This is a genomic window from Streptomyces sp. NPDC048604, from assembly GCF_043199435.1.
In the GTDB taxonomy this organism is placed as follows: Bacteria; Actinomycetota; Actinomycetes; order Streptomycetales; family Streptomycetaceae; genus Streptomyces.
Genome location: NZ_JBICVX010000001.1, coordinates 560,031 through 672,420 on the forward strand (window position 1 = coordinate 560,031; position 112,390 = coordinate 672,420).

Annotated in this window: 104 protein-coding genes, 2 tRNA genes and 1 pseudogene (2 of these 107 only partly in view); 38 read left to right on the forward strand and 69 right to left on the reverse strand. The window is 71.7% G+C overall.

Going from position 1 to position 112,390, the window contains the following annotated elements; genetic code table 11:
* From nirB to ACGFMM_RS02725, 4 genes are all read left to right on the forward strand, one after another.
* Positions 1 to 1,302, forward strand: partial view of a nitrite reductase large subunit NirB gene (gene nirB / locus ACGFMM_RS02710; protein ID WP_393642425.1) — the 3' portion only. Its footprint begins 1,221 nt before the window's first position; only the last 1,302 of its 2,523 coding nucleotides appear in the window; its start codon lies off the left edge, out of view; the stop codon is at positions 1,300 to 1,302.
* Positions 1,302 to 1,634, forward strand: coding sequence for a nitrite reductase small subunit NirD (gene nirD / locus ACGFMM_RS02715; RefSeq protein WP_393642427.1), 333 nt, complete (start codon positions 1,302 to 1,304; stop codon positions 1,632 to 1,634). The genes nirB and nirD overlap by 1 nt, the downstream gene beginning before the upstream one ends.
* 63 nt (positions 1,635 to 1,697) lie before the next feature.
* Positions 1,698 to 2,282, forward strand: coding sequence for a TetR family transcriptional regulator (locus ACGFMM_RS02720; RefSeq protein WP_393642429.1), 585 nt, complete (start codon positions 1,698 to 1,700; stop codon positions 2,280 to 2,282).
* Positions 2,283 to 2,416: 134 nt separating this feature from the next.
* Complete coding sequence (locus ACGFMM_RS02725) at positions 2,417 to 3,178, forward strand: SDR family NAD(P)-dependent oxidoreductase (protein ID WP_393642431.1); 762 nt, start codon at positions 2,417 to 2,419, stop codon at positions 3,176 to 3,178.
* A gap of 10 nt (positions 3,179 to 3,188) precedes the next feature.
* Here the strand turns inward: ACGFMM_RS02725 and ACGFMM_RS02730 are convergent, their stop codons facing one another.
* A complete protein-coding gene (locus tag ACGFMM_RS02730) occupies positions 3,189 to 3,599 on the reverse strand; it encodes a VOC family protein (RefSeq protein ID WP_393642433.1) in 411 nt (136 codons plus the stop codon).
* A 132-nt stretch (positions 3,600 to 3,731) separates the two neighbouring features.
* Here ACGFMM_RS02730 and ACGFMM_RS02735 point away from each other — a divergent pair, with 132 nt between their 5' ends.
* A complete protein-coding gene (locus ACGFMM_RS02735) occupies positions 3,732 to 4,316 on the forward strand; it encodes an SRPBCC domain-containing protein (protein WP_393642434.1) in 585 nt (194 codons plus the stop codon).
* On the opposite strand, the gene ACGFMM_RS02740 is transcribed toward ACGFMM_RS02735, so the two are convergent.
* Complete coding sequence (locus tag ACGFMM_RS02740) at positions 4,273 to 5,352, reverse strand: hypothetical protein (protein ID WP_393642436.1); 1,080 nt, start codon at positions 5,350 to 5,352, stop codon at positions 4,273 to 4,275. The genes ACGFMM_RS02735 and ACGFMM_RS02740 overlap by 44 nt on opposite strands.
* 178 nt (positions 5,353 to 5,530) lie before the next feature.
* Between ACGFMM_RS02740 and ACGFMM_RS02745 the strand changes: the two genes are divergently transcribed.
* Entirely contained in the window at positions 5,531 to 6,691 is a 1,161-nt protein-coding gene (locus ACGFMM_RS02745; RefSeq protein ID WP_393642438.1) for an alkaline phosphatase PhoX, read from the forward strand.
* Here the strand turns inward: ACGFMM_RS02745 and ACGFMM_RS02750 are convergent.
* The 4 genes from ACGFMM_RS02750 to ACGFMM_RS02765 all read right to left on the reverse strand — a co-directional run bounded on the left by ACGFMM_RS02750 (position 6,661) and on the right by ACGFMM_RS02765 (position 12,853).
* Complete coding sequence (locus ACGFMM_RS02750) at positions 6,661 to 7,683, reverse strand: ArsR/SmtB family transcription factor (RefSeq protein ID WP_393642439.1); 1,023 nt, start codon at positions 7,681 to 7,683, stop codon at positions 6,661 to 6,663. The two genes, ACGFMM_RS02745 and ACGFMM_RS02750, sit on opposite strands and share 31 nt — an antisense overlap.
* A gap of 543 nt (positions 7,684 to 8,226) precedes the next feature.
* The gene (ppdK, locus tag ACGFMM_RS02755) at positions 8,227 to 10,938 is read right to left on the reverse strand and encodes a pyruvate, phosphate dikinase (RefSeq protein WP_393642441.1); all 2,712 of its coding nucleotides are present in this window, start codon (positions 10,936 to 10,938) and stop codon (positions 8,227 to 8,229) included.
* A 376-nt stretch (positions 10,939 to 11,314) separates the two neighbouring features.
* Entirely contained in the window at positions 11,315 to 12,493 is a 1,179-nt protein-coding gene (gene dusB, locus ACGFMM_RS02760; RefSeq protein ID WP_393642443.1) for a tRNA dihydrouridine synthase DusB, read from the reverse strand.
* 159 nt (positions 12,494 to 12,652) lie between these two features.
* On the reverse strand, positions 12,653 to 12,853 hold the full coding sequence (locus ACGFMM_RS02765) for a DUF6243 family protein (protein ID WP_393642445.1): 201 nt from the start codon (positions 12,851 to 12,853) through the stop codon (positions 12,653 to 12,655).
* A gap of 199 nt (positions 12,854 to 13,052) precedes the next feature.
* Here ACGFMM_RS02765 and ACGFMM_RS02770 point away from each other — a divergent pair, with 199 nt between their 5' ends.
* Together ACGFMM_RS02770 and ACGFMM_RS02775 are read left to right on the forward strand one after the other, a co-directional pair.
* Positions 13,053 to 14,087 (forward strand): aldo/keto reductase, encoded by a 1,035-nt coding sequence (locus ACGFMM_RS02770; RefSeq protein WP_393642446.1) that lies wholly within the window; start codon positions 13,053 to 13,055, stop codon positions 14,085 to 14,087.
* A gap of 29 nt (positions 14,088 to 14,116) precedes the next feature.
* The gene (locus ACGFMM_RS02775) at positions 14,117 to 14,704 is read left to right on the forward strand and encodes a TetR family transcriptional regulator (RefSeq protein WP_393642448.1); all 588 of its coding nucleotides are present in this window, start codon (positions 14,117 to 14,119) and stop codon (positions 14,702 to 14,704) included.
* Between the two features lie 100 nt (positions 14,705 to 14,804).
* Here the strand turns inward: ACGFMM_RS02775 and ACGFMM_RS02780 are convergent, their stop codons facing one another.
* Positions 14,805 to 16,184 carry a glycine--tRNA ligase gene (locus tag ACGFMM_RS02780; protein WP_393642450.1) on the reverse strand — a complete coding sequence of 460 codons (1,380 nt, stop codon included), beginning with the start codon at positions 16,182 to 16,184 and terminating at the stop codon, positions 14,805 to 14,807.
* Positions 16,185 to 16,336: 152 nt separating this feature from the next.
* Here ACGFMM_RS02780 and ACGFMM_RS02785 point away from each other — a divergent pair, with 152 nt between their 5' ends.
* From ACGFMM_RS02785 to ACGFMM_RS02800, 4 genes are read left to right on the forward strand one after another with little or no spacing between them, the layout of a single operon-like run.
* A complete protein-coding gene (locus tag ACGFMM_RS02785) occupies positions 16,337 to 17,386 on the forward strand; it encodes a metal ABC transporter solute-binding protein, Zn/Mn family (RefSeq protein WP_393642452.1) in 1,050 nt (349 codons plus the stop codon).
* Positions 17,387 to 17,394: 8 nt separating this feature from the next.
* Positions 17,395 to 18,171 (forward strand): metal ABC transporter ATP-binding protein, encoded by a 777-nt coding sequence (locus ACGFMM_RS02790; protein WP_393642453.1) that lies wholly within the window; start codon positions 17,395 to 17,397, stop codon positions 18,169 to 18,171.
* Positions 18,172 to 18,173: 2 nt separating this feature from the next.
* Positions 18,174 to 19,064 carry a metal ABC transporter permease gene (locus ACGFMM_RS02795; protein WP_393642455.1) on the forward strand — a complete coding sequence of 297 codons (891 nt, stop codon included), beginning with the start codon at positions 18,174 to 18,176 and terminating at the stop codon, positions 19,062 to 19,064.
* Between the two features lie 46 nt (positions 19,065 to 19,110).
* Entirely contained in the window at positions 19,111 to 19,521 is a 411-nt protein-coding gene (locus ACGFMM_RS02800) for a Fur family transcriptional regulator (RefSeq protein ID WP_393642457.1), read from the forward strand.
* An 81-nt stretch (positions 19,522 to 19,602) separates the two neighbouring features.
* Here the strand turns inward: ACGFMM_RS02800 and ACGFMM_RS02805 are convergent, their stop codons facing one another.
* From ACGFMM_RS02805 to recO, 3 genes are read right to left on the reverse strand one after another with little or no spacing between them, the layout of a single operon-like run.
* Complete coding sequence (locus ACGFMM_RS02805) at positions 19,603 to 20,118, reverse strand: YcxB family protein (protein ID WP_393642459.1); 516 nt, start codon at positions 20,116 to 20,118, stop codon at positions 19,603 to 19,605.
* A 26-nt stretch (positions 20,119 to 20,144) separates the two neighbouring features.
* Positions 20,145 to 20,969: an isoprenyl transferase gene (locus tag ACGFMM_RS02810; protein ID WP_393642800.1), complete on the reverse strand. Its 825-nt coding sequence runs from the start codon at positions 20,967 to 20,969 to the stop codon at positions 20,145 to 20,147.
* Positions 20,970 to 20,988: 19 nt separating this feature from the next.
* On the reverse strand, positions 20,989 to 21,738 hold the full coding sequence (recO, locus tag ACGFMM_RS02815; RefSeq protein ID WP_393642461.1) for a DNA repair protein RecO: 750 nt from the start codon (positions 21,736 to 21,738) through the stop codon (positions 20,989 to 20,991).
* A 121-nt stretch (positions 21,739 to 21,859) separates the two neighbouring features.
* On the opposite strand from recO, the gene ACGFMM_RS02820 reads away from it, so the two are divergent.
* Both ACGFMM_RS02820 and ACGFMM_RS02825 read left to right on the forward strand, forming a co-directional pair.
* Positions 21,860 to 22,207: a DUF6247 family protein gene (locus tag ACGFMM_RS02820; protein WP_393642463.1), complete on the forward strand. Its 348-nt coding sequence runs from the start codon at positions 21,860 to 21,862 to the stop codon at positions 22,205 to 22,207.
* Positions 22,204 to 22,464, forward strand: coding sequence for a hypothetical protein (locus ACGFMM_RS02825; protein ID WP_393642465.1), 261 nt, complete (start codon positions 22,204 to 22,206; stop codon positions 22,462 to 22,464). The genes ACGFMM_RS02820 and ACGFMM_RS02825 overlap by 4 nt, the downstream gene beginning before the upstream one ends.
* 7 nt (positions 22,465 to 22,471) lie before the next feature.
* Here the strand turns inward: ACGFMM_RS02825 and ACGFMM_RS02830 are convergent, their stop codons facing one another.
* Entirely contained in the window at positions 22,472 to 22,687 is a 216-nt protein-coding gene (locus tag ACGFMM_RS02830; protein WP_393642466.1) for a hypothetical protein, read from the reverse strand.
* 2 nt (positions 22,688 to 22,689) lie between these two features.
* Positions 22,690 to 22,920, reverse strand: coding sequence for a hypothetical protein (locus ACGFMM_RS02835; protein WP_393642467.1), 231 nt, complete (start codon positions 22,918 to 22,920; stop codon positions 22,690 to 22,692).
* A gap of 116 nt (positions 22,921 to 23,036) precedes the next feature.
* On the opposite strand from ACGFMM_RS02835, the gene ACGFMM_RS02840 reads away from it, so the two are divergent.
* Positions 23,037 to 23,870, forward strand: a complete 834-nt coding sequence (locus tag ACGFMM_RS02840) for a helix-turn-helix domain-containing protein (protein WP_393642469.1) — start codon at positions 23,037 to 23,039, stop codon at positions 23,868 to 23,870.
* Positions 23,852 to 24,049, forward strand: coding sequence for a DUF397 domain-containing protein (locus ACGFMM_RS02845; RefSeq protein WP_393642471.1), 198 nt, complete (start codon positions 23,852 to 23,854; stop codon positions 24,047 to 24,049). Before ACGFMM_RS02840 ends, ACGFMM_RS02845 begins: the two co-directional genes overlap by 19 nt.
* Here the strand turns inward: ACGFMM_RS02845 and ACGFMM_RS02850 are convergent.
* On the reverse strand, positions 24,036 to 24,488 hold the full coding sequence (locus ACGFMM_RS02850; protein ID WP_393642473.1) for a DUF3592 domain-containing protein: 453 nt from the start codon (positions 24,486 to 24,488) through the stop codon (positions 24,036 to 24,038). The genes ACGFMM_RS02845 and ACGFMM_RS02850 overlap by 14 nt on opposite strands.
* 86 nt (positions 24,489 to 24,574) lie before the next feature.
* Here ACGFMM_RS02850 and ACGFMM_RS02855 point away from each other — a divergent pair, with 86 nt between their 5' ends.
* Positions 24,575 to 25,411 carry a hypothetical protein gene (locus ACGFMM_RS02855; protein WP_393642475.1) on the forward strand — a complete coding sequence of 279 codons (837 nt, stop codon included), beginning with the start codon at positions 24,575 to 24,577 and terminating at the stop codon, positions 25,409 to 25,411.
* A gap of 3 nt (positions 25,412 to 25,414) precedes the next feature.
* Here the strand turns inward: ACGFMM_RS02855 and ACGFMM_RS02860 are convergent, their stop codons facing one another.
* A complete protein-coding gene (locus ACGFMM_RS02860; protein ID WP_393642477.1) occupies positions 25,415 to 25,864 on the reverse strand; it encodes a DUF3592 domain-containing protein in 450 nt (149 codons plus the stop codon).
* Positions 25,865 to 25,950: 86 nt separating this feature from the next.
* Here ACGFMM_RS02860 and ACGFMM_RS02865 point away from each other — a divergent pair, with 86 nt between their 5' ends.
* Entirely contained in the window at positions 25,951 to 26,793 is an 843-nt protein-coding gene (locus tag ACGFMM_RS02865) for a hypothetical protein (RefSeq protein WP_393642479.1), read from the forward strand.
* A 159-nt stretch (positions 26,794 to 26,952) separates the two neighbouring features.
* Positions 26,953 to 28,329, forward strand: a complete 1,377-nt coding sequence (locus ACGFMM_RS02870; RefSeq protein ID WP_393642480.1) for an FAD-dependent oxidoreductase — start codon at positions 26,953 to 26,955, stop codon at positions 28,327 to 28,329.
* Here the strand turns inward: ACGFMM_RS02870 and ACGFMM_RS02875 are convergent.
* The 5 genes from ACGFMM_RS02875 to leuA form a co-directional block, all read right to left on the reverse strand.
* Complete coding sequence (locus ACGFMM_RS02875; protein ID WP_393642481.1) at positions 28,316 to 28,996, reverse strand: response regulator; 681 nt, start codon at positions 28,994 to 28,996, stop codon at positions 28,316 to 28,318. The two genes, ACGFMM_RS02870 and ACGFMM_RS02875, sit on opposite strands and share 14 nt — an antisense overlap.
* Complete coding sequence (locus tag ACGFMM_RS02880) at positions 28,993 to 30,180, reverse strand: sensor histidine kinase (RefSeq protein ID WP_393642482.1); 1,188 nt, start codon at positions 30,178 to 30,180, stop codon at positions 28,993 to 28,995. The genes ACGFMM_RS02875 and ACGFMM_RS02880 overlap by 4 nt, the downstream gene beginning before the upstream one ends.
* A gap of 49 nt (positions 30,181 to 30,229) precedes the next feature.
* Positions 30,230 to 32,308 carry an MMPL family transporter gene (locus ACGFMM_RS02885; RefSeq protein ID WP_393642484.1) on the reverse strand — a complete coding sequence of 693 codons (2,079 nt, stop codon included), beginning with the start codon at positions 32,306 to 32,308 and terminating at the stop codon, positions 30,230 to 30,232.
* A 187-nt stretch (positions 32,309 to 32,495) separates the two neighbouring features.
* Positions 32,496 to 33,191 (reverse strand): TerB family tellurite resistance protein, encoded by a 696-nt coding sequence (locus ACGFMM_RS02890; RefSeq protein WP_393642486.1) that lies wholly within the window; start codon positions 33,189 to 33,191, stop codon positions 32,496 to 32,498.
* Between the two features lie 209 nt (positions 33,192 to 33,400).
* Entirely contained in the window at positions 33,401 to 35,173 is a 1,773-nt protein-coding gene (gene leuA, locus ACGFMM_RS02895; protein WP_393642488.1) for a 2-isopropylmalate synthase, read from the reverse strand.
* 296 nt (positions 35,174 to 35,469) lie between these two features.
* Between leuA and ACGFMM_RS02900 the strand changes: the two genes are divergently transcribed.
* Both ACGFMM_RS02900 and ACGFMM_RS02905 read left to right on the forward strand, forming a co-directional pair.
* Complete coding sequence (locus tag ACGFMM_RS02900) at positions 35,470 to 36,534, forward strand: M4 family metallopeptidase (RefSeq protein WP_393642490.1); 1,065 nt, start codon at positions 35,470 to 35,472, stop codon at positions 36,532 to 36,534.
* Between the two features lie 3 nt (positions 36,535 to 36,537).
* Entirely contained in the window at positions 36,538 to 36,810 is a 273-nt protein-coding gene (locus ACGFMM_RS02905; RefSeq protein WP_393642492.1) for a protealysin inhibitor emfourin, read from the forward strand.
* Between the two features lie 155 nt (positions 36,811 to 36,965).
* Here ACGFMM_RS02905 and era read toward each other — a convergent pair whose 3' ends face one another.
* From era to ACGFMM_RS02950, 9 genes are all read right to left on the reverse strand, one after another.
* Entirely contained in the window at positions 36,966 to 37,907 is a 942-nt protein-coding gene (gene era, locus ACGFMM_RS02910) for a GTPase Era (RefSeq protein ID WP_393642493.1), read from the reverse strand.
* 38 nt (positions 37,908 to 37,945) lie between these two features.
* A complete protein-coding gene (locus tag ACGFMM_RS02915; RefSeq protein ID WP_393642494.1) occupies positions 37,946 to 38,899 on the reverse strand; it encodes a DUF916 domain-containing protein in 954 nt (317 codons plus the stop codon).
* Between the two features lie 73 nt (positions 38,900 to 38,972).
* Positions 38,973 to 40,310 carry a beta-xylosidase gene (locus tag ACGFMM_RS02920; RefSeq protein ID WP_393642495.1) on the reverse strand — a complete coding sequence of 446 codons (1,338 nt, stop codon included), beginning with the start codon at positions 40,308 to 40,310 and terminating at the stop codon, positions 38,973 to 38,975.
* A 204-nt stretch (positions 40,311 to 40,514) separates the two neighbouring features.
* On the reverse strand, positions 40,515 to 40,877 hold the full coding sequence (locus ACGFMM_RS02925) for a cytidine deaminase (protein WP_393642496.1): 363 nt from the start codon (positions 40,875 to 40,877) through the stop codon (positions 40,515 to 40,517).
* Between the two features lie 41 nt (positions 40,878 to 40,918).
* Positions 40,919 to 41,272 (reverse strand): MmcQ/YjbR family DNA-binding protein, encoded by a 354-nt coding sequence (locus ACGFMM_RS02930; RefSeq protein ID WP_393642497.1) that lies wholly within the window; start codon positions 41,270 to 41,272, stop codon positions 40,919 to 40,921.
* The gene (locus ACGFMM_RS02935; protein WP_393642499.1) at positions 41,269 to 42,567 is read right to left on the reverse strand and encodes a hemolysin family protein; all 1,299 of its coding nucleotides are present in this window, start codon (positions 42,565 to 42,567) and stop codon (positions 41,269 to 41,271) included. Before ACGFMM_RS02935 ends, ACGFMM_RS02930 begins: the two co-directional genes overlap by 4 nt.
* A gap of 19 nt (positions 42,568 to 42,586) precedes the next feature.
* The gene (ybeY, locus tag ACGFMM_RS02940) at positions 42,587 to 43,090 is read right to left on the reverse strand and encodes an rRNA maturation RNase YbeY (RefSeq protein ID WP_393642500.1); all 504 of its coding nucleotides are present in this window, start codon (positions 43,088 to 43,090) and stop codon (positions 42,587 to 42,589) included.
* Between the two features lie 12 nt (positions 43,091 to 43,102).
* Positions 43,103 to 44,131 (reverse strand): PhoH family protein, encoded by a 1,029-nt coding sequence (locus ACGFMM_RS02945; protein ID WP_393642502.1) that lies wholly within the window; start codon positions 44,129 to 44,131, stop codon positions 43,103 to 43,105.
* Positions 44,132 to 44,300: 169 nt separating this feature from the next.
* Positions 44,301 to 45,419 (reverse strand): carbohydrate kinase family protein, encoded by a 1,119-nt coding sequence (locus ACGFMM_RS02950; protein ID WP_393642504.1) that lies wholly within the window; start codon positions 45,417 to 45,419, stop codon positions 44,301 to 44,303.
* 251 nt (positions 45,420 to 45,670) lie between these two features.
* Between ACGFMM_RS02950 and ACGFMM_RS02955 the strand changes: the two genes are divergently transcribed.
* The gene (locus tag ACGFMM_RS02955) at positions 45,671 to 46,891 is read left to right on the forward strand and encodes an MFS transporter (protein WP_393642505.1); all 1,221 of its coding nucleotides are present in this window, start codon (positions 45,671 to 45,673) and stop codon (positions 46,889 to 46,891) included.
* Positions 46,892 to 46,928: 37 nt separating this feature from the next.
* Here ACGFMM_RS02955 and ACGFMM_RS02960 read toward each other — a convergent pair whose 3' ends face one another.
* From ACGFMM_RS02960 to hrcA, 9 genes and pseudogenes are all read right to left on the reverse strand, one after another.
* Positions 46,929 to 47,963 carry an adenosine deaminase gene (locus ACGFMM_RS02960; protein ID WP_393642507.1) on the reverse strand — a complete coding sequence of 345 codons (1,035 nt, stop codon included), beginning with the start codon at positions 47,961 to 47,963 and terminating at the stop codon, positions 46,929 to 46,931.
* Between the two features lie 67 nt (positions 47,964 to 48,030).
* Entirely contained in the window at positions 48,031 to 48,933 is a 903-nt protein-coding gene (locus ACGFMM_RS02965) for a ribonuclease Z (RefSeq protein WP_393642509.1), read from the reverse strand.
* A 12-nt stretch (positions 48,934 to 48,945) separates the two neighbouring features.
* On the reverse strand, positions 48,946 to 49,305 hold the full coding sequence (locus tag ACGFMM_RS02970; protein WP_393642511.1) for a histidine triad nucleotide-binding protein: 360 nt from the start codon (positions 49,303 to 49,305) through the stop codon (positions 48,946 to 48,948).
* 207 nt (positions 49,306 to 49,512) lie between these two features.
* The gene (locus ACGFMM_RS02975) at positions 49,513 to 50,625 is read right to left on the reverse strand and encodes a tetratricopeptide repeat protein (protein WP_393642513.1); all 1,113 of its coding nucleotides are present in this window, start codon (positions 50,623 to 50,625) and stop codon (positions 49,513 to 49,515) included.
* Positions 50,622 to 51,955, reverse strand: a pseudogene (locus ACGFMM_RS02980) (ATP-binding protein). Before ACGFMM_RS02980 ends, ACGFMM_RS02975 begins: the two are co-directional and overlap by 4 nt.
* 84 nt (positions 51,956 to 52,039) lie before the next feature.
* Entirely contained in the window at positions 52,040 to 52,783 is a 744-nt protein-coding gene (locus ACGFMM_RS02985; protein WP_393642515.1) for a 16S rRNA (uracil(1498)-N(3))-methyltransferase, read from the reverse strand.
* Positions 52,780 to 53,856 (reverse strand): nitronate monooxygenase, encoded by a 1,077-nt coding sequence (locus tag ACGFMM_RS02990; protein WP_393642516.1) that lies wholly within the window; start codon positions 53,854 to 53,856, stop codon positions 52,780 to 52,782. The genes ACGFMM_RS02985 and ACGFMM_RS02990 overlap by 4 nt, the downstream gene beginning before the upstream one ends.
* A 108-nt stretch (positions 53,857 to 53,964) precedes the next feature.
* Positions 53,965 to 55,104, reverse strand: coding sequence for a molecular chaperone DnaJ (gene dnaJ / locus ACGFMM_RS02995; protein ID WP_393642518.1), 1,140 nt, complete (start codon positions 55,102 to 55,104; stop codon positions 53,965 to 53,967).
* Positions 55,105 to 56,121, reverse strand: coding sequence for a heat-inducible transcriptional repressor HrcA (hrcA, locus tag ACGFMM_RS03000; RefSeq protein ID WP_393642520.1), 1,017 nt, complete (start codon positions 56,119 to 56,121; stop codon positions 55,105 to 55,107).
* A 159-nt stretch (positions 56,122 to 56,280) separates the two neighbouring features.
* Between hrcA and ACGFMM_RS03005 the strand changes: the two genes are divergently transcribed.
* Positions 56,281 to 57,003, forward strand: coding sequence for an MBL fold metallo-hydrolase (locus tag ACGFMM_RS03005; RefSeq protein WP_393642522.1), 723 nt, complete (start codon positions 56,281 to 56,283; stop codon positions 57,001 to 57,003).
* Between the two features lie 10 nt (positions 57,004 to 57,013).
* Complete coding sequence (locus tag ACGFMM_RS03010) at positions 57,014 to 57,817, forward strand: DUF3097 domain-containing protein (RefSeq protein WP_393642524.1); 804 nt, start codon at positions 57,014 to 57,016, stop codon at positions 57,815 to 57,817.
* Between the two features lie 55 nt (positions 57,818 to 57,872).
* Here ACGFMM_RS03010 and hemW read toward each other — a convergent pair whose 3' ends face one another.
* From hemW to lepA, 3 genes are all read right to left on the reverse strand, one after another.
* Entirely contained in the window at positions 57,873 to 59,105 is a 1,233-nt protein-coding gene (gene hemW, locus ACGFMM_RS03015; protein WP_393642525.1) for a radical SAM family heme chaperone HemW, read from the reverse strand.
* 65 nt (positions 59,106 to 59,170) lie between these two features.
* Complete coding sequence (locus tag ACGFMM_RS03020; RefSeq protein WP_393642527.1) at positions 59,171 to 61,063, reverse strand: AMP-dependent synthetase/ligase; 1,893 nt, start codon at positions 61,061 to 61,063, stop codon at positions 59,171 to 59,173.
* A 250-nt stretch (positions 61,064 to 61,313) separates the two neighbouring features.
* On the reverse strand, positions 61,314 to 63,185 hold the full coding sequence (gene lepA, locus ACGFMM_RS03025) for a translation elongation factor 4 (RefSeq protein WP_393642529.1): 1,872 nt from the start codon (positions 63,183 to 63,185) through the stop codon (positions 61,314 to 61,316).
* 184 nt (positions 63,186 to 63,369) lie between these two features.
* Between lepA and rpsT the strand changes: the two genes are divergently transcribed.
* A complete protein-coding gene (rpsT, locus tag ACGFMM_RS03030; RefSeq protein ID WP_393642531.1) occupies positions 63,370 to 63,636 on the forward strand; it encodes a 30S ribosomal protein S20 in 267 nt (88 codons plus the stop codon).
* A 267-nt stretch (positions 63,637 to 63,903) separates the two neighbouring features.
* Here the strand turns inward: rpsT and holA are convergent, their stop codons facing one another.
* Positions 63,904 to 64,890, reverse strand: a complete 987-nt coding sequence (holA, locus tag ACGFMM_RS03035) for a DNA polymerase III subunit delta (protein ID WP_393642533.1) — start codon at positions 64,888 to 64,890, stop codon at positions 63,904 to 63,906.
* 57 nt (positions 64,891 to 64,947) lie between these two features.
* Here holA and ACGFMM_RS03040 point away from each other — a divergent pair, with 57 nt between their 5' ends.
* A complete protein-coding gene (locus tag ACGFMM_RS03040) occupies positions 64,948 to 65,193 on the forward strand; it encodes a hypothetical protein (protein ID WP_393642535.1) in 246 nt (81 codons plus the stop codon).
* 14 nt (positions 65,194 to 65,207) lie between these two features.
* Here the strand turns inward: ACGFMM_RS03040 and ACGFMM_RS03045 are convergent, their stop codons facing one another.
* From ACGFMM_RS03045 to leuS, 5 genes are all read right to left on the reverse strand, one after another.
* Complete coding sequence (locus tag ACGFMM_RS03045; protein ID WP_393642802.1) at positions 65,208 to 67,529, reverse strand: ComEC/Rec2 family competence protein; 2,322 nt, start codon at positions 67,527 to 67,529, stop codon at positions 65,208 to 65,210.
* Positions 67,530 to 67,753: 224 nt separating this feature from the next.
* Complete coding sequence (locus ACGFMM_RS03050; protein WP_393642537.1) at positions 67,754 to 68,872, reverse strand: helix-hairpin-helix domain-containing protein; 1,119 nt, start codon at positions 68,870 to 68,872, stop codon at positions 67,754 to 67,756.
* Positions 68,873 to 68,981: 109 nt separating this feature from the next.
* Positions 68,982 to 69,827 carry a DegV family protein gene (locus ACGFMM_RS03055; protein WP_393642539.1) on the reverse strand — a complete coding sequence of 282 codons (846 nt, stop codon included), beginning with the start codon at positions 69,825 to 69,827 and terminating at the stop codon, positions 68,982 to 68,984.
* Positions 69,828 to 69,961: 134 nt separating this feature from the next.
* Complete coding sequence (locus ACGFMM_RS03060) at positions 69,962 to 70,789, reverse strand: hypothetical protein (protein ID WP_393642541.1); 828 nt, start codon at positions 70,787 to 70,789, stop codon at positions 69,962 to 69,964.
* Positions 70,790 to 70,942: 153 nt separating this feature from the next.
* Entirely contained in the window at positions 70,943 to 73,807 is a 2,865-nt protein-coding gene (gene leuS / locus ACGFMM_RS03065) for a leucine--tRNA ligase (protein WP_393642542.1), read from the reverse strand.
* 498 nt (positions 73,808 to 74,305) lie between these two features.
* On the opposite strand from leuS, the gene ACGFMM_RS03070 reads away from it, so the two are divergent.
* Positions 74,306 to 75,517 carry a hypothetical protein gene (locus ACGFMM_RS03070; protein ID WP_393642544.1) on the forward strand — a complete coding sequence of 404 codons (1,212 nt, stop codon included), beginning with the start codon at positions 74,306 to 74,308 and terminating at the stop codon, positions 75,515 to 75,517.
* The gene (locus tag ACGFMM_RS03075) at positions 75,514 to 77,100 is read left to right on the forward strand and encodes an NADH-ubiquinone oxidoreductase-F iron-sulfur binding region domain-containing protein (protein WP_393642546.1); all 1,587 of its coding nucleotides are present in this window, start codon (positions 75,514 to 75,516) and stop codon (positions 77,098 to 77,100) included. The genes ACGFMM_RS03070 and ACGFMM_RS03075 overlap by 4 nt, the downstream gene beginning before the upstream one ends.
* A gap of 43 nt (positions 77,101 to 77,143) precedes the next feature.
* Here the strand turns inward: ACGFMM_RS03075 and ACGFMM_RS03080 are convergent.
* Positions 77,144 to 77,216: transfer RNA gene (locus ACGFMM_RS03080), tRNA-Ala, on the reverse strand.
* A gap of 124 nt (positions 77,217 to 77,340) precedes the next feature.
* Between ACGFMM_RS03080 and ACGFMM_RS03085 the strand changes: the two genes are divergently transcribed.
* A complete protein-coding gene (locus tag ACGFMM_RS03085; protein ID WP_393642548.1) occupies positions 77,341 to 78,558 on the forward strand; it encodes a glycosyltransferase 87 family protein in 1,218 nt (405 codons plus the stop codon).
* Here ACGFMM_RS03085 and ACGFMM_RS03090 read toward each other — a convergent pair.
* The 3 genes from ACGFMM_RS03090 to ACGFMM_RS03100 all read right to left on the reverse strand — a co-directional run bounded on the left by ACGFMM_RS03090 (position 78,537) and on the right by ACGFMM_RS03100 (position 80,475).
* Positions 78,537 to 78,770 carry a hypothetical protein gene (locus tag ACGFMM_RS03090; protein ID WP_030494108.1) on the reverse strand — a complete coding sequence of 78 codons (234 nt, stop codon included), beginning with the start codon at positions 78,768 to 78,770 and terminating at the stop codon, positions 78,537 to 78,539. The genes ACGFMM_RS03085 and ACGFMM_RS03090 overlap by 22 nt on opposite strands.
* A 4-nt stretch (positions 78,771 to 78,774) precedes the next feature.
* Positions 78,775 to 78,969: a hypothetical protein gene (locus ACGFMM_RS03095; protein ID WP_393642550.1), complete on the reverse strand. Its 195-nt coding sequence runs from the start codon at positions 78,967 to 78,969 to the stop codon at positions 78,775 to 78,777.
* 72 nt (positions 78,970 to 79,041) lie between these two features.
* Positions 79,042 to 80,475: an MFS transporter gene (locus ACGFMM_RS03100; RefSeq protein ID WP_393642552.1), complete on the reverse strand. Its 1,434-nt coding sequence runs from the start codon at positions 80,473 to 80,475 to the stop codon at positions 79,042 to 79,044.
* 94 nt (positions 80,476 to 80,569) lie between these two features.
* Between ACGFMM_RS03100 and ACGFMM_RS03105 the strand changes: the two genes are divergently transcribed.
* Positions 80,570 to 81,421: a helix-turn-helix transcriptional regulator gene (locus ACGFMM_RS03105; RefSeq protein WP_393642554.1), complete on the forward strand. Its 852-nt coding sequence runs from the start codon at positions 80,570 to 80,572 to the stop codon at positions 81,419 to 81,421.
* 59 nt (positions 81,422 to 81,480) lie between these two features.
* Here the strand turns inward: ACGFMM_RS03105 and ACGFMM_RS03110 are convergent.
* The 6 genes from ACGFMM_RS03110 to ACGFMM_RS03135 form a co-directional block, all read right to left on the reverse strand.
* A tRNA-Ala gene (locus ACGFMM_RS03110) sits at positions 81,481 to 81,553 on the reverse strand.
* 73 nt (positions 81,554 to 81,626) lie between these two features.
* Entirely contained in the window at positions 81,627 to 82,280 is a 654-nt protein-coding gene (locus tag ACGFMM_RS03115; protein ID WP_393642804.1) for a histidine phosphatase family protein, read from the reverse strand.
* The gene (gene rsfS, locus ACGFMM_RS03120) at positions 82,277 to 82,714 is read right to left on the reverse strand and encodes a ribosome silencing factor (RefSeq protein ID WP_393642555.1); all 438 of its coding nucleotides are present in this window, start codon (positions 82,712 to 82,714) and stop codon (positions 82,277 to 82,279) included. The genes ACGFMM_RS03115 and rsfS overlap by 4 nt, the downstream gene beginning before the upstream one ends.
* A 140-nt stretch (positions 82,715 to 82,854) precedes the next feature.
* On the reverse strand, positions 82,855 to 84,555 hold the full coding sequence (locus tag ACGFMM_RS03125) for an LCP family protein (RefSeq protein WP_393642557.1): 1,701 nt from the start codon (positions 84,553 to 84,555) through the stop codon (positions 82,855 to 82,857).
* Positions 84,556 to 84,568: 13 nt separating this feature from the next.
* Complete coding sequence (gene nadD / locus ACGFMM_RS03130) at positions 84,569 to 85,186, reverse strand: nicotinate-nucleotide adenylyltransferase (protein WP_393642559.1); 618 nt, start codon at positions 85,184 to 85,186, stop codon at positions 84,569 to 84,571.
* A 53-nt stretch (positions 85,187 to 85,239) separates the two neighbouring features.
* Positions 85,240 to 85,401, reverse strand: coding sequence for a hypothetical protein (locus ACGFMM_RS03135; protein ID WP_393642561.1), 162 nt, complete (start codon positions 85,399 to 85,401; stop codon positions 85,240 to 85,242).
* Between the two features lie 243 nt (positions 85,402 to 85,644).
* Between ACGFMM_RS03135 and ACGFMM_RS03140 the strand changes: the two genes are divergently transcribed.
* Positions 85,645 to 86,757, forward strand: coding sequence for a M48 family metallopeptidase (locus tag ACGFMM_RS03140; RefSeq protein WP_393642562.1), 1,113 nt, complete (start codon positions 85,645 to 85,647; stop codon positions 86,755 to 86,757).
* Positions 86,758 to 86,849: 92 nt separating this feature from the next.
* Here the strand turns inward: ACGFMM_RS03140 and ACGFMM_RS03145 are convergent, their stop codons facing one another.
* From ACGFMM_RS03145 to proB, 5 genes are all read right to left on the reverse strand, one after another.
* A complete protein-coding gene (locus tag ACGFMM_RS03145; protein ID WP_393642564.1) occupies positions 86,850 to 87,923 on the reverse strand; it encodes a hypothetical protein in 1,074 nt (357 codons plus the stop codon).
* Between the two features lie 111 nt (positions 87,924 to 88,034).
* The gene (locus tag ACGFMM_RS03150) at positions 88,035 to 88,601 is read right to left on the reverse strand and encodes a hypothetical protein (protein ID WP_393642566.1); all 567 of its coding nucleotides are present in this window, start codon (positions 88,599 to 88,601) and stop codon (positions 88,035 to 88,037) included.
* A gap of 76 nt (positions 88,602 to 88,677) precedes the next feature.
* On the reverse strand, positions 88,678 to 89,961 hold the full coding sequence (locus ACGFMM_RS03155) for a glutamate-5-semialdehyde dehydrogenase (RefSeq protein WP_393642568.1): 1,284 nt from the start codon (positions 89,959 to 89,961) through the stop codon (positions 88,678 to 88,680).
* Between the two features lie 99 nt (positions 89,962 to 90,060).
* Positions 90,061 to 90,552 carry a hypothetical protein gene (locus tag ACGFMM_RS03160; RefSeq protein ID WP_393642570.1) on the reverse strand — a complete coding sequence of 164 codons (492 nt, stop codon included), beginning with the start codon at positions 90,550 to 90,552 and terminating at the stop codon, positions 90,061 to 90,063.
* Between the two features lie 162 nt (positions 90,553 to 90,714).
* Positions 90,715 to 91,842: a glutamate 5-kinase gene (proB, locus tag ACGFMM_RS03165; RefSeq protein WP_393642571.1), complete on the reverse strand. Its 1,128-nt coding sequence runs from the start codon at positions 91,840 to 91,842 to the stop codon at positions 90,715 to 90,717.
* 236 nt (positions 91,843 to 92,078) lie between these two features.
* On the opposite strand from proB, the gene ACGFMM_RS03170 reads away from it, so the two are divergent.
* A complete protein-coding gene (locus ACGFMM_RS03170; protein WP_393642573.1) occupies positions 92,079 to 94,082 on the forward strand; it encodes a hypothetical protein in 2,004 nt (667 codons plus the stop codon).
* A 1-nt stretch (position 94,083) separates the two neighbouring features.
* On the opposite strand, the gene ACGFMM_RS03175 is transcribed toward ACGFMM_RS03170, so the two are convergent.
* The 6 genes from ACGFMM_RS03175 to rplU form a co-directional block, all read right to left on the reverse strand.
* Entirely contained in the window at positions 94,084 to 95,232 is a 1,149-nt protein-coding gene (locus tag ACGFMM_RS03175; protein WP_393642575.1) for a glycosyltransferase family 2 protein, read from the reverse strand.
* 118 nt (positions 95,233 to 95,350) lie between these two features.
* Complete coding sequence (locus ACGFMM_RS03180) at positions 95,351 to 97,459, reverse strand: hypothetical protein (RefSeq protein ID WP_393642576.1); 2,109 nt, start codon at positions 97,457 to 97,459, stop codon at positions 95,351 to 95,353.
* A 154-nt stretch (positions 97,460 to 97,613) separates the two neighbouring features.
* Positions 97,614 to 99,113, reverse strand: coding sequence for an SDR family NAD(P)-dependent oxidoreductase (locus tag ACGFMM_RS03185; RefSeq protein WP_393642578.1), 1,500 nt, complete (start codon positions 99,111 to 99,113; stop codon positions 97,614 to 97,616).
* Between the two features lie 409 nt (positions 99,114 to 99,522).
* Entirely contained in the window at positions 99,523 to 100,962 is a 1,440-nt protein-coding gene (gene obgE / locus ACGFMM_RS03190) for a GTPase ObgE (protein ID WP_393642580.1), read from the reverse strand.
* A 117-nt stretch (positions 100,963 to 101,079) separates the two neighbouring features.
* Positions 101,080 to 101,334 carry a 50S ribosomal protein L27 gene (gene rpmA / locus ACGFMM_RS03195; RefSeq protein WP_393642581.1) on the reverse strand — a complete coding sequence of 85 codons (255 nt, stop codon included), beginning with the start codon at positions 101,332 to 101,334 and terminating at the stop codon, positions 101,080 to 101,082.
* Between the two features lie 14 nt (positions 101,335 to 101,348).
* Positions 101,349 to 101,669, reverse strand: coding sequence for a 50S ribosomal protein L21 (gene rplU / locus ACGFMM_RS03200; protein WP_046905603.1), 321 nt, complete (start codon positions 101,667 to 101,669; stop codon positions 101,349 to 101,351).
* A 327-nt stretch (positions 101,670 to 101,996) separates the two neighbouring features.
* Between rplU and ACGFMM_RS03205 the strand changes: the two genes are divergently transcribed.
* From ACGFMM_RS03205 to ACGFMM_RS03230, 6 genes are all read left to right on the forward strand, one after another.
* A complete protein-coding gene (locus ACGFMM_RS03205; RefSeq protein ID WP_393642584.1) occupies positions 101,997 to 102,761 on the forward strand; it encodes a polyprenol monophosphomannose synthase in 765 nt (254 codons plus the stop codon).
* 104 nt (positions 102,762 to 102,865) lie between these two features.
* Positions 102,866 to 104,098 carry a glycosyltransferase family 39 protein gene (locus tag ACGFMM_RS03210; protein WP_393642585.1) on the forward strand — a complete coding sequence of 411 codons (1,233 nt, stop codon included), beginning with the start codon at positions 102,866 to 102,868 and terminating at the stop codon, positions 104,096 to 104,098.
* Positions 104,099 to 104,199: 101 nt separating this feature from the next.
* The gene (locus ACGFMM_RS03215; RefSeq protein WP_393642586.1) at positions 104,200 to 105,855 is read left to right on the forward strand and encodes a glycosyltransferase; all 1,656 of its coding nucleotides are present in this window, start codon (positions 104,200 to 104,202) and stop codon (positions 105,853 to 105,855) included.
* Positions 105,852 to 106,448, forward strand: a complete 597-nt coding sequence (locus tag ACGFMM_RS03220) for an acyltransferase (RefSeq protein ID WP_393642588.1) — start codon at positions 105,852 to 105,854, stop codon at positions 106,446 to 106,448. The genes ACGFMM_RS03215 and ACGFMM_RS03220 overlap by 4 nt, the downstream gene beginning before the upstream one ends.
* Positions 106,449 to 106,642: 194 nt before the next feature.
* Complete coding sequence (locus ACGFMM_RS03225; RefSeq protein ID WP_393642590.1) at positions 106,643 to 107,794, forward strand: acyltransferase family protein; 1,152 nt, start codon at positions 106,643 to 106,645, stop codon at positions 107,792 to 107,794.
* 156 nt (positions 107,795 to 107,950) lie between these two features.
* The gene (locus ACGFMM_RS03230; RefSeq protein WP_393642591.1) at positions 107,951 to 109,555 is read left to right on the forward strand and encodes a N,N-dimethylformamidase beta subunit family domain-containing protein; all 1,605 of its coding nucleotides are present in this window, start codon (positions 107,951 to 107,953) and stop codon (positions 109,553 to 109,555) included.
* 73 nt (positions 109,556 to 109,628) lie between these two features.
* On the opposite strand, the gene ACGFMM_RS03235 is transcribed toward ACGFMM_RS03230, so the two are convergent.
* Both ACGFMM_RS03235 and ACGFMM_RS03240 read right to left on the reverse strand, forming a co-directional pair.
* Positions 109,629 to 110,912: a nucleotide sugar dehydrogenase gene (locus ACGFMM_RS03235; RefSeq protein ID WP_393642592.1), complete on the reverse strand. Its 1,284-nt coding sequence runs from the start codon at positions 110,910 to 110,912 to the stop codon at positions 109,629 to 109,631.
* Positions 110,909 to 112,390 carry the 3' portion of a glycosyltransferase family 2 protein gene (locus ACGFMM_RS03240; protein ID WP_393642805.1) on the reverse strand. Its footprint extends 102 nt past the window's final position, so 1,482 of the gene's 1,584 nt are visible here — the last part of the coding sequence; the start codon falls outside the window, past its right edge — the gene reads right to left on this strand; its stop codon occupies positions 110,909 to 110,911. Before ACGFMM_RS03240 ends, ACGFMM_RS03235 begins: the two co-directional genes overlap by 4 nt.

The following is a 112,390-nucleotide window of genomic DNA, read 5'->3' on the forward strand; positions in this document are numbered from 1 at the left end:
CCGGTCGCGCTGGGCCCGTCGGCGCTGCCGGACGACGCGGTGATCTGCTCCTGCCACAACGTCACCAAGCACGCGATCACCGAGTGCACGACGCTGCCCGAGGTGAAGAAGTGCACCAAGGCCGGCACCGGTTGCGGCGGCTGCCTGAAGGTGATCGAGAAGCTGCTGCCGGAGAAGACCGACAAAGGGCTCTGCGGCGACTTCTCCTACACCCGCAGCGAGCTCTACGAGATCGCCCGTACCCTGCGGCTGACCTCCTTCGCGGCGCTGCTCGACTCGCACGGCCGTGAGGAGGCCCGCGGCGGCGAGGGCTGCGAGATCTGCAAGCCGACCGTGGCCTCGATCCTCTCCAGCCTCAACAACGGTTACATCCTGGACGGCGAGCAGGCGGCCCTGCAGGACACCAACGACCACCACCTGGCCAACCTGCAGCGCAACGGCTCGTACTCGGTCGTGCCGCGCATCCCGGGCGGTGAGATCACCCCGGAGAAGCTGATCGTGATCGGCGAGGTGGCCCGCGACTTCGGGCTCTACACGAAGATCACCGGCGGTCAGCGGATCGACATGTTCGGCGCCCGGGTGGACCAGCTGCCGGCGATCTGGACCCGCCTCGTGGACGCGGGCTTCGAGTCGGGGCACGCGTACGGCAAGTCGCTGCGCACGGTGAAGTCCTGCGTGGGGCAGACCTGGTGCCGCTACGGCGTGCAGGACTCGGTGCGGATGGCGATCCTGCTTGAGCTGCGCTACCGGGGCCTGCGCTCGCCGCACAAGCTCAAGTCGGCGGTCTCCGGCTGCACCCGCGAGTGCGCGGAGGCGCAGTCGAAGGACTTCGGCGTGATCGCCACGGCCAGCGGCTGGAACCTGTACGTGGGCGGCAACGGCGGCGCGATCCCGCGCCACGCGGACCTGCTCGCGCAGGACCTGTCGGACGCCGAACTGGTGCGGCTGATCGACCGGTTCCTGATGTTCTACATCCGCACCGCGGACCGCCTGGAGCGCACCTCGACCTGGCTGGAGCGTCTGGAGGGCGGGCTCGACCACCTCCGGGACGTGGTGGTGCACGACTCGCTGGGGCTCTGCGACGAGCTGGAGGCCCTGATGACCGCGCACGTCGCCGACTACCAGGACGAGTGGGCGCAGACCCTGGACGACCCGGAGCGGCTGCGCCGGTTCGTCTCCTTCGTGAACGCCCCGGACGCGCCGGACCCGTCGGTGCGGTTCGTGCCGGAGCGCGACCAGATCAAGCCGGACCTGACGGTCCTCACCCTCGGAACCACCCGCCTGGAAGGAGCCTCTGCCTGATGAAGATCGAACTCTCCCACGACACCACCGCCGACGCCTGGATGCCGGTCTGCGAGACCTCCCGTCTGACGCCGGGCCGGGGCGTGGCGGCCCTGCTGCCGGACGGCCGGCAGGCGGCCCTGTTCGTGGACCGCGCCGGACGGCCGTACGCGATCGAGAACCGCGACCCGTTCACCGGGGCGCAGGTGCTGTCCCGGGGCCTGCTCGGCTCGGCGGGCGGGCGGCCGTTCGTCGCCTCCCCGCTGCTGAAGCAGCGCTTCGACCTGGAGACCGGGAAGTGCCTGGACGACGACGAGGTGTCGGTGGCGGTCTACCCGGTGCGGACGGTCTGAGCGAACTCCGCCCACCCGGCGGCTACTTGACCGACCGTTCCAGAACGTCGTAGGTTTGAACGCGTGGCCAGGACCAAGGAATTCGATCCGGACGCCGCGCTCCAGGCAGCGCTCGAACTGTTCTGGTCGCGCGGCTACGAGGCGACGACGATGTCGGACCTCGTCGAGCGCCTCGGGATCGGCCGCGCCAGCATCTACGCGACCTTCGGCAACAAGCAGGAGCTGTACCTGAAGGCGCTGGACCGCTACACCCGGGCCACCGGCCCGGCCCTCACCGCCGAGCTCGCCGAACCGGAGAGCGGTCTCGACGCGGTACGGGGCCTGGTGCGGCGGTTCGCCGCCGAGGCGGGGTCGGACGAGGTCCGGTTCGCGGGCTGCTTCGTCACCAACACCGCGGCCGAACTCGGCCCGCACGACGAGGTGCTGGCCCGGCGGGTCGAGCGGAGCTGGGAGCACCTCGAGACCCTGCTCCACACGGCCCTGGTCCGGGCCCGGGCCCGCGGCGAACTGCCCGCCGGCCGCGATCCGCAGACCCTCGCCCGGATGCTGGGCGTGATGCTGCAGGGCATCCGGGTGGTCGGCAAGGCGTCGAGCGATCCCGCACGAGTCCACGACGCGGCGGAACAGGCCCTGGCGCTGCTCGACTGATCGCACCGACCTCAGGGAACCGACCCCAGGGAACCGACCTCAGGAGAAGGCGCTTCGCGGCGCCTTTTCTTCGGCCCTCATTCTGGAACGCACGGTCAAGAAAAATGCACGGTCAAGAAAAGGGGAACCCTCTCATGTCCGCACGCTTCACCGGACGCACCGCCCTCGTCACCGGCGCCGGCACCGGCCTCGGCCGCGCCACCGCGCTCGCCCTCGCCGCCGAGGGGGCCCGCGTCGTGGTCTCCGGGCGCACCGCCGCGACCCTGCAGGAGACGGTCGCGCTGATCGGGGCGGCCGGCGGCACGGCCGTCGCCGTCGCCGCCGACGTGTCCCGCGCCGAGGACACCAAGGAGCTGGTCCGCCGGACCGTGGAGACGTTCGGGGGTCTGGACGTCGCCGTGAACAACGCCGGCATCTTCCGCGGCGGCGCCTCGACCGCGGACTTCGCGCTGGACGACTGGCAGGCCCTGCTGGACACCAACGTCACCGGCGTCCTGAACTCGCTCCAGGCCGAGATCGCCCATATGCGGGCGCACGGCGGCGGGACGATCGTCAACGTCGCCTCGAACCTGGGCGCCCACGTCCGGTTCCCCGGGCTGGTCGGCTACCAGGTGTCGAAGGCCGCCGTGGCCGCCCTGACCCGGGCCGCCGCGCTCGACCACATCGGCGAGGGCGTCCGGATCAACGCGGTCAGCCCCGGCGCGGCCGAGTCCACGATGTCGCTGAATCCGGGCGAGACCGAGGCCGAGCGGGAGGTCCGGATGAAGACGGAGTCCCCGCTGGGCCGGATCTCGTCGGGCGCGGAGGTCGCGGCGGCCGTGCTGTACCTGGCCTCGGACGACGCCGGGTCGGTCGTCGGCACGGACCTGGTGATCGACGGCGGCACCTCGGCCTGACGCGGCGGGCTCAGCCCTCGACGACGGCCGGGTCCATCCACATGACCTCCCAGTGGTGGCCGTCGAGGTCGGTGAAGGAGCGGCCGTACATCGTGCCGTAGTCCATCGGCTCCTTCGCGTCCGTGGCTCCGGCGGCCAGCGCCCCGTCCACCAGCTCGTCGACCTTCGCCCGGCTCTCGGCGCTCAGCGCGACGAGCACCTCGCTCGTCTTCGACGCGTCGGCGATCTCCTTGCCGGGCTTGGTGAACTCCTTGAACTTCGCCTCGGTCAGCAGCATCGCGAAGATCGTGTCGCTGATGACCATGCAGGCGGCGGTCTCGTCGGTGAACTGCGGGTTGAAGGAGTAGCCGACCTTGCTCCAGAAGGCCTTCGACGCGTCGAGGTCCTTGACCGGCAGGTTGACGAAGATCATCTGAGTCATGGCGCTGTCTCTCTCTTCTCGCTCGTCCCGCGTGCCCTGGTGTCACGCTGTCGAAGGGGTAGACGGGGGGGCCGGGCGGAACTCATCGGCCTTCCGGAGAAAACTTCCCGGAAGTTGGCTAGCGTCGGATCCATGAGCCCCGCAGGCCGGAAGATCACCGAGAAATTGTCGGACGAAGCCCTGACCGCCGCCACCGGAAGGGGCTGGGGCGACTGGTTCGCCCTGCTCGACGCCTGGGGCGCGGCCGAGCAGAGCCACGCGGCGATCGCCCGCCATCTGGTGGACGCGCACCACGTCGGCGGCTGGCACGCCCAGTCGATCACCGTGGCGTACGAGCAGGAACGCGGACTGCGCCAGGTCGGCCAGTCGTCGGCGGGCGACTGGCAGGCGAGCGTCAGCCGCACGGTGGCGGCCCCGGCCGAGCGCTGCAGCGCGGCCTTCGCCGACGAGGAGCTGCGCCTGCGCTGGCTCCCCGTCGGCGAGCTGGCGGTGCGGACGCACCGGCCGGGGAAGTCGCTGACGGCGGACTGGGACGGCGGCCCCAGTCGCATCTCCGTCTACCTCACCCCGAAGGGCGAGGCGAAGACGCAGATCGGCCTCGGCCACACCCGGCTCCCCGACGCGGAGGCGGTCGCCGCGTACAAGGAGTTCTGGCAGGAGCACCTCACGGAGCTCAAGACGCTGCTGGAGTCGGAGCCGCCGGGCTCCAGCGGCTGAGCGTCGCGCTCTCCTCGTCGTAGGTGAGCCAGGTGCCGTCGCCGAGGGGCCGGACGTAGCCGCCGGCAGGGCCGGAGGGGTAGGCGACGGCGCCACGTATCCGGAGCGTGGCGGCGTCGAGCAGCCAGTGCCGGACCTCGTCGTACGAGTCGTCCTCGTCGTCCTCGCCGTACTCCAAGCCGGTGCAGGCCATGACCGTGCCGGCGTCGAGGAACCCGGCGCACCAGTCCCAGGCCTCCGCGCCGGGCGGGGCCTCCCCCTCCGCGAGGACGGCGCCGTCGAGGGCGTGCAGCTGGAGGTCCGCGCCGTAGTGCTCCATCGTCAGGAAGCCCTCGTGCTCCGGGTGGACGTCCATCAGGATCCGGTCGAGGTTCTCGTTGAGGTCCCAGGTCGTCAGCTTCTCGCCGTCCCAGTGGCCCCAGTGCAGCTCGATGCCGTCCTGGCCCATCCCGATGTCGAGGCCCATGTGGACCCCGTCGGGGTGCGAGACGTGGTGCGAGCCCGAGGCCACACTCTCCAGCGGCAGCCGCGCCAGCTCGCGGCCGTCCCGGGCGTCGAGCACCACCCACAGTTCGTCGTACTCCGTCTCCGGGTCGACGACGTGCGCCCAGACGTACCGGCCGTCGTCGGAGACCCGGCAGGAGCCGTGCTCGCTGTCCCGGCAGACCTGCTGGTCGTCGCCGGTGTGCTCGTGGCCGAGCTCCTGGTCCCAGCAGGCGTGGCGGTACTCCCACAGGGTGCTGCCGTCACGGGCCACCGCGCGCACCGACCGCTGTCCGGAGAACGCGGCGAACGCGGCGTCGGGGCTCACCGAGTGGACTCCCCCGGTCCAGCCGGGCCACGGCACCGGGAAGACGGCGAGCGGCGCGGTCTCGCCTGTGAAGAGCGCGACGAGGTCGTGGACCTCCAGCTCGTGCCCGTTCCTCAGGAGGGCGCGCAGGCTGCCGTCGCCGCGCCCCTCGAAGGCGAAGCCGTCCAGCAGTTCGCTCGCCCCCGGCAGCCGTACCGACGCGCGCAGTTGTGCGGTGATCGTCATGACATGAAGGTAACGGGCGCCACCGACAACGCCCTTGCCCCGACCGGGAACCGACGCTTCCTTTTCATCGCTTGTTGCTGCACCGTCAATTCCGTGCTCCTAGGTTCCAGAAACGCGCGACCCCCGTCGCCCGACCGGACGACGGGGCGGTCACCACCACCCCAACGGGAGTGAAGACGTGGAGCGACGCAGTTTCCTGCGCGGAGCGGTCATCGGCACCTCGGCGGCGGCCTTCGGCGGCACGCTGATGCGCGGCGCGGCCTATGCGGCCCCGGCCCAGCCCGGCCCCGGCCCCTACGGGGCCCTCGGCGCGGCGGACGCCAACGGCATCCAGCTGCCCGGCGGATTCACCAGCCGGGTCATCGCCCGGTCCGGCCAGACGGTGAGCGGCACCTCGTACACCTGGCACAGCGCGCCCGACGGCGGCGCCTGTTTCGCGGACGGCACCGGCTGGATCTATGTGTCGAACTCGGAGATAAACCCGTCCGGCGGCGCGAGCGCGGTGAGGTTCAACTCCGCGGGCCAGACCACCGGCGCGTACCGCATCCTGTCCAACACCCGTCAGAACTGCGCGGGCGGCAAGACCCCGTGGAACACCTGGCTGTCCTGCGAGGAGGTCAGCCTCGGGTACGTCTACGAGACCGACCCGTACGGCGTGAACGCGGCCGTCCGCCGCTCGGCCATGGGCCGGTTCAAGCACGAGGCGGCGGCCGCCGACCCGGTCCGCCAGGTGATCTACCTGACCGAGGACGAGAGCAGCGGCTGCTTCTACCGCTTCATCCCCACCACCTGGGGCAACCTGTCCTCCGGCACGCTGCAGGTGATGGTGGCCGGCACCGGCACCTCCGGCTCCTTCACCTGGCAGAACGTGCCGGACCCGGACGGCTCCCCGACGGCCACCCGCAGCCAGGTCTCCGGTGCGAAGAAGTTCAACGGCGGCGAGGGCTGCCACTACGCCAACGACACCGTCTGGTTCACCACCAAGGGCGACAACCGCCTGTGGCAGCTGAACCTGGCGTCCGGCACGTACGAACTCGCCTACGACGACTCGCTCGTGGTCGGCGGCGGCGCCCCGCTGACCGGCGTGGACAACGTCACCGGCTCGTCCTCCGGCGACCTGTTCATCGCCGAGGACGGCGGCAACATGGAGATCTGCATCATCACCCCGGACGACGTCGTCGCGCCGTTCCTGCGGATCAACGGCCAGTCCAGCTCCGAGATCACCGGCCCGGCGTTCTCGCCCGACGGTACGCGGCTCTACTTCTCCAGCCAGCGCGGCACCTCGGGCAGCTCCTCCGGCGGCATCACCTACGAGGTGACCGGCCCGTTCCGCGCGTAGCACACCGCGCCCCGCACGGCGTCGCCCAACAGGGCGGCGCCCAGCGGGGTCAGGGTGTGCAGCACCGCGTTGCCGTGCCGGAGGGTGGAGACCAGGCCGGCCTCGCGGAGCACCCCGGCATGCTGGCTCGCCGAGGCGAGGGACACGCCCGCCCGGCGGGCCAGTTCGCTGGTGGTGCTGCCGTCGCCGACGGCGCGCAGCACCTCGGAGCGGGTCTGCCCGACGAGCTTGGCCAGGGACGTGCCGCCCGGCCGGCTCACCGCCGGCGACTCGCTGTGGGTGACCGGGTAGACCAGCACCGGCGGCAGCAGCGGGTCGCGCAGCACGACCGCGGTGCCGCGACAGAAGTACGAGGGCTGGAGCAGCAGTCCGCGGCCGTCGAGGTGGACGTCCCGGTCGGCCGGGTAGTCGGCCTCCAGGACGGGCGCGCGCCAGCGCAGCATCGGCGGGAGCGTGGCGAGGAGTTCGTCGGCGCCGCCGTCGAGCACGGCCCGGCCGCGGACGGCCCGGTCGGCGTCGACCCGGGCCTGCACCCGGGGCCAGTACGGCGCGATGGCGGCCCGGTGGTAGCCGCGCAGCGCGTCCACGAGACGGCCCAGGGATTCGGGGCGGCCCTCGGCGAGGCCGGCGAGGGCGCCGGGCAGCGAGCCGTCGGTGCGCCCGGTGCGGGTGGCGGCGAGCAGCCCCAGTTCCCCGCGGATCCTCGTGGCGGGCGTGGCGCGGAGCGCCTGGAGGCCCTCGTCGAGGCCGTGGACGCCCTCCGAGGGCGTCAGGAAGTCGGGAAAATACCCGCGTCCGGGGACCAGCGCGGCCAGGAGTCGTGTTTCATTGTTCAACCGCTTCCGGGTGGTCGTCCGCCATTCCCGGTAGACCGTGGAGCCGCGCCGGTCTCTCAATCGGTGAAAGCTGAGAATGGTTTCCCACAGAACGTCCGGCCGGGCGGCCATCCGTACCCCGGCGAGATCGTCCCCGGTGAAATGAATACGCAGCATGGAACCCACCCCTGTGCACTCGCAATCGCCCCCCGCGACGAGTATGCATGCCATCACAGGACGTTACCAGGGCCTTTAAGCCACAGTTGAAACGCATCGCGGCGGAGCGGCCGGAAACGAAAGGCTGTGCGGTGTCGGGCAGGAAACCTTCAGGACCGAGGTGGCGCGGCGAGGACCGTGGGGGGCTTCGCGCGTCCGGCGGCGGTCGATGAAGGTTGCGGCTCACTTGCCCGGCACGGGTAATGGGCGCGGCCCCCGGGTGGGGATCCAGGGGCCGCGCCCCGCCCTCCCTTTGCGGGACGAATGGCGGAAACCCATCAAAGCCTTCCGGCTCCGGCGCTACTCCGGGGTTCAACAGGTCAGAATTCAAACGGCCGTGACCGAACACGAGCCGACATTTCCGCAACGGGAGAAAAAAGGACGGGGCGGACACCTCCGCACAAGGTGTCCGCCCGTCTCTCCTGCTGACCGGAGCCGCCGCCCATCGGCTTGAGGGTCGGGGACGAGCGACGGCTCCGGGGTCTTCTGCTACTGAATGGCCGATCAGCGGCTGTCGGAGCCGGCCGAGCCGGCCGCCGCACGGCCCGCCTCCAGGCGCGCCACCGGGATCCGGAACGGCGAGCAGGAGACGTAGTCCAGGCCCACCTCGTGGAAGAAGTGCACCGACTCCGGGTCGCCGCCGTGCTCGCCGCAGACGCCGAGCTTGATGTCCGGGCGGGTCGCCCGGCCGGCCTCGACCGCGGAGCGGACCAGGGCGCCCACGCCGTCCTTGTCGATGGTCTCGAACGGGCTGACGCCGAAGATGCCCTTCTCCAGGTACGCGGTGAAGAAGCTGGCCTCCACGTCGTCCCGGGAGAAGCCCCACACAGTCTGGGTGAGGTCGTTGGTGCCGAAGGAGAAGAACTCGGCGGCCTCGGCGATCTGACCGGCGGTCACGGCGGCGCGCGGCAGCTCGATCATGGTGCCGAGCGCGAGCTTCAGCTCGACGCCGGTCTGCGCCGAGACCTCGGCGATGACCTGCTCGGCGTCCTCGCGGACGATCTCCAGCTCCTGGACGGTGCCGACCAGCGGGATCATGATCTCGGCGCGCGGGTCGCCCTTGGCGTCGATGCGCTGGGCGGCGGCCTCGGCGATCGCCCGGACCTGCATGGTGAACAGGCCGGGGATGACCAGGCCGAGACGGACACCGCGCAGACCCAGCATCGGGTTCTGCTCGTGCAGCCGGTGCACGGCCTGGAGCAGGCGCAGGTCGTTCTCGTGCGGCTCCTTGCGGGCCTCGGCGAGCGCGACGCGCACCGACAGCTCGGTGATGTCGGGCAGGAACTCGTGCAGCGGCGGGTCGAGCAGCCGGACCGTGACGGGCAGGCCGTCCATGGCCTCGAAGAGCTCGACGAAGTCCTTCTTCTGCAGCGGCAGCAGGGCGTCCAGCGCCTCGGAGCGGTCCTCGTCGGTGTCGGCGAGGATCAGCTTCTCGACCATCTCGCGGCGCTCGCCGAGGAACATGTGCTCGGTGCGGCACAGACCGATGCCCTGGGCGCCGAAGCGGCGGGCACGGGCGGCGTCCTCGGCGTTGTCGGCGTTGGCGCGCACCCGCAGGCGGCGTACCCGGTCCGCGTACGCCATGATCCGGTGCACGGCCTGGACCAGCTCGTCGGCGTCGTCGGCGCCGGCGTGCATACGGCCCTCGAAGTACTCGACGACCGGGGACGGCACGACGGGCACCTCGCCGACGTACACCTTGCCGGTGGAACCGTCGATGGAGACGACGTCGCCCTCCTCGATCACCACGCCGGAGGCGGTGGTCATCCGGCGGCGCTTGGTGTCGACCTCGAGCTCCTCGGCGCCGCAGACACAGGTCTTGCCCATGCCGCGGGCGACGACGGCGGCGTGCGAGGTCTTGCCGCCGCGCGAGGTCAGGATGCCCTCGGCGGCGATCATGCCGTCCAGGTCGTCCGGGTTGGTCTCACGGCGGATCAGGATGACCTTCTCGCCGGAGCGCGACCACTTGACGGCCGTGTACGAGTCGAAGACGGCCTTGCCGACCGCCGCGCCCGGGGAGGCGGCGATGCCGCGGCCGATCTGCTCGACCTTCGCGTCCTCGTCGAACCGCGGGAACATCAGCTGGGCGAGCTGCGCGCCGGTGACGCGCTGCAGCGCCTCGGCGTCGTCGATCAGGCCCTGGTCCACGAGCTGGGTGGCGATGCGGAACGCGGCGCCGGCGGTGCGCTTGCCGACCCGGGTCTGCAGCATCCACAGCTGGCCGCGCTCGATGGTGAACTCGATGTCGCACAGGTCCTTGTAGTGCGTCTCGAGGGTCTCCATGATCTGCATCAGCTGGTCGTACGACTTCTTGTCGATCGACTCCAGCTCCGCGAGCGGCACGGTGTTGCGGATACCGGCGACGACGTCCTCGCCCTGCGCGTTCTGCAGGTAGTCGCCGTAGACGCCCTGGTGGCCGGAGGCGGGGTCGCGGGTGAAGGCGACGCCGGTGCCGGAGTCCGGGCCGAGGTTGCCGAAGACCATGGAGCAGACGTTGACCGCGGTGCCCAGGTCGCCCGGGATGCGCTCCTGGCGGCGGTACAGCTTCGCCCGGTCGGTGTTCCAGGAGTTGAAGACCGCCTCGATGGCGAGATCCATCTGCTCGCGCGGGTCCTGCGGGAAGTCGCGGCCCGTCGCGTCCTTGACGATCTTCTTGAAGTGCTCGACGACCTTCTTCAGGTCGGCGGCGTCCAGGTCGGTGTCGCTGGAGACCTGCTTGGCCTCCTTGGCCTCTTCGAGGGCCTCCTCGAAGTGCTCGCCGTCGACGCCGAGGACGGTCTTGCCGAACATCTGGATCAGGCGGCGGTACGAGTCCCAGGCGAACCGCTCGTTGTCGGCCTGGGCGGCCAGACCTGCGACGGAGGCGTCGGAGAGGCCGATGTTGAGGACGGTGTCCATCATGCCGGGCATGGAGAACTTGGCGCCGGAACGCACCGAGACGAGGAGCGGGTTGTCGGCCTGGCCGAGCTTCTTGCCCATCTGCTGCTCGAGGGCGTCGAGGTGCGCGCTGACCTCGTCGCGGAGCTCGGCCGGCTCGGCGCCGGACTCGAGGTAGACCTTGCAGGCCTCGGTGGTGATCGTGAAGCCGGGAGGAACCGGGAGGCCGAGGTTGGTCATCTCGGCCAGGTTCGCGCCCTTGCCGCCGAGCAGGTCCTTCAGGTCCCTGTTGCCCTCGGTGAAGTCGTACACGAACTTCTGATCTTTGTTTTCCGACACGGGTCTCGACTCCTCGAGGACTCGGTGGCTGCCCTGACGGCGAGGAACATACCCAGATCGAAGGCGTCTGGGTACGTACGCCTGCCCGTCATGAGGCCTTAACCACCCGTCCGCCACCAGATCGAATGTTTCCGGCGAGTAGCCGACTACTTCAACCGTCGAAGGCCGCTTGACCCGATAGAGAGAATAGACGCTCATACGAGCGGCATTCAGAGCACTTGCGTTCAACTCTTGAACACAAAGGGGTGGCACTGAGTGCCACCCCTTTTGGGAAGTGCAGTCATCCGAAACTGCTCATCTGAGCGCAACCCTGATCAGGGGTGGCGAGAATCACGCCCTCGGAACGAGCTGTTTCTCGCCATCCGGACCGGATTTCTCAGCCTCCGGAGGTGTCCAGCTCGGCGTCCGCGCTCACCATGGCGGAGCAGTCGTACGGGTCCTTCAGCCAGCCGTCGGGCAGGACCACGCGGTTGTTGCCCGAGGTGCGGCCGCGCGGGCCGTCGGCTCCGGCCGGCCACGACTGGTCCAGGTCCAGCTCGCTCAACTGAGCGCTCAGCTCGTCCAGGGACGAGGTGATCGCGAGCCGCTTGCGCATCTCGGAACCGACCGAGAAGCCCTTGAGGTACCACGCGACATGCTTGCGGAAGTCGATGACACCCCGTGTCTCGTCGCCGATCCATTCGCCGAGCAGCGTGGCGTGCCGCACCATCACGTCGGCGACCGTGCGCAGCCCCGGCGTCGCGTACGCGCCGATGGGGGTCTCCCCTGCTCGAGCGAAGCCGAGAGCTTGGGGGACCTCGAAGCCCGCCACCAGGTCGCCGAACAGCCACGGGCGGCCCAGGCAGCCGCGGCCCACCACCACGCCGTCGCAGCCGGTCTCGCGCATCATGCGCAGGGCGTCGTCGGCGGACCAGATGTCGCCGTTGCCGAGCACGGGGATCTCCGGGACGTGCTCCTTGAGCCGGGCGATGGCGTCCCAGTCCGCGGTGCCGCCGTAGTGCTGTGCGGCCGTGCGGCCGTGCAGCGCGATGGCGGTGACGCCCTCCTCGACGGCGATCCGGCCGGCGTCCAGATACGTGATGTGGTCGTCGTCGATGCCCTTGCGCATCTTCATGGTGACCGGCAGGTCGCCGGCGTTGCCGACGGCCTCGTTGAGGATGGCGCGCAGCAGCGGCCGCTTGAACGGGAGCGCGGAGCCGCCGCCCTTGCGGGTCACCTTGGGGACCGGGCAGCCGAAGTTCAGGTCGATGTGGTCGGCGAGGTCCTCGTCGACGATCATCCGCACGGCCTTGCCGACGGTGACCGGGTCGACGCCGTACAGCTGGATGGACCGCGGCTTCTCGGTCTCGTCGAAGTGGATCAGCTGCATGGTCTTCTCGTTGCGCTCGACCAGCGCCCGCGTCGTGATCATCTCGCTGACGAACAGCCCCTTGCCGCCGGAGAACTCCCGGCAGAGGGTGCGGAACGGGGCATTGGTGATGCCGGCCATCGGGGCGAGCACCACCGGGGGCTGCACGATGTGCGGCCCGATGGCGAGGGGAGAGAACGCGGTCATCCAGCCATTGTCACCCATCCGCCGTACGGTCCGGGGGCCCCGGAGCCGAAGGCGGGACGGCCGGGACGCACGCGGGCCCCGGGACGCACCCGGGCCCGGACGCACGCGGGCCCCGGGACGGTGAGCGACCCGGGGCCCTGTCGTGAAGATCCGGCGCGGCTAGAAGGCGTCGCCGCCCTGCGCGGAGGAGGCGTCGCCGCCCTGCGCGCGCTCGCGCATCTTCTTCAGCAGCTCCTGCTTCTGGTCCGCGGCCGCCTTGCGGTCGGCGCCGCGGCCCTGACCGGCGCCGTGCTGGTCGGTACGGGACAGCTTCTTGCGCTGTCCGCCGACGCCGAGGAGGTTGTTCCGGCCCTTGGACATGGGTTCTCCCATCGGTGGGACGTGGATCGGGTCGTGTCCGGCGTCGGGCGGGCTCGTGGCCCGCCGCGCTCTCACTCGTAGATCTGGAAGAACGAATGCATGCCGAGGACGCTACCCGGCACGGACGACCCGGACACTCGATTTTCCCGAACGAGTGACAAACATTGAAATCTGTCATCCGTCATGCCATAGTCGTTTCATGGACACCACGAACGCACTCCCCACCCGCAAGCTCGGCGCCACCGGCCCCGAGGTCTCCGTCCTCGGTCTCGGCTGCATGGGCATGTCCGCGCTGTACGGCGAGGCCGACCGCGCGGAGTCGATCGCGACCATCCACGCGGCGCTGGACGCCGGCGTGACGCTGCTCGACACCGGCGACTTCTACGGGATGGGGCACAACGAGCTCCTGATCAACGAGGCCCTGCGCACCGCGCCCGCCGGGGCGCGGGAGAAGGCGCTGACGAGCGTGAAGTTCGGCGCGCTGCGCACGGTCGAGGGCGGCTTCACCGGGTACGACGGCCGTCCGGCCGCGGTGAAGAACTTCGCGGCGTACTCGCTGCAGCGCCTCGGCCTGGACCACATCGACGTCTACCGGATCGCCCGCGTCGACCCGGACGTGCCGGTCGAGGAGACGGTCGGGGCGATCGCCGAGCTGGTCGAGGCCGGCCATGTGCGGCACATCGGTCTCTCCGAGGTCGGTGCGGACACCCTGCGCCGTGCGGCGGCCGTCGCCCCGATCGCCGACCTTCAGATCGAGTACTCGCTGATATCCCGCGGCATCGAGGAGCGGATCCTGCCGGCCGCCCGCGAGCTGGGCATAGGCATCACGGCGTACGGGGTGCTCTCCCGCGGGCTGATCAGCGGCCACTTCAGCGGCGACCGCGCGCTCGCGCCGGGCGACTTCCGCGGGATGAGCCCCCGCTTCCAGGGGGAGAACCTGCGGCACAACCTCGGCCTGGTGGAGCGGCTGCGGGCGGTGGCCGGGCGCAAGGGCGCCACGGTGGCGCAGACCGCGATCGCCTGGGTGCTCGCCCAGGGCGGGCTGCGCGGCGTCGACCTCGTCCCGCTGGTCGGCGCGCGTCGGCGGGACCGGCTGGCGGAGGCGCTGGGCGCGCTGGACGTGACGCTGGACGCGGCGGACCTGGCGGCGATCGAGGAGGCCGTGCCGGCAGGGGCGGCGGCCGGGGAGCGCTACCCGGAGGCCCAGATGGCGCACCTGGACAGCGAGCACTGACCGCGTGCACTGACAGGTACTGTCATTCCATGGCCAGCACCGAGACCCTGACGGCAGAGCGCATCCTGGAAGCCACCGAGGAGGTGCTGCGCCGGTACGGCCCCGCCAAGGCGACCGTCGTGGACGTGGCCCGGGCGCTCGGCGTGAGCCACGGCAGCGTCTACCGCCACTTCCGTACGAAGGCGGCCCTGCGCGAGGCGGTGACGGAGCGGTGGCTGTCGCGTACGGAGATCATGCTCGCGGAGCTGACCGGCGCGCAGGGGCGGCCGGCGCCGGAGAAGCTGCGGGAGTGGTTCGCGGCCCTCTTCGAGGCCAAGCGGCACAAGGCGGGCGACGACCCGGAGCTGTTCGCGACGTACAGCGTGCTGATCGACGAGAACAGCGGGGTGGTGGACCGGCATCTGGAGGTGCTGGTCGGGCAGGTCCGCACGGTGGTCGAGGAGGGCGTGCGGGACGGCGAGTTCACCGCCCCCGAGCCGGAGGCCACGGCCCGCGCGCTGTTCAGCGCGACCGCCCACTTCCACGATCCGGCGTACGCGCCGGAGTGGCGCAGGCCCACGGTCGACGCGGACTTCGACGCGGTGGTCGCCCTGCTGCTGCGCGGTCTGCGCGCCTGAGCCCGCCCCGCGGCCCGGGGCCCCACGGGAAAGCCCCCGGTTCCGAGGTGCGGAACCGGGGGCTTTCCTTGCGGCCTTGCCGCCTCGCGGCGCGGGGGTGTCAGCAGCCGATGAGGCGGCTGGCGAGGTAGCCCTGGATCTGGTCCAGGGAGACGCGCTCCTGCTTCATGCTGTCGCGCTCGCGCACGGTCACCGCATTGTCCTCGAGGGTGTCGAAGTCGACGGTGATGCAGTACGGGGTGCCGATCTCGTCCTGGCGGCGGTAGCGACGGCCGATGGCGCCCGCGTCGTCGAACTCGATGTTCCAGTTCTGCCGCAGGTCCGCCGCGAGGCCCTTGGCCTTCGGCGAGAGGTCCGCGTTGCGGGACAGCGGCAGGACGGCGACCTTGACCGGGGCCAGGCGGTGGTCGAGGCGCAGCACGACGCGCTTCTCCATGACGCCCTTGGCGTTGGGGGCCTCGTCCTCGGTGTACGCGTCGAGCAGGAAGGCCAGCATGGTGCGGCCGACACCGGCCGCCGGCTCGATGACGAACGGCGTGTAGCGCTCGCCCTCCTGCTCCAGGTAGGTCAGGTTGGCGCCCGAGGCCTCGGCGTGGGCCTTCAGGTCGTAGTCGGTGCGGTTGGCGACGCCCTCCAGCTCGCCCCACTCGTTGCCGCCGAACTGGAAGCGGTACTCGATGTCGGCGGTGCGCTTCGAGTAGTGGGAGAGCTTCTCCTTCGGGTGCTCGAACCAGCGCATGTTCTCCTCACGGAGACCCAGGCCGGTGTACCAGTTCCAGCGCTGCTCCATCCAGTACTCGTGCCACTGCTCGTCCTCGCCCGGCTTGACGAAGAACTCCATCTCCATCTGCTCGAACTCGCGGGTGCGGAAGATGAAGTTGCCCGGAGTGATCTCGTTCCGGAAGGACTTGCCCGTCTGCGCGATGCCGAACGGGAGCTTCTTGCGCGCGGTGGTCTGCACCTGCGCGAAGTTGGTGAAGATGCCCTGGGCGGTCTCGGGACGCAGGTAGGCGACGGAGCCGGAGTCCTGGGTCGGGCCGAGGTGCGTGGAGAGCAGGCCGGAGAACTGCTTCGGCTCGGTGAAGGTGCCCTTGTTGCCGCAGTTGGGGCAGTTGAGGTCGACGAGGCCGTTCGCGGGGAGGCGGCCGTGCTTCTCCTCGTACGCCTCCTCCAGGTGGTCGGCGCGGTAACGCTTGTGGCAGGAGGTGCACTCGGTCAGCGGGTCCGTGAAGGTGGCGACGTGACCGGAGGCCTCCCAGACCTCGGTGGCCAGGATGACGGACGAGTCGATGCCGACGACGTCCTCGCGCGAGGTGACCATGTAGCGCCACCACTGACGCTTGATGTTCTCCTTGAGCTCGACACCCAGCGGCCCGTAGTCCCAGGCGGCGCGCTGACCGCCGTAGATCTCGCTGCAGGGGTAGACGAAGCCACGGCGCTTGCTCAGGCTGACGATGGTGTCGATCTTGTCGGCGGCCACGGTGCTCTCTTCACTACAAGGTGGGCGGGCGAATGCCTCAGGGTAGCGGCGGGCGCACCCCCTGGATCAAATCGGAGGGGGGTCCGAGGGGGCCGGGATGTGCTCAGCAGCTTTGTTGACAATCGTTTCCAGATTTGTTGAAAATGAGTGTCATGAACGTACGCCGCCTCATACCGTCCACCGCCCTCGCCGGAGCCGTCGCCCTCGGCCTCGTCTCCCTCACCGCCTGCGGCGGCACCTCAGACGCCGCCGACAAGGGCAGCGACGGCAAGCTGGACGTGGTGGCGTCGTTCTACCCCATGCAGTTCCTGGCCGAGCGCATAGGCGGCGGCCATGTCTCCGTCCAGAGCCTCACCAAGCCGGGCGTCGAGCCGCACGACCTGGAGCTCAAGCCCCGCCAGATCGGCGAGCTCTCCGACGCCGACGTCGTCCTCTTCCTCAAGGGCGTGCAGCCCGCCGTCGACGAGGCCATCGCACAGGCCGGTGTGAAGCACAGCGTCGACGCGGCGAGCCTCACGAAGCTGGAAGACCACGGCACCTCCGTCGGCCACGACCACGGCGGCGAGCACGAGGGCGAGTCCGCGGGCCACGAGGGCGAGTCCGCGGAAGAGCACGCCGAGCACGAGGGCGGCAAGGAAGGCCACGCGGACGAGCACGGCGACGGCCACGGCTCCGAGGCCGGCGGCGACCCCCACATCTGGCTCGACCCGGTGAAGTACGCCGAGGTCGCCCAGGGCGTCGGCGCGGTCCTGAAGAAGGCCGACCCGGACAACGCCGCCGACTACCAGAAGAACACCGACGCGCTGGTGAAGCAGCTCGGCGAGCTGGACACCGCCTTCGCGCAGGGCCTGAAGAACACCACCACCAAGACCTTCATCACCACCCACTCCGCCTTCGGCTACCTCGCCGAGCGCTACCACCTCGACCAGGAGGGCATCAAGGGCCTCGACCCCGAGTCCGAGCCCAGCCCCGCCCGGATCAAGGAACTCCAAGACAAGGCGCGGAAGGAGAAGGCCACCACTGTCTTCTTCGAGACCCTCGCCAGCGACAGGACCGCCAAGACCCTCGCGAAGGACACCGGCCTGAAGACCGACGTCCTGGACCCGCTGGAGGGCATCACGGACCGCTCGAAGGGCGACGACTACTTCGAGGTCATGCAGGCCAACCTCGCCGCCCTGAAGACGGCCCTCGGCGCGAAGTGAGAGCAGCCATGAGCACCCAGAGCCCCCAGGCCCCCGTCATATCCGTCCGCGGCGCCACAGCCGCCCTGGGCGCCCGGCCCGTCCTGCGCGGTGTCGACCTCACCGTCGGCCGCGGCGAGGTCGTCGCCCTGCTCGGCGCCAACGGCTCCGGCAAGTCGACCGCCGTCCGTTCCGTCATCGGCCAGGTCCCGCTGACCGGCGGCTCCGTCGAGCTGTTCGGCACCGAGCTGAGGAAGTTCCGCGACTGGGCCCGCGTCGGCTACGTGCCGCAGCGCACCACCGCCGCCGGCGGCGTCCCCGCCACCGTCCGCGAGGTCGTCGCCTCCGGCCGGCTCTCCCGCCGCAGGTTCGGCTTCTTCGGCAGGGCCGACAGGGCCGCCGTCGAGCACGCCATCGCCCTCGTGGGCCTCGCCGACCGCGCCAGGGACTCCGTCTCCGCCCTCTCCGGCGGCCAGCACCAGCGCGTGCTCATCGCCCGCGCCCTGGCCTCCGAGCCGGAGCTGCTGATCATGGACGAGCCGATGGCCGGCGTCGACCTGGCCAGCCAGGAGGTCCTCGCCGACACGCTGCGCGAGCAGGTCGCCCGCGGCGCGTCCGTCCTCCTCGTGCTGCACGAACTCGGACCCCTGGAGCCCCTGATCGACCGCGCCGTCGTCCTGCGCGACGGGTGCGTCGTGCACGACGGGCCGCCCCCGCGGGCCGTCGGCCAGCACGCCCTGCCCGGCCACGACCACGTCCACCCCCACGCGGCCGACGAGCCGCTCCGCACCGGACTGCTGAGCTGATCATGGAATTCCTCGAGCCCGCATTCATGCAGCGAGCGCTGCTCGCGGCCGTCCTCGTCGGCATCACCGCCCCCGCCGTCGGCATCTTCCTCGTCCAGCGCCGCCAGGCGCTCATGGGCGACGGCATCGGCCATGTCGCCATGACCGGCGTCGGCCTCGGCTTCCTGATGTCGACCAGTCCGGTGTGGACGGCCACGCTGGTCGCCATCGCGGGCGCCGTCGTCATGGAGCTGATCCGGGCGTACGGCCGCACCCGCGGCGACATCGCCCTGTCCCTGCTCTTCTACGGCGGCATGGCCGGCGGCGTCGTCCTGATCGACCTCGCCGACGGCTCCAACGCCAACCTGCTCTCGTACCTGTTCGGCTCGCTGTCGACGGTCTCCGAGGAGGACGTCACCGCCATCGCGGTGCTCGCCGCCCTCGTCGTCCTGGTCACCGTGGGCCTGCGCCGGCAGCTCTTCGCGGTCAGCCAGGACGAGGAGTTCGCCCGCGTCACCGGCCTGCCGGTGCGCTTCCTGAACCTGCTGATCGCGGTCACCGCCGCCGTCACCGTCACCGTGGCCATGCGGGTCGTCGGCCTGCTCCTGGTCAGCGCCCTGATGGTGGTCCCGGTCGCCGCCGCCCAGCAGCTGTCCCGGTCCTTCCGCGCGACGTTCGTGATCGCCGTCCTGATCGGCACCACCGTCACCCTCGCCGGCACGGTCACCACGTACTACCAGGACGTGTCCCCCGGCGCGACGATCGTGCTGTACGCGATCGGGGCCTTCGTCGTCACCACGGCGCTCGCCGCCCCGCTGGCCCGGCGCCGGGCCAGGGCCGCCGCCGCGGCCGCCGCGGCGTGCGATGCGGCCCTGCCGGGCACGCGGAGGCCCACGGACGACGTCACGGTCTAGCCGCCTGGCAGAATGGCAGCGTCATTCGACTTGTGAGGAGGCGCCTGTGGCGACGGCTGGACCCCCCGTCCGCGGCCGGTCGACCCGGCAGCGGGCCGCTGTGTCGGCGGCGCTGAACGAGGTGGACGAGTTCCGCAGCGCGCAGGAGCTGCACGACATGCTCAAACACCGCGGCGACTCGGTGGGGCTGACCACGGTCTACCGCACGCTCCAGTCGCTGGCCGAGGCCGGCGAGGTGGACGTGCTGCGCACCAGCGACGGCGAGTCCGTCTACCGTCGCTGCTCGTCCGACGAGCACCACCACCACCTGGTCTGCCGCGTCTGCGGCAAGGCCGTCGAGGTGGAGGGCCCGGCGGTGGAGCAGTGGGCGGAGACGATCGCGGCCCAGCACGGGTACGTGAACGTGGCGCACACGGTGGAGATCTTCGGCACCTGCGCGGAGTGCGCGCAGAAGTAGCGCGCAACGGCATACGAAAGGGCCCGCACCGGCAATCGTCCGGTGCGGGCCCCTTCGTATGCGTCGCCTTCGTGCGCGCCGTCAGAGGCGGGTGATGGTCCGGTCCAGCAGCTCCCGCAGCCGGTCGACGTCACCGGGGTCGGCGAACCCGCGCTTGGGCAGCGCGGCGACGCCCACACCCGCCTTGTCGGCGGACAGCAGCACGAACTGGGTGGCCGTCTCCGCGTACCGGGGGATCATCTGCCAGCGGCTCGCGACCTCGCTGTCCCGCGTGGTCCAGCGGACGCCGTCCTCGTCCACCCGGGCCCGGAACTCGCCCTGCCGCCCGACCAGCCCGTACACCTGCCGGGCGGAGAGCCGCACGGTCAGCCACGGCAGGAGGGCGGTGAGCAGCCCGAGCCCCGCCATCAGCACCACGAACCCCAGGTCCGTCTCCTCCCCCGGCCCGAACAGCTCCAGCAGCACGACCAGGCCCGCCAGCACGGTGGCGACCGGCAGCACCCGGCGCAGCCACTTGAACGAGCCGTGCCTCATCTGGACCCGTACGGCGTCGGCGCAGTCCTCGCACGTCGGCGTGTACACCAGCTCCATCGTCATCCCCCCTCGTCCCCCGTCCCCCCGTGTCAGCGCTTGTCGAGGACGGCCATGTCCGCCGGGTCCACTCCGCCGAAGCGCCGGTCACGGGACGCGTACTCGACGCAGGCCCGCCACAGGTCGCGCCGGTCGAAGTCCGGCCAGAGCACGTCCTGGAAGATCATCTCGGCGTAGCTGCTCTGCCAGATCAGATAGTTCGAGGTGCGCTGCTCGCCGCTGGGCCGCAGGAACAGGTCCACGTCCGGCATGTCCGGGTAGTACAGGTACTTCTGGAAGGTCTTCTCGTTGACCTTCCCCGGGTCGAGCCGGCCGGCGGCGACGTCCTCGGCGATCTTCTTCGCCGCGTCCGCGACCTCGGCCCGCCCGCCGTAGTTGACGCAGAAGTACAGCGTCATGGCGTCGTTGTTCTTGGTCTGCTCCTGCGCGACCTGGAGCTCCTGGACGACCGACTTCCACATCTTCGGCATCCGGCCGACCCAGCGGATCCGGATGCCGAGCTCGTCCATCTCGTCGCGGCGGCGGCGGATCACGTCCCGGTTGAAGTTCATCAGGAAGCGCACCTCCTCGGGCGAGCGCTTCCAGTTCTCGGTCGAGAACGCGTAGAGGGAGAGGTTCTTCACGCCGATCTCCAGGCAGCCCTTGAGCACGTCGAGCACGACGCCCTCGCCGACCTTGTGCCCCTCGGTGCGCGGCAGCCCGCGCTCCTTCGCCCAGCGCCCGTTGCCGTCCATCACGCAGGCCACGTGGTTCGGGACCAGCTCGCCGGGGAGCTTCGGCGGGCGAGCGCCGGACGGGTGCGGCTCGGGGATCTTGTACTCCCGGCGCTGCCGTCCGAGGATGCCGCGTCGTGCGATGGCCATGACGTTGGATCTCCTAGCTTTTCTCTACGTACCGCAGGGAACGCAGGCCGCGCTCCAGGTGCCAGTGCAGATAGGCGGACACGAGCCCGCTGCCCTCCCTGACGTGACGCGGCTCGCACGCGTCCGCCGTCGCCCAGTCGCCGGTGAGCAGCGCGCCGAGCAGGCCGATGGCCTCCGCAGAGGGTACGACGCTGCCCGGCACCTTGCAGTCGCCGCAGACCACGCCGCCCGCCGCGACCGAGAAGAACCGGTTCGGTCCGTGGATCCCGCATTTCGCGCAGTCGCCGAAACTGGGCGCGTAGCCGTTGACCGCGAGGGAGCGCAGCAGGAACGCGTCGAGGACGAGATGCGGCGCGTGCTCGCCGTTCGCGAGCGTCCGCAGCCCGCCGACGAGCAGCAGGTACTGCTGGACCGCCGGCTCGCCCTCGTTCTCGGTGAACCGCTCGGCGGTCTCCAGCATGGCCGTGCCCGCGGTGTAGCGGGCGTAGTCGGTGACGATCCCGCTGCCGTACGCCGCGATGGTCTCGCTCTGCGTGCAGAGCGGCAGCCCGCGGCCGATCAGATCGCTGCCGCGGGCGAAGAACTGCACGTCCACGTGCGAGAACGGCTCCAGTCGGGCCCCGAACTTCGACTTCGTCCGCCGCACCCCACGCGCGACGGCGCGTACGCGCCCGTGACCGCGCGTGAGGAGGGTGATGATGCGGTCCGCTTCACCCAGCTTCTGGGTGCGCAGCACGATGCCGTCGTCGCGGAACAGACTCATGGCGCCATTGTCCCGTACGGCCGCGGCTGCCCGGACCGTCCCCACCGCACTGGTTCGGCCCTTCCGGAAGGCGGCGAGCGGTACGGTACGAAGGCCAGCCCCATCCGCACCGGAGGCCTCTGTGAGTGCGCAGCCCGACGGCCCGTACGGACCGTTGATCCCCTTCCCCGAGCTCACCCCCGACGCCCTGCGTGCCGCGGTGGCCCGGATCGCACCCAGCCGAGTCCCCGCTCTCACGCAGCACCTCTTCGAGGCGACGACGAACGCGCAGCAGACGCAGAGTCTCGCTCCCCTGCGCGCCTTCGTGCACTCGTGGGCGGTGTTCGTGGCGATCGAGCGGATCCCTCAGCGAGCAGCGCGGCTGCGGGAGCTGGAACGGATCGTGGACGCGGGCGACGTGGACCCCAGGGATGCGATCGACGAGATCCGCCGGATCCGGGAGACCGCGGAAGCCGAGGCCGGACTGTGACCGACTGGCCCTGGGACTACAACCCGAACCAGGAGTACGTCACAAGCGGCCTGCCGGTCGGCGTCGTCGCGGAGGTGGAACGCCTCGCCACCGAACTGGCTGCCCTCGGCGACAAGGCGACCCGAGTCGGCCGCCCCATCGACCGCGAAGCCGGGCTTCGCGAGTTCGACATCATCGGCGGGCGCGGCTTCATCAGCTTCCTGGCTGTGCCGCGCCACACGTGCGTCTACGTCTGCAACGTCACCTGGTACGGCTGAGCCGACCTCACGGCACCTCGCCCCTGCTGCGTGCGTTCACATGCGCGGTCGCGGCCCGCAGCCGCTCGGCGGCCGTCGCGGCGCGTACGCCCTCCGGCTCCACGTCCCACTCCCGACCGCCTCCCAGCGGCCGCAGCTGGAGGTACGGCCCCACATGCCCCATGACCGTCCCGACCCGTCCCGTACGGATCTCGACGACGTACGCCCCGATGGGCAGGCTCATCCTCACCGACCTCCTTCCTCCGGCAGCACGGCGGCCAGCCGCCGGGCCGTCTCCACCGTGCAGCGCCCCAATTCGACCAGCGACCCCGAGTACGCGGCGGCGAGGAACAGGGCGTCCACCCCGAGGGACGGCAGCACGATTCCGTTGCGCTCCAGTGCCGCGCGCAATTCCTCGATCACCTCCTTCGCCTCGACGACGGCCTCCGACGATCGCTTCTTGCTCTGTTCCTGCACCGGGGGTCCCTTTCCGAATCCATTTCCCGCTTTCCGCATCCAGCGTGGGAGCGGTTCCGTAGAATTGGCAGACTCACGGTCGCTACAAGTAACGCGTAGGGCAGGGGAGTTAATCCATGGCCAGAGGGTCGCGGCAGGACGCGTGGGAGTTCTTCGGTGCGGAGCTGAAGCGACGCCGGGAGGTCGCGGGGGTGACGCAGGGCGAACTGGGCAGACGCGTGTTCGTTTCCGGCGGCTACATCGGCCAGTTCGAGCAGGCGATTCGGAAACCGCAGTTGGATGTGGCCCAGCGGATCGACGAGGTACTGCAAACCGACGGTTTTTTCGAGCGGCTGTGCCGGAAGCTCATCGACAAGTCGCCATACGCGTCGTATTTTGCGGCGGCCGCCGAACTGGAGCGGGTCACGACCGAGATGTGCGAGTTCGCCCCCACCCTGGTCCCCGGCGTCCTTCAGACCGAGTCGTACGCACGGGCCATCATGCGGGCCAGCAACCCGTTCACGCCGGAAGAGTCCATCGACGCGAAGGTCAGCGCCCGCTTGGAGCGGGCCGAGATCCTCAAAGGTCCTTCACGACCCCCACTTTGGGTCGTCATGCACGAGACCGTGCTGCGCACCCCGGCTGGCGGCCCGGCCGTCATGGCTGAGCAACTAGAGCACCTCACAGCCGCCATGACTGACCGGAAGGCGCTGGTCCAGGTAATCCCGTTCGCAGCGGGCGCATACCCGGAGATGTCCAGCACCCTGAAGCTCATGTGGTTCAGCGACGCGCCGCCAACGGCCTATACAGAGGCCTGGTATTCAGGCGTTCTCCTAGACGATCCGTCGATGGTCAGGCGAGCCACCGCCTCCTACGATCTGATGCGGGCCACCGCGCTGTCGCCGGAGGCGTCCCGTGACCTCATCGAGTCGACCGCTAAGGACTTCAGACAATGCACCACTACGACCTGAGCAACGCCGCCTGGTTCAAGAGCTCCTACAGCGACGGCCACGGGGGCAACTGCATCGAGGTCGCTGCCGGCGTCGACCACGTCGTCCCCGTCCGGGACTCCAAGGTCCCCGACGGCGACGTCCTCCTCATCGCCCCCGCCGCCTGGGCGGCGTTCGTCGTGGGGGTCAGGAGGGGCTGACGATCAGGCCGACCGTCGCCAGCGTGCCCGCCACGAAGGACACGAGGGCCATCTTCTTGGCGAATCGGACCGAGCCCTCGCGGAAGCGGCGCTCCCTGCGGACCGTCGCCTTCGTCCCCATGTGCACGCGCTTGGTGTTCTGCGGGTCGTAGACCAGCGGGTACAGGTCGCCGACGACGTGCGCGGGGCCCATCGACACGCCGGTCGCGTGCCGGGCGGTCCCGGTCGCCGTCTCGAACTCGTAGATCACGCTTCCGGTGCCGGACGTGTTGATCGGCGTCAGGCTCAGCAGGCGTGCCTGGACCTCGACGCCGGACTCGTTCAGGTCCGTCATCTTCTTGAGTTCGCCCCGCTCACCGGCCATCAGCCCCAGGCCGAAGAGGCAGGCCGGCACGGACGCGATGATGAAACAGACGAGTACCACAATCACCAGAGTCACAGCCGGACCGTACGACACCACACGCCCCGACCGAAACCCCCACACCCCCTTCACCAGCGAGGACGTCGCGCCTTACGATCTCGCGCATGTCGATCACTTCGCCCATACCGGTCCTCCAAGGCGACCGCGGCTCCGAACTCCGCTCCGACGGAGCGGAGTTGCTGCTGCGTCGCCCGGACGACGAGCTGCGCATCCCGTACGCGGCGATCGCGCGCGTCCGTGCCGAGAGGCGGGCCGTCACGGTGGAGTTGACGGCTCCGGTGGGCGCCGAGCCGACGACGTACCGGATCGAGGACGTGAGCGCGGCCGCGGCCGCGGTGTTCGCGGACGCGGTCAACGGCGCGCTGCCCGAACGGGACGGCGACGAGCCGACGGTGGACGGTTCCGCGCTGGTCGTCACGCGGAGTCTGAACCCCGTCGACGACGAGGAGGAGGACGAAGGAGGACGCGGAATTCCCGCTCCCGTCAAATGGACTTGGTACAGCGTCGTCGTCGCGGTCGCGGTCCTCGCCGTGGTCGTGGGGCTCCTCGACAAGAACTGGGCCCGTGGCATCGCGACCCTGCTGCTCGGCGAACTCGGCGTGGGAGCCACGTTCCTCGCCTGGATGGGGCTGACGTCGACCTGGGACGAGTGGTACCTGCCCCGCTACGGCATCACCGTGGACTCGACGCAGGTCTACCGGAACGGCACGACCACCAACGCCTACACCACCACCGACGGCGTGACCCGCCATGTCGGCGGCAGCGACAACGGCAGGCCCGTCCGGGTCGCCTACCATCCGCGGAAGCCTGAGACCGCCGTCCTCCGCAAGAGGTGGGGCCAACTGGCGGGCTCGCTGGCCCTGCTCCTCTTCTTCGCCGCCGTCGCGGGGCTCATCGACTACGGGACGTACCTGCTCGCGCTCCCCGCCTTCGCGCGCTGACCGTCAGGGGCTGACGATCATCCCCACCGTCGCCAGCGCGCCGGCCGCGAAGCCGAGGAGCGCCATCCGCCGTGCGTTGCGCACGTAGCCCCGGCGGCGCTTGAGCTCCCTGCGGACCGCGACCTTCGTCCCCAGGTGCGCGCGCTTGGTGTTCTGCGGGTCGAAGACCAGCGGGTACCGCTCGCCGACCACGTGGGCGGGGCCCACGCTCGCCCCCTTGTTGAGCCGGCCGGAGCCTTCAGGGGACTCCCACGCATAGGTGACGCTCGCGTATCCGTCCTTGCCGAACGGCGCCAGGCCCACCAGCTCCGCCCGTACCTCGACGCCGGTCTCGTACAGCTCCGTCATCTTCTTGAGCTCGGACCCCTCACCGCTCATCAGCATCAGGCCGAAGATGCAGAAGGCCGCGGACGCGAGGACGGCAAGGAGGAGCACTGTCATCACCAGGTTCACAGGCGGACGGTACGACACCACCGGTCCCACGCGAAACCCCCACATCCCCTTCACCGGCGGGGACTTCGCGCCTTACGATCACGCGCATGTCGATCTCTTCGTCCGTCCCCGTGCTCCGGGGCGACCAGGGCGCCGAACTCAGTTCCGTCGGCGAGGAGCTGCTGCTGCGGCGTCCGGAAGCCGAGCTGCGCATACCGCTCGCCGCGATCGCGCGCGTCCACGCCGAACGGCGCGACCTCGCGGTGGAGCTGACCGCTCCGGCCGGAGTCGAGCCGACGGTGTACCGCGTCACCGATGTCAGCGCGGCGGCCGCCGGCGTCTTCGCCGACGCGGTGAACGCCGCTCTGCCCGAACGTGCCCCGGCCGAGGAGACGGTCGACGGCTCCACGCTCGTCGTGACCCGGAGCCTGGTCATCGACGACGAGGAGGACGCGGACGAGAACACCGTACGGGTCGGGCTGCCGTCCCACGGCGTGTGGCTCATGTATGCCGGCTTCGCCGCCGCCGCGGTCCTGGGCGTCGTCGTCGGGCTGATCGACGGGGACTGGGGCCGGGCCATCGCGACGCTGATGCTGGGGGCGGCGGGCGTGCGGGTCACCCACTTCGCCGCGATGATGGCGACGATGGTGTGGCGGGAGTGGTACCTGCCCCGCTACGGCATCACCATGCACGGGCGGCAGGTCTTCCGGGAGGACGACGGCGACACCGCCCACGCCTTCACGGCCACCGACGGCGTGACCCGCCACATCCTCGGCCACAACAAGGGCAGGACCGTCCGGATCGCCTACCATCCGCGGAACCCCTCCTACGCCATCGTGTGCTCCGGGACGGGCGACCGGGTGCTCACGGTGGTCGTGTTCCTGTTCACCGCCGGCGTCGCGTGGCTCATGGACTACGGGACGTACGCGCTCGTACTCCCCGCCTTCTAGGCTGAAGCGCCAGCCACCCAAGGCTCACCTATGGACCTCATAAGTTCAGCTTATGAGGTCATAGACCGGGGGCGGGTACCCAACCATTTGGCGGAGTAATTAGGGTGACCTAAGTGTCGGTGATCTCTCCGGCACGTCGTTTTGCGAAGGGAACCTGACATGCCCCGCCCTCTCCGGGTCGCGATCGTCGGTGCCGGCCCCGCCGGCATCTACGCCGCCGACGCGCTGCTGAAGTCCGAGGCCGCCAGTGAGCCGGGCGTGTCCATCGACATCTTCGAGCGGATGCCGGCCCCCTTCGGTCTGATCCGGTACGGCGTCGCCCCCGACCACCCCCGCATCAAGGGCATCATCACCGCCCTGCACCAGGTGCTCGACAAGCCGCAGGTGCGGCTCTTCGGCAACGTGAACTACGGCACCGACGTCCACCTCGACGACCTGCGCTCCTTCTACGACGCGGTGATCTTCTCCACCGGCGCCATGTTCGACCGCGAGCTGAAGATCCCCGGCGTCGAGCTCGACGGCTCCCTGGGCGCCGCCGACTTCGCCTCCTGGTACGACGGCCACCCGGACGTCCCGCGCACCTGGGACCTCTCGGCCGAGAAGGTCGCCGTCCTCGGCGTCGGCAACGTGGCCCTCGACATCGCCCGGATCCTCGCGAAGACCGCGGACGAGCTGCTGCCCACCGAGATCCCGGCCAACGTCCACGACGGCCTGAAGGCCAACAAGGCCGTGGAGATCCACGTGTTCGGCCGCCGCGGCCCGGCGCAGGCGAAGTTCTCCCCGATGGAGCTGCGCGAGCTGGACCACTCCCCCAACATCGAGGTCATCGTCAACCCCGAGGACATCGACTACGACGAGGGCTCGATCGCCGAGCGGCGCAAGAACAAGCAGACCGACATGGTCGCCAAGACCCTGGAGAACTGGGCGATCCGCGACATCGGCGACCGCCCGCACAAGCTCTTCCTGCACTTCTTCGAGTCCCCCGTCGAGATCCTCGGCGAGGACGGCAAGGTCGTCGGTCTGCGCACCGAGCGCACCGAATTGGACGGCACCGGCAACGTCAAGGGCACGGGGCAGACCACCGACTGGGACGTCCAGGCCGTCTACCGCGCCGTCGGCTACCTCTCCGACGAGCTGCCCAAGCTCCCCTGGGACACCGCCACCGGCACCGTCCCCGACGAGGGCGGCCGTGTCATGCAGGACAACGGCGAGCACCTGGCGTCCACGTACGTCACCGGCTGGATCCGCCGCGGCCCGGTCGGCCTCATCGGCCACACCAAGGGCGACGCCAACGAGACCGTGGCGAACCTGCTCGACGACCACGCCAACGGCCGGCTGCTCGCGCCCGCCACGCCGGAGGCGGACGCGGTCGTCGCGTTCCTGGCCGAGAAGGGCCTCACGTACACCACGTGGGAGGGCTGGTACGCCCTGGACGCCGCCGAGAAGGCGCTGGGCGAGCCGCAGGGCCGCGAGCGCGTGAAGATCGTCGAGCGCGAGGACATGCTCCGCGCCAGCAACGCCGTCACGCCGGAGTAGGCAGCCCCGTCGTACCGGGCGCGACCAGGCCCGACTCGTAGGCGATCACCACGAGTTGGGCCCGGTCGCGGGCCCCGACCTTGCCCATGATCCGGCTGACGTGGGTCTTCGCGGTGAGCGGGCTCAGGCCCAGCGCCTCCGCGATCTCCGTGTTGTTCAGGCCCCGGGCGACCAGGCCGAGGACCTGGCGCTCGCGGTCCGACAGGTGCTGGAGGCCGCCCGCCCGCGGCGGACCGGCCGGGACCGCCAGGACACGGGAGATCAGCCGGGCCGTCGGGCCCGGCGACAGCAGGGAGTCCCCCGCCGCCACCGTGCGGATCGCGTCCAGCAGCTCCGCCGGGCGGATGTCCTTCACCACGAAGCCCGACGCGCCCGCCCGCAGCGCCGCCACCACGTGCTCGTCGGTGTCGTACGTGGTCAGGACCAGGACCTTCACCCCGGCGAGGTCGTCGTCGGCGGCGATCAGCCGGGTCGCCTCGATACCGTCGAGGTCGGGCATCCGGACGTCCATGACGACCAGGTCCGCGCGGGCCGAACGCGCCAGCTCCACCGCCTCCCGGCCGGTGCCCGCCTGCCCCACGACCTCCATGTCGGACGCGGAGTCGACGAGCATCGCGAACGACGCCCGGACCAGCGTCTGGTCGTCGGCGAGCAGCACGCGGATCACGCCATCACTTCCCTCGTGTCGAGCGGCAGGAACGCCGTGACCTCGAAGCCCCCGCCGGTGCGCGGGCCCGCGCTCAGTGTGCCGCCCACGCTGCGGGCCCGCTCCCGCATCCCGACGATTCCGTACCCCGATCCGCTCGTCCCGCCCGATCCGCTCGTCCCGCCCGGTCCGTCGCCGTCGTCGGTGACCCGCACCCGCAGCGTCCGCGTGCCGTCGTCCAGTCCCACCTCCACCCGTACCGCCGCCTGAGGCCCTCCGTGCCGTACGGCGTTCGTCAGCGACTCCTGCACGATCCGGTACGCGGCCGCGCCGACCGCCGCCGGCACCTTCGCGTCCCCGGTCCGCACCGACAGCTCCGCCTTCGCCGACCGGACGAGGTCGGGCAGCCCCGTCAGGTCGGGCAGCGGCCCCTCCTGGAGCGCCGGACCGTCGGCGCGCAGCACGTCCAGGGTCGTCCGGACCTCGGCGCGGGCGTCCCGGCAGGTGTCCGCGATGCCGTCGAGGGCTTTCGCCAGGGCCTCCCGGTCGAGCCGGTCGGGGTCGGCGACCAGGACATGCGCGGCGACGGAGGTCTGCACGCCGATCAGGGTGATGGTGTGGGCGAGCAGGTCGTGCAGGTCGCGGGCGATCCGCAACCGCTCCTCCGCGACCCTGCGTTCGCTCTCCCGCTCGGCCTTCTCCACCACGCTCTCCACGAGTTGGCGGTAGAGCCTGATGCTCGCGCCGAACACCAGCATCGCGATCACCCAGCCGGAGACCCGCACGACCTCGCCGACCTCGTGCGGGTTGGTGAACACCTGGATGGTGAGCGTGACGGAGGTGACCAGCGAGCCGACGAGGAGCGTGCGCCGCGGCCGGCCTGTCGCGGCGACCGTGTACAGCGCGGTCATCGAGGCCGGGATCGGCGCCAGGTGCATGTAGTCGAGCGCGTGGTACGGCGCGACCAGCGCGATCACGGCCAGCATCACCGCCAGCGGCCGCTTGCGGCGCCAGGCCAGGGGGACGTGCACGGCGAGCAGCAGCGCCCAGCCGAGGGCGTCGGGCCGCCGGCCGTCGTCGACGGTCAGCGCCAGCACGGTCGCGACGACGGCGAAGCCGGCGGCGAGCGTGGCGTCGCACCGCACCGGGTACGGCGCGGCCTGCGGGTCACGGGTGAAGGCTGCGGCGAGGTCCACGGGCTCCATCCTCCTTGCGGGCGGGGGCTGTCGACAGCCCCCGCCCGTCCCCTGGGCGTCAGACCCCGGCGGGCGTGCGGTCGGATTCCCGCTCGGCGGCGGCGGCCGGGCGCCGGGACAGCGGGCCGGGCCACCACACCTTCCGGTTCAGCAGCACGCTCGCCCCGGTCACGAGGTAGGTGCGGACGAGGAAGGTGTCGAGCAGGACGCCGATCGCGATCACGAGGCCCAGCTCGGCCAGCTGCACCATCGGCATGTTCACCAGGACGGCGAAGGTCGCGGCGAGGACGAGTCCGGCCGAGGCGATCACCCCGCCCGTGGTACGCAGCGCGGTCAGCGCCGCGGCCCGCGGTTCTACACCCTCCAGGCACTCCTCGCGCATCCGGTGCATCAGGAAGATCCCGTAGTCGACGCCGAGGGCGACGAGGAACACGAAGGAGAGCAGCGGCAGTCCCGCATCGGTGCCCTCGAAGCCGAGGAGCGGCTCGAAGACCAGCCCGCCGATACCGAGGGCCGCGCCCCAGACGGCGACCACCGCGACGACCAGCACGAGCGGGGCGACCAGGCTGCGCAGCAACAGGATCAGGACGAGCAGCACCGAGCCGAGGACCAGCGGGATGACGACCTTCTGGTCGCGGGTGCTGGTCTCGGACAGGTCGAGCTGCTCGGCGCTCGGCCCGCCGACGTACCCGGTGTCCCCGAGGTCGGCCCGCAGGTCCTTGATGGTGGCGGTCTCGCCGGCGGTCTGCGGCGCGGACTTGGCGAGGACGGAGATCTCCGTCCAGCCGCCGCCGCTGCGCCCGCGTGCGGCGTCCAGCACCCCGTCGGCGGCGCGGGCCGTGCGCAGCGCCTCGTCCGCGTCGGAGGTCCGGGCGATGACGGTGATCGGCTGCGTGCCCTGTTCCGGGAACGCGGCGGCCAGGGTCTCCATCGCGGCGATGGACTCGGGCGTGGAGGTGAAGGAGTCCTGCTGCTTCAGGGCGCCGGGCATGTTGAGCGTGCCGAGCGCCAGCGCCGCGAGCGCGGCGGCGCCGGTGACCAGGACCGCGACGGGGCGGCGGCCTGCGGAGCCGCCCATCGCGGCGAACAGCGAGCGGCGCGGGGCCTTGGGCTCGGTGCCGTACGCGGGGACCAGCGGCCAGAACACCCGGCGGCCGAGGACCACGAGGAGTGCGGGCAGCAGGGTCGTCATGGCGACCAGCGCGCACAGCACGCCGACGGCGGCCGTCGGGCCCATGCCCCGGCTGCTGTTCATGTCGGCGGCGAGCAGGCAGAGCATGCCGACGGTGACGGTGCCCGCGGAGGCCAGGACGGCCGGTCCGCAGCCGCGCAGGGCGGTGGCCATGGCGTCGTACGGGCGGGGCGTGCGGCGCAGTTCCTCGCGGTAGCGGGAGACGAGCAGCAGCGCGTAGTCGGTGCCGGCGCCGAAGACCAGGATCGTCATCACGCCGGTGCTCTGGCCGGAGACGGAGATGTCGAAGCCCTGGTGGAGGGCGTAGGTGACGGCCATCGAGAGGAAGTCGGCGACACCCGCGACGACCAGCGGCACCAGCCACAGGAAGGGGCTGCGGTAGATCAGCACGAGCAGGATCGCGACGACCGCGACGGTCGTGTACAGCAGCGGCCCGTCGAGGGAGTCGTACACCTCGCCGGCATCGGTGGCGAGCGCCCCGGGGCCGCCGACCTCGGCGGTGACGGTCTCCCGGACGTCGTTCACGAACGCGTCGCGGGCCTTCTCGTCGGCGCCGGGCTCGGTGCTGGACACCGCGTACATCAGGGTCGTGCCGTCCTTGGAGGGCACCGGCCGCGGGGCCGCGGTCAGCGGGTGCCCGGCGGCGACTTCGGCGACCTCGCGGGCGGCCGTGGCCTTGTCGGCGGGGTTGAGCCCGCCGTCGCGGTGGTAGACGAGGACGAGGTCGGTGGACTCGCCTCCGGGCAGTTGCTCGGCGATCTGCGCGACCTGGGTTGAGTCGGCGCTCGCGGGCAGATAGTCCACGGCCCGGTCCTTCTGCACGTCGCCGAGCTTGCCGGCGAACGGTGCGGCGAGCGCGATCACGATCACCCACAGGGCCAGCACGCCCCAGGGGACGGCGCGCCGCCCTCTGCGTTCCTCGATCATCCTGTTCGGGGCCCCCATCACGGCCCTCCCTCCGCGTCGTCCGGTACGTCGCTCCCAGACTCGCGGCGGGAACCCACGGATTCGTCGGACCCGTGACGGAGATGGGCGGTACCGCCCAGGGCGTCGAAGAGCGGCGGCTACTCCCCGGGGAGTAGCCGCCGGGTGTACGCGGGCGCGCCGGGCGCCGCGCTGCGGCGGGGGGCGCCTACAGCGGCGTGCGGGCCTCCGTCATCAGGCGGGCCACGTCGTCCGCGTCCAGGGAGAGCGCCATGCCCACGGTGGCCAGGACGTCCCGCTCGGAGGGGGTGTACGCGCCGTCCGCGAGGGCGATCCGCGCGCCCTGCAGCAGGATCGACTCCCGTCCGGCCGGGGCCAGGTGCGGGGAGAGCGGCTCCAGCGCCTCGTGCAGTTCGATCGCGAGCGCGGCCCCGCAGGCGCTCGAGTCCGCCGGGAGGAAGCGCCCGGTGTCGGCGGCCAGCGCCTCGACGAGGTCGGTCAGCTGGACGGCCGTGCAGCCGTCGAAGCCGGCCGCCCGCACCGCCGAGACCGCCGTGTCCACGGCCGTGCGCGACGAGGTGCCGCCGGCCGCGAGGACCGCCAGGGCGACGGTGTGCACCGCGTCCCGCAGCATGGCGGAGAAGCGGGAGGTCGTCGGGTGGTCGAGGACGTCCGTGCCGAAGTGGACCTGACAGGCCGCGCATTCGACGACCGGGCCGGTGAAGCCGCGCGGCAGCAGCGGCACGCCGAGGACCGCGAAGCGCCGACGGCCCGTACGCCGGCGGTAGTTGCGGTCGCCGCCGCAGTCGGGGCAGAAGAACTCGCCGTCTCCCACCGTGTTCCACGAGGTACGAATGCCGCAGACGCGCACGTTTCGCCCCTGACCACCTCGAAGTGAGCGCACGCCGCACCTCCGTCGTGTTTCAGCAACATTGCTGCGTGGGCGTGATGTTAGCCACATCCGTGATGCGACGTCAGCACCTCGTCATCAGTTCGCCACGTAGATGGCCGAGACCCGCCACGGGGCGAACAGGGGGAGACGGGGCGCGAAACGGAACGCCCCGGATCCCTCGTACGAAGGACCCGGGGCGGCCGGTGCGACAGAAGCGGACGTCAGCGCGCGGAGCGGTTGACCGCCGAGACCACGGCCTTCAGCGAGGCGCGCGTGGTGTTGGCGTCGATGCCGATGCCCCACAGGACCTTGCCGTCGATGGCGCACTCGATGTACGAGGCGGCCTGCGCGGACGCGCCCTCGCTCATGGTGTGCTCCTGGTAGTCCAGCAGGCGGGCGTCCACGCCGACGCTCTGCAGCGCGGCGAAGAAGGCCGAGATCGGACCGTTGCCGGAACCGGTCAGCACCGTGTCGACGCCGTCCACGACCGCCTCGACCTTCAGGGTGTCGGTGCCGTCGGTGTCCGAGGTGGACTGGCCGGAGCGCAGCTGGATGCGACCCCAGCGGGCCGCGGCGTCGTCCGCGCTGGGCAGGTACTCGTCCTGGAAGACCGACCAGATCTCCTTCGGCGTGACCTCGCCGCCCTCGGCGTCGGTCTTGGCCTGGATGATCCGCGAGAACTCGATCTGCATCCGGCGCGGCAGGTCCAGCTTGTGGTCGTTCTTCAGGACGTACGCGATACCGCCCTTGCCGGACTGCGAGTTGACCCGGATGACCGCCTCGTACGAGCGGCCCACGTCCTTCGGGTCGATCGGCAGGTAGGGCACCGCCCACTCGATGTCGTCGACCGTCTTGCCCTGGGCGGCCGCGTCGGCCTCCATGGCGTCGAAGCCCTTCTTGATGGCGTCCTGGTGGGAGCCGGAGAAGGCCGTGTAGACCAGGTCGCCCGCGTAGGGGTGCCGCGGGTGGACCTCCATCTGGTTGCAGTACTCGCTGGTCCGGCGGATCTCGTCGATCTGCGAGAAGTCGATCTGCGGGTCGACGCCCTGGCTGAACAGGTTCATGCCCAGGGTGACCAGGTCGACGTTGCCGGTCCGCTCGCCCTGGCCGAACAGGCAGCCCTCGATGCGGTCGGCGCCGGCCATGATCGCCAGCTCGGCCGCGGCCACCGCCGTACCGCGGTCGTTGTGCGGGTGCACGGACAGACAGACGTGCTCGCGACGGGTCAGGTTGCGGGACATCCACTCGAAGCGGTCCGCGTGCGTGGACGGCGTCGAACGCTCCACCGTGGCCGGCAGGTTCAGGATGATCTCGCGGCCGGGGCCGGGCTGCCACACGTCGCAGACGGCCTCGCAGACCTCCAGCGCGAAGTCCAGTTCGGTGTCGGTGAAGATCTCCGGGCTGTACTGGTAGCCGAACGCGGTCTCCGGGCCCAGCAGCTTCTCGGCGTACTCCATCACCAGGCGGGTGCCGTCGACGGCGATCTGCTTGATGTCGTCCTTGGAGCCGCGGAACACCACCCGGCGGAACGTCGGCGCGGTGGCGTTGTACAGGTGGACGGTGGCGCGCTTGGCGCCGACCAGGGACTCCACGGTCCGCTCGATCAGGTCCTCGCGGGCCTGGGTCAGTACGGAGATGGTGACGTCGTCCGGGATCGCGCCCTCTTCGATGATCGAGCGCACGAACGCGAAGTCGGTCTCGCCGGACGACGGGAAGCCGACCTCGATCTCCTTGTAGCCCATCCGGACCAGCAGATCGAACATCTCGCGCTTGCGCGCCGGGCTCATCGGGTCGATCAGCGCCTGGTTGCCGTCGCGCAGGTCCGTGGAGAGCCAGCGGGGGGCCCGGGTGATGCGCTGCTCCGGCCAGGTGCGGTCGGGGATCTCGACGGCCTCGTACTGCCCGTACTTGTGCACGGGCATCCCGGACGGCTGCTGGGTGTGCGTCGCGTTGGTATTGGGCGTGGGCCGGCTGACGAACGGAGACTGAGACATTGCGTAGGGCTCCTCGGAGGTCCTGCGGGAAGGACGGCCGACTGTCGAACGCAACACCAGGTCCCGCGGGGAGGGGGTCGGCCTACGACTACAGGCCCTCGCCGCGGCAGCTAAGGAGAAGCAGCCCGAAACGCATGATGTCCAGCACCATAGCCGAGGCCCGGCGGAGGCGGACGTCCCGTTTCAGTATGCGGGACGGCCCCGGAGTCAAGGCTGAAATGTGGCTCATCACTCCATTTCGCCAATCATGGTCGCAGGTCGTGACACGGAAGTGACACAGTGCCACTCTCGCGAGCATGGATTCCCTTCACCCTGTGCACCCCGTGTTCTGCACGATCGTGCCGCCGCATCTGCTCGACAAGCTCGCCCGGGCCGAGAACCCGGCGGTCTCGGCGGCCGCGCGCCGCACCCTCGTCGCCGACGCCACGCTGCGCCAGGCGCGTGGCCTGCTCACCGCCCTGGGCGCTCCGTCCGTGGCCGCCGGAGCGGAGGCCGGCGTCCCGAACCGCAGCATCCACGATGCGGAGAACGGCACCGAGCTGCCGGGCCGCCTGGTCCGCGCCGAGGGCGCCGACGCCGGTCAGGACGCCACCGTCAACCGCGCGTACGGCGGCCTCGGCGCCACGTTCGAGCTCTTCCACGCCGCATACGGCCGCGACTCGATCGACGGCTCCGGACTGCCCCTGGTCGCGACCGTCCACTACGACCGGGACTACGGCAACGCCTTCTGGGACGGACAGCAGATGGTGTTCGGCGACGGGGACGGCGAGATCTTCCTCGACTTCACCCTGCCGGTCGACGTCATCGGCCACGAGCTGGCCCACGGCTTCACCCAGTACACCGCCAACCTCACCTACTACGGGCAGCCGGGCGCGCTCAACGAGTCCGTCTCGGACGTCTTCGGCTCCCTGGTCAAGCAGTACGCCCTCGGCCAGACCGCCGAGCAGGCCGACTGGCTGATCGGCGCCGGCCTGCTGCACGAGAACGTGCAGGGCGAGGCGCTGCGCTCGATGAAGGCCCCGGGCACCGCGTACGACGACGACGTCCTCGGCAAGGACCCGCAGCCGGCGACGATGGACGACTACGTGAACACCGGCCGCGACAACGGCGGGGTGCACATCAACTCCGGCATCCCCAACCACGCCTTCTACCTGGCGGCCACCGCGCTGGGCGGCAACGCCTGGGAGCGGGCCGGGCAGATCTGGTACGACGTGATGACCGGCGGCGTCCTGGAGCCGGACGCGAAGTTCAAGGACTTCGCCAAGGCCACGGTGCAGGCGGCGGCCGACCGCTTCGGCCAGGGCGAGGAGCACGAGGCCGTGGTGAAGGCGTGGTCCCAGGTGGGTGTGGGTACCCAGTAACCCATGCGCATCCAGGTACGCCGCACGGGCGGGTTCGCGGGGATCGAGCGGTACGCCGAGCTCGACACCGCGGACCGGCCCGACGCCACGCACGTCGAGGCCCTGGCCCACCGGGCCCTGGCGGCCCCGCACACCGGGGCGAACCCGCCCCGCGTGGTCCCGGACGGCTTCGCCTACGAGATCACGGTCGACGGCCGCTCGGTGAGCCTCCAGGACCCCCACCTCACGGACGACCAGCGTGAGCTGATCCGCCTGATCCTGAAGGAAGGGGCGTAAGAGGGGCGCGGCCCCTCAGAACCCCGGGCTAGAACCCCAGCTTCCGCAGCTGCTTCGGGACCCATTTTCAACGCCGCCCTCGCACCGCTCGGCCCCAGGGGGCCTCCCGGGCTTCGGACGGCTGCGCCGGCCTCCGGCCCGCGACCTCAGCCGGGCTAGAAGCCCAGCTTCCGCAGCTGCTTCGGGTCGCGCTGCCAGTCCTTCGCGACCTTCACGTGGAGGTCGAGGAAGACCGGGGTGCCGAGCAGGGCCTCGATGTGCTTGCGGGACTTCATCCCGACCTCCTTCAGGCGGCTGCCCTTCGGGCCGATGATGATCCCCTTCTGGCTGGGGCGCTCGATGTAGACGTTCGCGTGGATGTCGAGCAGCGGCCGGTCCGCCGGGCGGTTCTCGCGCGGGATCATCTCCTCGACGACCACCGCGATCGAGTGCGGCAGCTCGTCGCGGACGCCCTCCAGCGCGGCCTCGCGGATCAGCTCCGCGACCATGACCTGCTCGGGCTCGTCGGTGAGGTCGCCCTCCGGGTACAGCGGCGGCGACTCCGGCAGCAGCGGGATCAGCAGATCGGCGACGAGCTGGACCTGCTTGTTGCCGACGGCCGAGACCGGCACGATCTGCTGCCACTCGAAGCCCAGCTCCTTGCCGAGCTGGTCGATGGCGATGAGCTGCTCGGCGAGGGTCTTGGAGTCGACCAGGTCGGTCTTGGTGATGATCGCGACCTTCGGGGTCTTCTTGATCCCGGCCAGCTCCTTGGCGATGAACCGGTCGCCGGGGCCGAGCTTCTCGTTGGCCGGCAGGCAGAAGCCGATCACGTCGACCTCGGCCCACGTCGTGCGCACGACGTCGTTGAGCCGCTCGCCGAGCAGGGTCCGCGGCTTGTGGAGTCCCGGCGTGTCCACCAGGATCAGCTGCGCGTCCGGCCGGTGCACGATGCCGCGCACGGTGTGCCGGGTGGTCTGCGGCCGGTTGGAGGTGATGGCCACCTTCTGGCCGACCAGAGCGTTCGTGAGGGTGGACTTGCCCGCGTTGGGGCGGCCGACGAAGCAGGCGAAACCGGCCCGGTGGACGGCTTCGGATTCAGGGGTGCGAGCGCTCATGGGGGCCATTGTCCCCGATCCAACGGGCCGCTACGTACTCAGTGCCCGGCTGCCGCCCGGCGGCGGCGCAGCAGCACCCCAGCGCCCACCCCCGTGCCGAGCGTCAGGAGCACCACGCCGACCAGCCACGGCAGGGCCAGGAAGCCGGCGTGCGCGGACTCCCGTACGTCCTTGGCGGTGGCCGTGAGGGTGACCTGCCCCCAGTCGAACTGCGGTGCGTCCGTCCAGTGCTCGGTCAGCCGGATCTTCTGCCGGGGCAGCAGCTCGGACGGGATCCTCGCGAGGTCCCGGTCGAGCAGGGTCCGGCCGAAGACGCCCTCGGCGCGCAGCGCGACCCGCGGGTTGAGGGTGACGTTGCCGCGGTTGTGCAGGGTGTACGAGACCAGCGCGCTGCTCTCGCGGGCGCCGGGGACGAGGGGCCGGTCCTGGTCGACGGTGACGTCCTCGACGCTGAGCGCGGGGACGGTGGGGCCGTTGACCCGCAGGTACACGCGGGCGCCGACAGCGCGCTGCACGCCGACCGCGACGGAGCCGCCGCCGGAGGCGACGCGCTCGTCGAGGGCGACGACGGCCCCGGGGTGGTCGCCGGGCTCGGCGTCGGCGGGGACGGCGAGGGTGAAGGGCACGGTCACCCGGCTGCGGGCGGGGACGGTGACGCGGTCGCGGGACAGCCGGATCCAGGCCCCGGCGCCGGTCTGCTTCTCCTCGCGGGTGCGGACGGCGAAACCGCCGTCGCGCTCGGTGTTGTAGGCGTCGGCCCCGTAGAGCCGGAAGGTCAGCGGGGCGGCGGTCTTGTTGCTGACGGTCACCCGGTCGGTGACGGCGCCGCCGGCGTCGGCGGAGAGGTAGAAGTACGGCCGGCTGCCCAGCTCGGAGGCGGCCGGGAACACGGCCCACTCGCCGTTCTCGGCGGCGTGGGCGCTCCCGGGCGCGGCGAGCAGCAGGGCGAGGACGGCGAGCAGCAGAGCAAGAGGCTCAAGAGGCTTGCGCACGGTGCGGAACTCCCGGGGTCGGAGGCGGGCCGACCGGGTGCGCGCCCGGCCCGCTGTGTTCATCGGCCGTGGGTCACGTGAGGGTCAGGGTGAGCAGACCGGAGTACGCGCCGGGCGCCGTGAACGCCGGGACGTCCAGGGAGAGTCCGGCGTCGACGGTGAACTCACCGCCCGTGACGGCCCCGTTCGGCGTGGACGCGAGGGTCGCGCCGCCGCCGCCCACCGGCCCGGCCGAGCCCGGGACACAGGTGCTGGGGCTGCCGGCCTTGGTGGTGCAGGCCGGGCTCCAGCTCAGCTTCCCGGCGCCGATGGCGCCGCCGGGTCCGGTGAAGTCGGTGACCTTGCCGGTCAGGGACCAGCCCGCGGGACCGCCGCGGAAGTCCTTGACCGTGACCGTCTTCAGGGCGCCGGTGGCCGCGCCGCCCTGGCCGAAGTCCACCGAGGACAGCTCGACGGTGTCGCCGGCCTGGGTCATCGACAGTTCGCCCTTGGTGACCGCCGTGTTGATCTTCTGGCTGCCCGGCGGCGGAGGGGTGTCGTCGATGACGGTGTACGTGACGGGTCCGGCGCCCTTCTCGGCGTCCCAGGCCGCGCCCTCGTACGCCACGATCCCGCTGGTCGCCTTGTCGTTCACGGCCAGGCGGGCGACGAAACCGCCCGCGCTGTCGGTCGTGACCGTCATCTTGTCGGCGGTCTCGGCGGCGCCGGCCCGGCCGACGACGGTGACCTCGGCGAGCGGGGTGAACTTGGCGCCGGTCACGGTGACCCGGTCGCCGGGCGCGCCGGAGGCCGTGCCGAGCTGCAGGGAGCGCTCGTTGGCGCCCGGCTGCGCGGTCGCCGTGATCGTCTCGGAGACGGGCGCGGGCGGGTTGGTGACGGTGCAGGGGGTGTCCAGCTCCATCAGGTAGCTGGTGTGGATGTTGTAGTCGCCGGGCGACAGGGTGATCGCGCCGGGCTGGGTGACCGTGAAGGTGCCGGTCATGGAGAACGGCGGGAAGGCGCCCTTGCCGGGGACCGGGTCGTTCTTCTTGGGCCCGGCGACGGTGACGGCGCCGGACTGGGCGCCGCCGAGGGTGACCTTGCCGGTCGGGGTCATGATGTCGGCCGGCAGGGCCAGGTCGACCGGGTTGGACGCGGCGGGCTTGGTCACCTTGTAGGTGACGGTGACCGTGTCGCCGACCTTGGGCGTCGGCTTGTCGACGGTGATCTCGGCGGTGGTGGTGCCGTCGATGGGCGGGATGCCGGCGATCGGCGGCGGCACGCAGTGCGTCGCGAAGTCGACCGGGGCCGACGCGAGCGCCGCGGCGCCGGCGGGTGCGGCGAGGGTGCCGCCGCCGGCGAGCACGAGAGCGGTGACGCCGAGGCCGGCGGTCCAGCGCCGTCTTCGGGTCCGGGTCCTGAGCAGTGCCATGTGTGCCCCCTCCTCTGGGACGAGAGGGCGCCATTGACGGCCTGGCCGCGAGAGAAGTCAATGGAATCGAAATGCACCGACTGATGACCCATCAGATACTGTCAAGATCGAACACCAAGATCGACCTTTCCGCAGGTGGACGGGCATGAAAGCGGGGCCCGGCATTCCGCCGGACCCCGTTCGACCGCTCGGTTCGACCGCTCGTCAGCCCGCGCTGACCGCGACGCGCAGGACGCCGTCCGGGCCGGCGAGCAGCACCGGCGTCTCCGGACCGCCCAGGTCGCGCACGGCGGCGCGGTCCTCGTCCGAGGCGGCCTCGGCGTTCGAGACGACGGCCGCGGCCTCCAGCGACTGCGCGCCGCTGGCCACGGCCATGGCGACCGCGGTCTGCAGCGCGCTCAGCTTCAGCGACTCCAGGGCGACGGTGCCGGCGACGTACGTACGGCCGGTCTCGTCGCGGACCGCCGCGCCCTCCGGCACCCCGTTGCGGGCGCGGGCGCTGCGCGCCAGCGTGATGATCTTGAGGTCCTCGGCGCCGAGATCGCCGTGCTCGCGGTTGAGTGTCATGCCCCGAGCATAGGCGCAGGCCATGGGCCGTCGAGCTCAGGCTACGGACGGTCGAGCTTCAGTCGCTCCGCCCGCGGCAAACCCGCGACGACGAGGTCGTACGAGTCCTCGATCAGCTCCCGGACCAGCTTCGCCGGCAGCTCCCCGACCGTCACCGTGTTCCAGTGCCGCTTGTTCATGTGGTAGCCGGGCGCGACCGCCGGATACTCCTCCCGCAGCCGCACCGCCTCGTCCGGATCGCACTTGAGGTTGATCGTCAACGGCTCCGCGCCCAGCTGGGAGAGGGCGAACATCTTGCCCCGCACCTTGAAGACGGAGATCTCGGGCCGGAACGGAAACTCCTCGGTGGCGGCATTGAAGTCGAGACAGAAGTCCCGCAGCTCCTCGGGCGTCACGCCGACTGCCCCTCCTCTTCGTCCACGGGCTCGACGAGCACGGTCACGATCTTGTTCCGGCGGCCGGCCGGCGACTCGGCCGTCAGCCGCAGCGAGCGCCCGTCCGGCAGCTCGACGGCGGCGGAGGCGCCCGCGATCGGGACCCGCCCGAGCGCCTTGGCGAGCAGGCCGCCGACCGTCTCGACGTCCTCGTCGTCGTACTCGTCCGGGCCGAAGCCGTACAGCTCGCCGAGGTCGCCGATGTCGAGCCGGGCCGTGACCCGGTAGCGGTCGTCGCCCAGCTCCTGCACCGGCGGCAGCTCACGGTCGTACTCGTCGGTGATCTCGCCGACGATCTCCTCGAGGATGTCCTCGATGGTGACGATGCCGGCCGTGCCGCCGTACTCGTCGATCACCACGGCCACGTGGTTGCGCTCCTGCTGCATCTCGCGCAGCAGGTCGCCGGCGTTCTTCGTGTCGGGCACGAACGCCGCCGAGCGCATCGCCGTCGAGACGAGGTCCGCCTCGGCCTCGCGGTTGATGTGCGTCTTGCGGACCAGGTCCTTCAGATACACGATGCCGACGATGTCGTCCTCGTTCTCGCCGGTCACCGGGATGCGCGAGAAGCCGGAGCGCAGCGCGAGCGTCAGCGCCTGCCGGATCGTCTTGTACCGCTCTATGCAGACGAGATCCGTGCGCGGCACCATCACCTCGCGCACCAGCGTGTCGCCGAGCTCGAAGACCGAGTGCACCATCCGGCGCTCCTCGTCCTCGATCAGCTGCTCCTGCTCGGCCAGGTCGACCATGGCCCGCAGCTCGGCCTCGGAGGCGAAGGGGCCCTTGCGGAAGCCCTTGCCGGGGGTGAGCGCGTTGCCGATGAGGATCAGCAGCTGCGGGATCGGCCCCATGATCCGGGCCAGCGGCAGCAGGACGTACGCGGCCGCCGTCGCCGTGTTCAGCGGGTGCTGGCGGCCGATCGTGCGCGGCGAGACGCCGACGGCGACGTACGAGACGAGCACCATCACGACGATCGCGACGAGCAGCGCCTGCCAGGTCTCCTCGAAGGCCTCCAGGCAGGCGTACGTGACGAGGACCCCGGCCGCCATCTCGCAGGCGACCCGGACCAGCAGGGCCACGTTCAGATAGCGGGTGGGGTCGGCGGCGACCTGCGTCAGCTTGTCCGCGCCGCGCCGCCCGGACCGTACGGCCTCGGCGGCGCGGAAGGTGGAGACGCGGGCGAGCCCCGCCTCGGCGCAGGCCGCCAGCCAGGCCACCACGACCAGGGCGACCGCGCCGAGAATGAGTGAAGCGTCCATCGGGGACCCGGGACCGGGGTCAGGAGACGGTCGGCGCCGGCGACGGGCCGGTCAGGCCCTTGTCCGCGCGCCAGCCGTCGACGATCGCCGCCTGCAGGCCGAACATCTCGGCCTTCTCGTCCGGCTCCTCGTGGTCGTAGCCGAGCAGGTGCAGCACTCCGTGCACGGTGAGCAGCTGGAGCTCCTCGTCCATGGAGTGCCGCGTCGGGGCGTCCTCGCCCTGCTTCTTGGCGACCTCGGGGCAGAGCACGATGTCGCCGAGGAGCCCCTGCGGGGGCTCCGCGGCGTCGTCGTCCCGGGCCGGCGGGCGCAGTTCGTCCATCGGGAAGGACATGACGTCCGTCGGGCCCGGCAGGTCCATCCACTGGATGTGGAGCTGCTCCATCGCCTCGGCGTCCACCACGATCACCGACAGTTCGGAGAGCGGGTGGATGCGCATCCGCGCCAGCGCGTAGCGGGCGATGTCGAGGATCGCCTGCTCGTCGACCTCGGTTCCGGACTCGTTGTTGACGTCGATCGACATTTTGCGCTGTGACTACTTCCGGTCGGAGCCGTTCCGGCTGTCGTACTTCTCGTACGCGTCGACGATACGGCCGACGAGCTTGTGCCGGACGACATCCTGCGACGTGAGCATCGAGAAGTGCACGTCCGGGACGCCCTCCAGGATGTCGCGCACCTGGCGCAGACCGCTCTTCGTGCCGCCCGGCAGGTCGACCTGGGTGACGTCACCGGTGATGACGATCTTCGAGTCGAAGCCGAGGCGGGTGAGGAACATCTTCATCTGCTCGGGGCTCGTGTTCTGCGCCTCGTCGAGGATGATGAACGCGTCGTTGAGCGTCCGTCCGCGCATGTACGCCAGCGGCGCGACCTCGATCGTCCCGTTCGCCATCAGCTTGGGGATCGAGTCGGGGTCGAGCATGTCGTGCAGCGCGTCGTACAGCGGCCGCAGGTACGGGTCGATCTTCTCGTAGAGCGTGCCGGGCAGGAAGCCGAGCCGCTCGCCCGCCTCGACGGCCGGCCGGGTCAGGATGATCCGGGTGACCTGCTTGGACTGCAGGGCCTGGACCGCCTTGGCCATGGCCAGGTACGTCTTGCCGGTGCCGGCGGGGCCGATGCCGAACACGATGGTGTGCTTGTCGATGGCGTCGACATAGCGCTTCTGGTTGAGGGTCTTGGGGCGGATCGTGCGACCGCGGCTGGAGAGGATGTTCTGGGTGAGCACCTCGGCCGGGGTCTCCTGGCCGTCCCCCTGGCCGTTCTCGCTCGCCCTGAGCATGGCGATCGAGCGTTCCACTGCGTCCTCCGTCATCGGCTGACCGGTGCGGAGCACCAGCATCATCTCGTCGAACAGGCGCTGTATCAGAGCGACTTCCGCCGCGTCACCGATCGCGCTGACCTCGTTGCCCCGGACATGGATGTCGGCGGCCGGGAACGCCTTCTCGATCACACGGAGCAAGGAGTCGCCGGAGCCGAGAACGGTCACCATCGGGTGCTTGGCGGGCACGGTGAACCGGGCCTGAGCCTGTCCCGGCACTCCCTCGTGGGCTGTGGATGTCTGAGTCATGGGCCGGCACTGTGGCCTGCACATACCTCCCGTTGCAGGGTTCTCGCTGCTCGACAACCTCTCGGATACCAAGCCTACGACTTGCCGCTGACAAGGCCGAAGCGTTTTATCAGGGCGGGCTCGGAGCCCGATCCGGGCGTCGGCTCCAGGCGGGGGCGGGGCGTCGGCTCTAGGCGGGGGCCGGGCGGAAGCCGATGGTGGGCACGGCCCGGCGCAGCGGCCAGGGGCGGGCCTCGGCGGGAAGCAGCGGCTCCAGGAAGGCGTACCGGCCGGCCAGCGCCGCCGGGTCCTGTCCGGCGTGCTCCCGGACCGTGTGCCACCAGGCGGCGACCTGGCCCCAGCCGGGCGCGGACAGGGACCCGCCGAACTCCTGCACCGACAGGGCCGCGATCAGCCCGGCGAAGGCGAGCCGGTCGGCGAGCGGCCAGCCGGCCAGGGTCCCGGTGACGAACCCGGCCACGAAGACGTCCCCCGCGCCGGTCGGATCGAGCGCGGACACCTGGATCGCCGGCACCTCGGCGGTCTCGCCGCTGCCGCCGTCCACGGCGTACGCGCCCTCCGCCCCGAGCGTGACGACGGCGTACCGCACCTTGTCCGCGAGCGCGCGGGCGGCGGCACGGGGGCAGTCGGTGCGGGTGTACCGCATGGCCTCCTCCGCGTTCGGCAGGAAGGCCTCGCAGTGGGCCAGGTCGGGCAGCCCCGCGAGGTCCCAGCGGCCGGTCTCGTCCCAGCCGACGTCCGCGAAGATCCGGGCCCCGGAGCGGTGGAGCTGGTTGACCCACTCCTCGCTGCGGCCCGGCGCGAGGGAGGCGACGGCGGCCCGTGCGCGCGGCGGGTAGGGCGGCGGCGCGGCCCCGTCGAGAGGCGGCGCGTCGTGCCCGTGCGACACCATGGTCCGCTCCCCCTCGTACGCCATGGAGACGGTGACGGGAGAGTGCCACCCGGGAACGGTCCGGGACAGGGACAGGTCGATCCCCTCGCCCTGCTCCAGGGCGTCCCAGCAGTACTCCCCGTAGTGGTCGTCTCCGAAGGCGGCGGCGAGCGAGGTGCGCAGCCCGAGCCGGGCCAGTGCGGTCGCCATGTTGGCGACGCCGCCGGGGCTGGACCCCATGCCGCGGGCCCAGGACTCGGTGCCCCGGACGGGGGCGCTGTCGAGCCCGGTGAAGATGATGTCCAGGAAGACCATGCCGGTCAGGAACACGTCGCAGGGCGGGTCGGAGGGACCTCGCAGGGAGTCCAACGGGTCGACCCCGGCGGCGCGTTCGGTCTCGGCTCCCCTGGTGCTCACGGCAGGCTCCCGGTGGTGGTGCGGATCAGGCCAGTGTGCCTGAACGGGGCCGCGGGAAGGCCGGGGCGCGACGCGAAAGCCGGTGCGGCTACCCGTGGCCACAGACCCCAAACCCAAGTGTGACCCAAACCACATGCACAGGGTGACCGGAACACCTTCACCGCCGCCTCGGCCGCTTGATAGAAGTGGTCCGCGATCCCGTGGAACACCGGGCGCTCCACCCCTCACGCCCCCTTGTTCCTGGAACGCCCATGTCGTCGCGCCCGCGGCCGCTCCGGCCCCTCGTCGCCCTCTTCACGGCCGGCTACACCGCGCCGTACCTCCTGCCCACCGTCGTCGGACGCCTCGCCACCGGCCTCGGCCTCACGCCGACACAGGCGGGCCTGACGGGCTCCGCCCTGCTCCTCGCCTCGGCCTGCGCGGGCTTCGCCCTTGCGGGCCGCGTGAACCGCATCGGCCCGCGCCGGGCCGCACGGGCGGGCCTGCTGGCCATGGTCTGCGGCTACGGCACGGCGGCCGCGACGGGGCTCGTCCCCCTGGTCCTGGTGGGCTCGGTGCTCGGCGGCCTCGGCTCGGGCACGGTGACGGCGGTGGCCGCCTCGGGCATCGCCGCCCGCCACGACCCGCACCGCGCCTCGACTCTGGGCCTGTTGACGGTGTCGGCGACGACGGGCGCGCTGTACCTGACGCTTCCGCGGCTGGGCACCGGCCACGGACTCGCCTTCGCGGCGATCGCGTTGGTGGCGGCGGGGGCCTGGCCGGGGACGAGGGCCCTGGCCGGTACGACGGACCGCCCGAGGACCACCGCGGACGGCCGCCTCCCCCACCGCATCGCCGGCACGGCCGTGGCAGCCGCCCTCCTGCTCTGGTCCCTGGCCCAGAACGCCCTGTGGGGCGTGAGCGGCCGGATCGGGGTCACCCAGGCGGGCCTGAGCGAGGTGACGGTCGGCGCGGTGTTCGCGGCGGCGCTGGGCGCGGGCCTGGCGGGGGTCCTCGCGGCACGGGCCCTGGGCGAGCGCCTGGGCAAGGCCCTCCCGATAGGCGCCGGAACGGGCGTCATCGCGGCCTGCGTGGCGCTGAGCGCGGGCGCCGAGAACCTGGCGGCGTTCGCCGCGGGCGAGATGGCCTGGAACGCGATGTACCCGCTGGTCCTGTCGTACGTCATCGCCCTGGCGGCCACCCTGGACCCGACCGGCCGCTGGACGATCCTGGCCGGAGCCGCCTCGTCCCTCGGCGTCGCCTGTGGTCCGGCGACCGGCACGGTCCTGTCGGAGACCCTGGGCTACCCCACGATGGGCACGATCCTGGCCGCTCTCCTCCTGACCGCCGCGGTCCCGCTGACCGCGGTAGCCCTCAGGACGACCCCCCGCCCCCAGACCCCGGACCTGGCCGAAGTCGCACTCCCCCACCCCGGAACCCACGCCTCCCAGCCCGCCTACACCCTGGCGCAGCCGGGATCGGGGGGCGTGTAGACCGTAGATCGGGGGCGCACCGCGGCGCGCCCCTCGCCTACCCGAAGTCGTGTGCCTCCACCTCGGCGAGGTACCGCGACCGCCGCTCTTCGTCGTCCTCCAGGAACGACGCCTCGAACGAGTTCCGCGCCAGCACACGCAGCTGCTCCGGGCCCAGCCCCAGCTCCGCCCGCACCGCGTCGAAGTTGTCGCCCACGTAGCCGCCGAAGTACGCCGGGTCGTCCGAGTTGACCGTCACGACCAGCCCCGCGGCCAGCATGGCCGGCAGGGGGTGGTCGGCCAGCGTGTCGACCGCCCGCAGCCGCACATTGGACAGCGGGCACAACGTCAGCGGCACCCGCTCCCGCACCAGCCGCTCCACCAGCTCCGGGTCCTCCATCGACCGCAGCCCGTGGTCGACCCGCTCCACGCCGAGCACGTCCAGCGCCTCACGGACGTACGACGCCGGGCCCTCCTCGCCCGCGTGCGCGACCCGCCGCAGCCCGAGCGCCGCGGCCGCCTCGTACACCGCGCGGAACTTCGCCGGCGGATGCCCGACCTCCGCCGAGTCGAGCCCGACCCCGGTGATCCGGTGCAGATACGGCTTCGCCGCCTCCAGCGTGTCGAGGGCGGACTCCGCCGACTCGTCCCGCAGGAAGCACATGATCAGCCGTGTCGAGACGCCGTGCCGCTCCTCGCTCCGGTCGAGCGCCGCGGCCAGGCCCTCGACGACCGTGCCCATCGGCACGCCGCGGGCGAGGTGCGCCTGCGGGTCGAAGAAGATCTCGGCGTGCCGGACCCCCTGCGCGGCCGCCCGCGCGAGATACGCGTCGGCCAGCTCGGTGAAGTCCTCGGCGGTGCGCAGCACGGCCATGAGGCCGTAGTACAGGTCGAGGAACGACTGCAGATCGCCGAAGCGGTACGCGGCCCGCAGCTCCTCGGTGCCGCGGTACGGCAGTTCGACGCCGTTCCGCTCGGCGAGCGCGAACGCCAGCTCGGGTTCGAGCGTGCCCTCGATGTGGAGATGCAGCTCGGCCTTGGGGACGGGTCCGGGACCGGCACCGGGGCCGGGGCCGGGGTTTCGGTGGTTCATCGCTCCTGCGCTCCGCGTCTCGTCGCTTCTGCCGTTTCGGTCTACCGTTCGGGCCTACCGCTTCGGTCTACCGTTTCGGGACCGGCACCCGCGCCAGGTCCTGGGCGATCGTCAGCTCGCCCTCGAATCCGGCCCCCCGCGCCTGCCGCTCGAACTCCGCGGGATCGCCGTAGCGCTGGGAGAAGTGCGTGAGCACGAGGTGCCGCACCCCGGCGTCCCGCGCCACCGCGGCCGCCTGACCGGCGGTCAGATGGCCGTGGTCGGTCGCGAGCGCCGCGTCCTCGTCGAGGAACGTGGACTCGATGACCAGCAGATCGCACCCCTCCGCCAGCGCGTACACGCCGTCACACAGCCGCGTGTCCATGACGAACGCGAACCGCTGCCCGCGCCGCACCTCGCTCACGTCGTCCAGGGTGACCCCGTCGAGCACGCCCTCGCGCTGGAGCCGGCCCACGTCCGGGCCCTTGATGCCGTGCGCGGCGAGCTGCTCCGGCAGCATCCGCCGCCCGTCGGGCTCGACGAGCCGGTACCCGAAGGACTCCACGGGGTGGGACAGCCGCCGCGCCTCCAGCGTGTACGCGGGCGTCTGCGAGAGCGGCCCGTCCGCCGCGACGGGCGCCTCCGTCAGCTGCACGGTCTCCCGGTACGCGGTCGCGTACCGCAGCCGTTCGAAGAAGTGCTGCCCGCTCGCCGGGTAGTGAGCGGTGACCGGATGCGGCACCTGGTCGAGGTTGATCCGCTGGATCACCCCGGCCAGCCCCAGCGAGTGGTCGCCGTGGAAGTGCGTGACGCAGATCCGGTTGATGTCGTGGGCGGCGACCCCCGCCCGCAGCATCTGCCGCTGCGTGCCCTCACCGGGGTCGAAGAGGATGCCCTCGCCGTCCCAGCGGAGCAGATAGCCGTTGTGGTTGCGGTGCCGGGTCGGCACCTGGCTGGCGGTGCCGAGGACGACGAATTCGCGTACGGACAAAGGAACCTCGGACTATCCGGGCGGCCAGTTGAGGCCGCGGCCGCCCAGCACGTGCGCGTGGGCGTGGAACACGGTCTGGCCCGCGCCGGTGCCGGTGTTGAACACGATCCGGTAGCCGGTGTGGTCGACCTTGTCGAGTTCGGCGACCTCGCGGGCTTCGCACAGGATGTCCGCGGTGATCTGCGGCTCGGCGGCGGCCAGCGAGGCGGCGTCGGCGTAGTGCACCCTCGGGATGATCAGGACGTGCGTGGGCGCCTGCGGGTTGATGTCCCGGAACGCGACGGTGGTCTCGGTCTCCCGCACGATGGTCGCGGGCACCTCCCCGCCGACGATCTTGCAGAACAGGCAGTCGCTCTGCGGCTCTCCGGCCATGGACCGGGCCTCCCTCGATCAGTGACGATCAGCGATCCAGTGATCAGTACACGGGCATGCTATCGGCCGGTCCCGACACCCCCGGCCCAGGCCGACCGGTCGCCCGCCCCGCGTCCTCGCCACGCCCGCCCCGCGTCCTCGCCACGCCCGCCCCGCGTCCTCGCCACGCCCGCCCCGCGTCCTCGCCACGCCCGCCCCGCGTCCTCGCTACGCCCGCCCCGGCTCCCGCCGCCGCAGCGCCGCCCGGCTGGCCCAGTACGTGATCACCATGCCCCAGAACAGCGGCGTGCCGAGCGCCGCGACGAACGCGGAGTCCACCGACCACAGCACCAGCGCCAGCACCGAGTGCAGGCCGAGCAGTCCCACCGCCGCGGCCATGGCAAGCACCGGCCGGCAGCTGCGCGCCACCAGCAGCAGCGGCCGCCGCACCCGCGGCGGCACCCGGCGCAGCGTCCACAGCGCCCAGCCGCCCCAGACCCCGACGAGCACCGCCGCGCCGATGAGCAGCGACGCCGTCGCCTCGGCCCCCGAACCCCCGGTGCGCAGCGGCGCGGAGCCGAGCGCGGCGGCGAAGAAGCCGATCACGGCCACCCAGCGCGCCCCGGCGGCGGTCCCCCAGGCCATGGTCTCCAGGTTGTACCGGGCCTCCCGGTCGTCGCGGTCCAGCGATGCGGACTCCACGAAGCCCACCGCCGCCTTGGTCCAGGCCCCGCGGGTGAACCATCGGCTGCGCATATGGATGAGCGAGAGGTTGTTGTGCGCCTCGCTGCTCTCCGGGTTGAGCCGCAGCGCCGTCTCGTACGCCCGCCGTGCGGTCTTGTGGTCGCCGAGCCGCTGCGCGGTGATCCCGACGAGGAAGTGCGCCGCGTCCTCCTCGGGGGCGAGCGCGACAGCACGGCGCGCCGCCTCGTACGCCTCGGCCTTGCGGTTCGCGGCGCCGGACCAGTCGACGGGGCGGCGCGCGGCCGCGTTCGAGGCCCGGTCGAGCGCCGCACCGAGCGCGTAGTGGCTGCCCCAGTGCTGCGGGGCGAGTCCGACGGCCCGCCGGGCGGTCTGTTCGGCCTCGAGGTACGCCTCGAGCGCGAGCAGCACGTCGGTACGGACCAGCAGGGCCACCAGCGAGTCCGGCTCGGACCGCAGCGCCTGGTCCACGGTGGCCAGCGCGCCGGCGTCCTGGCCGAGCCGGTGCCGGCAGCGGGCCAGGAGGACGAGGGCGGGCGCGTCGTCCGGGTCGGTCGCCAGGTGCTGGGCGGCGAGGGCGGCGGCCTGCTCGTACCGCCCGGCCTCGTACAGCGCGTCCGCGCGCAGCAGGGCGGTCACAGCTTGCGCTTCTTCTTCAGGTACGCGAGGAGGTCGTCGTACATGCCGCCGTCGTTGGCGAACGTGGCGACGTTGCGGGCGGAGGCGAACCAGGGGTCGGTCGACGGTCGGATCTGCCGGGCGGCGTCCGTCAGGTCCTTGGTGCCGATCATGCGGACCCGGCCGGTGCGGGCGGAGTCGAGGAGGGCGGCCTCGGCGGCGGTCTCGCACAGGTGGGCGAGGTCGGCGCCGGAGAAGTCCTCGGTGGCCTTGACGATCTTGCCGAGGTCGACCGACTCGATGGGCCGCTCGCGCAGGTGGTAGCGGAGGATCGCCTCGCGGGCGGGCGCGTCCGGCGGCAGCACGAGGAGCGTGCGGTCGAGCCGGCCGGGGCGCCGCAGCGCGAGGTCCACGTCCCAGGGGACGTTGGTGGCGGCGAGCACGAACACGCCCTCGTTGCCGCCGCTGTCGATGCCGTCGAGCTCGGTGAGCAGCTGGTTGACGACGTTGCGCAGCCCGCCGTGGTGGGTACGGGAGCGCTTCGCGCCCAGGGCGTCCAGCTCGTCGAGGAAGACCACGCAGGGGGCCTTGCGGCGGGCGGTCCGGAAGATGTCGTGGACGTTCTTCTCGGAGCTGCCGATCCACATGTCGAGGATGTCCGCGAGGGAGATCGACAGGAAGCCCGCGCCGAGCTCGCCGGCGACGGCGCGGGCGATGAAGGTCTTTCCGCAGCCGGGCGGGCCGTACAGGAGCAGGCCGCCGCGCAGGGACTTGCCGTACAGCTTGCGCAGTTCGGGGTTGCGCATGGGGGCGAGGAAGGCGGCCTCCAGGCGCTCCTTGACGTCCTGCATGCCGCCGACGTCGGCGAGGCGCACGTCGCCGGGCGCGTCGACGTCCCAGGCGGACACGTCGCCGGGCTCGTCGCCGGCGCCGTCCGCGGCGAGCGGCTCGTCCATGAACCGGGGTCCGACGACATCGCCGACCTGCTCCTCGGCGGCGGCCCAGTCGAAGGCAGCCGACTCGTCGACGGGGGCGGGGGTTTCGGGGGCGGCAGGGGCGGCGGGCGCGGTCGGTGCAACTGGATCTGCCGGGGCGGCTGGAGCCGTCGGCGCGGCCGGAGCCGTCGGGGCGCCCGGGGGCATCCCCATCGCTCGCGCCATCAGCGTCCGGGCGGCCGGTCTCCGGGCGCGTGCTGCAGGGCGACGGCGGCCTCCGCGACGGCCTCGTCGTTCCGTCCCTCGGCGAGCAGCAGTTCGGCGAAGTGCAGCCGCAGGGGCACATCGGCGGGCGACGCCGCCACGGCGGCACGCAGGCTCCGGAGCAGAGGTGACTCGGATGACTCGTCGGACATGCCGACACCCTATGGAGGGAACGGGGTGTCCCGTCCAGGGGGTGGGCCCGGCACGTCGGATTCACCGCACCGGCAGGCCGCCGGTCAGGACCAGCGCCCCGTGCGCCCCAGCACGAGCGCGGCCGCCGCCGTCCCCGCCGTCGACGTGCGCAGGACGCTCGGGCCGAGACGGTACGGCTTCGCGCCCGCCTCCTCGAAGGCCGCCAACTCCTCCGGCGCGACGCCCCCTTCGGGCCCGACGACCAGCACGATCTCGCCCTCCGCGGGGAACGCTGCGGTGGCCAGCGTGGCGCTCGGGTGGTCCCGGTCCTCGTGCAGCACGGCCGCGAACTCGGCGTCGGCGAGCAGCGCGGCGACCTGCTTGGTCGTCATCAGCTCGGCGACCTCGGGGAATCGGGTGCGGCGCGACTGCTTGCCGGCCTCGCGGGCGGTGGCCCGCCACTTGCCGAGGGCCTTGAGCCCGCGGTCGCCCTTCCACTGGGTGATGCACCGGGACGCGGACCAGGGCACGATCGCGTCGACGCCGGTCTCCGTCATGATCTCGACGGCGAGTTCGCCCCGGTCGCCCTTCGGCAGGGCCTGGACGACGGTGATCCGCGGCGCGGGCGCGGGCTCGTCATGGCGGACGTCGACCGAGACCGTCAGCTGGTCCTTCCCCTCCGCGGCGACCACCGTGCACTCCGCCCAGCCGCCGTGCCCGTCCGTCAGGACGAGTTCCTCGCCCGCCCGCAGCCGCTTCACGGAGACCGCGTGCCGGCCCTCGGGCCCGTCGAGGAGGAAGGTCCCGCCGTCGGGGACGGCGTCGACGACGAAGACGGGTGCGGTCATGAGGCGCTCCTGTGGGCCAGCGCGGTCAGTGCGGTGTCGATCTCGGCGGCCAGCACCTCGACGAGCTGCCCGGCGGGCAGCTCGCGGGCCAGCCGGTGGCCCTGGCCGGCCCACAGGGCCATGCCCTGGGGGTCGCCGGCGGTGGCCGCGGCCTTGCGCAGCGGCGCGGTGAGGTGGTGGATCTCGGGGTACGCGGCGGGGGCGTACGGTCCGTGCTCGTGCATGAACCGGTTGACCAGGCCGCGGGCCGGACGCCCGGAGAAGGCGCGGGTCAGCTCGGTGCGGACGAACAGCGGGTCGGTCAGGGCCTGCTTGTGCAGCAGGTGCGCGCCGGACTCCGGGCAGACCAGGAACGCGGTGCCGAGCTGGGCGGCGTCCGCGCCGGCGGCGAGGACGGCCGCTATCTGGGCGCCGCGCATCAGCCCGCCGGCGGCGATGATCGGCAGCTGGACGTTCTCCCGCACCTGGGTGACGAGGGCGAGCAGACCGAGGCCCGCGCCGTCGGCGCCCGCCTCGTCCTTGTGCGTCCCCTGGTGCCCGCCGGCCTCCACGCCCTGGACGCAGACGGCGTCCGCCCCGGCCCACTGCGCGGCCCGGGCCTCCTCGGCGGAGGTGACGGTGACGACGGTGTACGTGCCGACGCGCGCGAGGGCGTCGAGGGTGTCACGGGTGGGGCAGCCGAAGGTGAACGAGACGACGGGGACGGGGTCGTCGACGAGGACGGCCAGCTTGGCGTCGTACGCGTCGTCGCGGCCGCTGTCGGCGTCGCCGAGCGGGGTGTCGTACCAGTCGGCCTCACCGGCGAGCTGGTGCCGGTACACCTCGACGGCGGCGGGGTCGGCGGTCTGCCCGTTCTGCGGCATGAACAGGTTGACGCCGAACGGCTGCCCGGTGAGCCCGCGGACCTGCTTGATCTCCTGGTACATGCTTCCGGCGGTCTTGTACCCCGCGGCCAGGAACCCCAGCCCCCCGGCCTCGCTCACGGCCGCCGCCAGCTGCGGACAGGAGCCGCCGCCCGCCATCGGGGCCTGCACGACGGGGTATCGGCAGAGGTCGTTCAGCGCGGAGGACATGCGGCCATCGTGTCATGTCACACAGAAGGCGCCGCACAAGGCGGCGCCTCCTCTGTCACACACGGACCGGCAAACCTACGGGCCGTTCAACGGACCCGGCAGATGCGCCTACCGGCCGTTGAACGCGTCCTTCAGCCGCGAGAACAGCCCCTGCTGACCCGGCTGGAACTGCCCCGTGGGCCGCTCCTCGCCGCGCAGCTTGGACAGTTCGCGCAGCAGGCGCTCCTGCTCCGGGTCCAGCTTCGTCGGGGTCTGGACCTCGACGTGGACGATCAGGTCGCCCCGGCCTCCGCCGCGCAGGTGCGTGACGCCGCGGCCGTGCAGCGGGATCGACTGGCCGGACTGCGTGCCCGGGCGGATGTCGACCTCCTCGCGGCCGTCGAGGGTGTCCAGCGGCACCTTCGTGCCGAGCGCGCCCGCCGTCATCGGGATGGTGACCGTGCAGTGCAGGTCGTCCCCGCGCCGCTGGAAGGTCGGGTGCGGCAGCTCGTGGATCTCCACGTACAGGTCGCCGGCCGGACCGCCGCCGGGGCCGACCTCGCCCTCGCCGGCGAGCTGGATCCGGGTGCCGTTGTCGACACCGGCCGGGATCTTGACCGTGAGCGTGCGACGCGACCGGACCCGGCCGTCGCCCGCGCACTCCGGGCAGGGGGTCGGGACGACCGTGCCGAAGCCCTGGCACTGCGGGCAGGGCCGGGAGGTCATGACCTGGCCGAGGAACGACCGGGTGACCTGCGAGACCTCGCCGCGGCCGCGGCACATGTCACAGGTCTGCGCGGAGGTGCCGGGCGCGGCGCCCTCGCCGGAACACGTCGTACAGACGACGGCCGTGTCGACCTGGATGTCCTTGGTGGTGCCGAAGGCCGCCTCGTTGAGCTCGACCTCCAGCCGGATCATCGCGTCCTGGCCGCGCCGGGTCCTCGACCGCGGCCCGCGCTGCGAGGCCGTGCCGAAGAACGCGTCCATGATGTCCGAGAAGTTCCCGAAGCCGCCCGCACCGAAGCCGCCGGCTCCGCCCGCGCCGCCCGAGGCGGACAGCGGGTCGCCGCCGAGGTCGTAGACCTGCTTCTTCTGCGGGTCGGAGAGGACCTCGTAGGCGGCGTTGATCTCCTTGAAGCGCTCCTGCGTCTTCGGGTCCGGATTCACATCCGGGTGAAGCTCGCGCGCCAGGCGACGGAAGGCCTTCTTGATCTCGTCCTGCGACGCGTCGCGGCGTACGCCCAGTACGGCGTAGTAGTCCGTGGCCACTTACGACTCCGCCAGGATCTGTCCGACGTAACGTGCCACTGCGCGTACCGCTCCCATCGTTCCGGGGTAGTCCATGCGGGTCGGTCCGACCACGCCGAGTTTTGCGACGGCCTCGCCGCCCGAACCGTAGCCGACCGTGACGACGGATGTGGACGTGAGGCCCTCATGGGCGTTCTCGTGCCCGATCCGTACGGTCATGCCCGAGTCGTTGGCCTCGCCGAGCAGCTTGAGGAGCACGACCTGCTCCTCGAGAGCTTCCAGCACCGGCCGGATCACCAGCGGGAAGTCGTGCCCGAAGCGGGTGAGATTGGCGGTGCCGCCGATCATCAGCCGTTCCTCGTGCTCTTCCGCCAGGGTTTCGAGGAGCGTCGCGAGCACGGCCGAGACCGTACCGCGGTCCTCCGCCTCGAACGACTCCCCGAGGTCCTGCACCAGGCGCGGGACGTCCGCGAAGCGCTTTCCGGCCACCCGGCTGTTCAGCCGGGCCCGCAGGTCGGCGAGAGAGGTCTCGCCGAACGGCGCGGGGCAGTCGATCATGCGCTGCTCGACCCGGCCGGTGTCCGTGATCAGCACGAGCATCAGCCGGGCGGGCGACAGCGACAGCAGTTCCACGTGCCGGACCGTCGAGCGGGTCAGGGACGGGTACTGCACGATCGCGACCTGCCGGGTCAGCTGCGCGAGCAGCCGGACCGTGCGGGCCACGACGTCGTCGAGGTCGACCGCGCTGTCGAGGAAGCTGTGGATCGCGCGCCGCTCGGGCGTCGACAGCGGCTTGACGGCCGCGAGCTTGTCGACGAACAGGCGGTAGCCCTTGTCCGTGGGGATGCGTCCGGCGCTGGTGTGCGGCTGGGCGATGAAGCCCTCCTCCTCCAGCGCGGCCATGTCGTTGCGGACGGTGGCCGGGGAGACGCCGAGGTTGTGCCGCTCGGTGAGCGCCTTCGAGCCGACCGGCTCCTCCGTCCCGACGTAGTCCTGGACGATGGCGCGCAGCACCTCGAGTCTGCGTTCGCTGAGCATGGCGCACACCTCCAGCTGTCGTTCCGGTGATCGGGTCGTTCCGGTTGCTCCGTGTTTGGCACTCGCCCTCTTCGAGTGCCAGGAATCCCCCGGCCAGTGTACGGCGGCGGACATCGCTCCTGGCAAGGAGGCGGTACGCCGGACCGCTAGCGTCACCGTATGGACATCGGTTGGGAAGAGTACGGCTGGGAGCGGCTCGCGGACGGGGTCGGAAGGCGGCGGCTGCCGGGCTGGGACGCCACCGTGGGGCTCGTACTGGGCGATCGGGCGGTACTTCTGTACGACACGGGCGCCTCGCTGCGGGAGGGGGCGGAACTGCGCTCCCAGGCGGAGGCGATGACCGGGCGGAAAGTGACGCACATCGCACTCAGCCACCCGCACTTCGATCATGTACTCGGCACGGCGGCGTTCGCCGGGGTCGAGGTGTACGGGGCGGTCGGCATGGACACGCTGCTGCGCGGCCGGGAGCGGGAGGCGCTGCGGGCGGACGCGGTGGCGCAGGGGCTGGGCGCGGCGGAGGCCGCGGAGGCGGCGGACGTCCTGGTGGCGCCGCAGCACGTGGTGTCCGGCGAGTGGACGCTGGATCTGGGCGGCCGGCAGGTCCTGCTGGCCAACGTGGGCCCCGGCCACTCGGGCCACGACCTGGTGCTGCTGGTGCCGGGGTCGCGGGAGGTCGTGTTCTGCGGCGACCTGGTGGAGGAGTCGGGCGAGCCGCAGGCGGGCCCGGACGCGGTCCCGTCGCAGTGGCCGGCGGCGCTGGACCGCCTGCTGGCCCTGGGCGGCGAGGACGCCTGCTACGTGCCGGGGCACGGCGCGGTGGTGGACGCGGCGTTCGTACGGGCGCAGCGCGATGAACTGGCACGACGGATCGAGGTGCCCTAACGTCCCCCAAGTGCGCGCCTACAACCCAGACCTGACACCTCCTTGGAAGCGTTCCGCTCCCGTTCCCGAGGTCCCGGCGGAGCCGGACCTGGTGGTGGAGGAGGTGTCCACGGGCTTCTGCGGGGCCGTGATCCGCTGCGAGGCGGGCACGGTCACGCTGGAGGACCGCTTCGGCAAGCACCGCGTGTACCCGATGGACCCCCGGGGCTTCCTCCTGGAAGGCCGGGTGGTCACGCTCGTCCGCCCGTCCGCGGCCGCGCCCGGGCGCCCGGCCCGTACGGCCTCCGGCTCGATCGCGGTGCCCGGCGCGCGAGCGCGGGTGGCCCGGGCGGGGCGCATCTACGTGGAGGGCCGGCACGACGCGGAGCTGGTCGAGAAGGTCTGGGGCGACGACCTGCGCATCGAGGGCGTGGTCGTGGAGTACCTGGAGGGCGTCGACGACCTGCCGGCGATCGTCGCCGACTTCGCCCCGGGTCCGGACGCCCGCCTGGGCGTGCTGGTCGACCACCTGGTCCCCGGCTCGAAGGAGTCCCGCCTGGCGGCCCGGGTCACGGGCGAACACGTCCTGGTGGTGGGCCACCCGTACGTGGACGTCTGGGAAGCGGTGAAGCCGTCGTCCCTGGGCATCGAGTCCTGGCCCCGGATCCCCCACGGCCAGGACTGGAAGACGGGCGTCTGCCGGGCCCTGGGCTGGCCGGAGAACACCGGCGCGGCCTGGCAGCACATCCTGTCCCGGGTGACCTCGTACAAGGACCTGGAGCCGGAGCTCCTGGGCAGGGTCGAGGAACTGATCGACTTCGTCACGGCCCCCTAGGCCATTTCGGCAAGGGGTGGGCACAGCCCACGAGGCCGACGCCCGTCCGGAACGATCAGTCCACCAGATCCCTGACCACCGCATCCGCCAGCAACCGCCCCCGCAGCGTCAGCACCGCCCGCCCCGTGTCGTACGCGCCCGCGTCGAGCAGTCCGTCCTCCAGGGCGCGCCTGGACGCCTTGAGGCCCGCAGGGCGGAGGAGCTCCAGCTCCACGCCCTCCTTCAGCCGCAGCTCCAGCAGGATCCGCTCCACCCGCCGGTCCTCGTCGGCGAGGATCTCGCGGCCCGCGCCGGGGGACTTCCCGGCCGCGAGGGCCGCCGCGTACGCGCCCGGGTGCTTGACGTTCCACCAGCGCACGCCGCCCACGTGGCTGTGGGCGCCCGGTCCCGCGCCCCACCAGTCCGCGCCGCGCCAGTACAGCTCGTTGTGCAGGCAGCGGCCGGCCTCCGAGGTGGCCCAGTTGGAGACCTCGTACCAGTCGAAGCCCGCCCCCGAGAGGACCTCCTCGGCCATGAGGTACCGGTCCGCGTGCACGTCGTCGTCGGTCATCGGCACCTCGCCGCGGCGTATCCGCCGGGCCAGCTGCGTGCCCTCCTCGACGATGAGCGCGTAGGCGCTGACGTGGTCGGGGCCGGCCCCGATCGCCGCGTCGAGGGACGCCCGCCAGTCCTCGTCGGACTCCCCGGGCGTGCCGTAGATGAGGTCGAGGTTGACGTGCTCGAAGCCCGCCGCCCGCGCCTCCCCGACGCACGCCTCGGGCCGCCCCGGCGTGTGGGTGCGGTCGAGGACCTTCAGGACGTGCTGCCGCGCGCTCTGCATGCCGAACGAGATCCGGTTGAAGCCGCCGGCCCGCAGCTCCGCCAGATACGCGGGGTCGACGGATTCCGGGTTGGCCTCCGTCGTCACCTCGGCGTCGTCCGCGAGCCCGAACTCATCGCGGACCGCCCCCAGCATCCGCACGAGGTCGCCGGCCGCGAGCAGCGTCGGCGTGCCGCCGCCGACGAACAGCGTCCGCACCGGCCGCGGGTCGTCCCCGAGCACCTTGCGGGCGAGGCGTATCTCGTCGACGACCTGCTCGGCGTAGTTGTCCCGCGAGGCGAGCACGCCTCCGGTGCCGCGCAGCTCGCTGGCGGTGTACGTGTTGAAGTCGCAGTAGCCGCACCGCGTGGCGCAGTACGGCACGTGCAGATAGAACCCGAGCGGACGCTCCCCGGCCCCCTCAAGGGCGCGTGCGGGCAGCGCCCCGTCCTCGGGCATGGGCTCACCATCGGGCAGTACGGAAGGCATGAGCCCATTGTCCCGTACCGCCCGAGGTGAGCCCTCGGCCTGTGGATAACCCGGCGTCGGAGGCGTTACGCCTCCCGGGCGCCCGCGTACATCTCGTCGATGAGGTGCTGGTAGGTGCGCTCGACCACGGGGCGCTTCATCTTCAGGCTGGGGGTGAGCTCGCCGTGCTCGACGTCGAGGTCGCGCGGCAGCAGGCGGAACTTCTTGACCGTCTGCCAGCGCTGCAGGCCCTCATTGAGGCGCTCCACATAGCCCTGGATCAGCTTCTCGACCTGCGGGGAACCGACGACCTCGGCGTACGACTTGCCGCTCAGGCCGTTGTCGGCCGCCCAGCTCTGGATGGCGGCCTCGTCGAGGGCGATGAGCGCGGAGCAGTAGTTGCGGTCCGCGCCGAGCACCACGATGTTCGAGACGAACGGGCAGACCGCCTTGAACTGGCCCTCGATCTCGGTCGGCGCGATGTACTTGCCGCCCGAGGTCTTGAACAGGTCCTTCTTGCGGTCGGTGATCCGCAGGTAGCCGTCCGCGGACAGCTCGCCGATGTCGCCGGTGTGGAACCAGCCGTCCGCCTCCAGGACCTCCGCCGTCTTCTCCGGCAGGCCGTGGTACCCCTCCATGATGCCGGGGCCGCGCAGCAGGATCTCGCCGTCGTCGGCGATCCGGACCTCGGTGCCGGGAAGCGGCTTGCCGACGGTGCCGGTGCGGTACGCCTCGCCCGGGTTGACGAAGGACGCCGCGGAGGACTCCGTCAGGCCGTAGCCCTCCAGGATGTGGATGCCGGCGCCGGAGAAGAAGTAGCCGATCTCGGGCGCGAGGGCGACCGAGCCGGAGACGGCGGCGCGCAGCCGGCCGCCGAAGGCATCGCGGAGCTTCTTGTAGACCAGGGCGTCGGCGACCTTGTGCTTCGCGGTGAGCGCGAAGGGCGCGGAGGCGGTGCCGGTGCGGCGGAAGTTGTCCTGGGTGACCTTGGCGTACTCGCGGGCCACCCCGGCCGCCCACTGGAAGATCTTGTACTTCGCGCCGCCGGCCTCGCGGGCCTTCGCGGCGACGCCGTTGTAGACCTTCTCGAAGATGCGCGGCACGGCGGCCATGTAGGTCGGCTGGACCACCGGCAGGTTCACGATGATCTTGTCGATGCGGCCGTCGACGGCGGTGACGTGGCCGACCTCGATCTGGCCGGAGGTCAGCACTTTGCCGAAGACGTGGGCGAGCGGCAGCCACAGGTACTGGACGTCGTCCTTGGTGACCAGGCCGGTGGCGGCGATGGCCTTGGCCATGTACGACCAGTTGTCGTGCGGCAGGCGGACGCCCTTGGGGCGGCCGGTGGTGCCGGAGGTGTAGATCAGCGTGGCGAGCTTGTCGGCGGTGATCTCCGCGACGCGCTCCTTGACGGCCTCGGGGTGCTTCTCGAGGTACGCCGCTCCGCGCTTCTCGAGGTCGGCGAGGGTGAGGACCCAGCCCTCCGGGTCGCCCTCGGCGCCCTCCTCGATGCCCTCCGCGTCCAGGACGATGACATGGTGCAGCTCGGGCAGGTCGGCGCGGCGCTCGCGCGCCTTGGCCAGCTGCTCGGCGTTCTCCGCGATCAGCGCCTTGGACTCGGAGTCCGCGAGGATGAACGCCGACTCCTCGGCGTTGGTCGACGGGTACACCGTCGTCGTCGCGGCGCCCGCGCACATCACGCCGAGGTCGGCGAGGATCCACTCGACCCGCGTGGCGGAGGCGAGCGCGACCCGCTCCTCCGGGCGGATGCCCAGATCGATCAGACCGGCGGCAATGGCATAGACCCGCTCCGCGGCATCGCCCCAGGTCAGCGACTTCCAGACGTCCGGGCCCTGCCCCGTGGAGGAAGGCACCGGGTACCGGTAGGCCTCCGCATCAGGAGTCTGCGCGACGCGCTCAAGGAAGAGGGACGCCACGGAGGGCGGCCGGTTCTCGATCAGGGTCTGTGTGTCGCTCACGACGTCCTCCGGGCGGGCGGCGGTGCCTTCTGGCGGTGCGTATTTAACTGGCGAGTAACCTACGAGCCGGGATCAGACTAGTTGGCCGAAGACCGCCGCGTAAGAGCCTGCGCCCCGCCGCTTCATACCCGGTTCATAACGAAGGGACCCGCACGCCACCACACGAACGGGCTCCCGCTCGTTCGCGCGGGAGCCCGTTCGGGTGTCTTGCGTCAGCTGTATGGCCGAAACCCGACCATCGAGCGCCGGGTCACTTCTTGGTCTTGCCGCCGGCCGCGTCGTCGCTCGACAGGACGGCGATGAAGGCCTCCTGCGGGACCTCCACCGAGCCGACCATCTTCATCCGCTTCTTGCCTTCCTTCTGCTTCTCCAGCAGCTTCCGCTTACGGGAGATGTCACCGCCGTAGCACTTGGCGAGGACGTCCTTGCGGATGGCGCGGATGGTCTCGCGGGCGATCACCCGGGAGCCGATGGCGGCCTGGATCGGCACCTCGAAGGCCTGCCGCGGGATCAGCTCGCGCAGCTTGGCGACGAGCCGCACGCCGTACGCGTACGCGGCGTCCTTGTGGGTGACGGCCGAGAAGGCGTCGACCTTGTCGCCGTGCAACAGGATGTCGACCTTGACCAGGCTGGAGGCCTGCTCGCCGGTGGGCTCGTAGTCGAGGGAGGCGTAACCGCGCGTCTTGGACTTCAGCTGGTCGAAGAAGTCGAAGACGATCTCGGCGAGGGGCAGGGTGTAGCGGATCTCGACCCGGTCCTCGGAGAGGTAGTCCATGCCGATCAGGGTGCCGCGACGGGTCTGGCACAGCTCCATGATCGCGCCGATGAACTCACTGGGGGCGAGGATCGTGGCGCGTACGACGGGCTCGTACACATCGTTGATCTTGCCCTCGGGGAACTCGCTCGGATTGGTAACCGTGTGCTCGCTGCCGTCCTCCATGACCACGCGGTAGACCACGTTGGGGGCGGTGGCGATGAGGTCGAGGCCGAACTCGCGCTCGAGCCGCTCACGGATGACATCGAGGTGGAGCAGGCCCAGGAACCCGACGCGGAAGCCGAAGCCCAGCGCGGCGGAGGTCTCCGGCTCGTAGACCAGCGCGGCGTCGTTGAGCTGCAGCTTGTCGAGGGCCTCGCGGAGGTCCGGGTACTCCGAGCCGTCCAGCGGGTAGAGGCCCGAGAAGACCATCGGCTTCGGGTCCTTGTAACCGCCGAGAGCCTCGGTGGCGCCCTTGTTCAGGGAGGTGATCGTGTCACCGACCTTGGACTGGCGGACGTCCTTCACGCCGGTGATGAGGTAGCCCACCTCACCGACGCCCAGACCGTCGGAAGGTGTCATCTCCGGAGACGAGACACCGATCTCGAGCAGCTCGTGGGTGGCGCCGGTCGACATCATCTTGATGCGCTCGCGCTTGTTCAGCTGACCGTCGACCACTCGCACATAGGTCACGACACCGCGGTACGAGTCGTACACGGAGTCGAAGATCATCGCGCGGGCGGGCGCGTCGGCCACGCCGACCGGGGCGGGAACGTCCCGGACGACCCGGTCGAGCAGCGCGTCGACACCGACACCGGTCTTCGCGGAGACCTTGAGGACGTCCTCCGGCTGGCAGCCGATGAGGTTGGCCAGCTCCTCGGAGAACTTCTCCGGCTGGGCGGCCGGCAGGTCGATCTTGTTCAGCACGGGAACGATCGTGAGGTCGTTCTCCATGGCCAGGTAGAGGTTGGCCAGCGTCTGCGCCTCGATGCCCTGGGCCGCGTCGACCAGCAGGACCGTGCCCTCACAGGCGGCGAGCGACCGGGACACCTCATAGGTGAAGTCGACGTGCCCAGGGGTGTCGATCATGTTCAGGATGTGCGTGTCGCCCTGACCCGGACCCTCGGTCGGCGCCCACGGCAGCCGGACCGCCTGGGACTTGATCGTGATGCCGCGCTCCCGCTCGATGTCCATGCGGTCGAGGTACTGGGCACGCATCTGCCGCTGGTCGACCACACCGGTCAGCTGGAGCATCCGGTCGGCGAGCGTGGACTTGCCGTGGTCGATGTGCGCGATGATGCAGAAGTTGCGGATCAGAGCCGGGTCGGTACGGCTCGGCTCGGGCACGTTGGTAGGAGTCGCGGGCACGCAGGGTCTCGTCTCGGGGCGATGTCGGATCGATACGTAGGCTCCATGGTCCCATGCCCGTCGCCCTGCGCCCGGTTTGGGCGGGCACGAGAGTGGCTGATAGTGTGGATAGCTGTGTCTCGTGTGCCCTCTCAGCCTGCGAGACGCATCCAGAAGGAACATCGAACCTGTAAAGGCTCTTTTCGTGGCGAACATCAAGTCCCAGATCAAGCGGAACAAGACGAACGAGAAGGCGCGCCTGCGCAACAAGGCCGTCAAGTCCTCGCTCAAGACCGCGATCCGCAAGGCCCGTGAGGCTGCCGCCGGCGGCGACGTCGAGAAGGCCACCGTGGCCGTTCGCGAGGCGTCCCGTCAGCTCGACAAGGCCGTCTCCAAGGGTGTCATCCACAAGAACGCCGCCGCCAACAAGAAGTCGGCGCTGGCCACCAAGGTTGCCTCCCTCCAGGGCTGAGCTCTGATGTAACCGCCGGAACGGACACAGCGGTCCCTCTCACCCGCTCCTGACCGGCTTCCGGTCGCACGCGGACGCGTTCGCCACGCGTGTGCGACCAGTACCAGGCACCAAACCGAGGCCCCGTCCCCGCCCTTCCCCAGGGCGCGGGACGGGGCCTTCGGCGTACAGCCGGCGACGCGTACGGCCGTCGACGCGTACGGCCGTCGACGCGTGCGGCTTCGGGCGTCCGGCCCTCGGCGTACGGCTTGGGCGTACGGCGGCTGCTCAGCCGCGCATGCGGGCCGCGCGCGCGATCGTCACGACCGCCTTCTCGAGCGCGTACTCCGGGTCCGCCCCGCTGCCCTTCACCCCCGCGTCCGCCTCCGCCACCGCGCGCAGCGCGAGGGCGACACCGTCGGGGGTCCAGCCGCGCATCTGCTGCCGCACCCGGTCGATCTTCCACGGCGGCATGCCCAGCTCCCGGGCCAGGTCCGCCGGCCGGCCGCCGCGCGCGGAGGACAGCTTGCCGATCGCCCGCACCCCCTGCGCGAGCGCGCTCGTGATCAGCACCGGCGCGACCCCCGTCGACAGCGACCAGCGCAACGCCTCCAGGGCCTCCGCGGCCCGCCCCTCCACGGCGCGGTCCGCGACCGTGAACGACGACGCCTCCGCGCGGCCCGTGTAGTACCGCCCGACGACCGCCTCGTCGATCGTCCCCTCGACGTCCGCCGTCAGCTGCGACACCGCCGAGGCCAGCTCCCGCAGGTCGCTGCCGATCGCGTCGACCAGCGTCTGGCACGCCTCCGGCGTCGCCGACCGGCCGATCGCCCGGAACTCCTGCCGTACGAACGTGAGCCGCTCCGCGGGCTTCGTGGTCTTGGGGCAGGCGACCTCCCGCGCCCCGGCCTTGCGCGCCGCGTCCAGCAGGCCCTTGCCCTTGGCGGCGCCGGCGTGGAGAAGCACCAGCGTGATCTCCTCGATGGGCGCGTCGATGTACGCCTTGACGTCCTTGATCGTGTCCGCGGAGAGGTCCTGCGCGTTCCGCACGACGAGCACCTTGCGCTCCGCGAAGAGCGAGGGGCTGGTCAGCTCCGCCAGCGTCCCCGGCTGGAGCTGATCGGCGGTGAGGTCGCGTACGTCGGTGTCCGCGTCCGCGGCCCGGGCAGCGGCCACCACCTCCCGCACCGCGCGGTCGAGCAGCAGCTCCTCCTGGCCCACGGCGAGCGTGACGGGGGCGAGGAGGTCGTCGGTCGAAGTCTTTCGGTTTGCCATCGCGCTCCAGCATCCCACGCGACACGGACACTCCCTCCGATGCCGGAGAATGTGCACGTGAGCGATGTGAGACACGTGCTGGTCCTCCCCGACCGCGACGCCGCGGAGGAGGTCGTCGAGGAACTCGGGGACCGCTTCGGCGTCGCCGACCAACCGCAGCTCGTCCGTGACGCCCTGGCGGGCGAGGACGACGCCGAGGACGCCCAGTGGCTGGTCGTCGTCGAGGACCCGGAGTCCCGCCTCGACCCCACGGCCCTCGACGAGTTCGCCGCGGAGTACGAGGGCTGGCTGGAGGCCCCGTAGATCCGCCGGGCCGCTCACGGCGGCGCCGAGGCGCCTCGTTCCCCCTCCGGCAGGGCTCTCCACACCCGTGGTCCGCCGGCCACGGCGATCGCCCCGTCCCGGTCCGTGCGCAGCACCTGCGCGCCGCCGTCCCGCAGCGCCCCGACCGTCCTCGGCGAGGGATGCCCGTACGGGTTGTCCGCACCCGCCGACACCAGCGCGAGCCGCGGGCGGACGGCGCGTATCAGGTCCGGGTCCTGATGGGCCGAGCCATGGTGGGCGACCTTGAGGACGTCCACCGGCGCGAGATCCGGCCGCGCCCGCAACAGGCCCTGCTGCGCCGGGGGTTCGAGGTCCCCGAGCAGCAGCAGCGTCAGCCCGCTGCCGGTCCGCGCCAGCATGGTCACGCTGGCGTCGTTGGGCCCGTCCGCCGCCCCCGCGGGTACGCCGCCGGCTCCCCCGGCCGGCCACAGCACCTCCCACTCCAGTACGCCCACCCGCCGCCGCTCCCCCGGCAGCACCTGCACCACCGGCACCCCCGCGGCGGCCGCGGTCCGTCGCACGAACGCCGCCTGCCCGGGCGGCTCCTCCAGACCGGTCACCTGGATCGCCCCGACCGAGCGTCCTCGCAGCACACCCGGAAGCCCGGCCACGTGATCCGCGTGGAAGTGCGTGAGGACGAGCAACGCCACTCTGCGCACCCCGAGTTCGCTCAGGCACCGGTCCACGAGGACCGGGTCGGGTCCCGCGTCGACCACCACCGCCATGTCCCCGCCGGCCGCCAGCACCGCCGCGTCCCCTTGGCCCACCTGGCACATCACGAACTCCCAGTCCGGCGGCGGCCATCCGGAGACCCACCGGGCCAGCGGCGGCGGCCGCACCACCGCGACCGCGAGCAGCAGGACGCAGCCGGTCACCCACCACCGCCGGTACGGCAGGCTGCGCAGGGCGACCACCACCAGCCCGAAGCCGGCCGCCAGCACCAGCCCCCCGGCCCAGCCGCCGGGCCAGCCCGTCTGCGCACCCGGCAGCTCCGCCCCGGTCCGCGCCACCCCGGCGATCCACCCGGCAGGCCAGCCGGCGACCCACGCCAGGCCCTCCGCGAGGGGCAGCGCCACCGGGGCCAGCGCGAGCGCCGCGAACCCGATGACCGTCGCGGGCGCGACCGCCGCCTCGGCCAGCAGGTTGCACGGGATCGCCACCAGGCTGACCCGCGCGGCGAACACCGCCACCACCGGGGCGCACACGGCCTGCGCCGCCAGCGCCGCGCCCAGCGCGTCCGCGACCCGCCCCGGCGCCCCGCGCCGACGCAGCGCCTCGCTCCACCCCGGCGCGACCGTGAGCAGCGCCCCGGTCGCCAGGACCGACAGCAGGAAGCCGTAACTGCGGGCCAGCCAGGGGTCGTACAGCACCAGCGCGAGCACCGCCGCCGCGAGCGCGGGGATCAGCGTGCGCCGTCTGCCCGTGCCGATCGCGAGCAGGGTGACCAGTCCGCAGGCCGCCGCCCGCAGCACGCTCGGATCGGGCCGGCACACGACCACGAAGGCGAGCGTGAGCGCCCCGCCGGCCAGCGCCGTCGCCCGCAGCGACAGCCCGATCCGTGGTGCCAGGCCGCCCCGTTCGGCCCGCCCGGCCCGCCCCGGCTGCCCGATGAGCAACAGCAGTACGACCGTGAGGTTGCTGCCGCTGACGGCCAGCAGATGCGTGAGATCGGTGGCCTCGAAGGCGTCCCGCAGGTCGGGCGGGACGCGGGAGGTGTCCCCCACGACCAGCCCGGGCAGCAGCGCCCTCGCGTCCGGGGCGAGCCCGTCCGTCGCCCGCCGCAGCCCCGCCCGCAGCTCCCCGGCCAGCCGCTGCGGCGCGGTCGGCGGTCCGGTGATGCGCGGCGGCCCCGTGCCCTCGACCCGGAGCACGGCCGCGTACGGATCGCCGGCCCGCATCGGCGGCGCGGCCCGCGCCGTCACGCGTACCCGGGTCGACGGCAGCAGCCGCAGCCACGCCCGGTCCGCCTCCCCGGCCCGTACGACGACCAGCACCGGCGTCCGCGTCCTGACCGCCGGATCGCCCCGGGCCTCCACCAGGCCGGCCTCGCCGGCCAGCACCACGGCCGCCGAGGACGCCCGGTCGCCGCGCACCACCGGACGGGACGGGCGCGGATCGGAGGTCACGGTCACCTCCGCGGTCAGTCGCCCGTGCTCCCGGGCCAGACCGGGCAGCGGCCCGCGTCCGAGGTCCGCCGCACGCAGCCCCGCCGAAGCCGCGCCGGCCGCCACGCACAGCAACACCGCGGCACAGGCGGTCGCCCGCAACCCCCGCACCGGCCTCCGCCGCCACGCCCGCACCCCCGCGGGGACCATGCACAGCACGGCTCCCGCCGCACACGCGGCCACGGCGACCCCGACGTGCCCGCCTGCCGCGCCCAGGGCGAGCGCGGCAGCCGCCCAGGCGGCCAGCGCCGGCGCCACCAGCCGGAGATCGGCCGGCCCTTCCTGCCACGGCTCACGCACGTCGTCGTCACGGAGCCGGTCAGAGCCGGAGCGGCCCACGCCCACGCGCGCGTCCACGCCCGCGTCCTGCCGGTTCACGGCCGTACCAGCGGTTCGAGTTCGGCGTACCTCCGTGCGCCGATGCCGTTCACCTCACGCAGTTCGGCCACCGAGCGGAATCCGCCGTGCTCCGTGCGGTAGTCCACGATGTGCTGCGCGAGCACCGGTCCGACCCCCGGCAGCGTGTCCAACTGCTCCGCCGTCGCCGAGTTGAGGCTGACCGGCGCTCCCGGCGCGGCGCCGCCCGGCGGACCGGCCGCCACCCCTCCCATCGGGCCGCCGCCCACACCCGGCACCCCGACGACGACCTGCTCGCCGTCCATCAGCACCCGCGCCCGGTTCAGCCCCGTCACGTCCGTGCCCGGCCGCACCCCGCCCGCCGCCCGCAACGCGTCGGCCACCCGCGAACCCGGCGGCAGGCTGAGGATCCCGGGCCTCCGCACCTTGCCGCTCACATCGACCACCACGGCCGCCGGCCGCAGCGACGGCGACGCGCTCCCGCCGGCCCCGCTCGGCGCGGCCACGCCCGGCCCGCCCGTATCTCCCGGCCCGCCCACCCCGGGCGGCGGCACGGCCCGGACGACCTCGGGCACCCGGACCTCCTCCGGCCGCCCGGTCAGGAAGTGCCGTCCGGCCAGCCCCGCGGCCACGACCAGAACCACCGTGAGCGCCACCAGCGTCCGCGGCTCGATGCCGCACCGCACCTGCACCCATAACGGCAGCCGCTCCCGCAGCGCCTCGCCCAGCCGCTCCCGCCACCCGGCACGCCGCCGCCCGCGCGACGCGTCGCGTACCGGCTCTTCCTCCGGCCCAGGCTCCAGCTCCGGAGCAGGGGTCGGAGCCGGGGCCGGAGGCGCCACCGTCTCCGGCTCGCTCCGGCCTGCAGCGCCCCCGTGGAACAGCGCGTCACCCCGGCCGCGTACCACCGCCCCCGCTGCAAGCACCGCCGGCCGCCCGCGTACCCGCGCCCGCCGTCCCGCGCGCCCCGGCGGCGAGCCGCGGACGCCGCGGCGGACCCGGCCGTCCGACCCGGGCGCGCGCCCGGGCCCGCTCGTCGCCGCCCTGCGCACACGCGAGGCAGTCGGCGTGGGCGTCGTCGTGGTCGCGGTCGTCGTCGTTGCAGCCGTCGTCGAGGAATGCGTTCCAAGTTCCATGCAGGCGACGGTAGGCACATTCGTCCGAAGCCGCTGAACAGCCTCGATTTCCGTGGAAAACCGGCGAGTTGTGGAAAAACCCGTCACCCCTGCGAGGGACGGCGATCCTCTAGCGCGGCGAGACCACGACCGCGAGCAGCCCCGGTCCGGTGTGTGCGCCGATGACCGCGCCCACCTCGCTGACGTGCAGTTCCTCGACTCCGGGCACGCGTTCGCGCAAGCGCTCGGCCAGGGCGGCGGCCCGTTCGGGTGCGGCGAGATGGTGGACGGCGACGTCGACCGGGCTCGTGCCCGCCCGCTCGACCGCGAGCTCCTCGAGCCGGGCGATCGCCTTCGACGCGGTGCGCACCTTCTCCTTCAACTCGATGCGTCCGCCGTCCAGTTCGAGCAGCGGCTTCACCGCGAGCGCCGAGCCGAGCAGCGCCTGCGCGGCCCCGATCCTGCCGCCCCGGCGCAGATACTCGAGGGTGTCGACGTAGAAGTACGCGGCCGTCCCGACGGCCCGCTTCTCCGCGGCGGCCACCGCCTCGTCGAGCGTGCCGCCGGCCTCGGCGGTCTCGGCCGCGGCCAGGGCGCAGAAACCGAGCGCCATGCCCATCATCCCCGTGTCGACGACGCGCACCGGCACGGAGGCGTCCTTCGCGGCGAGCACGGCGGCGTCGTACGTGCCGGAGACCTCGGCGGACAGGTGCAGCGAGACGATCCCGGTGGCGCCGGCCTCGGCGGCCGCGCGGTAGGCCGCGGCGAAGTCCTCGGGGCTCGGCCGTGAGGTGGTCACCGGCTTCCGCTTCTGCAGGGCCTGGGTGAGTACGCGGGCCGATACCTCGGTCCCCTCCTCCAGCGCCTCGTCGCCGATGACGACGGTCAGCGGGACCGCGGTGATGCCGTGCCGCTCCATCGCCTGGGGTGGGAGGTAGGCCGTGGAATCGGTGACGATCGCGACATGCCGGGACATGAGCGGGAGGTTACCTCCCGGGGGCGCCTCGCGGCAGCCCGGCCCCCGATCCGTCGCCGCGCACGCCGTCGGACCGGCGCGTCAGCGCGTCCCGTGCACTCCGCTTACCTGCGCGCAGAGCCTTGCGCCGCTTGTCAGTTGGTGGTCTCGGGGCGGGCGGACTTCTCCCACGGGTACGTGGTGAGCCGCGGGTCGGGGGCGGGGAGCTCGCGCGGCCGCCCCGCCTCGTCCGCCGCCTCCGCGGTCCGGGCCGCATCGGCCTCGTCGCCGTCGGGCCACACCTGCTCCGCCTCCGGCGAGGCCGAGCCCGCCTCGGGCCAGGCAGCCGGCCGTCGACCCGTCCCGGCCGCCTGGCCGGTCCCGGCCGCCGCCGCAGGTCTCGTGGCCGTCGGCTCCGGATCGGACTCCAACTCCGACTCCTCCGACCAGTGCCGCAGCGCCCCGGCCTCCATGTCGATCTGGGCGCTCAGCGTCGCCAGGTCGTCGTCCGCGAACTTGCGCGCCCGGTCCCGGGCCGCCCAACGCAACGACTCGGCCGATTTCGTGATCTGCTCGGTCCGCTCCCGCAGGCCCGACAGCTGCGCCGCCACCCCGCTGCGGTCCGGCTCCTTCTCCAGGCTCTTGAGGTCGTCGTCCAGCTCGCGCGCGTGTCCGCTGAGCCGCTTGAACAGGTCGATCGACTCATGCAGCGAGGCGTCCTCCGCGACTCCGGCCTCCAGAGCCGTCTGCGTGGCGCGCATCGAGTTGCGCAGCGAGAGTCTGAGCTGCGCCAGTTCGCCGGCGACGCCGCCCTGGCCGAAGCTGCGGGCGCGCAGTGTGGTGTCCTCGACCGTGCGCTTGGCCTGGCCGATGGTGCGGTCGATGCCGCGGGCGGCCGCCCGGGCAGCCTTCACCGCCGCGTACACCCCCAGCGCCACGAAGGCGAAGAAGAGCAGCGCCATGATCGTGAGCACGAATTCCATGGGCGTCGCTCCTCGGGCAGCGTCATCTGTGTTCTTCCACGGTAAACGGAGAGGGCAGGCCCGTGGTTCCATCGGAACCCCGAACCTGCCCGTAAGGGTTGCCCCTGGTCCCCCGAGGGCAACCCCTACGCCCCGGGGGCGCTGCCCCGTACGTCAGCCGGCGACGATGTTGACCAGCTTCGGCGCGCGCACGATCACCTTGCGGATCGGCGCGCCGCCCAGCGCCGCGACGACCGCGGGCTCGGCCAGTGCCAGCGTCTCCAGCTCGGCGTCGGTGATCGACGGCGAGACCTCCAGGCGGGCCTTGACCTTGCCCTTGATCTGCACGACGCAGGTCACGGTCTCGTCCACGACGTACGCCGGGTCGGCCACCGGGAAGTCCTGGTGGACGACGGAGTCGGTGTGGCCCAGCCTGCGCCACAGCTCCTCGGCGATGTGCGGGGCCAGCGGCGCGGCCAGCAGCACCAGGCTCTCGGCGACCGGCCGGGACACCGGGCCGCCCACCTTGGTCAGGTGGTTGTTCAGCTCGGTGATCTTGGCGATGGCCGTGTTGAAGCGCATCCCGGCCATGTCCTGGGAGACGCCGTCGATCGCCTTGTGCAGGGCGCGCAGCGTGTCCTCGTCCGGCGCGACGTCGACGACGGTGACCTCGCCGGTCGACTCGTCGACAATGTTCCGCCACAGGCGCTGCAGCAGCCGGAACTGGCCGACCACGGCGCGGGTGTCCCAGGGGCGGGAGACGTCCAGCGGGCCCATCGCCATCTCGTACAGGCGCAGGGTGTCCGCGCCGTACTCGGCGCACATCTCGTCCGGCGTGACGGCGTTCTTCAGGGACTTGCCCATCTTGCCCAGGACGCGGCTGACCTTCTCGCCCTGGTGGTAGTAGCCGCCGTCGCGCTCCTCGACCTCGGCCGCGGACACCGCGATGCCGCGCGCGTCGCGGTAGACGAAGGCCTGGATCATGCCCTGGTTGAACAGCTTGTGGAACGGCTCGGCCGAGGACACGTACCCCAGGTCGAACAGCATCTTGGACCAGAAGCGCGCGTACAGCAGGTGCAGCACGGCGTGCTCGGCGCCGCCGACGTACAGGTCGACACCGCCGGTGGGCATGCCCTCGCGCGGGCCCATCCAGTACTGCTCGATCGCCGGGTCGACCAGGCGCTCGGAGTTGTGCGGGTCCAGGTAGCGCAGCTCGTACCAGCAGGAACCGGCCCAGTTGGGCATGGTGTTGGTCTCGCGGCGGTACTTCTTGGGGCCGTCGCCCAGGTCCAGGGTGACGTTGACCCAGTCGGCGTTGCGGGACAGCGGCGGCTCGGGCCGGCTGTCGGCGTCCTCCGGGTCGAAGGTGCGCGGCGAGTAGTCGTCGACCTCCGGCAGCTCCAGCGGCAGCATCGACTCGGGCAGCGCGTGGGCGACGCCGTCCTCGTCGTAGACGATCGGGAAGGGCTCGCCCCAGTACCGCTGGCGGCTGAACAGCCAGTCGCGCAGACGGAAGTTGACGGTGCCCTCGCCGATGCCGCGGTCGGCCAGCCAGGCGGTGATCTTCGCCTTGGCGTCGACGACGCCCTGGCCGTCCAGGGAGATCTCGTCGTTGGCCGAGTTGACCAGCCTGGCCTCGTACGAGGCGAAGGCGTCGTCCCAGGCCGCGGGGTCGGTGCCGCGGTCGTCGCTCGGCTCGACGACGCAGCGCATCGGCAGCTCGAAGGCGCGGGCGAAGGCGAAGTCGCGGGAGTCGTGGGCCGGGACGGCCATGATCGCGCCGGTGCCGTAGCCCATCAGGACGTAGTCGGCGATGAAGACGGGGACCTGCTCGCCGCTGACCGGGTTGGTCGCGTACGCGCCGGTGAAGACGCCGGTCTTCTCCTTGACCTCGGCCTGCCGCTCGACGTCGGACTTGGAGGCGGCCTGCTTGCGGTAGGCGGCGACGGCCTCGGCCGGGGTGGCGTGCCCGCCGGTCCACACGTCGTGGGTGCCCTCGGGCCAGGCGGCCGGGACGATCTTCTCGACCAGGTCGTGCTCCGGGGCCAGCACCATGTAGGTGGCGCCGAACAGGGTGTCCTGGCGGGTGGTGAAGACGGTGATGGCGTCGTCGCCGACGGCGAAGTCGACGCGGGCGCCCTCGGAGCGGCCGATCCAGTTGCGCTGCTGCAGCTTGATGGCCTCGGGCCAGTCCAGCGCGTCCAGATCATCCAGCAGGCGGTCCGCATAGGCGGTGATGCGCATGTTCCACTGGCGCAGCTTCGCCTTGAAGACGGGGTAGTTGCCGCGCTCGGAGCGGCCCTCGGCGGTGACCTCCTCGTTGGCCAGCACGGTGCCCAGGCCGGGGCACCAGTTGACCGGCGCGTCGGAGGTGTACGCCAGGCGGTACTCGCCCAGGACGTCGGCGCGCTCGGTCTCGCTCAGCGCGGCCCAGGCGCGGCCCCCGGGGACCTCACGGGCGCCGCTCTCGAACTGCGCGACCAGCTCGGCGATCGGGCGGGCCTTCTGCGCCTCGCCGTCGTACCAGGCGTTGAAGATCTGCAGGAAGATCCACTGGGTCCACTTGTAGTAGTCCGGGTCGATCGTGGCGAACGACCGGCGCCGGTCGTGGCCCAGGCCCAGGCGGCGCAGCTGCGCCTTCATGTTCTCCATGTTGGCCTCGGTGGACACGCGGGGGTGCGTGCCCGTCTGCACGGCGTACTGCTCCGCCGGCAGGCCGAAGGCGTCGAAGCCCAGGGTGTGCAGCACGTTGTGCCCGCTCATGCGCTGGTGCCGCGCGAAGACGTCGGTGGCGATGTAGCCCAGCGGGTGACCGACGTGCAGGCCCGCACCGGAGGGGTACGGGAACATGTCCATGATGAATTTCTTGGGGCGGGCGACGACGGCCTCGTCCCCGGCCAGGTCGCCCGTCGGGTTCGGCGCCTCGTAGGTGCCCTCGGCGTCCCAGAAGTCCTGCCAGCGTGCCTCGATGTCGGCGGCCATCTCCGCCGTATAACGATGCGGGGCCGCCGTCTCGGCAGCCGAATTCATCTCGCTCATGATCCCTGAAGCTCCATCGATCGTCTCTGCCCACTGCCCGCGAACTGCACTGCCGTGAAATGAAAAAGCCCCTCGCACAGGAGGGGTCGCCGCGCCGATTCCGACAGATCTCTCATCCGTCGGGACTGATCAGCGCGGCTCGCTAAGCAGGAGGCGGTCGGCACGCATGGCGTCAGGGTACCGCAGGGCCCCAGCGGGCTGCACGGGCGTTTCGCCCCATGAGCGCGTACGGGCGACGCGGGGCGTCGGGGCTGACGCAGAGCGACGGGAGTTGCCGACCGGAGGTCCGGGCCGCCCGGGTTACTCCGCGTATCGCCCCTATCCAGGGCAACCTCAGAGTCAGTTTGCGCGCGCGACAGATGTAAACCTGCAAACCACCTACCCGCTGGTATGCGGCGACTTAGCATGCGGCAACGGGACCGCTTGTCCGCACCATTCGGAGTCGCCCCCATGAGCCCTCATCGCAAGATCCGATCATCGCCCGGACCTCAGGCCGGTATGAGCCGGCAGGTTCAGGGCGGCCTTTCGGTCGCGGCGCTGGTGATCATTCCGTTGCTCGCCATTGGCGGCAGCGACGGCTTCCGCGCCACGCTCGACTTCACCACCGGCGTGCTCTCCCTCGTGTCGCTCACCGCGTCCGTCGCCTGGGGCCTGATAGCCACCGACCGGCTGCTGCTCACCACGCGACAGCGGCTGCTCGCCCAGGGCATCCACCGCGGCACCGCCGTCGCCTCCCTCGGCTTCCTTCTCCTGCACGGCACGGTGAAGGTCTCCCTCGGCCATGTGGAGGCGCTCGGCGCGTTCGTCCCCTTCGGGCTGGGCGTCACCGGCACCGCAGGCCTGATCGGCTTCGGCTCGCTCGCCGGACTGCTGATGGTCGTCGCGGCCTCGACCGGGGCGCTGCGCAGCACCCTGGCGGGACGCGGCCGGATCGCGGCCCGCTGGCGGCCGCTGCACATGCTGGCGTACCCGGCCTGGTGCTGCGCCCTGATCCACGGCCTGTACGCGGGACGCGCGGCGGCGACCTGGGTCGTCGTCATGTACTGCCTGTCGCTCGCCGGCGTCGCCGCCGCCGTGACCCTGCGCCTGCTGCCCGACCCCGTGCGGCAGCAGATCGCGGGCCGCGTCCTGGCACTGACCGGCCGCGGCGCGGAACGCCCCGAGGAACGCCCGGAGCCGTCCCGGGAGGCGGAACCGGAGCCGTACGACCCGCCGGCCGCCCGACGCCCCCTGAGGGGCTTCACGGAGCGGTACGGAGACGGGGACCGTGACCAGGACCCGGGCTGGGGCAGGAGCCGGGACATGGACGCGTACGCGACCACGTACGCCCCCGGGCTCGACCGGGGCCCGCTCGCCCCGCCCCCGCTCGACACCACGACCGTCCGGACCCGCCCCCGCCTGACCGCCCCTTCGCCCGCCGCACCGTCGCCCGCCGCCCCCGCGGCGTCCGCGACCCCGTCCCCGTCCCCGTCCCCCATAGGGGGTTTCTCGGCCGCGTACCGCGCGGTGTCCGAGATCCCGCTCGCCGAGCGGGTGCCGATGACCGAGGAGCTGCCGGTCGTCACGGACGCCGCCCCCAGGCCCGGCTACTGGCCCGCCCCCTCTCCCCCGCCACCGGCCTACGCGAACCCCGCAGAGACCGTGACCGGCCCGCTCGGCGGCCCCGCGCCCGGCGAGCCCTGGACCGCACCCGCAGGAGACCGCCCGTGAACGCCCCGCTCCCCGACGTCCCCGAGGTCCGCGTCGTCGGCCTGCCCCAGCTCACCCAGGGCTTCGACCTGGTGGAGCGGCTCGACCTGGCCATGCACCTGAAGGTGCACGGCCCCCTGGAACCGATGAACGGCGAGCGGCTCGCCCAGCTCGCGGACGACATATCCCTGCGCGGCCGCGGCGGCGCGGGGTTCCCCTTCGGCCGCAAGCTCCGCTCGGTGGCGAAGTCGGCCATCAGACGCGGTGTGCGGCCCGTCGTGGTGATCAACGGCAGCGAGGGCGAGCCCGCCTGCCGCAAGGACACCGTCATGCTCAACCGCTCCCCGCACCTCATCCTGGACGGCGCCCTGCTCGCCGCGGAGGCGCTCGGCGCGCGCACCCTGATCGTGGCGGTGACCCGCAACTCCACGGAGATCTCGATCCGCGCCGCCCTCGCCGAGCGCGGCCTGTCCGACCGGCGCGGCCAGTCGCTGCGCGCCCGGGTCGTGCGCACCCCGGAGCGGATGGTGTCCGGTGAGGCGTCGGCGGTGATCCGCGCCGCGAGCGGCGGCCCGGCCCTGCCGCCGGGACGCCGGGAGCGGGCCGCGGAGTCCGGCGTCGGCGGCGCTCCGACGCTGCTGTCCAACGCGGAGACCTTCGCGCAGCTCGCCGTGGCCGCGCGGATCGGCGCCCGCCGCTACGGCCACACCGGCCTCGACACCGAGCCGGGGACCGTCCTGCTGACGCTCTCCGGGGCGGTGGCCCGCCCGATGGTGGTCGAGGTCCCGAGCGGCGTCCCGCTGCGCTACGTGCTCCAGCTCGCCGGCGCCCCGCCGCTGCCGCAGGGCGTGCTCACCGGCGGCTACCACGGCAACTGGATCGACTCCATGGCCGTGCACAACGCCGTGGTGTCGCGAGAGTCCATGGCGGCGGTCGGCGGCTCCCTGGGCGCGGGCGCGATCCTGCCGATCGGTCCGGAGACCTGCCCGCTGGGCGAGGCGCTGCGGGTGGCGAACTGGCTGGCCGCGGAGACGGCCGGACAGTGCGGCCCGTGCCGGCTCGGGCTGCCGGCCGCCGCCGGCGGTCTGTCGGACGTGCTGAACGGCGGCGGCCCGGCCGCCCTGGAGGCGCTGCGCGAGGTCACCCAGGCCGTGAAGGGCCGGGGCGCGTGCAAGCACCCCGACGGCTCGGCCCGGTTCTTCGCCTCCACCCTGTCGGCGTTCACCGACGATCTGGCCGCGCACGTCCTGGACGGCGGCTGCGGCCGGCCGACGACCGGGGTGCTGCCGCTGCCCTCGCCGGGCTACCAGGACGCCGAGGAGTCGATCCCGAGCGGTGAGCGGCTGGCGGTGGACTGGACGCTGTGCCAGGGCCACGGGCTGTGCGCGGACATCGTGCCGGAGCTGATCCGGCTGGGCCCGGACGGTTTCCCGGCGCTCGCCGACGCCTCGGTGCCGATGCATCTGCGCGGCCGTGCGCAACGCGCCGTACGCCGCTGTCCGGCGCTGGCGCTACGGGTGGAGCAGGCTCCTCAGGAGCGGCCTGCGGCGCTGCCGGCTCTTCCGGCGGTGAACCGCAAGGCACTGGGAAGCGGCCGGGGTTGACAGAAGCGGGCCACCCGATCCGGGTGGCCCGCTTCTTCTTCTGTGGAGCTAAGGAGAATTGAACTCCTGACCTCTTGCATGCCATGCAAGCGCTCTACCAACTGAGCTATAGCCCCTTGCTGTTTTCCGTCTCCGCCCTGGTTTCCCTCGCGGCGACAGACAGAACATTAACCGGCTCCCCCTGGGATCACCAAATCGGTTTCTCCGACGGTTCGACGGCGCCGGGTAGGGTCGCCCGTTGTGACCGTGTCCGTGATCGCCGCAACCCGCGTCCGCCAGTGGCCCCTGGCCACCGCCGCGACGGCCTGCCTGCTCTCCTTGATCGCCTTCTGGGTGGCCCAGCGCGCCGCCCATGTGACGATGCTCGACCTGATGGTCTACCGGGCCGAGGGCGAGACCGTGCGCGCCGGCGGCGACCTGTACGCGATGCGCGCCACGTCGGCGAACCTGGCGATGACGTACCCGCCGTTCGCGGGTCTGCTGTTCACCCCGCTCACCCTGGTCGACGTCCCGCTGATGCGGACCCTGGCCACGGCCGGGAACCTGCTGCTCGTGGTGGCGCTGGTCCATCTGTCGCTGCGCCTGGTGGCACCGGACCGGTCGCGGACCGCGCTGTGGAAGGCGACGTTCTGGGCGGCGGCCGTGCTGGTGTGGTGCGAGCCGGTGTGGACGACCCTGCGGTACGGGCAGATCAACCTGCTGATCGCGGTCGCGGTGCTCTGGGACCTGACCCGGCGGGAGGACAACCGGTGGGCCGGCCTGGGCATCGGTCTCGCCGCCGCGGTCAAACTCACACCCGGACTGTTCGCGGTGCTGCTCTTCGTCGTCGGGCTGCTCCGGCTCCGGGAGGCGGGCTGGAACCACTGGCTGCGCCAGGCACTGACGGCCACGGGCGTGTTCCTGGGAACGACGCTGGTCAGCGCGCTGATCCTGCCGTACGACTCGAAGCGCTTCTGGACCGAGACGCTGTTCGAGACCGGGCGGGTGGGCTTCGCGGAGGAGACCGCGAACCAGTCGCTGCGCGGGGTGCTGGCCCGGCTGATGCACACCGACGACCCGGGCATGTGGTGGGCGGCGAGCGCCGCCGTCCTCGGCGCGGTCGCGATGACGCTCGCGGTTCGGGCGGCGCTGCGCGGCGACAAGGCCCTGGCCGTGGTGGTCTGCGCGCTCACGGCGCTGATGATCAGCCCGATCTCCTGGTCGCACCATTGGGTGTGGTGTGTACCGCTTCTGGTGCTGCTGGCCGACCGGGCACGCACCGTCTGGCCGGTGGTCGCGGTGGCGCTGGCGTTCGTCTCGTTCGCCCTCTGGTGGGTGCCGCACGACCCGGGCCGGCCCGAACTGGACCAGAACCCCGGCCAGATGCTGCTGTCGGGGGTGTACCCCCTGGTGACCGCGGGGCTGCTCGCGGGCTATCTGCTGATGCGGCGGCGCGCTCAGGCCGTGGCGAACGAGTAGAACCGCTTGAGCGTGCAGTGCTCGTCCAGGAGCCGTCCGTAGATCGGCTCCCCCTCGAGTTCCCGGTAGGTCTCGATGGGGTCGCCCTTTATGATCAGCGCCCGCGCGCATTCCTCGCACCAGTACTGGTAGTCGGGGTTGACGGGATCCATGTCCCGGACAATGGGCGTGCCACTGCCGCACCAGTCGCACTTCCGCCTGTGGGCACCCATTCACTCAGCTCCAGCTGTGGCCGCAGGCCGTGCACACGTAGGACACTCCGCCGTTGTCGCCGAGGACTTGGGCGACGTGGGACGAGCCGCACGACGGACAGTGGAGGGGAGCTCGGCGGTCCGCGCGGCCGGTACGGTCCGCACGATCGTCCGCGGCGGCGAACAGATCATCAGTCTGCTCGGCACTGCTCGCGGCCATCGCACATTCCCTCCCCCCCCGGACCGACTTCCCCCTCCGGCGGTCCGATTCTGCCATGGCCACGCAAGGGGGTCAGCGGGGTCGGCGCACCAGACCGGCCGATCCGCCCAAGATCGACGCGAGGGAGAGCGCAAGGGCGCACACCCAGAGCGCATCGGCTGAAGCGTGCGCCCCCGGAGCCTCCAGCCGGTTCAGGAACAGCGTCCCGAAGGCGGCGACCCCGACGAGCTGACCGAGCTGCGTCACGGTGGCCAGCAGCCCGCTCGCGTCGGCCGCGTCCTCGGGCCGTACGGTGGCGAGCGCGCCGGTCAGCGCGGGGCTGAAGGCAAGCGACAGGCCCGCGCCCACCGCGGCGAAGGCCGCATACAGCCCCGTGCCCCCGTCCGAGCCGTCCTTCAGCACCCAGCCCATGGTCAGCACGCCGACCGCGGCCAGCGCGAAGCCGGACGGGATCAGCAGCGGCTGCAGCCGGCCGGGCCAGCGCCGCCAGGTGAGTCCGACCACACCGAAGATCACGGCGGCCGGGCCGAAGGTCAGCCCGGCACGCAGCGCGCTGTGCCCGAGCCCGCCCTGGAGATGCAGCGTCAGCGTGAACAGGAACCCCGCGTTGACGGCCATCGCCACCGCGATCCGCAGCACCGCCCGGCCCATCCCGGGACGGCGCAGCACCCGGGGCGCGACCAGCGGCGCACCGCCCCGGCGCGCGAGCCGGGACTCGTACGCGAAGAACACCGCGAAGACGACCGCGGAGCCCGCCAGGGACAGCCAGGACCACAGCGGCCAGTCCTGCTCCTGGCCGAGGACCAGCGGCACGGTCAACAGCGAGACGGAGGCTGCGAGCAGGATCAGGCCGGGCAGGTCGAGCGCGCGGCGGCGGCCGGGGGCGGCGGGCTCGTCCCGGGGCAGCACCCGGAGCCCGAGCACCAGCAGCACCAGACCGAGGGGGACGTTCACCAGGAAGACCGGCCGCCAGCCGGTGCCGAACAGGTCGGCGCTGACGAGGATCCCGCCGAGCACCTGGCCGGCGGCGGCGCCGGTGGCGAGCACCGCGGAGTACGCGCTGAGCGCCCGTACCCGGCCCGGTCCGGTGAAGGTGCGCTGGATCAGGCTCAGCACCTGAGGGATCATCAGGGCCGCGCCGGCCCCCTGGAGCACCCGGAAGGCGATCAACTGGCCGGTCTGCGCGGCCAGTCCGCAGGCCAGCGAGGCGACGGTGAACAGCGCGAGGCCGCCCAGGTACAGCCGGCGGTGCCCGAGCAGCTCGCCGAGCCGGGCGCCGGTGATCAGCAGCACCGCGTAGGCGATGGTGTAGCCGGCGACGATCAGCTGGAGTCCCGCCCCGGACGAGGCGAGTTCGGCGCGGATCGTGGGGGCGGCGACGTTGACGATGAAAACGTCGAGCAGCGCCATGAACTGGGCGGCGAGCACGACGCCGAGCAGGAGTCCGGGGCCTCTGTCGGTCCCTCCGGCTTTACTGGTTGTGGGACGTGTGGTGGTCGTCGTCATACCGGTGAGCGTGACGGCGAACGGATACGGGTAACGAGAGCCCGCCGATACTGGTAGTGACAGCACCTGGCAACGGCGGCACGGCGACTCGACCATGGGGGGCGTGACCACGATGGCAGTACCAACACAGCGACGGCGGCCGGAGCTCGCGAGCTTTCTGCGCGGCCGCCGGGCCCGGGTGACACCGCAGGACGCCGGCATCCCGCCGGGCCTGCGCCGGCGCACGCCGGGGCTGCGGCGCGAGGAGGTCGCGCAGCTCTCCGGGGTGGGCGTGACCTGGTACACGTGGCTGGAGCAGGGCAGACCGATCAACGCCTCGCCGCAGGTGCTCGACGCCGTGGCACGCACCCTGCGGCTGGACGCGCCCGAGCGGGAGCATCTCTACCACCTGGCCGAGGTGGCGTACGCGCCCGATCCGGGAGACGGCGCCCAGTCCGTGAGCCCGGAGATCCAGGGCGTCCTCGACGCGCTGCACCCGCATCCGGCGGTGGTCTACAACGGGCGGTACGACATCCTGGCGACCAACGAGGCGTACCGGAGGCTCTTCATGGGCCCGGACCACGAGCTCAGCGGCATACGCAACGTCCTTTGGACGCTCTTCACGGTGCCCGAGTCGTCCTGCCCGGTGGCGCACCGGGAGCAGGAGCTACCGCTGATGGTGGCCCAGCTGCGCGGCACGTACGGGCGGCACGTGGGCGAGCCGGCCTGGGAGTCGTTCGTGCGGCGGCTGTCGGAGGCGAGCCCGGAGTTCGCCGCGCTGTGGGCGAGCGGGGACGTGGTGCCGCCGGGGGCGCGGGTGAAGACCTTCCGTCACGCGTCGGTGGGCAAGCTGCGCATGACCTCGGTCTCGCTGAGCATCAACGGGATGCCGGAGTGCCGGATCGTGACCTACACCCCGAACGACGAGGAGAGCCGCCGCGGCATGGACGCGCTCTGCGGCAGCTGATCCGGGTCCGGCGGAAACGCCGGATCCCGCCCCCTGTTGGGGACGGGATCCGGTGATTGTGGAGCTAAGGAGAATTGAACTCCTGACCTCCTGCATGCCATGCAGGCGCTCTACCAACTGAGCTATAGCCCCTCGTGTTCCTCGCGCTCCGCGCTGCGAACAAGAAGAACTTTAGCGTGTGACCTGCCGGAAAGTGAAATCCAGGTCAGTCGTCGTCGCCGAGCACCGGCTCGGGCAGCGTGCCGGCGTTGTGCTCGAGCAGCCGCCAGCCGCGGGCGCCCTCGCCGAGGACGGACCAGCAGCAGTTGGAGAGCCCGCCCAGGCTCTCCCAGTGCCGCGGCTCCAGGCCGAGGAAACGGCCGATGGTCGTCCGGATCGTGCCGCCGTGGCTGACCACGACGAGCGTGCCGTCCTCGGGCAGCTTCTCGGCGTGCTCCAGCACCACCGGGGCGGCGCGGTCGGCGACCTCGGTCTCCAGCTCGCCGCCGCCGCGGCGCACGGGCTCGCCGCGCTTCCAGGCCGCGTACTGCTCGCCGAACCGGGTGGTGATCTCCTCGTGGGTCAGGCCCTGCCACTCCCCCGCGTACGTCTCGCGCAGCCCGGAGTCGTGGGCGACCGTGTGACCGGTGAGGGCGGCCAGCTCGGCGGCCGTGGCGGCCGCCCGCTTCAGGTCGGAGGCGACGATGGCGTCCGGCTTGAGGGCGGCGAGCAGCCGGGCGGCACGGCGCGCCTGGGCCAGACCGGTCTCGGTCAGCTCGATGTCCGTGCTGCCCTGGAAACGGCGCTCCAGGTTCCAGGAGGTCTGGCCGTGACGCCAGAGGACGATCCGGCGGCCGGCGCCGCTCTTGGCGGTGCTCAGCTCAGCTCACCGTCCGTCTCGTCGGCACCGGTCAGCGCGGCGTGCTCGGCCATCTTGCCGCGGGTCTTCAGGGCGTCGTCCGGCAGCGGCAGCTCGGGGCAGTCCTTCCACAGCCGCTCCAGGGCGTAGAAGACCCGCTCCTCGCTGTGCTGGACGTGGACGACGATGTCGACGTAGTCCAGCAGGATCCAGCGGGCGTCGCGGTCGCCCTCGCGGCGCACCGGCTTCGCGCCCAGGTCCTTGAGCAGGCGCTCCTCGATCTCGTCGACGATCGACTTGACCTGGCGGTCGTTGGGCGCGGAGGCGAGCAGGAAGGCGTCGGTGATCGACAGCACGTCGCTGACGTCGTACGCGATGATGTCGTGCGCGAGCCGGTCGGCCGCCGCCTGGGCGGCGGCGCTGACGAGTTCGATGGAGCGGTCCGTGGCGGTCACAAGCAGGCTTTCGTCGGTGGTCGGGAACACATCCAGGGTCTCACGGACGGCGGACCGCCCGGCAAGCGAATACACGACGGTGCGGCAGGCCGGTCCTGCGCGGACCGGCGCCGCCGCACCGTGCGGGCCTCCGAACGGGCTCAGGACCCGTTCTCGGCCTTGTAGTCCTTGCCCAGGACGACCATGACGTCGGCGTTCCCCGAGGGGGCGCCCTTCTTGACCGCGCCGGCCGGCAGGCCGAGGGTCTTGGCGACCTCGCCGGCGGCGATCTTCTGCACGTCGTCCCGGTAGACGACCTGGGACTTCGCCTCGCGGTCGGCCTTCGCGCCGCCGACGAAGGCGTAGCCGCCGTTGATCAGCACGATCCGGGCCGTCTCGGTGGCGTCGGCGTCGCCGCTGCCGTTGCGGATCGCGACGCGGACCGCGGCGCCCTGCTCCGGCGGGCTGACCTTGCCGCCCAGGACGTCCTTGACGACGCCGCCGCTCGCGGACTCCTTCAGGGTGCCGTCCTGGCCGACCGGCAGCAGCGCCGTCTTGTAGTCGCCGCCCTTGGCGCGCTCGGCGAGCTTGGCGAGCGAGGCGCCGAGGTCCTTCTCCGGGAGGGAGGGGTCGAGGATCTGGGCGAGCGTCTGGACGGTGACCGTGGCGCTCTTCGGGTCGGCCGAGATCTTGCGCAGCACGCCCTGCATGACCTGGCCGAAGCGCTGGAGCTGTTTGGCCTCGGCCTCGCCGGGGCCGCGGAACGTGGCGTAGGCGACGGCGGCGCGACCGTTCAGGGTCTGGTTCTCGCCGCGCTTGACCAGCGGCTGCTCGCCCTTCTTCTCGCCGGGGACGTCGGCGTCGGTGGTCAGATCGATGTTGCCGACCAGCTCGACCAGGCTCTCCAGGTACGGGGTGTCGAGGCGCCAGGTGCCGGTGATCTTGGTGCCGAGCAGGTTGCCGAGGGCGTCACGGGTGCCGGTCGAGCCGTCGTCCTCGACGGACTTGCCGAGGGTGGTAGCCGCGCCCTCGTCGTCGGCGACGGAGAGCTCGTTGGGCAGCAGCACGGTGGTGCCCTGCTTGGTGGTGACGTTGTCGACGAGCAGGGCGGTGGAGGTGCCGCCCTTCTTGGTGTTGTGCAGGTGGACGACGATCACGTCCCGCTTCTGCGGGCCGGTGGCGGTGTTCTGCTGCTGTTCGGTGTCGTCGCCGAGGCCGGGGAGCTTGCCGGCCGACCACAGGTAGCCGACTCCGCCCACGGCGACGAGGGCGAGCACGACGACGAGGGTGACGAGGCGGTTGCGGCCGCGGCGGCGGGCCTCCTCGCGGCGTTCCGAACGGCTCTCGGTGAACTTGAGCCAGTCGATGACGTCCTCGGAGTCCTCGTCCGGTTCGTCGATGAACGAGAACTGCTCGGTGCGGTAGTCGCGGTCCTCGCCGCCCGGCGCCCCGGGGGCGGGACGGCGCTGGCCGGGGACCCCGGCGGGCGCGGCGACCGGCGCCTGCGGCGGGCGCGCGGGCCGCTGGGGCTGGGCGGGCTGCTGCGGCTGCGGGGACTGCTGAGGCGGGTACGGCTGCCCGTAGGGGTCGTACGGCTGCTGGGCCGGCGGCTGCGGGGCCTGCTGCGGGCTCGGGGCCTGGCCGGCGTACGGGTCGTACGGCTGCTGGGCGTACGGGTCGTAGCCGTAGCCCTGCGCCTGGTGGGACTGCTGAGGCTGCTGGGCGTAGGGGTCGTAGTCGTACCCCTGGCTCTGCTGGGGCTGCTGGGGCTGCTGATAGACCGGCTGCCCGTACGCGTCGTAGCCGATGACCTGCGGCTGCTGCGGGTAGTACGGGTCGTACGGACTCTGCTGATCGTTCACCGGTGCCCCTCGCTCACTCGCCGCGGTACAACTGGCGCTTGTCGATGTAGCGCACCACACCGTCCGGTACCAGGTACCAGACCGGATCCCCCTGCGCGACCCTCGCCCGGCAATCGGTGGAGGAGATCGCGAGGGCCGGCACCTCGACGAGCGAGACCCCGCCCTTCGGCAGACCGTCGTCGGTCAGGTCGTGGCCCGGCCGCGTGACGCCGATGAAGTGGGCCAGCCCGAACAGCTCCTCCGCGTCCCGCCAGGTGAGGATCTGGGAGAGCGCGTCCGCGCCGGTGATGAAGAACAGGTCCGCGTCGGTGTTGAGCGCGTGCAGATCCCGCAGCGTGTCGATGGTGTACGTCGCCCCGCCGCGGTCGATGTCGATACGGCTGACCGAGAACTGCGGGTTCGACGCCGTCGCGATGACCGTCATCAGATAGCGGTCCTCGGGGGCCGACACCGCCTTGTGGCTCTTCTGCCAGGGCTGCCCGGTCGGCACGAACACCACCTCGTCGAGGTGGAACAGGGCGGCCACCTCGCTGGCGGCCACCAGGTGTCCATGGTGGATCGGGTCGAACGTCCCGCCCATGACACCGAGGCGGCGCTTGCCGCGGCCAGTAGGCACTTCCTGCTCTCCCATGCGTGCAGAGCCTACTGGCACGTCGGCGCGCTCCCTCCGGGCGGTCGACCGGATCAGCGGTCGCGGTTGAAGCGGGTGGTGACCCACAGCAGCAGGAGCAGCGCGAGCAGCGCGCCGCCGCCGGTGACGTACGGGTTCAGGCTTTCGTGGTTGCCGCCGTGCTCGGCGCCCTCGGCAAGGCTGACCAGGTTGAGTGCGGTGCTGTGCAGGCTCATCTTCGGCAGGACCAATCGATCGGGGATGGGAGCGAGACTTCGCGCACATCGTATGCGGGCGGTCCGGGCACGCTCACGCCGACTCAGTCGTTGTCGTAGTCGTCGTCACCACGGCGGCACCCCGCACCCGGTTTTCCACAGCACCGAGGTTGTCCACAGGCTCGGGCGGGCTTCCGGGCCAAGGACCTACGCTGGGGTCTGTCAGGGGGACGAGCGAGAACTCGTAAGGAATCAGGGGGATCCATGACCGACGGCACCGACAGCGCCCGGGAGAACGTTCCGAGCAGGCAGCGCAAGCGCTTCCCGGACATCTCCTCGCGCGCGTACGAACACCCTGCGGACCGCTCGGCCCTGGTCGCGCTCCGCAAGCTCAGCGGCTTCGACACGGTCTTCAAGACCCTCAGCGGGCTGCTGCCGGAGCGCAGCCTGCGGCTGCTCTTCCTCTCCGACTCCGTGCGGGTGAGCGACGCCCAGTTCACCCACCTCAACGACATGCTGCGGGACGCCTGTTACATCCTGGACCTGGAGAAGGTCCCGCCGATGTACGTCACGCAGGACCCGAAGCCCAACGCGATGTGCATCGGTCTCGACGAGCCGATCATCGTGGTCACCACCGGCCTGGTGGAGCTGCTCGACGAGGAGGAGATGCGGGCCGTCGTCGGCCACGAGGTGGGTCACGCCCTCTCCGGCCACGCCGTGTACCGCACGATCCTGCTCTTCCTGACCACCCTGGCGGTGAAGATCGCCTGGATCCCGCTGGGCAACATGGCGATCATGGCGATCGTCACCGCGCTGCGGGAGTGGTTCCGCAAGTCGGAGCTCTCGGCCGACCGCGCCGGGCTGCTCGTGGGCCAGGACCTCCAGGCCTCGATGCGCGGGCTGATGAAGATCGCCGGCGGCAACCACCTGCACGAGATGAACGTGGACGCCTTCCTGGCGCAGGCCGAGGAGTACGAGGCCGGCGGCGACCTGCGGGACTCCGTCCTGAAGATCCTGAACGTGCTGCCGCGGACGCACCCCTTCACCACGGTCCGGGCCTCGGAGCTGAAGAAGTGGGCGGAGACCCGCGACTTCCAGCGGATCATGGACGGGCACTACCCGAAGCGCTCGGAGGACAAGGACACCTCGGTGACCGACTCCTTCCGTGAATCGGCGAACCACTACGCCGAATCGGTGAAGTCCAGCAAGGATCCGCTGATGAAGCTGGTCGGCGACATAGCGGGTGGCGCGGGCGACCTCGCGGGCGATCTGGGCGGCAAGCTGTTCGGCCGCTTCGGCGGCAAGAACGGCTCCGGCGACGAGAAGAGCGGGGCCGAGGGCGAGGGCAGGGCCGAGGGCTCGCGCGGCGAGAGCTGAGGCGGCGAAGGCTCGGGCCAGGCGAAGGCTCGGGCCAGGCGAAGGCTCGGGCCAGGCGAAGGCTCGGGCCCGGCCAGGGCCGGGCCCGCCGTTCAGAGGCGGGGCTGGGCGTTCGGGGCCAGGGTGCCGCAGAGCGGGGTCACGGCCCGGTCGCCGGTGGCGTACGGATCGGTGACCGCGGGCGCGTCCGCCGGGGGCGTCCGCTCGCCGGCCAGCAGCGGCCGCAGGGTGCCGCCGGCGTCGGGGGCGCAGGCCTGCGGCCCGGCGGCGACCTGGCTGGTCAGCAGCTCGGCCCGGTGCATCCGCAGGTCCTCGCGGTCGAAGCGGAACTGCAGCTGGCGATGGACGGTGAACAGCGAGGCCGCGCGCTCCGGTCCGGAGGCGGCGGGCCGCAGCGTGTAGGTGAAGCTGTGGTCCGCGGTCACCTGCAGCAGGTCGGCGTCGATCTCCGCGAAGCGGAGCGTGCCCTGGACGCGGGTGGCGGGGTCCACGGTGGCCCGGGCCGGGTCGAAACTGATCAGCCAGCCGGCGAGGGCGTGCCGTCCGTCGGCCCGGGAGGCGTCGACGCTCCGGTCGAACTGGGCCTGCTGGTCGGGGTCGATCAGCAGGCGCACCGGCCGGGTGGTGGCCCCGGACAGCACGTCGGGCGCCAGCGAGGAGGCCACGAGGTAGTCCTTGGCCACGGACAGCGCGGTGACGACCTGGCTCTCCGAGAAGTGCTCGGTGCGGCCCGCGTTCGGGAGGTTGATGCCGGCCGCGCCGGCGTGGTACTCGGCGGCGGGGCTGTGGGAGAGCAGCTCGGCGGGCTCGCCGCCGGGCACGGGGCCCTGCGGGGCGAGGGGGGTGACGGTGGTCCACAGCGGTTCGGCGCGGTGGACGGCGGGCGGCTGGTAGGGGTTGCGGACCCCGAGGTAGATCGCGGTGCCGAAGGCGAGGAGGATCAGCAGCACCAGGACGACGGGCTGCCGGGAGCGGCGGCCGGGTTCCCCGCCGGGGCGGGAGCGTACGGCGCGGGCGTGCTCCCCCATCCGTTCCTGCGCGGAGAACTCCTGGAGGCGGGCAGCGCGGACGAACGACTCGTCGAAGACGACGGATCGGTACTCGTCCTCTCCTCCGCCGGGGAGCCCCTCTGGGGTCCCCTCAGGCGGGTCGCCACGCCCTGCCATACCTTCAGAGTAGGTCGGTACGGACATCCGTAAACGCGCAGGTACACGACAAGTTCGGAAGTTTCCCGACGGGACTCCCGGCGCGACTGCCGACCGCGCCGCGCGGCGCGGTCAGGGAGCGGCGGGGCCGGTGGCGGTGGGGACGACGACGGGGGCCACGGCGGAGGTGGCGCCCGGCGACGGGATGTCGATCCCGGAGGTCGTGGGGACCGGGGCGGGTTCCTGACGGTTGGCCGTGGCGCCGCGGTAGACGGCGGTGAAGGCGAGGGCGACCATGCCGACGCCCATCACCAGCGCGAGCACCCAGGCGACCGGCCGGTGCCAGCGGGCGCTGCCCCGGTAGGGGCGCAGGGCGCCGCCGTGGGGGCCGTACGGGCCGGTCTCGTCGTAGTCGTCGAGGTCGGGGCCGCCGAGGCCGCTCGCGGGGTCGTAGCCGTCCTCGTAGAAGTCGTCGTCGCCGGCGGCGCGGCGGGCGCGGGCCCGGGCGGCGTCCGCCTCGGCGCGGGCCTGGGCGGCGGCGAGCAGCCGCTCGACGGCGGTCGGCTCGTGGAAGGCGGCGGCCCGGACGAAGTCCTCGTCGAAGACCACGGCGGCGAATTCGTCTGCGCCTCCGCGGTCGACAGAGTCCTCGGGGTCCTGGCCGTCCTGGAACGGCTTGCCCCCCACGTCGTCCGGCACGGCTTCAGAGTAGACCTGGGAGGGGGCTTTGGGCAGGGAGAGTGCGAACTATCCCTGCCCCTTCGAGACAGTCCGATTACCGTACGTGACCGTCGCCGGTGACGATGTACTTGGTGGAGGTCAGCTCCGGGAGGCCCATCGGGCCCCGGGCGTGCAGCTTCTGCGTGGAGATGCCGATCTCGGCGCCGAAGCCGAACTGACCACCGTCGGTGAACCGGGTGGAGGCGTTCACGGCGACCGTGGTGGAGTCGACCAGCTGGGTGAAGCGGCGGGCGGCGGCCTGCGAGGTGGTGACGATCGCCTCGGTGTGACCGGAGGACCAGAGCCGGATGTGCTCCACGGCCTTGTCGAGGGAGTCGACGACGGCGGCGGCGATGTCGTACGAGAGGTACTCGGTCTCCCAGTCCTCCGGGGTGGCGGCCACGACGGTGGCCTTGCTGCCCTCGGCACGGGCGAGCACCCGCTCGTCGGCGTGGACGGTCACGCCGGCCTCGGCGAGGGCGTCCAGGGCGCGCGGCAGGAAGGCGTCGGCGATGTCCCGGTGGACGAGCAGGGTCTCGGCGGCGTTGCAGACGCTGACCCGCTGGGCCTTGGAGTTCACCAGGATCTCGACGGCCATGTCGAGGTCGGCGGCGGCGTCCACGTAGACGTGGCAGTTGCCGGTGCCGGTCTCGATGACGGGGACGACGGACTCCTCGACGACCGTCTTGATCAGCGAGGCGCCGCCGCGCGGGATGAGGACGTCGACGAGACCGCGGGCGCGCATCAGCTCGCGCACCGATTCGCGGGACTCGCCGGGGACGAGCTGGATCGCGTCGGCGGGCAGCCCGGCGCCTCCGACGGCGTCCCGCAGCACCTTCACCAGGGCGGTGTTGGAGGAGTACGCGGAGGACGAGCCGCGCAGCAGCACGGCGTTGCCGGACTTCAGGCAGAGGGCGGCGGCGTCGACGGTCACGTTGGGCCGGGCCTCGTAGATGATGCCGACGACGCCCAGCGGGACGCGGACCTGGCGCAGGTCGATGCCGTTGGGGAGGGTGGAGCCGCGGACGACCTCGCCGACCGGGTCGGGCAGGGCGGCGACGTGCCGGACGTCGGCGGCGATGGCGCGGATCCGCTCGGGCGTGAGCGTGAGCCGGTCGATGACGGACTCGCTGGTGCCGGCCTCACGGGCGCGGGCGATGTCCTCGGCATTGGCCTCGACGATCTCCCCGGTCCGGACCTCGAGCGCGTCCGCGATCGCCAGCAGGGCGTCGTCCTTGGCCGCGCGCGGAAGTGGCGCGATCTCGGCGGCGGCGGCGCGGGCGTGGTAGGCGGCCCGGGCGACGGGGGACAGGTTGTCGAGGGGCGTGAGCGAGGTCATGTCCGCAGGGTACTGGCACCGCTGCGGACTTCCCTCGTACATCCCGTTCTGCGAGACGTTCCCCGGACGGCCGGAAACCGCCCCCGCCCGTCACGGCCGTCAGTAGGGGTGCACCCCCACCGGGGCGGCGGGCGGCGGGCCGTAGCCCTCGGCGATCCGCTGGTGGTACGTCTCGCGGTCGATGACCTCCAGGCCGACGATCTCCCACGGCGGCAGCTTCGCGGTCTGCCGGTGCTCGCCCCACAGGCGCAGCGCGACGGCGGCGGCGTCGTGGAGGTCGCGGGCCTCCTCCCAGTACCGGATCTCGGCGTGGTCGTTGGCATAGCGGCTGGTCAGCAGGAAGGGGTGGTCGTGGGCCAGCTGTTCGAGCCCGCGCCTGACCTCCTTCAGCGGGGCCTCCGCCCCCGAGACCGTGAGCGTGATGTGCCAGAGCTTGGACACCACCCGCTCCTCGACGCGTGCCTCGGTCGTGTCCGTGCTGCCGTCCACGACGTCGTCCTTCGGCGCACCGAAGTCGGCTCCGGCCTCGACGCTCGTCAGGGCGCGTTCGGACGTCCCGCGGGGCGCAGCCCCTGGGCGCGCTCGTCTCACCGGCGGCCTCCTGTTGTGATGCGTGTGCTGCTGTGCTGTACCCCGCCTTGTCTTGCCCCCGAGACAAAGTTGACCAGTCCCGGGCCGCAGATGGGGCGGTTTTGGTGAACCTCTCCAACGGATGACCGGAGTTTCAGCCTTTTCAGGTCCGGTCAGGTCCGGTCAGGTACGGACGACGACCAGATCGTCCCGATGGACGACCTCGCGCTCGTAGGCGGGGCCGAGTTCCTTGGCGAGTTCGCGGGTGGAGCGGCCGAGGAGCTGCGGGATCTCCTTGGCGTCGAAGTTGACCAGCCCGCGGGCGACGGCACGGCCCTCGGAATCGCGCAGTTCGACCGGGTCGCCGGCGACGAACTCGCCCTCGACGGCGGCGATGCCCGCCGGCAGCAGCGACTTGCGGCCCTGGACCACCGCGCGCACGGCCCCGTCGTCGAGGGTGAGCGCGCCCTGCGGGGTGGAGGCGTGGGCGAGCCAGAGCAGCCGGTCGGCGGAGCGGCGGCCGGTGCGGCGGAAGTACGTGCCGGTGTCGCGGCCGGCCAGCGCGTCGGCGGCGCGGCTGGCGGAGGTGAGCACCACGGGGACGCCGGCGGCGGCGGCGATCCGGGCGGCCTCGACCTTGGTGACCATGCCGCCGGTGCCGACGCCGGCCTTGCCGGCCGTGCCGATCTCGACGTGGGCGATGTCCTCGGGGCCGGTGACCTCGGCGATCCGGGCGGTGCCGGGCTTGGCCGGGTCGCCGTCGTAGAGCCCGTCGACGTCCGAGAGCAGGACCAGCAGGTCGGCGCGGACGAGGTGGGCGACGAGGGCGGCGAGCCGGTCGTTGTCGCCGAAGCGGATCTCGTCGGTGGCGACGGTGTCGTTCTCGTTGACGACCGGCAGCGCGCCCATCGCCAGGAGCTGGTCCAGGGTCCGGTAGGCGTTGCGGTAGTGGGCGCGGCGGCTGGTGTCGTCGGTGGTGAGCAGCACCTGGCCGACGCGGATGCCGTAGCGGGCGAAGGAGGCGGTGTAGCGGGCCACGAGCAGGCCCTGGCCGACGCTGGCGGCGGCCTGCTGGCGGGCCAGGTCCTTCGGGCGGCGGGCCAGTCCGAGCGGGGCCAGGCCGGCCGCGATGGCACCGGAGGAGACCAGGACGATCTCCTTCTCGCCGCCGCTGCGGACCTTGGAGAGGACGTCGACGAGCGCGTCGACGCGGTCGGCGTCGAGGCCGCCGGCCGCGGTGGTCAGCGAGGACGAGCCGACCTTGACGACGATCCTTCGGGCTTCCGTTACGTACTGCCTTGCCACTGTCACGAGTCCGAATCTATGTCAGGTCCGGCGCGGGTCGCTTGCGTATTCCAGCCGCTGGACAGGGGCTGGACAAAGAGGCCGCAGGCACTCTCGCGCGAACCGCGTGTGCCGCTCTCGCGTAAACCGCGTGCGCGGCACGCGGCCGGTTCAGGTGAACTTCCCGGCCGTTCCGGACGAATCGTCCGTCGTGGCTCGTTCTACCCGCTGACCGGTCCCCCACGCGCCCTCTGGAGTCCGCCGTGCGCCCTCTCGCTCGTCTCCGCCGGACCGGCCGACGGAGCAGACTGCGGCGGTTCGGTCCGCTCGCGGCGCTAGGCGCCGCCTTCGCCGGGCAGGTCGCGGGGGCCGTCGGCCCCGACGCCGGCCTGCTCGCCGCCTCCACCGCCGCCGGGCTGGGCGCGGAGATGCTGCTGCACCGCCGCCACCGCGGGCTGAGCCGGGTGCTGTCCAAGGCCCGCGCCGATGTGATGGTGCGCCACCTGATCCGCGACCTGCTGCTGGTGGCCGGGCTGATGAACCTGGAGCCTGACGGCCCCGGGCGGCACTATCTGCCGCTCTGCTACGGCCTGTTGCTCTGCTACGCCCTGTACTTCGCCTGCCAGGGCGCGGTCGTCAAGGTGCGCCGCAGCCGTGCGCTGCCGGTCCTCACCCGCAACATCGACGCCTCCGCGCTGCGGCTGCGGCCCGCGCCGCCCGCGCTGCTCGCCCGCCGCCCCGGCGTCCGGCTGCTCGCCACCGGACTGCCCGCCACGTCCGGACTGGTGGCGACGGCGCTGACCGGCGACGGCCGCTGGGCGGGGGCCGGGGTGGCGCTCTCCGTGCTCCTCGCGGGCGCGGGACTCGCGGTGCTGCTGGCCTGGCTGCTGCCGGGGCGGCGGCCGGCCGGGGAGGCCGAGGTGCTGGCCTGGTTCGACGCCTGGCTGGCCGTGTACCGGCCGACGGTCGGGATGTACTTCTCGGGCGGTACGAGCTCCGCGTACCAGGCGAACATGTGGCTGGAGCCGCTCGCGGCGCTGGGCGGCCGGCCGGTGATCGTGCTGCGCGAGCGGTTCATGATGCAGAAGATCGGCCCGACGGACCTCCCGGTGATCTGCGTGCCGAAGGTCGCGCATCTGATGCGCCTTGAGCAGTCGACGCTCGGCGTACTGCTCCACCCGGCGAACTCCGGCAAGACCTCGCAGGTGCTGCGGATCCCCTCCATCAAGCACGCCTTCGTGAACCACGGCGAGAGCGACAAGCTCTCCAGCTGCAATCCCTACGCCAAGGCGTACGACGAGGTGTGGGTGGCCGGTCCGGCGGCCCGCGAGCGGTACGCGCGGGCCGAGGTGGGCGTGGACGACCGGGACGTGGTGGAGATCGGCCGGCCGCAGCTCGCCCCGATCGAGCCGTACGCGGGCCCGCCCGCCGGGCGGCCGGTGACCGTGCTGTACGCGCCGACCTGGGAGGGCTGGACGGACGACCCCGGGAACACCTCGGTGATCCTCGCGGGCGAGAACCTGGTCCGGGCGCTGCTGGCCGACCCCGGCGTACGGCTGCTGTACAAGCCGCACCCCATGACCGGGTCCGTGAGTCCGCGGGCGGCCGCGGCCGATGCCAGGATCCGGAGGCTGGTGGGCGCGGGCCGGGTACGGGACGGGGCCGGGCCGGCCTCGGGGAGGTCCGCGAAGGACCGGGCGTTCCCGGCGCGGGCCGACGGCGCGGAGCGGATGCTGCTGCAGGGCGCGCCGGAGCCCGGCCGAGCGGCGGCGGTGGCCGCGGCGGAGGCCGAGCGGGAGGCGGCGTACTGGGCGGCGCTCGGTCCGCGCGAGCACCGCGTGGTGACCGGGGCGGGGCCGTCGCTGTACTCCTGCTTCAACCGGGCCGATCTGCTGGTCAGCGACGTGTCGTCGGTGGTCTCGGACTTCCTGGCGAGCGGGAAGCCGTACGCGGTGGCGAACACCGGCGGGCTGTCGGAGGACGAGTTCCGGGCCGTGTTCCCGACGGTGCGCGCGGCCACGGTGCTGACGCCGGACGCGCGGGGGGTGCCGGCGCTGCTCGACGCGGTGCGGGATCCCTCGAAGGACCGGCTGGCGGGGGTGCGGGCCGAGCTGAAGGAGCAGCTGCTCGGGCCCGCGGACCCGCCGTCCCCGGTCCGCTTCGCCGCCGCGGTCGAGGCGCTGAGCGCCCGGGCGGCGGCGCGGGGGGCACGGGTGCCGGGGCCGCGGGGCGAGTCGGGGACGCGGGTGGCGGGGCGGGACGGCTGAGTCAGCCCCACAACCTCCGTACCTTGCGCCGCAGTCGCTGCAGCGGCGTCGGGCCCATGACCTCGTACGTCCACGCGGGGATTCCCGCCGCCCTGTCGCCGAAGTACGGCAGCGCCAGGTAGCGGCGGCCTCGACGGGTGACCGTCTCCGGCTTCTGCTTCGTGCGCCGGTACTCCGCCACCGCCTTCAGCTCCGTGGCCTTGCCCAGCGCGACGCAGGTCAGGCGGAGGCGTTCCTCCGGCTTGAGGCGGCGGGCGACGCCCTTCGTCCAGTACGCGCTCATCAGCGGCGCCGCCAACTCCAGCTTGTGCCGGAGCGTTTCGTCGTCCTGGCGCAGCAGAACGTGGCCGAACTGCGGCAGCAGTGTCGTCACGAACGGGCGGATCATCAGCAGGTCCCGCTGCTCGCCCGGGGGTTCGTGCGCGGCGATCAGCTCCATCAGGCGCTGCGCGGACAGGAACCGGATGTCGTACTCCCCGGACTTGGTGAGGTGCTTGCCGTCGTCGCGGCCCACCAGGTAGTAGCAGGTGTAGTCGGCGACGACGGAGACGCCGTCGCCGCGCAGGTACGCCTCCATGGTGAACAGCGCGTCCTCGCCGGTCCGCATCGTCGTGTCGAAGCGGATGCCGTGCAGCATCAACAGCTCGCGGCGGAACAGCTTCTGCGCGCTGAGCGTGAACTTCACGTTGGACGTGTAGATGTCGGCGCGTTCGACGGTCGCGCCCCACATCGACTTGGCCGCGTTGCGGTTGACGCCCTCGATCCGGCCGAGGACGACGTCCGTGCCGGCCCGGTCGCCCATGGCGACCATCCGTTCCAGCGCCTCCTCGCCGAGGTGGTCGTCGGCGTCGAGGAAGAACACGTAGCGGCCCTCGGCCAGTTCGAGGCCCGTGTTGCGGGGGCCGCCGGGGCCGCCGGAGTTGGCCTGGTGGACCACGCGGGTGCGCACCGTGCTGCGCGCCGCGAAGGCGTCGAGGCACTCCCCCGTGCCGTCGGTGGAGCCGTCGTCCACGGCGACGATCTCGACGCGGTCCGCGCCGATCGTCTGCTTCTCGACGGATTCGAGGCACTTCTCGAGGTACGGCATCGCCTCGTACGCCCCGATGATCACGGTGACGTCAGGGGTGGCAAGGCTGGTGTTTTCGGTCATCGGCACGCAGTCTGGCAGTTGCCGACGGAGACGCACAAAGGCCCGCGAACACTGTCGGACAGTGTTCGCGGGCCTTCTCACGTGCGTAAACGTGAGACGAACGGGTCGTAAAGCCGCGTCAGCGCGTCGCCGCGGTGCGCTCCTCGGGCTCCAGGGAGTCGTCCGCCTCCCGGTCGATCTCCGGCGCCGTCGGCTGCTCGGCGAGCCGCTGGGCGAACCCGGCGTTGCGGGCCTCGGCCTTGCCGGCGAGGGTCCGCAGGGCCGCGTCGAAGCGCTCGATGGACGTCGGCGAATCCGGGCCGAGCAGGTAACGCCGCAGGTCACGGCGGGCTTCGGCGAGGGTGTCGGCGGCCGGGTCGGCGACCGCGTCGAGCAGCCCGTCCAGTTCGGCGGCCGAGTTCGTCAGGATGACGGCGGCACGCACGGCGGTGTTCTGCCGCTTGAACTCGTCCGCCCCGACCTCGGCCGAGTCCGTGACCGCGTACGGCTTGCCGCTCGCGATGAAGTCGGAGACCACACTGGAAATGTCCGAAACCATTCCATCGGCCTCATTGAAACAGTCGTAGAGGTGCGGCTTGGCGCCGGTGACGGCCTTGTGCTCCCACCCGCCGAAGGAGCGCCAGTACGCCTCGTTCCACTCGGCCCGCAGCCGCTTGGTCTCGGCCAGCCGCTCCGGGTCCGCCAGCGCGACCCGCGACTCCTCCGACTCGTCGCCGCCCTTGCGGAACGGGTTCTCGAGCACGGCGAGCCGGGCCTCCAGGCGGACCAGCTCGGCCTTCGCGGCCTCCTGCCCGGCACGGGCCGCGGCGGCCTCCTCGGCCCAGCGGGGCTCGGCGGCGCGGGCCGCGGCGGCCTCGGCGATCATCTTCCGGATGCGCTCGTCGACGGCCTTGGCCTTCTTGTTCACCAGGCCGGTGAAGGGGTGCGGCTTGTAGACGACCCGCACCGGGTTCTTCGCGGTGAGCAGCGCGCGAACGATGTTCTCGCCGGCCAGCAGCAGGGAGGTGTTGCCGGGGTTGGCGTCCCAGCCCTCCCAGGTGGGGGCGTAGAGGATCGTCGGGACGGGGTTCTTCGGGGCGCCCGTCCAGCTCTCGATCGGCGCCAGCTGCGGGCGGCCGACCTCGACGATGTCCTCGTCGCGGACGCCGACGTCGGCAAGCGCGTAGCGGTCGCGGCCGGCCCGGCCGGCCGTCCAGACCTCGTCGTACACCTTGGAGAACGGGTTGACGCTGGCCAGCTTGTCGCTGTCGCCGTGCCCGATGAAGACGTGCTTCATCGTGGGCACGCGCAGCATGTGGATGTTCTTGCCGACGTTGGCCGGGTAGAGGCAGACCCGCGCGGACGACAGGTCGAGGTTCATCATGTGGGTGCCGCCCGGCACGCAGATGATCGGCACGTCGGTGGCCGCCAGCTTCGGGACGAGGCTGCGCTCACGCATCACGACGACCGGACGGCCGTCGATGTGCTGCATGGTGTCCAGCCACATGTTGACCTGGTACGCGGAGGCGTCGGCACCGGAGAAGTACATGACGACGGTCGGCTGGTACTCGTGCAGCCAGTTGTTGACGGCCTTCAGCACGGCGGGCGCGGACGGCACGAGCCGGCTGCGGCGCAGGTACGGCACGAGGAGCAGCACGTACAGCAGGCCGAGGCCGAGGGTGATGCCGATGCCGACGAAGCCGGCGAGGGTGCGGCCGGTGGCGGCGGCCCAGAGCAGACCGGCCACGGCCGGGACGTCCAGGTGGAGCATCTTCTCGCCGGAGCGGTGCACCAGGGCCTTCGGCGGCGCGTCCGCGATCCGCAGGGCGTGCAGGTCGACGTTGCGCGTGACGACCGGCATGGTGCGGCGCAGCCGGATCAGGGTGGTCAGCGCGCCGTGCGGGGCCTGGAGGGCGTAGAAGAGCAGGAAGCAGGCGACCGCCGCGTAGAAGACCGGCTGCTCGGCGAGGTCCTCGCGGGCGAGCAGCAGAATCAGCAACAGCTGGCGCACCAGGAAGCGGATCGGCAGGCCGGCTCGGACCTTGGCCAGTCGGTCGACGAGGTAACTGCGCTTGTGGTGCAGATACCAGTCGGTGGCGTAGGTCACGGCGCTCGCACCCGCGAACAGCCAGATGTTGGGCAGCAGGGCACCGGCGAGAACGCACGGATACCCCAGCGCCATGAGCAGAGCGGCGGCCAGCTCTGACCTGCTGCCCACGCGCGCCAGGCGAATGGCGGTCGAAATCACGAAGAATCTGCTCCAGAGGGGGGGTGCAGCTTATTCACATGAAACATGGGGAGAACGTGGGGGGGAAGTCCGATGAATCGGACGTTCATGAACTCGGGCCTCTGCAGTGGCGATTTGGCTACTGAAGAGGCCCGAAAAACACATCTGGCGAGTATTACACATCTTCCTGGCGGTCAAGCACGGCGGCCAGCGCCTGCTCGAACCCGGACGCTTCGGACGCCTCCCGCGTCGGATCCTGCTGCCGGACGTCGATCACATGTCCGGTCAGATCCGAGAGCAGGACGTCCACCGACGTGCGGGCGACCGCCTCGGAGGAGAGCAGCGAGCCGGCCGGCTCCTGGCCGAAGGCCTTGGTGCGCATGGGCGTCGCGGTGCGCTCCGGGTTGACGCAATTGACCCGGATTCCCTCGGCGGCCCATTCGTCGGAGAGAGCCTGCGTGAGATTCACCATGGCGGCCTTGGTCGACGAGTAAAGGCTGTACTCGGCGCGGCCGCGGGTGTAGCTGGAGGAGGTGTAGAGCAGCAACTGGCCCTTCGTCTCCGCCAGGTACTTGTACGCGGCACGGGCAATCTGGACCGGGGCCAGGTAATTGACGTGCAACGCTTCCTGAATGGTCGCGTTGTCGGTTTCCGCGAGCTTTCCGATGCGGAGCACGCCGGCGGTGTTGATCACGTAGTCGATGCGGCCGGTCTCGGAGTACGCGGTGGTCAGCGCCTGCTCGACGTGCTCGGGGTTCTCCACGTGGGTGCCGGTCGTGGAGCGGCCGAGGGCGTAGACCTTGGCGCCGTACTGCTCGGCGAGCGCGGCGATGTCGGCGCCGATGCCGTACGAGCCGCCGAAGACGACGAAGGTGCGGCCCTGAAGGAGCTCGCGGTAGCGGGCCTCGTCGGCCGGGCGGGGGGCGGCGGTGGAGGCCAGCTGGAACAGCTTGTCGGCGATGAAGACGTCGACGGGCTGGGTGACCTTCATGTTGTACTCGTCGCCCGCGACGACGTGGATCGGCACGTCGGGCAGGTACTTGAGCACGACGCTGCAGTCGTCGGTGGCCTGGAAGTTGGGGTCGCCGGCGGCGATCTCGTAGGCGCGGCGGATCGTGGAGAGCTTGAACGCCTGCGGGGTCTGGCCGCGGCGGAGCCGGGAGCGGTCGGGGACGTCGGTGATGAACTCGCCGTCCTCGCCGTGGGTGCGGGTCACGATGATCGTGTCCGCGGACGGGATGGCCACGTCGACGGCCTGGTAGCGGTCGAGGGCGTCGACGCAGTCCTTGATCACGCGCTGTGACAGAAGCGGACGGACCGCGTCATGGAAGAGGACGTTGCGGTCCTCGCCCTGCGCGAGGCCCTCGCCAAGGGCGGCGATGGCGCGCTCGGTGGTCTCGTTGCGGGTGGCGCCGCCCTCGATGATGCGGGTGACCTTGGTCAGACCGGCCTTGGCGACGATCTTCTCGACGTCCGGGACGAAGCCGGGGGCCATCAGCACGATCACGTCGTCGACGCAGTCCGCCTGCTCGAAGATCGTCAGGGTGTGCTCGATGACCGCCTTGCCCGCGATCTTCAGCAGCTGCTTCGGGATGGCGAGCCCGACGCGCTGGCCGGTGCCGCCGGCCAGGACGACTGCCGTGGTGCGGAGCTTGGCTTCATGCGGCACAGACACGAAAACGACCTACCTTGCGACGACGGGAGACCGTGTGATGGTCGCACTCTCCGTGAGCGTCTCGCAAGGCGGACGGCGACGGCCCCACATCGCCAGGACATGCTCTGTTCACCGCCCCGCCAGGGCTGTTGCACCGCCCACGACAGCCGACGGCCGTGACGGAAGACACAGACACCGGCCGGCCACCGAAACGATGACCGGCCGCTATGTCGTACCGACTGGAAGGGCTCGAACCCGTCGAACCAGAACGGATCGAACTCGTCGTACTCGCGCTGTGCGTCGTCCCGCTCGGCCCCTCGGGCTGTAGCTTCGACGGCCGCCCTCGCACCGCTCGGCCCCAGGGGGCCTCACGGGCTTCGGACGTCTGCGCCGGACTCCGTCCGCCGGCCCGTGCGCGCCGCCCTCCCGACTAGAACGGATCGAACTCGTCGTACTCGCGCTGTGCGTCGTCCCGCTCGGCCTCTCGGTCCTTGCGGCGCTGGGCGGCGGGGCGGGGAGCCTCCAGGCGGTGGTCCTCGCCGCGGCGGCCGAGCATCTCGGCGCCGGCCATCATCGTCGGCTCCCAGTCGAAGACGACCGCGTTCTCCTCGGAGCCGATGGCGACGCCGTCGCCGGCCCGGGCGCCTGCCTTCATCAGCTCGTCCTCGACGCCGAGGCGGTTGAGGCGGTCGGCGAGGTAGCCGACGGCCTCGTCGTTGTTGAAGTCGGTCTGGCGGACCCAGCGCTCCGGCTTCTCGCCGCGCACGCGGTACACGTCCTCGTGCTCGTCGTAGGTGACGGTGAAGCCGGCGTCGTCGACGGCCTTCGGGCGGATGACGATCCGGGTCGCCTCCTCCTTCGGCCTGGCCGCGCGGGCCTTGGCGACGATCTCGGCGAGCGCGAAGGACAGCTCCTTCAGGCCGGTGCGGGCGACCGCGGAGACCTCGAAGACCCGGTAGCCGCGCTCCTCCAGGTCGCCGCGGATCATGTCCGCGAGGTCCTGGCCGTCCGGGATGTCGATCTTGTTGAGGACGACGACGCGGGGACGGTCGTCGAGGCCGCCGTACTGCTTGAGCTCGTCCTCGATGACGTCGAGGTCGGAGACGGGGTCGCGGTCGGACTCCAGCGTCGCCGTGTCCAGGACGTGCACGAGGACCGAGCAGCGCTCGACGTGCCGCAGGAACTCCAGGCCCAGGCCGCGGCCCTGGCTGGCGCCGGGGATCAGACCGGGGACGTCGGCGATGGTGTAGACGGTCGAACCGGCCGTGACCACACCGAGGTTGGGGACCAGCGTGGTGAACGGGTAGTCCGCGATCTTCGGCTTGGCGGCCGAGAGCACCGAGATCAGCGAGGACTTGCCGGCGCTGGGGTAGCCGACGAGCGCGACGTCGGCGACGGTCTTCAGCTCCAGGACGATGTCCTGCAGATCGCCGGGCTCGCCGAGCAGCGCGAAGCCGGGGGCCTTGCGGCGGGCGGAGGACAGTGCCGCGTTGCCGAGGCCGCCGCGGCCGCCCTGGGCGGCGACGAAGGTGGTGCCCTGGCCGACGAGGTCGGCGAGCACGTTGCCCTGCTTGTCCTGGACCACCGTGCCGTCGGGGACCGTCAGGACCAGGTCCTGGCCGTCCTTGCCGGAGCGGTTGCCGCCCTCGCCGGGCTTGCCGTTGGTGGCCTTGCGGTGCGGCGAGTGGTGGTAGTCGAGCAGCGTGGTGACGGACTGGTCGACGGTCAGGATGACGTCGCCGCCACGGCCGCCGTTGCCGCCGTCGGGTCCGCCGAGCGGCTTGAACTTCTCCCGGTGTACGGAGGCGCAGCCGTGGCCTCCGTTACCCGCGGCGACGTGCAGCTCGACGCGGTCCACGAAGGTGGTCATGGGGTGTTCCTCCAGGTACAGACGGGAATGTCTATTGCTTAACACGCGAAAGGCGGACCTGCTTCCCGTGCGGAAGATCCGCACAGGAAGAGAGGCCCGCCTCCGCAGTGGTTCCGGTCAGGCGACCGGAACGATGTTCACGACCTTGCGGCCGCGGAAGGTGCCGAACTGCACCGAACCGGGCTGCAGGGCGAACAGGGTGTCGTCGCCACCGCGACCGACCCCCGAGCCCGGGTGGAAGTGGGTGCCACGCTGGCGGACCAGGATCTCACCCGCGTTGACGACCTGACCGCCGAAGCGCTTCACGCCGAGCCGCTGGGCGTTGGAATCGCGACCGTTCCGGGTGGACGATGCGCCCTTCTTGTGTGCCATTGCTCAGTCCCTCTTTACTTCGCGGCCGTCGGGATGGACGTGACCTTGATCGCCGTGTACTGCTGACGGTGACCCTGGCGACGGCGGTAGCCGGTCTTGTTCTTGTAGCGCAGGATGTCGATCTTGGCGCCCTTGTGGTGGTCCACGACCTCGGCCTGGACCTTGATGCCGGCCAGGACCCACGGGTCGCTGGTCACGGCGTCGCCGTCGACGACGAGCAGGGTCGAGAGCTCGACCGTGTCGCCCACGTTGGCGGTGGAAATCTTGTCAACCTCGACGATGTCGCCGACAGCAACCTTGTGCTGGCGACCACCGCTGCGCACGATGGCGTACACGCGGAACTCTCTTTCGCTCGTTGGGGACCCCTGAAGCCAGCCGACCCGGCCGAAATGCACGGGCGGCCTCCCCCGAGCCGCGATGCGACCGGGAGGTGAGGTGCTCAGTGGCTGGCGTGCACAGAGACACGCCGACGGTCAAGATTACGGGGCCCTGTCGTAGCGGTCAAACCGGCCCGACGGCCAGGTACCACCTGCCGGTGGGCCCGCATCGTGGAATCGAACGCGACCGGCCGATCCGCCTCCGCCCGCGCCTGGGACTTATGCTCCCGTGAGCCCGTCCCGGCCGTCCGGGCCGACGGGGCCCGAACACGAGGTGAAGGTGCAGTGACGGACGATGTCCGGCGGTCCGCAGGGGCTCTGGGTTCGATCTTGGTGATCATCCCGACGTACAACGAGGCCGACAACGTCGCAGTGATCGTCGAGCGCGTGCGTTCCGCAGTCGCCGACGCGCACATCCTGATCGCGGACGACAACAGCCCCGACGGCACGGGCAAGATCGCCGACGAGCTCGCCGAGGCGGACTCCCACGTCCACGTCCTGCACCGCAAGGGCAAGGAAGGGCTCGGCGCCGCCTATCTCGCCGGATTCCGCTGGGGCATCGAGCGCGGCTACGAGGTGCTCGTCGAGATGGACGCCGACGGGTCCCACCAGCCGGAGGAGCTGCACCGGCTCCTCGACGTGCTGCCCGGCGCCGACCTCGTCCTGGGCTCCCGCTGGGTGCCGGGCGGAAGCGTGGTCAACTGGCCGAAGTCCCGGGAGTTCCTGTCCCGGGGCGGCAGTCTGTACTCCCGGATCCTGCTGGGCGTCCCGATCAAGGACGTCACGGGCGGCTACCGGGCGTTCCGCCGGCACACCCTCGAAGGGCTGGGCCTCGACGAGGTCGCCTCGCAGGGCTACTGCTTCCAGGTCGACCTCGCCCGACGCGCGACGCATGCCGGCTTCACCGTCAAGGAAGTCCCGATCACCTTCGTGGAGCGGGAGCGGGGCACCAGCAAGATGAGCCGCGCCATCGTCGTCGAGGCCTTGTGGCGGGTCACGGCGTGGGGCGTCCAAGGCCGTCTCCGCCGGCTCTTCGCCCGGCGTCGCTGAGTCGCCGAGCGCTGAGTCCCTGAGCGCTGAGCCGCTGAGCGCTGAGTCGCTCGTACCTCTTCGCAGACCCAGAAGACCTTCACAAGAAGCAGCGGAGATCACCCATGTCCGAAACACGGACCCGCCCCGCGCCGGCGTCCGCCACCGAGGCGGGACGCTCCCGTCGTGCACGGCCGGCCGGTTCCCTGTCCGCCCGCGTACGGACCGTCCTCCGGCCGGTCTGGCCGGCGCTCGCCGGCTACGCCCTGGTACGCCTCATCGGCGTGGTCGCCGTGGGTCTGCGCGTCGGGGAGAACGGGCCGAGCCTCGGTCAGCTCCTCGCCACGCGGTTCGACACGGCCTTCTACGTGCACATAGCCCAGTACGGCTATGCGGACCTGCGGCCCGGTTCCTGCGCCGTCCAGGGCGAGCTCTGCAATTACGCCTTCTTCCCGCTCTATCCGGGGCTGATACGCGGCCTCTCCGCGGTGCTCCCGCTGCCCGTGGGCCAGGTGGCCTGGCTCATCTCGGCGATCGCCTCGCTGCTGGCGGCCTGGGGCATCTACGCCGTCACCCGCCATGTGGCCGGCCAGCGGGCCGGTGTGATCGCGGCGGTGCTCTGGGGCATCGTGCCGCACGCCATGGTCGAGTCCATGGCGTACACGGAGCCCGTGTTCACCGCGCTGGCGGCCTGGGCTCTCTATGCGACTCTCACCCGCCGCTGGGTGGCCGCGGGAGTGCTGGCCTGCCTCGCGGGGTTGACCCGTCCGTCCGGGTCGGCGGTGGTCGCCGCGGTCGTCCTCGCCGCCCTGTGGTTCTGGTATGCCGAACGGGCCGGGAAGCGGGACGGGACGGTCCGGCCCGGACTGCTTCTGACCGCCGTGGTCGTCGCTCCCGTCGGCTGGTTCGCCTGGTTCGCCTGGGTCGGATACCGCGCCGGCGACTGGCGGGGTTATTTCGACGTGCAGGAGAAATGGGGCAGCACATTCGATGGGGGCAATTTCACCCTCCACCGCATCGCCGACGTGTTCCTGAAGGTCCCGGTCAATCTGAACACCGTCGTGGGCGCGGCCACCGTGATCACGGCCGTGGTGCTGTTCTTCGTCTGTCTCCAGCAGCGGCAGCCACTCGTGCTTCTCGTCTACGCGGGCGTCATGCTGCTCATCGCCGTGGGCGGTGCCGGATATTTTCACTCGAAAGCGCGATTCCTGCTCCCGGCTTTCCCGCTGCTCATCCCGTTGGCACAGGCCCTCGCGAAGGCCCGGCCGGCGACCATGTACCTCGTACTGACGGCAGCGACGCTGGTGTCGACCGGGTACGGTGTCCATCTCATGCTCGTCTGGAAGTTCTCGCCCTGATTGCACTGCCGGGCATGGGCCAATAGCCCCGACCAGGGGGTTCCTAACGGGTGAGATAATCCGTACGGTCCATGTCCTACCCCGGATCGTGGAGCTGCACCGTGCCGACACCCGAAATACCCGATGAACGGCTGGCGAACATCGCGCAGTGGGCCATCGCCCGGATGGCGCGTTCCGACCGGGCACCGGTCGCCGAACGCATTCTCGGAGCGGCCGGCCAGCGCGTCCAGGATCCCCGGGTGCGGGCGGACCTCCTCATCGACGGGGCCGAGGCCCGGCTCGCCCGGGGGCATGTGCCGCGGCATCTGACCAAGGCGTACGTGGCACGGCTCGAGCGGGCCGACCAGGAGCACGAGGCCGGGCGCTGGGCGGCCGCCGGAAGCGAGACGACGCGGGCGCTGCTGCTCGCGTACCACCGGGTGCTGCACGTCGACGGGCTCACCTCGCCGCTCGCCGACCACCCCGGCCGCTACACCGGTCCGCTGCGCAAGAGCCGCGCCGCGGCCGCGCTGCGCCGGCCGCGCGGGCGCACGGGCACGGCCGCCGCGCCGCCGGCCGGACGGCCGCAGCGGATGCTCTTCGTGCACCACGACAACGACAACTTCCTGCATCCGGTCCACGACCGGTACGCGGCGGATCCGGGCGTGGAGACGCGGGTCCTCGACACCGCGCACGACCCCGTCGTCGGGCCGCTGGCCAGGGGCGTCACCCGGATCGTCCAGCGGGCGCTGGGCGGGCAGGTCGCCTACGGCAAGGACCTGGAGGCGGCGCTCCGCCCGCACCTGGACTGGGCCGACACCGTCTTCATCGACTGGTGCGCGATGGGCGCGGCGCTGTTCTCCCTGGTGGACCCCGGCAGCACCCGCATCGTCGTCCGGCTGCACAGCTACGAGGCCTTCAGCCTGTGGCCGCACATCGTCGACTTCTCCCGGGTGGACGACCTCGTGTTCGTCAGCGAGCACCTGCGCGATCTCTGCATCGCGGCCGTGCCCCGGCTCAAGGAGAAGGGCGCGCCCCGGCTCCATGTCATCGACAACGCCGTAGAGCTGGCCCCCTTCGACCGGCCCAAGAAGCCGGACGCCCGGTTCACGCTCGGGCTCGTCGGCGTCGGCCAGGTGGCGAAGGACCCGCGCTGGGCGCTGGAAGTGCTGCGGATGCTGCGGGAGAAGGACGACCGCTACCGGCTGCACCTGATCGGCTCCCCGCTGGACCCGGGCGTCGGCCCGGCGGCGGCCCGCTACCACAAGGCGTACGCCCGTGAGCTGCGCCGTCTGGAGGGGGTCGGCGCGGTGCGGCACATCGGGCAGACCCCGGACGTGCCGGGGGCGCTCGCCGAGATCGGCGTGATCCTGAGCGCGTCGGTGCGCGAGAGCTGGCACCTGGGCCTGGTCGAGGGCGCGGCGAGCGGCGCGGTGCCGGTGGTGCGCGACTGGCCGTTCTTCGCGGGCCGGCCGCGCGGCGCGCGGGCGCTGTTCCCGGAGTCCTGGGTGGTGCCCGACCCGGCCGCGGCCGCGGCGCGGATCCTGGAGCTGACGGCGACCGAGGACGGCTGGCGCACGGCCGGCCGGCAGGCGGCCGGGCATGCCCGGGCGGCCTGGGACTGGTCGCGGGTCCAGCGCGATTTCGACCGGCTGCTGCTGCCGGCCGGCCGGGCCGTATGCTCGACCGGCGAAGCGCCCGCAGAAGGCGAGGAGCCCGAAGCGGCACTGCCCGCAGAGGCACAGCCCGCAGAGGCACTGGGAAAGGCAGCAGAGTGAACTACAGGGTCCAGCCCACCGCGCAGGTCGACGAGACCGCGGAGATCGGCGCCGGCAGCAGCGTCTGGGAGCTCGCGCAGATCCGTGAGAAGGCCCGGCTCGGCGAGGGCTGCGTGATCGGCCGCGGCGCGTACGTGGGCACGGGCGTGCAGATGGGCGACAACTGCAAGCTGCAGAACTACTCGCTGGTGTACGAGCCGGCCGAGCTCGGCAACGGCGTCTTCATCGGCCCCGCGGTGGTCCTGACCAACGACCACAACCCGCGTTCGGTCGGCCCGGACTTCAAGCAGAAGCGGGGCGGTGACTGGGAGGCCGTGGGCGTGAAGATCGCCGACGGTGCCTCGATCGGCGCCCGCTCGGTGTGCGTGGCCCCGCTGGAGATCGGCCGCTGGGCGATGGTCGCGGCCGGTGCGGTCGTCACCAAGGACGTCCCGGACTTCGCCCTGGTCGTCGGCGTGCCGGCGCGGCAGATCGGCTGGGTCGGCAAGACCGGCGTCCGCCTGGTCGAGCGCGAGGGCGAGCCGGGCCTGTGGGAGTGCCCGAAGACGGGCGACCTGTACCGCGAGGCGGACGGCACGCTGACGGAGGCCTGAGCGGCCGCGGACGCGTGGCGCCTGTCGCTGGTGAGGGGACCGGTTCGCCGGTCCCCTCACTCGTTCGGCCGCTGTTCCGCCGTGACGTTCGTCGCGGTCACGCGCCCGTCCCCCTCGCTCGTTCGGCCCACTGCGGACGCATAGGATGTCGGGATTCCCCGCCCCCCGGCGCCCCGACGATGCGAGGCCGACACATGTCCCAGACCGACGTTCAGGTCCCCCCACGCAGGGATGCGAGCGACGGGCCGCAGCCCGGCGTACAGCCGCCCGCGCCGGTCCGCCTGTACGCGCTGGACGCGTTGCGCGTGGTGGCCGCCCTGTCCGTGCTGCTGTTCCACTTCACGGGCGTGGACGCGGCGAGCAAGGCGAACTGGGGCGTCAATCCGCGGGAGCTGTTCCCCTGGCTGTTCCCGTTCACCAAGTACGGCTCGTACGGCGTGCAGCTGTTCTTCATCATCAGCGGCTTCGTCATCTGCCTGTCGGCCTGGGGCCGTGCGCCCGGCGCGTTCGTGAAGGCGCGTTTCCTGCGGCTGTTTCCCGCGTACTGGTTCTCCATCGTGGTCGCGCTGCTGGTCTGGCGGGGGCTCCCGGACGGCTCGCGCGCGGTGCCCTCGTACAGCGACGCGCTGACCAACGTGACGATGCTCCAGGTGCCGATGAAGGCGGCGCACCTGGTGGGTGCGTACTGGACGCTGTGGGTCGAGCTCACCTTCTATCTGCTGTTCCTGGTGGTCATCTGGAAGGGCCTCAGCTACAAGCGGGTCTCGGTGTTCTGCTGGCTGTGGCTGCTGGCGAGCGTGCTGGGGCAGCAGGACCAGGACATCCCGCTCGTGGGGATCTTCGCGCAGCCGCTGAACACGGCCCTGTTCGTGGGCGGTATCGCGATGTACCTGATGTACCGGTTCGGGCCGGATCTGAAGCTGTGGGGGCTGGTCGCCGCGAGCTGGCTGGTGATGCAGAGCGACCTCATCGAGCACGCGGACGGCCAGCTCGCCAAGGGCTACGACCGCTCCCCGTACGTGGCCCTCGCCCTGGTGACCGTGTTCTATCTGCTCGTCCTCGCCGTGGCCCTCCGGAAGCTGGAGTGGGTCTCCTGGAAGTGGCTGACCACCGCCGGGGCGCTCGTCTACCCGCTCTACCTGCTGCACGAGGAGCTGGGCTGGGCCGCGATCCGGGAGCTGTACCAGCGGGATCTCGGGCCCTGGCCGACGCTCACCGTGGTGACGGTGGGACTGCTGGTGCTGGCGTGGCTGACGCATGTGTTCGTGGAGAAGCCCATGGTGCGTTGGCTCAAGGCGCGGCTGGCGCGTGAGGCGGGCGAGCCGAAGGAGCTCGTCCGCGGCTGACGCACCGTCAGCCCTATAGCAGGGCGGAATTCTTCCGTCCACAACCGCGGGTCGAACACTCGGTAAGGATTGTCCGAAGAATTTCGACCCGCGGGTACAACCTACGAAGATCGAATCCCGTCTACCTCCCCGGAACGTCAGGGAGGCAGAGGAAAAATGGGCATTCGATCACGCCGCGCCGTACTGGGCCTGTTCGGTCTCGCGGGGGCCGCGGGCGCCTCGGCGTACGCGCTGCGCGACAGCGGTTCGGCGGCGACGGCCGTCACCGTCGGGGGCAACAGCACGCCCGCCCCGGAGACCTCGCCCACCGTGGCCGAACCGACCGTGCCCGCGACCTCCCCGTCGATCCTCGCGGAGAACCGGCTGCCGGGCTCGAAGGACTGGATCCAGTACCGTGACAACGCCCTGTGCTCCAGCGACATGCGGGGCCAGATCATGGGGTACGCGTCGACCACCTCGGCCGGCCGCGGCGAACTCGTCGACTTCCACGTCTCCGTGCGCGTCAACCAGAACTACCGCATCGCCATTTACCGAATAGGCGACTACGGCGGCGCCGGCGCCCGTCTGATGACCACCAGCGAGCCCCTGCGCGGCATCCGTCGCCCCGTCCCGGCCGCCGACCCGAAGAGCGGTGCCATCGAGTGCGCCTGGCCCGTCTCGTGGAGCCTGCGGATCCCCGACGGCTGGCTGTCCGGCCTGTACCAGGCGGTGTTCACCGCGGACGACGGCCACCGCAGCAGCACGCCCTTCGTGGTGCGCGAGCCTGAGCGCGCCTCCGCGCTGCTCGTCGTCATCCCGTTCGCCACCTACCAGGCCTACAACATGTGGCCGAAGGACAAGCGGACGGGCAAGAACCTCTACCGCGGCTACCTCCCGGACGGAAAGCTCGGCGGCACCGAGCAGCGCGCCCGCAAGGTGTCCTTCGACCGCCCCTACTCCGGCAGCGGCGTGCCCAGCTGGTTCAACATGGACAGCAGCTTCGCGCGCTGGGCCGAGGCCGCCGGCTACGACGTCACGTACGCGAGCAGCCTCGACCTGCACGACGGGACGATCGACCCGGCCGCGTACCGCGCCGTGGTCTTCCCGGGCCACGACGAGTACTGGTCGCAGGCGATGTTCGACTCCGCCATGAAGGCCGTCCACGGCGGCCGCGACCTCGCCTTCCTGGGCGCCAACAACGTCTACTTCCACGTCCGGATGGAGCGCTCCCGTACGGGCGTGCAGGACCGGCTGATGGCCTGCTACAAGTCGAGCCACGACCCGGCCCCCGACGCCGCCGGGCGCACCTCGCGCTTCCGGGAGGTGGTGAGCAACGGAAGCCGGGGCGAACAGCAGCTGCTCGGCATCCAGTTCAACGGCATCGTGCCGACCGAGAAGCCGTTCCCGCTGGTCGTCAAGAACGCAGGCCACTGGCTCTGGGAGGGCACCGGCGTCCTCGACGGCGAGCGGCTTCCCGGTCTCGTCGGCATCGAGGCGGACGCGTACGACCCGAGGGGAACCGAGCCGGCCGGCGCCACCCGTACCCTGCTCGCCGAGTCCCCGTACAAGGACTCGCGCCCCGGCGCCCGTCAGCGGTCCGTCCAGCACACCGCGCTCACCGAGTTCCCGGGCGGCGGCTCGGTGTTCGTCGCCGGCACCTTCCACTGGCCGATCGCCCTGGTCGACGGCGACCCGTGGGCCGACGAGAAGATCAAGGACCGCGAGGCCCGAGTGAAGATCCGCCGGGCGACCGCCAACCTCGTCGACCGGATGCTCGGGTAGAGACCCACGCGAAGGGGCCCCGCCCCGGCTTCGACAGCCGGTGGGCGGGGCCCCTTTCAGCAGTACGTACGCGTCAGCCGCCGATGACGACGCGGCGCACGCCCTCCCAGTTGGCCGGGTCGGTCGTGCGACGGCCGTCGACCAGCACGGTGACGTCCGGCAGGTCCTTCGCGGCCAGGGCGCGGTACTCGGCGTGGTCGGCCTGCAGGATCGCGGCCGTGACCGTCTCGCCGCGGTGGGCCGGCAGCTTGTGCGCCTCCAGCTCCTCCACGGTGTACATCGGGTCGGACACGAACGGGACCGCGCCGCGGGCCTTGAGGGCCTCCACGGTGCCGTACACGCCGGAGAACGCGGTCTCCTTCACGCCGCCGCGGTACGAGGCGCCGAGCACGAGCACGTTCACGCCGGCCAGGTCGCCGTACGCGGCCGCCAGCAGGTCCACCGCGTACTCGGGCATCGCGGCGTTGGCCTCGCGGGCCGAGCGCACGACGGTCGCCTCCGGGTCGTTCCACAGGTACATCCGCGGGTAGATCGGGATGCAGTGGCCGCCGACGGCGATGCCGGGCTGGTGAATGTGGCTGTACGGCTGCGAGTTGCAGGCCTCGATGACCTTCTTGACGTCGATGCCGTTCTTGTCGGCGAACTTGGCGAACTGGTTCGCCAGGCCGATGTTGACGTCGCGGTACGTGGTCTCGGCCAGCTTCGCCAGCTCGGAGGCCTCGGCGGTGACCAGGTCCCACACGCCGTTCGGCTGCGGCAGGTCGTCGCGCTCGTCGAAGTCGAGGACCTTCTCGTAGAACTCGACGCCGGCCTTGGTGGAGGCCTCGTCGATGCCGCCGACCAGCTTCGGGTAGCGGCGCAGGTCCGCGAAGACGCGGCCGGTCAGGACGCGCTCCGGCGAGAACACCAGGTGGAAGTCCTGGCCGGCGGTCAGGCCGGAGCCCTCCTCCAGCATCGGCGCCCAGCGGGTGCGGGTGGTGCCGACCGGCAGGGTGGTCTCGTAGGAGACCAGGGTGCCCGGCTTCAGGCCCTTGGCGATGGCCTTCGTGGCGGCGTCCATCCAGCCGAAGTCCGGCACGCCCTCGGCGTCCACGAACAGCGGGACGACGACCACGACGGCGTCGGAGTCGGCGACGGCCGCGGTGGTGTCGGTGGTGGCCGACAGCAGACCGGCGCCCACGGTCTCCTTCAGGAGACGGTCGAGGTCGAACTCGCCCGGGAAGGGCTCGGTGCCGGCGTTGACCAGCTCGACGACCTTCTCGTTGACGTCCGCGCCGATGACCTTGTGGCCCTTGGCGGCGAACTGAACAGCGAGCGGCAGGCCGATCTTGCCGAGCGCGACTACACAGATTTTCATCGGGTCAGTTTCCTCTTCACACGGGACATCGTCTGGCGCAGTCGCTTGCCCACGCCGAGCGCCGGCTCCCAGAGCGGGGCCGTGGTGATCACGAGCCGCCCCTTGGAGTTCGCGGTGGCCGAGACACGGTACGGGACGGCGTCCCGCCAGCGCCGCGCCAGCGGCAGCGGCCGGCCCTTGGTCCGTACCGGGATCTCGTACATCGAGCCTGCCACATCCAGATAGGCGCGGACGCCGAGGGTGGCACGCTTCACCTGGAGCGGGAACCGGGCGTGCAGCACGGTGCCCAGGCCGTCCTCGGCGGGCTCGTGGTGCTGCTCGCCGCCGGGGGCGGACAGCTCGGTGCCCACCGGGAGGCGGCGGCCGCCGGGCTTGTCCGCGCTCTTCGGCATGGCCCGGTCGGCGAGCCGGAGCACCGCCCCGTCGGCCAGTCCGGCCACCGGGACGCGTACGGCGAGCCGTACCGCCAGGTCCTGGCCGTTCTGGTCCCACTCCGCGGACACCAGGCCGGTGCCGGTGGACAAGTGCTTGGGGACGGCCTCGCCGATCACCTCGAAGAGGCGGTCGGGCAGGCCGAGTTCGGGGTCGCGGAAGCCGGGGTAGCGGACGTACGCGCGCTCGTCCTCGAGCAGCAGCGGCCAGCCCTCGCCCTCGGTGTCGCCCTTGATCGCCTCGATCAGCCGGTCGACGGCCCCGGCCTGCGCGAGCGCGATCCGGACGCGGCGCTGCACGTCCATGGAGTCGCGCAGCGGCTCGGTGAAGTACTCGTCGGCCAGCTTGGCTATGCCGGCGCAGACCTCGACCTGGGTGGGCCGGTCCACGGACGGGAAGTCGTCCTGGATCAGCTTGGCGAGCTCCCAGGTGAAGTGCCGCTTGAAGACCCAGTCGCGCTTCGGGCCGGGCTCGATGAGCTCCGCCGTGTACGCCATGATCCGCTCGACGCAGTGCAGCCGGGCCAGGTGGTTCGCGCGGTAGGTGATGTTGCTCGCGTCGCCGCGCTTGACCGCGTAGTAGCAGGTGTAGTCGGCCACCACGGAGATCTTGCGGGCCTTGACGCAGGCCTCGATGGTGAACGGCTGGTCGCTGCCGACCGGCATGTCCTCGGGGAACCGCAGGCCCAGCTTCTCGACCAGGTCGCGCCGGAACAGCTTGGTGTTGGCCAGGGTGAACGGCAGGGCGGAGTCGTACAGGCTCACGTCCGGGTCGTTCTTCTTGTACAGCTCCTGGTGCACGTACCGGCCGTTGGTGCCGACCATCTTGCCGACGACGACGTCCGAGTCGTTCTCGTCGGCGCAGGCCACCATCCGCTTGAGGGCGTCCTTGCCGAGGTAGTCGTCCGAGCCTATGAAGTACACGTAGCGGCCGGTGGCCAGGTCGAGCGCCCGGTTGCTGGGCGCGGCCGGGCCTCCGGAGTTGGCCTGGTGGACGACCTTGACCGTGCCCGGGTACTTCGCGGCGAAGCGGTCCAGCTCCTTGCC

What these genes read in the sequence shown, in the direction of transcription:
- recO (WP_393642461.1), bottom strand. Translation starts at nt 21,738, where the DNA reads ATGAGTCTGTTCCGCGACGACGGCATCGTGCTGCGCACCCAGAAGCTG.
- ACGFMM_RS02740 (WP_393642436.1), bottom strand. Translation starts at nt 5,352, where the DNA reads ATGACGATCACCGCACAACTGCGCGCGTCGGTACGGCTGCCGGGGGCG.
- ACGFMM_RS03235 (WP_393642592.1), bottom strand. Translation starts at nt 110,912, where the DNA reads ATGAAAATCTGTGTAGTCGCGCTCGGCAAGATCGGCCTGCCGCTCGCT.
- ACGFMM_RS02735 (WP_393642434.1), top strand. Translation starts at nt 3,732, where the DNA reads ATGAGCCCCGCAGGCCGGAAGATCACCGAGAAATTGTCGGACGAAGCC.
- nadD (WP_393642559.1), bottom strand. Translation starts at nt 85,186, where the DNA reads ATGGGAGAGCAGGAAGTGCCTACTGGCCGCGGCAAGCGCCGCCTCGGT.
- obgE (WP_393642580.1), bottom strand. Translation starts at nt 100,962, where the DNA reads ATGACCACCTTCGTGGACCGCGTCGAGCTGCACGTCGCCGCGGGTAAC.
- ACGFMM_RS02795 (WP_393642455.1), top strand. Translation starts at nt 18,174, where the DNA reads ATGGAATTCCTCGAGCCCGCATTCATGCAGCGAGCGCTGCTCGCGGCC.
- ACGFMM_RS03095 (WP_393642550.1), bottom strand. Translation starts at nt 78,969, where the DNA reads ATGGCCGCGAGCAGTGCCGAGCAGACTGATGATCTGTTCGCCGCCGCG.
- ACGFMM_RS02900 (WP_393642490.1), top strand. Translation starts at nt 35,470, where the DNA reads ATGGATTCCCTTCACCCTGTGCACCCCGTGTTCTGCACGATCGTGCCG.
- rpmA (WP_393642581.1), bottom strand. Translation starts at nt 101,334, where the DNA reads ATGGCACACAAGAAGGGCGCATCGTCCACCCGGAACGGTCGCGATTCC.
- ACGFMM_RS02985 (WP_393642515.1), bottom strand. Translation starts at nt 52,783, where the DNA reads ATGACCGCACCCGTCTTCGTCGTCGACGCCGTCCCCGACGGCGGGACC.
- ACGFMM_RS02790 (WP_393642453.1), top strand. Translation starts at nt 17,395, where the DNA reads ATGAGCACCCAGAGCCCCCAGGCCCCCGTCATATCCGTCCGCGGCGCC.
- leuS (WP_393642542.1), bottom strand. Translation starts at nt 73,807, where the DNA reads ATGAGCGAGATGAATTCGGCTGCCGAGACGGCGGCCCCGCATCGTTAT.
- ACGFMM_RS03225 (WP_393642590.1), top strand. Translation starts at nt 106,643, where the DNA reads ATGTCCCAGACCGACGTTCAGGTCCCCCCACGCAGGGATGCGAGCGAC.
- ACGFMM_RS03140 (WP_393642562.1), top strand. Translation starts at nt 85,645, where the DNA reads ATGACCGACGGCACCGACAGCGCCCGGGAGAACGTTCCGAGCAGGCAG.
- ACGFMM_RS02785 (WP_393642452.1), top strand. Translation starts at nt 16,337, where the DNA reads ATGAACGTACGCCGCCTCATACCGTCCACCGCCCTCGCCGGAGCCGTC.
- ybeY (WP_393642500.1), bottom strand. Translation starts at nt 43,090, where the DNA reads ATGTCGATCGACGTCAACAACGAGTCCGGAACCGAGGTCGACGAGCAG.
- ACGFMM_RS02770 (WP_393642446.1), top strand. Translation starts at nt 13,053, where the DNA reads ATGGACACCACGAACGCACTCCCCACCCGCAAGCTCGGCGCCACCGGC.
- ACGFMM_RS03100 (WP_393642552.1), bottom strand. Translation starts at nt 80,475, where the DNA reads ATGACGACGACCACCACACGTCCCACAACCAGTAAAGCCGGAGGGACC.
- ACGFMM_RS03090 (WP_030494108.1), bottom strand. Translation starts at nt 78,770, where the DNA reads ATGGGTGCCCACAGGCGGAAGTGCGACTGGTGCGGCAGTGGCACGCCC.
- ACGFMM_RS02805 (WP_393642459.1), bottom strand. Translation starts at nt 20,118, where the DNA reads ATGACGATGGAGCTGGTGTACACGCCGACGTGCGAGGACTGCGCCGAC.
- ACGFMM_RS02955 (WP_393642505.1), top strand. Translation starts at nt 45,671, where the DNA reads ATGTCGTCGCGCCCGCGGCCGCTCCGGCCCCTCGTCGCCCTCTTCACG.
- ACGFMM_RS03135 (WP_393642561.1), bottom strand. Translation starts at nt 85,401, where the DNA reads ATGAGCCTGCACAGCACCGCACTCAACCTGGTCAGCCTTGCCGAGGGC.
- ACGFMM_RS02935 (WP_393642499.1), bottom strand. Translation starts at nt 42,567, where the DNA reads ATGGACGCTTCACTCATTCTCGGCGCGGTCGCCCTGGTCGTGGTGGCC.
- ACGFMM_RS02775 (WP_393642448.1), top strand. Translation starts at nt 14,117, where the DNA reads ATGGCCAGCACCGAGACCCTGACGGCAGAGCGCATCCTGGAAGCCACC.
- ACGFMM_RS02920 (WP_393642495.1), bottom strand. Translation starts at nt 40,310, where the DNA reads ATGGCACTGCTCAGGACCCGGACCCGAAGACGGCGCTGGACCGCCGGC.
- ACGFMM_RS03105 (WP_393642554.1), top strand. Translation starts at nt 80,570, where the DNA reads ATGGGGGGCGTGACCACGATGGCAGTACCAACACAGCGACGGCGGCCG.
- dusB (WP_393642443.1), bottom strand. Translation starts at nt 12,493, where the DNA reads ATGACCGCGTTCTCTCCCCTCGCCATCGGGCCGCACATCGTGCAGCCC.
- hemW (WP_393642525.1), bottom strand. Translation starts at nt 59,105, where the DNA reads ATGCCTTCCGTACTGCCCGATGGTGAGCCCATGCCCGAGGACGGGGCG.
- ACGFMM_RS02725 (WP_393642431.1), top strand. Translation starts at nt 2,417, where the DNA reads ATGTCCGCACGCTTCACCGGACGCACCGCCCTCGTCACCGGCGCCGGC.
- ACGFMM_RS02730 (WP_393642433.1), bottom strand. Translation starts at nt 3,599, where the DNA reads ATGACTCAGATGATCTTCGTCAACCTGCCGGTCAAGGACCTCGACGCG.
- ACGFMM_RS02925 (WP_393642496.1), bottom strand. Translation starts at nt 40,877, where the DNA reads ATGACACTCAACCGCGAGCACGGCGATCTCGGCGCCGAGGACCTCAAG.
- ACGFMM_RS02830 (WP_393642466.1), bottom strand. Translation starts at nt 22,687, where the DNA reads ATGAGCCTGCCCATCGGGGCGTACGTCGTCGAGATCCGTACGGGACGG.
- ACGFMM_RS03230 (WP_393642591.1), top strand. Translation starts at nt 107,951, where the DNA reads ATGGGCATTCGATCACGCCGCGCCGTACTGGGCCTGTTCGGTCTCGCG.
- ACGFMM_RS02945 (WP_393642502.1), bottom strand. Translation starts at nt 44,131, where the DNA reads ATGACTCAGACATCCACAGCCCACGAGGGAGTGCCGGGACAGGCTCAG.
- era (WP_393642493.1), bottom strand. Translation starts at nt 37,907, where the DNA reads ATGAGCGCTCGCACCCCTGAATCCGAAGCCGTCCACCGGGCCGGTTTC.
- ACGFMM_RS02905 (WP_393642492.1), top strand. Translation starts at nt 36,538, where the DNA reads ATGCGCATCCAGGTACGCCGCACGGGCGGGTTCGCGGGGATCGAGCGG.
- ACGFMM_RS02960 (WP_393642507.1), bottom strand. Translation starts at nt 47,963, where the DNA reads ATGAACCACCGAAACCCCGGCCCCGGCCCCGGTGCCGGTCCCGGACCC.
- ACGFMM_RS03055 (WP_393642539.1), bottom strand. Translation starts at nt 69,827, where the DNA reads ATGTCCCGGCATGTCGCGATCGTCACCGATTCCACGGCCTACCTCCCA.
- ACGFMM_RS02885 (WP_393642484.1), bottom strand. Translation starts at nt 32,308, where the DNA reads ATGGGGGCCCCGAACAGGATGATCGAGGAACGCAGAGGGCGGCGCGCC.
- ACGFMM_RS03045 (WP_393642802.1), bottom strand. Translation starts at nt 67,529, where the DNA reads ATGGTCCCCGCGGGGGTGCGGGCGTGGCGGCGGAGGCCGGTGCGGGGG.
- ACGFMM_RS02880 (WP_393642482.1), bottom strand. Translation starts at nt 30,180, where the DNA reads ATGGAGCCCGTGGACCTCGCCGCAGCCTTCACCCGTGACCCGCAGGCC.
- ACGFMM_RS02870 (WP_393642480.1), top strand. Translation starts at nt 26,953, where the DNA reads ATGCCCCGCCCTCTCCGGGTCGCGATCGTCGGTGCCGGCCCCGCCGGC.
- hrcA (WP_393642520.1), bottom strand. Translation starts at nt 56,121, where the DNA reads ATGCTCAGCGAACGCAGACTCGAGGTGCTGCGCGCCATCGTCCAGGAC.
- ACGFMM_RS03175 (WP_393642575.1), bottom strand. Translation starts at nt 95,232, where the DNA reads ATGACCGAAAACACCAGCCTTGCCACCCCTGACGTCACCGTGATCATC.
- holA (WP_393642533.1), bottom strand. Translation starts at nt 64,890, where the DNA reads ATGGCAAACCGAAAGACTTCGACCGACGACCTCCTCGCCCCCGTCACG.
- ACGFMM_RS03070 (WP_393642544.1), top strand. Translation starts at nt 74,306, where the DNA reads ATGAGCCGGCAGGTTCAGGGCGGCCTTTCGGTCGCGGCGCTGGTGATC.
- ACGFMM_RS02765 (WP_393642445.1), bottom strand. Translation starts at nt 12,853, where the DNA reads ATGTCCAAGGGCCGGAACAACCTCCTCGGCGTCGGCGGACAGCGCAAG.
- ACGFMM_RS03060 (WP_393642541.1), bottom strand. Translation starts at nt 70,789, where the DNA reads ATGGAATTCGTGCTCACGATCATGGCGCTGCTCTTCTTCGCCTTCGTG.
- ACGFMM_RS02970 (WP_393642511.1), bottom strand. Translation starts at nt 49,305, where the DNA reads ATGGCCGGAGAGCCGCAGAGCGACTGCCTGTTCTGCAAGATCGTCGGC.
- ACGFMM_RS03210 (WP_393642585.1), top strand. Translation starts at nt 102,866, where the DNA reads ATGTCCGAAACACGGACCCGCCCCGCGCCGGCGTCCGCCACCGAGGCG.
- ACGFMM_RS02865 (WP_393642479.1), top strand. Translation starts at nt 25,951, where the DNA reads ATGTCGATCTCTTCGTCCGTCCCCGTGCTCCGGGGCGACCAGGGCGCC.
- nirD (WP_393642427.1), top strand. Translation starts at nt 1,302, where the DNA reads ATGAAGATCGAACTCTCCCACGACACCACCGCCGACGCCTGGATGCCG.
- ACGFMM_RS02840 (WP_393642469.1), top strand. Translation starts at nt 23,037, where the DNA reads ATGGCCAGAGGGTCGCGGCAGGACGCGTGGGAGTTCTTCGGTGCGGAG.
- ACGFMM_RS03005 (WP_393642522.1), top strand. Translation starts at nt 56,281, where the DNA reads ATGGACATCGGTTGGGAAGAGTACGGCTGGGAGCGGCTCGCGGACGGG.
- ACGFMM_RS02750 (WP_393642439.1), bottom strand. Translation starts at nt 7,683, where the DNA reads ATGCTGCGTATTCATTTCACCGGGGACGATCTCGCCGGGGTACGGATG.
- ACGFMM_RS03050 (WP_393642537.1), bottom strand. Translation starts at nt 68,872, where the DNA reads ATGGAACTTGGAACGCATTCCTCGACGACGGCTGCAACGACGACGACC.
- ACGFMM_RS03145 (WP_393642564.1), bottom strand. Translation starts at nt 87,923, where the DNA reads ATGGCAGGGCGTGGCGACCCGCCTGAGGGGACCCCAGAGGGGCTCCCC.
- ACGFMM_RS02990 (WP_393642516.1), bottom strand. Translation starts at nt 53,856, where the DNA reads ATGTCCTCCGCGCTGAACGACCTCTGCCGATACCCCGTCGTGCAGGCC.
- leuA (WP_393642488.1), bottom strand. Translation starts at nt 35,173, where the DNA reads ATGTCTCAGTCTCCGTTCGTCAGCCGGCCCACGCCCAATACCAACGCG.
- ACGFMM_RS02855 (WP_393642475.1), top strand. Translation starts at nt 24,575, where the DNA reads ATGTCGATCACTTCGCCCATACCGGTCCTCCAAGGCGACCGCGGCTCC.
- ACGFMM_RS03155 (WP_393642568.1), bottom strand. Translation starts at nt 89,961, where the DNA reads ATGACCTCGCTCACGCCCCTCGACAACCTGTCCCCCGTCGCCCGGGCC.
- ACGFMM_RS02845 (WP_393642471.1), top strand. Translation starts at nt 23,852, where the DNA reads ATGCACCACTACGACCTGAGCAACGCCGCCTGGTTCAAGAGCTCCTAC.